124 protein-coding genes, 1 tRNA gene and 1 other RNA gene (2 of these 126 cut by a window edge) are annotated in these 114,478 nt (G+C 38.8%); 54 read left to right on the top strand and 72 right to left on the bottom strand.

From position 1 onward, the window contains the following. The 13 genes in view from MLC52_RS03190 to MLC52_RS03130 are tightly spaced (at most 50 nt apart) and all read right to left on the bottom strand, a layout consistent with a single transcriptional unit that may run on beyond the window. Nucleotides 1–1,098 carry the 5' portion of an aminopeptidase P N-terminal domain-containing protein gene (locus MLC52_RS03190; protein ID WP_434581281.1) on the bottom strand. Its footprint begins 189 nt before the window's first position, so the window shows 1,098 of its 1,287 coding nt (coding positions 1–1,098); the start codon lies at nt 1,096–1,098; its stop codon lies off the left edge, out of view. Next, the gene (locus MLC52_RS03185) at nt 1,088–1,705 is read right to left on the bottom strand and encodes an ABC-type transport auxiliary lipoprotein family protein (protein WP_434581279.1); all 618 of its coding nucleotides are present in this window, start codon (nt 1,703–1,705) and stop codon (nt 1,088–1,090) included. Before MLC52_RS03185 ends, MLC52_RS03190 begins: the two co-directional genes overlap by 11 nt. Next, nucleotides 1,695–2,657 carry an MlaD family protein gene (locus MLC52_RS03180; protein WP_434581277.1) on the bottom strand — a complete coding sequence of 321 codons (963 nt, stop codon included), beginning with the start codon at nt 2,655–2,657 and terminating at the stop codon, nt 1,695–1,697. The genes MLC52_RS03185 and MLC52_RS03180 overlap by 11 nt, the downstream gene beginning before the upstream one ends. Beyond that, complete coding sequence (locus MLC52_RS03175; protein WP_188109976.1) at nt 2,654–3,388, bottom strand: ABC transporter ATP-binding protein; 735 nt, start codon at nt 3,386–3,388, stop codon at nt 2,654–2,656. The genes MLC52_RS03180 and MLC52_RS03175 overlap by 4 nt, the downstream gene beginning before the upstream one ends. After that, nucleotides 3,388–4,494 (bottom strand): MlaE family ABC transporter permease, encoded by a 1,107-nt coding sequence (locus tag MLC52_RS03170; protein ID WP_346389479.1) that lies wholly within the window; start codon nt 4,492–4,494, stop codon nt 3,388–3,390. Before MLC52_RS03170 ends, MLC52_RS03175 begins: the two co-directional genes overlap by 1 nt. Nucleotides 4,495–4,506: 12 nt before the next feature. Next, a complete protein-coding gene (locus tag MLC52_RS03165) occupies nt 4,507–5,001 on the bottom strand; it encodes a chemotaxis protein CheW (protein ID WP_151900859.1) in 495 nt (164 codons plus the stop codon). After that, a complete protein-coding gene (locus MLC52_RS03160; RefSeq protein WP_434581275.1) occupies nt 5,001–7,406 on the bottom strand; it encodes a hybrid sensor histidine kinase/response regulator in 2,406 nt (801 codons plus the stop codon). The genes MLC52_RS03165 and MLC52_RS03160 overlap by 1 nt, the downstream gene beginning before the upstream one ends. 11 nt (nt 7,407–7,417) lie before the next feature. Then, entirely contained in the window at nt 7,418–8,359 is a 942-nt protein-coding gene (locus tag MLC52_RS03155; protein WP_151900861.1) for a chemotaxis protein CheV, read from the bottom strand. Nucleotides 8,360–8,362: 3 nt separating this feature from the next. Further along, nucleotides 8,363–9,103, bottom strand: coding sequence for a UDP-2,3-diacylglucosamine diphosphatase (locus MLC52_RS03150; RefSeq protein WP_151900862.1), 741 nt, complete (start codon nt 9,101–9,103; stop codon nt 8,363–8,365). Beyond that, nucleotides 9,093–10,106, bottom strand: a complete 1,014-nt coding sequence (gene argC / locus MLC52_RS03145; protein ID WP_434581272.1) for an N-acetyl-gamma-glutamyl-phosphate reductase — start codon at nt 10,104–10,106, stop codon at nt 9,093–9,095. Before argC ends, MLC52_RS03150 begins: the two co-directional genes overlap by 11 nt. Continuing rightward, nucleotides 10,106–10,609, bottom strand: coding sequence for a transcription elongation factor GreA (greA, locus tag MLC52_RS03140; protein WP_151900864.1), 504 nt, complete (start codon nt 10,607–10,609; stop codon nt 10,106–10,108). The genes argC and greA overlap by 1 nt, the downstream gene beginning before the upstream one ends. A 50-nt stretch (nt 10,610–10,659) precedes the next feature. Beyond that, complete coding sequence (locus MLC52_RS03135) at nt 10,660–13,503, bottom strand: nitrate- and nitrite sensing domain-containing protein (RefSeq protein ID WP_434581270.1); 2,844 nt, start codon at nt 13,501–13,503, stop codon at nt 10,660–10,662. Then, complete coding sequence (locus tag MLC52_RS03130) at nt 13,496–13,897, bottom strand: PAS domain-containing protein (protein ID WP_151900866.1); 402 nt, start codon at nt 13,895–13,897, stop codon at nt 13,496–13,498. The genes MLC52_RS03135 and MLC52_RS03130 overlap by 8 nt, the downstream gene beginning before the upstream one ends. Nucleotides 13,898–14,041: 144 nt before the next feature. Between MLC52_RS03130 and MLC52_RS03125 the strand changes: the two genes are divergently transcribed. From MLC52_RS03125 to MLC52_RS03105, 5 genes are all read left to right on the top strand, one after another. Beyond that, a complete protein-coding gene (locus MLC52_RS03125) occupies nt 14,042–15,427 on the top strand; it encodes a hypothetical protein (protein WP_151900867.1) in 1,386 nt (461 codons plus the stop codon). Between the two features lie 10 nt (nt 15,428–15,437). After that, the gene (locus tag MLC52_RS03120; RefSeq protein WP_418641114.1) at nt 15,438–15,950 is read left to right on the top strand and encodes a hypothetical protein; all 513 of its coding nucleotides are present in this window, start codon (nt 15,438–15,440) and stop codon (nt 15,948–15,950) included. A gap of 69 nt (nt 15,951–16,019) precedes the next feature. Continuing rightward, nucleotides 16,020–17,111 carry a cache domain-containing protein gene (locus MLC52_RS03115; protein ID WP_434581267.1) on the top strand — a complete coding sequence of 364 codons (1,092 nt, stop codon included), beginning with the start codon at nt 16,020–16,022 and terminating at the stop codon, nt 17,109–17,111. Next, nucleotides 17,108–17,770 (top strand): response regulator transcription factor, encoded by a 663-nt coding sequence (locus MLC52_RS03110; protein WP_151900870.1) that lies wholly within the window; start codon nt 17,108–17,110, stop codon nt 17,768–17,770. Before MLC52_RS03115 ends, MLC52_RS03110 begins: the two co-directional genes overlap by 4 nt. Next, nucleotides 17,757–18,941 carry a sensor histidine kinase gene (locus MLC52_RS03105; protein WP_434581265.1) on the top strand — a complete coding sequence of 395 codons (1,185 nt, stop codon included), beginning with the start codon at nt 17,757–17,759 and terminating at the stop codon, nt 18,939–18,941. Before MLC52_RS03110 ends, MLC52_RS03105 begins: the two co-directional genes overlap by 14 nt. Here the strand turns inward: MLC52_RS03105 and MLC52_RS03100 are convergent. Further along, nucleotides 18,916–19,596, bottom strand: a complete 681-nt coding sequence (locus MLC52_RS03100) for a MerR family transcriptional regulator (protein WP_418641110.1) — start codon at nt 19,594–19,596, stop codon at nt 18,916–18,918. The genes MLC52_RS03105 and MLC52_RS03100 overlap by 26 nt on opposite strands. 93 nt (nt 19,597–19,689) lie before the next feature. Between MLC52_RS03100 and MLC52_RS03095 the strand changes: the two genes are divergently transcribed. From MLC52_RS03095 to MLC52_RS03075, 5 genes are read left to right on the top strand one after another with little or no spacing between them, the layout of a single operon-like run. Continuing rightward, complete coding sequence (locus MLC52_RS03095; protein ID WP_434581262.1) at nt 19,690–20,208, top strand: YeeE/YedE thiosulfate transporter family protein; 519 nt, start codon at nt 19,690–19,692, stop codon at nt 20,206–20,208. Further along, entirely contained in the window at nt 20,198–20,794 is a 597-nt protein-coding gene (locus MLC52_RS03090; RefSeq protein WP_151900874.1) for a YeeE/YedE thiosulfate transporter family protein, read from the top strand. Before MLC52_RS03095 ends, MLC52_RS03090 begins: the two co-directional genes overlap by 11 nt. A 16-nt stretch (nt 20,795–20,810) precedes the next feature. Further along, nucleotides 20,811–21,338 (top strand): carboxymuconolactone decarboxylase family protein, encoded by a 528-nt coding sequence (locus MLC52_RS03085; RefSeq protein WP_346389470.1) that lies wholly within the window; start codon nt 20,811–20,813, stop codon nt 21,336–21,338. Nucleotides 21,339–21,342: 4 nt separating this feature from the next. Next, nucleotides 21,343–21,789 (top strand): DsrE family protein, encoded by a 447-nt coding sequence (locus tag MLC52_RS03080; protein WP_346389469.1) that lies wholly within the window; start codon nt 21,343–21,345, stop codon nt 21,787–21,789. 12 nt (nt 21,790–21,801) lie between these two features. Further along, a complete protein-coding gene (locus MLC52_RS03075) occupies nt 21,802–22,200 on the top strand; it encodes a DUF1566 domain-containing protein (protein ID WP_346389468.1) in 399 nt (132 codons plus the stop codon). Here MLC52_RS03075 and MLC52_RS03070 read toward each other — a convergent pair. The 4 genes from MLC52_RS03070 to surE are packed head-to-tail and all read right to left on the bottom strand — an operon-like array spanning nt 22,192 to nt 24,234. Next, entirely contained in the window at nt 22,192–22,434 is a 243-nt protein-coding gene (locus MLC52_RS03070) for a thiamine biosynthesis protein ThiF (RefSeq protein WP_151900878.1), read from the bottom strand. The genes MLC52_RS03075 and MLC52_RS03070 overlap by 9 nt on opposite strands. Then, the gene (locus tag MLC52_RS03065) at nt 22,418–22,801 is read right to left on the bottom strand and encodes a hypothetical protein (protein ID WP_151900879.1); all 384 of its coding nucleotides are present in this window, start codon (nt 22,799–22,801) and stop codon (nt 22,418–22,420) included. Before MLC52_RS03065 ends, MLC52_RS03070 begins: the two co-directional genes overlap by 17 nt. Nucleotides 22,802–22,804: 3 nt before the next feature. Further along, entirely contained in the window at nt 22,805–23,449 is a 645-nt protein-coding gene (locus tag MLC52_RS03060) for a ThiF family adenylyltransferase (protein WP_434581258.1), read from the bottom strand. Next, on the bottom strand, nt 23,449–24,234 hold the full coding sequence (gene surE, locus MLC52_RS03055; protein ID WP_434581256.1) for a 5'/3'-nucleotidase SurE: 786 nt from the start codon (nt 24,232–24,234) through the stop codon (nt 23,449–23,451). Before surE ends, MLC52_RS03060 begins: the two co-directional genes overlap by 1 nt. Nucleotides 24,235–24,324: 90 nt before the next feature. Between surE and MLC52_RS03050 the strand changes: the two genes are divergently transcribed. Both MLC52_RS03050 and rho read left to right on the top strand, forming a co-directional pair. Then, nucleotides 24,325–24,849, top strand: a complete 525-nt coding sequence (locus MLC52_RS03050; RefSeq protein WP_346389464.1) for a hypothetical protein — start codon at nt 24,325–24,327, stop codon at nt 24,847–24,849. 123 nt (nt 24,850–24,972) lie between these two features. Further along, nucleotides 24,973–26,325, top strand: a complete 1,353-nt coding sequence (gene rho, locus MLC52_RS03045) for a transcription termination factor Rho (RefSeq protein ID WP_346389463.1) — start codon at nt 24,973–24,975, stop codon at nt 26,323–26,325. Between the two features lie 103 nt (nt 26,326–26,428). Here the strand turns inward: rho and MLC52_RS03040 are convergent, their stop codons facing one another. From MLC52_RS03040 to MLC52_RS03025, 4 genes are all read right to left on the bottom strand, one after another. Next, complete coding sequence (locus MLC52_RS03040; protein WP_151900884.1) at nt 26,429–26,758, bottom strand: thioredoxin family protein; 330 nt, start codon at nt 26,756–26,758, stop codon at nt 26,429–26,431. Between the two features lie 3 nt (nt 26,759–26,761). Next, nucleotides 26,762–27,988 (bottom strand): Mur ligase family protein, encoded by a 1,227-nt coding sequence (locus tag MLC52_RS03035; protein WP_434581254.1) that lies wholly within the window; start codon nt 27,986–27,988, stop codon nt 26,762–26,764. Further along, nucleotides 27,969–29,315, bottom strand: coding sequence for a hypothetical protein (locus MLC52_RS03030; RefSeq protein ID WP_434581252.1), 1,347 nt, complete (start codon nt 29,313–29,315; stop codon nt 27,969–27,971). Before MLC52_RS03030 ends, MLC52_RS03035 begins: the two co-directional genes overlap by 20 nt. A gap of 66 nt (nt 29,316–29,381) precedes the next feature. Continuing rightward, entirely contained in the window at nt 29,382–29,825 is a 444-nt protein-coding gene (locus tag MLC52_RS03025; protein WP_151900887.1) for a host attachment protein, read from the bottom strand. Nucleotides 29,826–29,936: 111 nt separating this feature from the next. Between MLC52_RS03025 and pcm the strand changes: the two genes are divergently transcribed. Together pcm and MLC52_RS03015 are read left to right on the top strand one after the other, a co-directional pair. Next, nucleotides 29,937–30,566, top strand: coding sequence for a protein-L-isoaspartate O-methyltransferase (gene pcm, locus MLC52_RS03020; RefSeq protein ID WP_434581250.1), 630 nt, complete (start codon nt 29,937–29,939; stop codon nt 30,564–30,566). 57 nt (nt 30,567–30,623) lie between these two features. Further along, nucleotides 30,624–32,327 (top strand): DNA polymerase III subunit gamma/tau, encoded by a 1,704-nt coding sequence (locus MLC52_RS03015; protein WP_434581620.1) that lies wholly within the window; start codon nt 30,624–30,626, stop codon nt 32,325–32,327. Here MLC52_RS03015 and MLC52_RS03010 read toward each other — a convergent pair. Together MLC52_RS03010 and MLC52_RS03005 are read right to left on the bottom strand one after the other, a co-directional pair. Further along, a complete protein-coding gene (locus tag MLC52_RS03010) occupies nt 32,324–32,536 on the bottom strand; it encodes a hypothetical protein (protein ID WP_418641097.1) in 213 nt (70 codons plus the stop codon). The genes MLC52_RS03015 and MLC52_RS03010 overlap by 4 nt on opposite strands. Nucleotides 32,537–32,600: 64 nt before the next feature. Then, nucleotides 32,601–33,275: a response regulator transcription factor gene (locus MLC52_RS03005; RefSeq protein WP_151900896.1), complete on the bottom strand. Its 675-nt coding sequence runs from the start codon at nt 33,273–33,275 to the stop codon at nt 32,601–32,603. A gap of 86 nt (nt 33,276–33,361) precedes the next feature. Between MLC52_RS03005 and MLC52_RS03000 the strand changes: the two genes are divergently transcribed. After that, nucleotides 33,362–33,811 (top strand): hypothetical protein, encoded by a 450-nt coding sequence (locus MLC52_RS03000; RefSeq protein ID WP_151900897.1) that lies wholly within the window; start codon nt 33,362–33,364, stop codon nt 33,809–33,811. Here the strand turns inward: MLC52_RS03000 and MLC52_RS02995 are convergent. Then, complete coding sequence (locus tag MLC52_RS02995) at nt 33,808–34,614, bottom strand: TIGR00282 family metallophosphoesterase (protein ID WP_434581247.1); 807 nt, start codon at nt 34,612–34,614, stop codon at nt 33,808–33,810. The two genes, MLC52_RS03000 and MLC52_RS02995, sit on opposite strands and share 4 nt — an antisense overlap. Before the next feature lie 82 nt (nt 34,615–34,696). On the opposite strand from MLC52_RS02995, the gene MLC52_RS02990 reads away from it, so the two are divergent. Together MLC52_RS02990 and MLC52_RS02985 are read left to right on the top strand one after the other, a co-directional pair. Next, entirely contained in the window at nt 34,697–35,707 is a 1,011-nt protein-coding gene (locus MLC52_RS02990; RefSeq protein WP_434581245.1) for an amidoligase family protein, read from the top strand. Then, the gene (locus MLC52_RS02985) at nt 35,686–36,360 is read left to right on the top strand and encodes a gamma-glutamyl-gamma-aminobutyrate hydrolase family protein (protein WP_151900900.1); all 675 of its coding nucleotides are present in this window, start codon (nt 35,686–35,688) and stop codon (nt 36,358–36,360) included. The genes MLC52_RS02990 and MLC52_RS02985 overlap by 22 nt, the downstream gene beginning before the upstream one ends. Here the strand turns inward: MLC52_RS02985 and MLC52_RS02980 are convergent. From MLC52_RS02980 to yajC, 12 genes are all read right to left on the bottom strand, one after another. Continuing rightward, nucleotides 36,353–36,763 carry a YqaA family protein gene (locus tag MLC52_RS02980; RefSeq protein ID WP_346389445.1) on the bottom strand — a complete coding sequence of 137 codons (411 nt, stop codon included), beginning with the start codon at nt 36,761–36,763 and terminating at the stop codon, nt 36,353–36,355. The two genes, MLC52_RS02985 and MLC52_RS02980, sit on opposite strands and share 8 nt — an antisense overlap. Then, nucleotides 36,764–39,757 carry a DEAD/DEAH box helicase gene (locus MLC52_RS02975; RefSeq protein WP_434581243.1) on the bottom strand — a complete coding sequence of 998 codons (2,994 nt, stop codon included), beginning with the start codon at nt 39,755–39,757 and terminating at the stop codon, nt 36,764–36,766. Then, nucleotides 39,757–40,128, bottom strand: a complete 372-nt coding sequence (locus MLC52_RS02970; RefSeq protein ID WP_346389443.1) for a bactofilin family protein — start codon at nt 40,126–40,128, stop codon at nt 39,757–39,759. The genes MLC52_RS02975 and MLC52_RS02970 overlap by 1 nt, the downstream gene beginning before the upstream one ends. Beyond that, nucleotides 40,029–40,988, bottom strand: coding sequence for a peptidoglycan DD-metalloendopeptidase family protein (locus MLC52_RS02965; protein ID WP_434581241.1), 960 nt, complete (start codon nt 40,986–40,988; stop codon nt 40,029–40,031). Before MLC52_RS02965 ends, MLC52_RS02970 begins: the two co-directional genes overlap by 100 nt. Next, nucleotides 40,978–42,063: a bifunctional folylpolyglutamate synthase/dihydrofolate synthase gene (locus MLC52_RS02960; RefSeq protein WP_434581239.1), complete on the bottom strand. Its 1,086-nt coding sequence runs from the start codon at nt 42,061–42,063 to the stop codon at nt 40,978–40,980. The genes MLC52_RS02965 and MLC52_RS02960 overlap by 11 nt, the downstream gene beginning before the upstream one ends. A gap of 62 nt (nt 42,064–42,125) precedes the next feature. After that, nucleotides 42,126–43,673 (bottom strand): GGDEF domain-containing protein, encoded by a 1,548-nt coding sequence (locus MLC52_RS02955; protein ID WP_434581237.1) that lies wholly within the window; start codon nt 43,671–43,673, stop codon nt 42,126–42,128. Nucleotides 43,674–43,689: 16 nt separating this feature from the next. Then, nucleotides 43,690–44,208, bottom strand: a complete 519-nt coding sequence (gene lptE / locus MLC52_RS02950; RefSeq protein ID WP_434581235.1) for an LPS assembly lipoprotein LptE — start codon at nt 44,206–44,208, stop codon at nt 43,690–43,692. A 2-nt stretch (nt 44,209–44,210) separates the two neighbouring features. Next, on the bottom strand, nt 44,211–46,682 hold the full coding sequence (gene leuS / locus MLC52_RS02945; RefSeq protein ID WP_434581233.1) for a leucine--tRNA ligase: 2,472 nt from the start codon (nt 46,680–46,682) through the stop codon (nt 44,211–44,213). A gap of 14 nt (nt 46,683–46,696) precedes the next feature. Then, nucleotides 46,697–47,035, bottom strand: a complete 339-nt coding sequence (locus MLC52_RS02940) for a DUF6394 family protein (RefSeq protein ID WP_151900907.1) — start codon at nt 47,033–47,035, stop codon at nt 46,697–46,699. Continuing rightward, nucleotides 47,035–48,006 (bottom strand): protein translocase subunit SecF, encoded by a 972-nt coding sequence (secF, locus tag MLC52_RS02935; protein ID WP_151900908.1) that lies wholly within the window; start codon nt 48,004–48,006, stop codon nt 47,035–47,037. Before secF ends, MLC52_RS02940 begins: the two co-directional genes overlap by 1 nt. A 2-nt stretch (nt 48,007–48,008) precedes the next feature. Continuing rightward, the gene (gene secD, locus MLC52_RS02930; protein ID WP_151900909.1) at nt 48,009–49,574 is read right to left on the bottom strand and encodes a protein translocase subunit SecD; all 1,566 of its coding nucleotides are present in this window, start codon (nt 49,572–49,574) and stop codon (nt 48,009–48,011) included. After that, the gene (yajC, locus tag MLC52_RS02925) at nt 49,564–49,830 is read right to left on the bottom strand and encodes a preprotein translocase subunit YajC (RefSeq protein WP_151900910.1); all 267 of its coding nucleotides are present in this window, start codon (nt 49,828–49,830) and stop codon (nt 49,564–49,566) included. Before yajC ends, secD begins: the two co-directional genes overlap by 11 nt. A gap of 84 nt (nt 49,831–49,914) precedes the next feature. Here yajC and MLC52_RS02920 point away from each other — a divergent pair, with 84 nt between their 5' ends. The 3 genes from MLC52_RS02920 to MLC52_RS02910 are packed head-to-tail and all read left to right on the top strand — an operon-like array spanning nt 49,915 to nt 53,819. Beyond that, the gene (locus tag MLC52_RS02920) at nt 49,915–51,123 is read left to right on the top strand and encodes an apolipoprotein N-acyltransferase (protein ID WP_434581230.1); all 1,209 of its coding nucleotides are present in this window, start codon (nt 49,915–49,917) and stop codon (nt 51,121–51,123) included. A gap of 55 nt (nt 51,124–51,178) precedes the next feature. Continuing rightward, a complete protein-coding gene (locus tag MLC52_RS02915) occupies nt 51,179–53,278 on the top strand; it encodes an RNA degradosome polyphosphate kinase (protein ID WP_434581228.1) in 2,100 nt (699 codons plus the stop codon). Nucleotides 53,279–53,291: 13 nt separating this feature from the next. Further along, entirely contained in the window at nt 53,292–53,819 is a 528-nt protein-coding gene (locus MLC52_RS02910) for a gamma carbonic anhydrase family protein (RefSeq protein ID WP_434581226.1), read from the top strand. Here the strand turns inward: MLC52_RS02910 and argJ are convergent. The 3 genes from argJ to rpmB are packed head-to-tail and all read right to left on the bottom strand — an operon-like array spanning nt 53,807 to nt 56,313. Next, the gene (argJ, locus tag MLC52_RS02905; protein WP_346389437.1) at nt 53,807–54,985 is read right to left on the bottom strand and encodes a bifunctional glutamate N-acetyltransferase/amino-acid acetyltransferase ArgJ; all 1,179 of its coding nucleotides are present in this window, start codon (nt 54,983–54,985) and stop codon (nt 53,807–53,809) included. The two genes, MLC52_RS02910 and argJ, sit on opposite strands and share 13 nt — an antisense overlap. Continuing rightward, entirely contained in the window at nt 54,978–56,108 is a 1,131-nt protein-coding gene (locus MLC52_RS02900) for a potassium channel family protein (protein WP_434581224.1), read from the bottom strand. Before MLC52_RS02900 ends, argJ begins: the two co-directional genes overlap by 8 nt. A 16-nt stretch (nt 56,109–56,124) precedes the next feature. Next, the gene (rpmB, locus tag MLC52_RS02895; RefSeq protein WP_013326380.1) at nt 56,125–56,313 is read right to left on the bottom strand and encodes a 50S ribosomal protein L28; all 189 of its coding nucleotides are present in this window, start codon (nt 56,311–56,313) and stop codon (nt 56,125–56,127) included. A gap of 166 nt (nt 56,314–56,479) precedes the next feature. Here rpmB and MLC52_RS02890 point away from each other — a divergent pair, with 166 nt between their 5' ends. From MLC52_RS02890 to MLC52_RS02870, 5 genes are read left to right on the top strand one after another with little or no spacing between them, the layout of a single operon-like run. Then, the gene (locus tag MLC52_RS02890) at nt 56,480–57,277 is read left to right on the top strand and encodes an HDOD domain-containing protein (RefSeq protein WP_346389436.1); all 798 of its coding nucleotides are present in this window, start codon (nt 56,480–56,482) and stop codon (nt 57,275–57,277) included. Beyond that, a complete protein-coding gene (locus MLC52_RS02885; RefSeq protein ID WP_346389435.1) occupies nt 57,274–58,668 on the top strand; it encodes a chemotaxis protein CheX in 1,395 nt (464 codons plus the stop codon). Before MLC52_RS02890 ends, MLC52_RS02885 begins: the two co-directional genes overlap by 4 nt. A 45-nt stretch (nt 58,669–58,713) precedes the next feature. Continuing rightward, entirely contained in the window at nt 58,714–59,355 is a 642-nt protein-coding gene (gene rpe / locus MLC52_RS02880; RefSeq protein ID WP_434581221.1) for a ribulose-phosphate 3-epimerase, read from the top strand. Next, the gene (locus MLC52_RS02875; RefSeq protein ID WP_346389433.1) at nt 59,355–59,939 is read left to right on the top strand and encodes a phosphoribosylanthranilate isomerase; all 585 of its coding nucleotides are present in this window, start codon (nt 59,355–59,357) and stop codon (nt 59,937–59,939) included. The genes rpe and MLC52_RS02875 overlap by 1 nt, the downstream gene beginning before the upstream one ends. Then, on the top strand, nt 59,929–60,738 hold the full coding sequence (locus MLC52_RS02870) for a 3'-5' exonuclease (protein WP_151900920.1): 810 nt from the start codon (nt 59,929–59,931) through the stop codon (nt 60,736–60,738). Before MLC52_RS02875 ends, MLC52_RS02870 begins: the two co-directional genes overlap by 11 nt. A gap of 2 nt (nt 60,739–60,740) precedes the next feature. On the opposite strand, the gene accA is transcribed toward MLC52_RS02870, so the two are convergent. From accA to gpmI, 5 genes are all read right to left on the bottom strand, one after another. After that, the gene (accA, locus tag MLC52_RS02865; protein ID WP_151900921.1) at nt 60,741–61,676 is read right to left on the bottom strand and encodes an acetyl-CoA carboxylase carboxyl transferase subunit alpha; all 936 of its coding nucleotides are present in this window, start codon (nt 61,674–61,676) and stop codon (nt 60,741–60,743) included. 16 nt (nt 61,677–61,692) lie between these two features. Beyond that, entirely contained in the window at nt 61,693–62,910 is a 1,218-nt protein-coding gene (locus MLC52_RS02860; protein ID WP_151900922.1) for a beta-ketoacyl-ACP synthase II, read from the bottom strand. 114 nt (nt 62,911–63,024) lie between these two features. Beyond that, nucleotides 63,025–63,252 carry an acyl carrier protein gene (gene acpP, locus MLC52_RS02855; protein WP_013326372.1) on the bottom strand — a complete coding sequence of 76 codons (228 nt, stop codon included), beginning with the start codon at nt 63,250–63,252 and terminating at the stop codon, nt 63,025–63,027. Between the two features lie 63 nt (nt 63,253–63,315). Next, a complete protein-coding gene (fabG, locus tag MLC52_RS02850) occupies nt 63,316–64,062 on the bottom strand; it encodes a 3-oxoacyl-ACP reductase FabG (protein ID WP_151900923.1) in 747 nt (248 codons plus the stop codon). A 34-nt stretch (nt 64,063–64,096) separates the two neighbouring features. After that, complete coding sequence (gpmI, locus tag MLC52_RS02845) at nt 64,097–65,578, bottom strand: 2,3-bisphosphoglycerate-independent phosphoglycerate mutase (protein ID WP_418641079.1); 1,482 nt, start codon at nt 65,576–65,578, stop codon at nt 64,097–64,099. Nucleotides 65,579–65,664: 86 nt separating this feature from the next. Between gpmI and mraY the strand changes: the two genes are divergently transcribed. From mraY to MLC52_RS02745, 20 genes are all read left to right on the top strand, one after another. Continuing rightward, nucleotides 65,665–66,726, top strand: a complete 1,062-nt coding sequence (mraY, locus tag MLC52_RS02840; protein WP_151901544.1) for a phospho-N-acetylmuramoyl-pentapeptide-transferase — start codon at nt 65,665–65,667, stop codon at nt 66,724–66,726. A 5-nt stretch (nt 66,727–66,731) separates the two neighbouring features. Next, on the top strand, nt 66,732–67,295 hold the full coding sequence (locus MLC52_RS02835) for a phosphoribosylglycinamide formyltransferase (RefSeq protein WP_434581217.1): 564 nt from the start codon (nt 66,732–66,734) through the stop codon (nt 67,293–67,295). Then, nucleotides 67,283–67,882: a trimeric intracellular cation channel family protein gene (locus MLC52_RS02830; RefSeq protein ID WP_346389405.1), complete on the top strand. Its 600-nt coding sequence runs from the start codon at nt 67,283–67,285 to the stop codon at nt 67,880–67,882. Before MLC52_RS02835 ends, MLC52_RS02830 begins: the two co-directional genes overlap by 13 nt. 64 nt (nt 67,883–67,946) lie before the next feature. Continuing rightward, nucleotides 67,947–70,646: a cation-transporting P-type ATPase gene (locus MLC52_RS02825; RefSeq protein ID WP_434581215.1), complete on the top strand. Its 2,700-nt coding sequence runs from the start codon at nt 67,947–67,949 to the stop codon at nt 70,644–70,646. 45 nt (nt 70,647–70,691) lie between these two features. Beyond that, nucleotides 70,692–71,654, top strand: coding sequence for an ABC transporter ATP-binding protein (locus tag MLC52_RS02820; protein WP_151900927.1), 963 nt, complete (start codon nt 70,692–70,694; stop codon nt 71,652–71,654). Further along, nucleotides 71,651–72,931, top strand: coding sequence for an HlyD family secretion protein (locus MLC52_RS02815; protein ID WP_434581213.1), 1,281 nt, complete (start codon nt 71,651–71,653; stop codon nt 72,929–72,931). Before MLC52_RS02820 ends, MLC52_RS02815 begins: the two co-directional genes overlap by 4 nt. Continuing rightward, the gene (locus tag MLC52_RS02810) at nt 72,932–74,275 is read left to right on the top strand and encodes a TolC family protein (RefSeq protein WP_434581211.1); all 1,344 of its coding nucleotides are present in this window, start codon (nt 72,932–72,934) and stop codon (nt 74,273–74,275) included. 58 nt (nt 74,276–74,333) lie between these two features. Then, nucleotides 74,334–74,855 (top strand): Na+/H+ antiporter subunit E, encoded by a 522-nt coding sequence (locus MLC52_RS02805; RefSeq protein ID WP_434581209.1) that lies wholly within the window; start codon nt 74,334–74,336, stop codon nt 74,853–74,855. Further along, the gene (locus tag MLC52_RS02800) at nt 74,842–75,816 is read left to right on the top strand and encodes a universal stress protein (protein ID WP_434581207.1); all 975 of its coding nucleotides are present in this window, start codon (nt 74,842–74,844) and stop codon (nt 75,814–75,816) included. Before MLC52_RS02805 ends, MLC52_RS02800 begins: the two co-directional genes overlap by 14 nt. An 8-nt stretch (nt 75,817–75,824) precedes the next feature. Further along, nucleotides 75,825–76,106 carry a monovalent cation/H+ antiporter complex subunit F gene (locus tag MLC52_RS02795; protein ID WP_434581205.1) on the top strand — a complete coding sequence of 94 codons (282 nt, stop codon included), beginning with the start codon at nt 75,825–75,827 and terminating at the stop codon, nt 76,104–76,106. After that, on the top strand, nt 76,093–76,392 hold the full coding sequence (gene mnhG / locus MLC52_RS02790; RefSeq protein WP_418641070.1) for a monovalent cation/H(+) antiporter subunit G: 300 nt from the start codon (nt 76,093–76,095) through the stop codon (nt 76,390–76,392). The genes MLC52_RS02795 and mnhG overlap by 14 nt, the downstream gene beginning before the upstream one ends. Further along, complete coding sequence (locus MLC52_RS02785) at nt 76,380–76,643, top strand: Na(+)/H(+) antiporter subunit B (protein ID WP_151900934.1); 264 nt, start codon at nt 76,380–76,382, stop codon at nt 76,641–76,643. The genes mnhG and MLC52_RS02785 overlap by 13 nt, the downstream gene beginning before the upstream one ends. A gap of 20 nt (nt 76,644–76,663) precedes the next feature. Then, nucleotides 76,664–77,323: a hydrogen gas-evolving membrane-bound hydrogenase subunit E gene (gene mbhE / locus MLC52_RS02780; protein ID WP_434581202.1), complete on the top strand. Its 660-nt coding sequence runs from the start codon at nt 76,664–76,666 to the stop codon at nt 77,321–77,323. Further along, nucleotides 77,320–77,628 (top strand): sodium:proton antiporter, encoded by a 309-nt coding sequence (locus MLC52_RS02775; RefSeq protein WP_151900936.1) that lies wholly within the window; start codon nt 77,320–77,322, stop codon nt 77,626–77,628. The genes mbhE and MLC52_RS02775 overlap by 4 nt, the downstream gene beginning before the upstream one ends. Then, nucleotides 77,628–79,094: a complex I subunit 5 family protein gene (locus MLC52_RS02770; protein WP_434581200.1), complete on the top strand. Its 1,467-nt coding sequence runs from the start codon at nt 77,628–77,630 to the stop codon at nt 79,092–79,094. The genes MLC52_RS02775 and MLC52_RS02770 overlap by 1 nt, the downstream gene beginning before the upstream one ends. After that, nucleotides 79,091–80,584 (top strand): proton-conducting transporter transmembrane domain-containing protein, encoded by a 1,494-nt coding sequence (locus tag MLC52_RS02765; RefSeq protein ID WP_434581199.1) that lies wholly within the window; start codon nt 79,091–79,093, stop codon nt 80,582–80,584. Before MLC52_RS02770 ends, MLC52_RS02765 begins: the two co-directional genes overlap by 4 nt. A gap of 67 nt (nt 80,585–80,651) precedes the next feature. After that, nucleotides 80,652–82,229 (top strand): complex I subunit 5 family protein, encoded by a 1,578-nt coding sequence (locus MLC52_RS02760; RefSeq protein WP_434581197.1) that lies wholly within the window; start codon nt 80,652–80,654, stop codon nt 82,227–82,229. An 87-nt stretch (nt 82,230–82,316) separates the two neighbouring features. Continuing rightward, nucleotides 82,317–82,691, top strand: a transfer-messenger RNA (tmRNA) gene (gene ssrA, locus MLC52_RS02755). Between the two features lie 191 nt (nt 82,692–82,882). Further along, nucleotides 82,883–83,191: a nucleotidyltransferase family protein gene (locus tag MLC52_RS02750; protein WP_434581196.1), complete on the top strand. Its 309-nt coding sequence runs from the start codon at nt 82,883–82,885 to the stop codon at nt 83,189–83,191. Then, nucleotides 83,184–83,396 (top strand): hypothetical protein, encoded by a 213-nt coding sequence (locus tag MLC52_RS02745; RefSeq protein ID WP_418641064.1) that lies wholly within the window; start codon nt 83,184–83,186, stop codon nt 83,394–83,396. The genes MLC52_RS02750 and MLC52_RS02745 overlap by 8 nt, the downstream gene beginning before the upstream one ends. A 46-nt stretch (nt 83,397–83,442) precedes the next feature. Here the strand turns inward: MLC52_RS02745 and MLC52_RS02740 are convergent, their stop codons facing one another. Next, nucleotides 83,443–83,616 (bottom strand): hypothetical protein, encoded by a 174-nt coding sequence (locus MLC52_RS02740; RefSeq protein ID WP_418641063.1) that lies wholly within the window; start codon nt 83,614–83,616, stop codon nt 83,443–83,445. Nucleotides 83,617–83,679: 63 nt separating this feature from the next. On the opposite strand from MLC52_RS02740, the gene MLC52_RS02735 reads away from it, so the two are divergent. Continuing rightward, the gene (locus tag MLC52_RS02735; protein ID WP_230973257.1) at nt 83,680–84,012 is read left to right on the top strand and encodes a SprT-like domain-containing protein; all 333 of its coding nucleotides are present in this window, start codon (nt 83,680–83,682) and stop codon (nt 84,010–84,012) included. A gap of 5 nt (nt 84,013–84,017) precedes the next feature. On the opposite strand, the gene MLC52_RS02730 is transcribed toward MLC52_RS02735, so the two are convergent. After that, nucleotides 84,018–84,701, bottom strand: coding sequence for a hypothetical protein (locus MLC52_RS02730; RefSeq protein ID WP_434581193.1), 684 nt, complete (start codon nt 84,699–84,701; stop codon nt 84,018–84,020). Nucleotides 84,702–84,802: 101 nt separating this feature from the next. Then, nucleotides 84,803–84,877: transfer RNA gene (locus MLC52_RS02725), tRNA-Val, on the bottom strand. Between the two features lie 208 nt (nt 84,878–85,085). Here MLC52_RS02725 and pckA point away from each other — a divergent pair. After that, nucleotides 85,086–86,675 (top strand): phosphoenolpyruvate carboxykinase (ATP), encoded by a 1,590-nt coding sequence (pckA, locus tag MLC52_RS02720; RefSeq protein WP_151900941.1) that lies wholly within the window; start codon nt 85,086–85,088, stop codon nt 86,673–86,675. A 37-nt stretch (nt 86,676–86,712) separates the two neighbouring features. Here the strand turns inward: pckA and MLC52_RS02715 are convergent, their stop codons facing one another. Then, on the bottom strand, nt 86,713–87,273 hold the full coding sequence (locus tag MLC52_RS02715) for a DedA family protein (protein WP_151900942.1): 561 nt from the start codon (nt 87,271–87,273) through the stop codon (nt 86,713–86,715). Nucleotides 87,274–87,396: 123 nt separating this feature from the next. Then, on the bottom strand, nt 87,397–89,379 hold the full coding sequence (gene uvrB / locus MLC52_RS02710; protein WP_434581191.1) for an excinuclease ABC subunit UvrB: 1,983 nt from the start codon (nt 89,377–89,379) through the stop codon (nt 87,397–87,399). A gap of 124 nt (nt 89,380–89,503) precedes the next feature. Here uvrB and MLC52_RS02705 point away from each other — a divergent pair, with 124 nt between their 5' ends. Next, nucleotides 89,504–89,881, top strand: coding sequence for a group III truncated hemoglobin (locus MLC52_RS02705; protein WP_346389391.1), 378 nt, complete (start codon nt 89,504–89,506; stop codon nt 89,879–89,881). Nucleotides 89,882–89,886: 5 nt separating this feature from the next. Here MLC52_RS02705 and MLC52_RS02700 read toward each other — a convergent pair whose 3' ends face one another. After that, nucleotides 89,887–91,029, bottom strand: a complete 1,143-nt coding sequence (locus tag MLC52_RS02700) for an NAD(P)/FAD-dependent oxidoreductase (protein WP_434581189.1) — start codon at nt 91,027–91,029, stop codon at nt 89,887–89,889. Between the two features lie 176 nt (nt 91,030–91,205). Here MLC52_RS02700 and rimO point away from each other — a divergent pair, with 176 nt between their 5' ends. Both rimO and tilS read left to right on the top strand, forming a co-directional pair. After that, a complete protein-coding gene (rimO, locus tag MLC52_RS02695; protein ID WP_434581187.1) occupies nt 91,206–92,531 on the top strand; it encodes a 30S ribosomal protein S12 methylthiotransferase RimO in 1,326 nt (441 codons plus the stop codon). Beyond that, on the top strand, nt 92,512–93,504 hold the full coding sequence (tilS, locus tag MLC52_RS02690; protein WP_151900945.1) for a tRNA lysidine(34) synthetase TilS: 993 nt from the start codon (nt 92,512–92,514) through the stop codon (nt 93,502–93,504). The genes rimO and tilS overlap by 20 nt, the downstream gene beginning before the upstream one ends. On the opposite strand, the gene MLC52_RS02685 is transcribed toward tilS, so the two are convergent. Genes MLC52_RS02685 through MLC52_RS02650 form a run of 8 tightly spaced genes read right to left on the bottom strand, consistent with a single transcriptional unit; the run spans nt 93,450 to nt 98,996 of the window. Beyond that, on the bottom strand, nt 93,450–94,007 hold the full coding sequence (locus MLC52_RS02685) for a hypothetical protein (protein WP_151900946.1): 558 nt from the start codon (nt 94,005–94,007) through the stop codon (nt 93,450–93,452). The two genes, tilS and MLC52_RS02685, sit on opposite strands and share 55 nt — an antisense overlap. Beyond that, a complete protein-coding gene (locus MLC52_RS02680) occupies nt 93,997–94,530 on the bottom strand; it encodes a hypothetical protein (protein ID WP_151900947.1) in 534 nt (177 codons plus the stop codon). Before MLC52_RS02680 ends, MLC52_RS02685 begins: the two co-directional genes overlap by 11 nt. Further along, nucleotides 94,527–95,564, bottom strand: a complete 1,038-nt coding sequence (locus MLC52_RS02675; protein WP_151900948.1) for a hypothetical protein — start codon at nt 95,562–95,564, stop codon at nt 94,527–94,529. The genes MLC52_RS02680 and MLC52_RS02675 overlap by 4 nt, the downstream gene beginning before the upstream one ends. Continuing rightward, nucleotides 95,558–96,394: a tyrosine-type recombinase/integrase gene (locus MLC52_RS02670; RefSeq protein ID WP_434581184.1), complete on the bottom strand. Its 837-nt coding sequence runs from the start codon at nt 96,392–96,394 to the stop codon at nt 95,558–95,560. Before MLC52_RS02670 ends, MLC52_RS02675 begins: the two co-directional genes overlap by 7 nt. Then, a complete protein-coding gene (locus tag MLC52_RS02665; protein ID WP_346389385.1) occupies nt 96,375–96,830 on the bottom strand; it encodes a hypothetical protein in 456 nt (151 codons plus the stop codon). The genes MLC52_RS02670 and MLC52_RS02665 overlap by 20 nt, the downstream gene beginning before the upstream one ends. Beyond that, entirely contained in the window at nt 96,820–97,443 is a 624-nt protein-coding gene (locus MLC52_RS02660) for a lysophospholipid acyltransferase family protein (protein WP_434581183.1), read from the bottom strand. The genes MLC52_RS02665 and MLC52_RS02660 overlap by 11 nt, the downstream gene beginning before the upstream one ends. Then, nucleotides 97,436–98,740, bottom strand: coding sequence for a tRNA (N6-isopentenyl adenosine(37)-C2)-methylthiotransferase MiaB (gene miaB, locus MLC52_RS02655; RefSeq protein WP_434581182.1), 1,305 nt, complete (start codon nt 98,738–98,740; stop codon nt 97,436–97,438). Before miaB ends, MLC52_RS02660 begins: the two co-directional genes overlap by 8 nt. Before the next feature lie 10 nt (nt 98,741–98,750). Beyond that, the gene (locus MLC52_RS02650; protein ID WP_151900953.1) at nt 98,751–98,996 is read right to left on the bottom strand and encodes an HP0268 family nuclease; all 246 of its coding nucleotides are present in this window, start codon (nt 98,994–98,996) and stop codon (nt 98,751–98,753) included. 352 nt (nt 98,997–99,348) lie between these two features. Here MLC52_RS02650 and nusA point away from each other — a divergent pair, with 352 nt between their 5' ends. Further along, the gene (gene nusA, locus MLC52_RS02645) at nt 99,349–100,485 is read left to right on the top strand and encodes a transcription termination factor NusA (protein ID WP_418641059.1); all 1,137 of its coding nucleotides are present in this window, start codon (nt 99,349–99,351) and stop codon (nt 100,483–100,485) included. Nucleotides 100,486–100,655: 170 nt separating this feature from the next. Here the strand turns inward: nusA and MLC52_RS02640 are convergent, their stop codons facing one another. From MLC52_RS02640 to MLC52_RS02630, 3 genes are all read right to left on the bottom strand, one after another. Then, nucleotides 100,656–101,615: an ABC transporter permease gene (locus MLC52_RS02640; RefSeq protein WP_434581180.1), complete on the bottom strand. Its 960-nt coding sequence runs from the start codon at nt 101,613–101,615 to the stop codon at nt 100,656–100,658. 7 nt (nt 101,616–101,622) lie between these two features. Continuing rightward, complete coding sequence (locus MLC52_RS02635; protein ID WP_188109981.1) at nt 101,623–101,739, bottom strand: nucleotidyltransferase domain-containing protein; 117 nt, start codon at nt 101,737–101,739, stop codon at nt 101,623–101,625. Between the two features lie 98 nt (nt 101,740–101,837). Next, a complete protein-coding gene (locus MLC52_RS02630; protein ID WP_418641058.1) occupies nt 101,838–103,091 on the bottom strand; it encodes a hypothetical protein in 1,254 nt (417 codons plus the stop codon). A 107-nt stretch (nt 103,092–103,198) separates the two neighbouring features. On the opposite strand from MLC52_RS02630, the gene MLC52_RS02625 reads away from it, so the two are divergent. Then, entirely contained in the window at nt 103,199–103,615 is a 417-nt protein-coding gene (locus MLC52_RS02625; protein WP_434581178.1) for a hypothetical protein, read from the top strand. 158 nt (nt 103,616–103,773) lie between these two features. On the opposite strand, the gene fabI is transcribed toward MLC52_RS02625, so the two are convergent. From fabI to gap, 4 genes are all read right to left on the bottom strand, one after another. Continuing rightward, the gene (gene fabI, locus MLC52_RS02620) at nt 103,774–104,595 is read right to left on the bottom strand and encodes an enoyl-ACP reductase FabI (protein ID WP_151900958.1); all 822 of its coding nucleotides are present in this window, start codon (nt 104,593–104,595) and stop codon (nt 103,774–103,776) included. Nucleotides 104,596–104,666: 71 nt separating this feature from the next. Continuing rightward, entirely contained in the window at nt 104,667–105,371 is a 705-nt protein-coding gene (locus MLC52_RS02615; protein WP_346389379.1) for a triose-phosphate isomerase, read from the bottom strand. 1 nt (nt 105,372) lies between these two features. After that, a complete protein-coding gene (locus MLC52_RS02610) occupies nt 105,373–106,584 on the bottom strand; it encodes a phosphoglycerate kinase (RefSeq protein WP_151900960.1) in 1,212 nt (403 codons plus the stop codon). 10 nt (nt 106,585–106,594) lie between these two features. Continuing rightward, entirely contained in the window at nt 106,595–107,596 is a 1,002-nt protein-coding gene (gene gap, locus MLC52_RS02605) for a type I glyceraldehyde-3-phosphate dehydrogenase (RefSeq protein ID WP_151900961.1), read from the bottom strand. Nucleotides 107,597–107,658: 62 nt separating this feature from the next. Between gap and nadD the strand changes: the two genes are divergently transcribed. Beyond that, nucleotides 107,659–108,231, top strand: a complete 573-nt coding sequence (gene nadD, locus MLC52_RS02600; protein ID WP_434581175.1) for a nicotinate (nicotinamide) nucleotide adenylyltransferase — start codon at nt 107,659–107,661, stop codon at nt 108,229–108,231. Further along, complete coding sequence (gene rsfS / locus MLC52_RS02595; protein ID WP_151900963.1) at nt 108,191–108,508, top strand: ribosome silencing factor; 318 nt, start codon at nt 108,191–108,193, stop codon at nt 108,506–108,508. The genes nadD and rsfS overlap by 41 nt, the downstream gene beginning before the upstream one ends. Here the strand turns inward: rsfS and mltF are convergent. The 6 genes in view from mltF to MLC52_RS02565 are tightly spaced (at most 33 nt apart) and all read right to left on the bottom strand, a layout consistent with a single transcriptional unit that may run on beyond the window. Next, complete coding sequence (gene mltF, locus MLC52_RS02590) at nt 108,485–109,915, bottom strand: membrane-bound lytic murein transglycosylase MltF (RefSeq protein ID WP_434581173.1); 1,431 nt, start codon at nt 109,913–109,915, stop codon at nt 108,485–108,487. The two genes, rsfS and mltF, sit on opposite strands and share 24 nt — an antisense overlap. 23 nt (nt 109,916–109,938) lie before the next feature. After that, nucleotides 109,939–111,219: an ArsS family sensor histidine kinase gene (locus MLC52_RS02585; RefSeq protein ID WP_188109982.1), complete on the bottom strand. Its 1,281-nt coding sequence runs from the start codon at nt 111,217–111,219 to the stop codon at nt 109,939–109,941. Next, nucleotides 111,216–111,878 (bottom strand): response regulator transcription factor, encoded by a 663-nt coding sequence (locus MLC52_RS02580; RefSeq protein WP_151900965.1) that lies wholly within the window; start codon nt 111,876–111,878, stop codon nt 111,216–111,218. Before MLC52_RS02580 ends, MLC52_RS02585 begins: the two co-directional genes overlap by 4 nt. Before the next feature lie 33 nt (nt 111,879–111,911). After that, nucleotides 111,912–114,053, bottom strand: a complete 2,142-nt coding sequence (feoB, locus tag MLC52_RS02575) for a ferrous iron transport protein B (protein ID WP_346389375.1) — start codon at nt 114,051–114,053, stop codon at nt 111,912–111,914. Beyond that, nucleotides 114,050–114,277: a FeoA family protein gene (locus MLC52_RS02570; RefSeq protein ID WP_151900967.1), complete on the bottom strand. Its 228-nt coding sequence runs from the start codon at nt 114,275–114,277 to the stop codon at nt 114,050–114,052. The genes feoB and MLC52_RS02570 overlap by 4 nt, the downstream gene beginning before the upstream one ends. Nucleotides 114,278–114,296: 19 nt before the next feature. After that, nucleotides 114,297–114,478, bottom strand: partial view of an OprD family outer membrane porin gene (locus tag MLC52_RS02565; protein ID WP_434581171.1) — the 3' portion only. Its footprint extends 1,090 nt past the window's final position; the window shows 182 of its 1,272 coding nt (coding positions 1,091–1,272); the start codon falls outside the window, past its right edge; the stop codon is at nt 114,297–114,299.

The following is a 114,478-nucleotide window of genomic DNA, read 5'->3' as shown; positions in this document are numbered from 1 at the left end:
ACCGGGTTGCAGCGGAATCTCCTTGCCGTTTGGTTTTTTATAGGGACATTCATCATGCACATCGAGCCCCATCCAGTGTCCGATACCGTGCGGATAATATTTTTTGTGTGCTTTTTCTTTTAGCAGTTTTTTGAGTTCTCCCTGCAATATTCCCAAATCTATCATTCCCTGACACAGCAACTCTTCGGATTTTTTCTGCAGTACACTTTTGAACACGCCAGGGAAAATCATCTTTATAATCTCTTTTTGTACATGTAAAACCATTTCATAGAGTTCTTTTTGTGCTTTTGTATAACTTCCGCTGACAGGAATTGTGCGCGTTATATCACTTGCATAATACCGGTATTCACATCCGGCATCTATGAGTATCAGATCACCTTGCATCAATTTTTTATCGTTGTTTACATAATGCAAAGTATTGGCAGAGTTTCCACAGGCTACAATAGAGGTATAAGCATCGCTGTAGGCACCGTTTTTTTTAAAAATGTACTCTAAATTTGCCTGCAGTTCATACTCATAATGCAGTTTCGCACTCAATTTCATCGCTTTATGATGTGCTTTTTTTGTAATATTGATAGCTTTTTTAATAAGCTTAATTTCAGATTTTGACTTTATGAGACGCATTTTTTCAATATATGTCGCCAGATTCTCATAACTTTGTATGCTTTTTTTGAAGCGTTTTAAGATTTTAACCTTTGCATATTCCAGTTTGAAATCATGATAGATATGTTTTTTATTTTCTATAAACTCTTTAAGTTTTTCTTCAAACTCATCAATTTCAAAAACATCATCCACCATGAAAAGCTCTTTGGCTTTCTCTTTTCCCAGCCTTTTTCCATGCCAGAGTTCCTGCATTTTGTCTTTTTTGGCAACAAACAAAAAAGTGTGAAATTTTTTTGCATCTTTTACAATAACCAAAGCAGAATTGTCTTCTGTGAAACCGCTCATATAGTAAAAATTACTGTTTTGTCGGTATGGATATTGTGTATCATTGGAACGTGTTTTTTGCTCTGCACTCAACAAGACAGCTACACTCAAAGGCTTCAGTTTACGTCCCAAACGTATTCTTCTTTGTTTGTACTCTTTTTCACTTATCAAGACATACTCCCTGCAGCCATAAACCACACTCTTTTAAAATTTCATCCAAGGCATTGCTGAGTGCAACAACCCCGCCTTTTGCATCATCTGACAAAGTTTTTTGTTTGAAATGAAAAGTTTTTGTCGCTACTGTTTTATGACTCGTTTCATCAACCAGATTACATGTAATGACAACATTGACAAAAGAATTTTTTTCGTTTTCATCAAAATACTGCATAAAATCTTCTATATTTATTTCCAGTCTGTAGTCGTTTTTTGTTTTTGATTCTGCACTTTGCACACTCTTAAAAAGCTTCAGATCCCGCAAATACTCTGTAACAGCATATGTTAGAGCATCATTTGGCGTCTGCGCCCATCTTGACTGGGCATAAGAGTATTGTGCATATTTTCCCTCTACATAATACATTTTCAAGGACATATAGAGTTTGTCACCAAAAGAGCGCTCTACTTTGAGTGTTTTTTTCCGACATTTGCCTGTCTGTACTTTTACTGCTTTTGGCTGTATATTGAGTCTGTACTGATTCTGCGCCGGTGTCGGCGATGTGCATCCGGTAATTGTTATTACCGCGATACATGTAAGGCATATAATTAATAATCTATTTTTCACCAGGTCCCCTTTTGTATCTTTCTTTTTTATATAAAATATCACTCGGACTGCGGTCATAATGTTCTAACAGCTCATCTAAATTTATCAATGTCTGTTGCATTTGTGTCACAGTGCTGTTAATCAACGGTACGGACTGCACTGTAATATCTTCAACGTTATTCTGTACATCAGAAAAAGATTTTGCCATATCATTCATAATATGTCCCATTTCCAGATATGTTTGTTTGATACTCGAAAAAGAGTCATTGATTTTCTTTTCCCATGCAATGCTGTGTGCAACCAATTTATTCATATTGGGAATACTTTTATCAATCTGAGCTGTGATATGTTCCATATTTTTCGCACTTGCCTGCAGGTGTGCAATGGTTTTTTCATCAAGTATTGTATCAATTTTTGCCATAACCATAGCACTCTCGTGTAAAAATCTAGAAAACTGTTCCTGGTTTTTTTCACTCAACAGCTCATTGGTTCTGTCAAGCGTCATAAGCAACAGTTCAGAGACCGAATCCAGCGACTGTTCCACATTTGCGAAAAAAGAAGGAGCTGACTTGATTACAGGATACATTTCTCCTTTTTTTGCTTTAAGCGGCGGTGCATTATTGCTTCCCTCTGTCAGATTTATATAACTCAGTCCGGTAATGCCCTGTGCAGTAAGCTTTGCCACCGTATCTTCTTTGACAGGTGTCGTCTTTAGCATACTGACTGTCACCTCCACCTGTTCGGTGTTTTTCGGATTTATACGCAAGCGTATTACTTTGCCTACTTTTATACCCTTGTATTTCACAGGTGCATCAAGATTGAGTCCCAACACCGATTCGTTAAAATATATAATATACTTTTGTGTCGCCTCTGCTTTTTCAGGTTTGAGCATCCAGTAAACAAATCCGAGTATGCTGAGCATTCCCAACAAAACGACAAACCCTATCAATGTATAATTTACTTTATTGTTCATATTGTATCTCTAAAAAAAGTCTGTATAAAATCATTCTTCACAGAAGTAACCTCTTCTAAACTGCCCTCATAAGCAATTTTTTTATTATCAATTATAGCCATTCTATCCAAAGTATTATATATAGAATGTAAATCATGTGTGACAATTACCATAGTAAGTCCCAGCATTGAACGCAACTGCAATATAAGTTCATCGAACTCTCTGGCAGAAATCGGATCAAGTCCGCTTGTAGGTTCATCCAAAAAAAGCAGTTTGGGATCCATCGCCAAAGCTCTGGCAATCCCCGCTTTTTTTCGCATACCTCCGCTTATTTGCGAAGGATATAAAAATGCATCACTTGGTTTCAAACCTACCAGATCAAGTTTAAATGCCACTATTTCTTCTATCATTTTTTGGGAGAGTGTTGCATACTCCCGCAGCGCCAACGCAATATTTTCCGCCAGAGTCAAAGAAGAAAAAAGAGCACCAAACTGGAACAATACACCCCATTTTCGCCTGAGTTCCTGTGCCTGGCTTTCACTGATACTCTCTATTTTCTGTCCCAAAATCTCAATACTTCCTGAGTGAAACTCCTGCAGCATGACCATTTCACGCAGCAGTGTTGTTTTTCCGCAGCCGCTTGGTCCCAAAAGCCCGTAAATTTCACCTTCGTTTACATGTAAATTGAGCCCGTCATGCACCACTTTGTCACCAAAAACTGTTTTGACACCGCATACTTTAATCAGTTCCATTATATCCCCAGATTTGTAAAGGCTATAGAAAAAACCGCATCACATACAATTACGGCAAAAAGTGACTCGACAACACTTTTTGTAGTATTGTAGCCTATACTTTGTGTATCATCTTTGACAATCAACCCTCTGTAAATACCGATAGAAGCAATCAAAAATGCAAAAAACGGTCCTTTGACAAGTCCCACATAAAAATGTTTCATTGCCACTACCTCTTGCAGTCTGTCAATGAAAAGTGCCGGCGGCAGGTCCAGACTCAAATCGGCAACGATAATGCCTCCGAGCATAGCCATAATATCTGCTACAAAAATGAGTATCGGCAGCATAACAACAAGAGCAACTATTCTTGGCAAAACCAAAAAAGTATATGGGTCAAAGCCCATAGTCCGCATAGCATCAATCTCCTGTGTGATTTTCATCGCTCCTATCTGTGCCGTATAGGCTGAACCGCTTCTGCCTGCGATGACTATTGCCGTAATCAAGGGGGCAAGTTCTCTGAATATAGAAATACCCATCATATCCACAATAAAAATATTGCCTCCGTATCGCTGAAGCTGATAAGCAGCCTGATAGGCTGTCACCAAACCAATCAGAAAACTTGTCAATGCTACAATGCCAAGAGCACGCAGTGCACTTTCATTGATTTCAAAAGCTATCTCTTTTATACGGATATTTTTAACACTTTTAAAATAGAGCAAAAAAGAGACAAAAACCTTCCCGATAAACTCCATAAAAGAGATAAATGAAAGGTAGGAGCGATAAAAAGTTTTTCCCATACACTCAAATATATTTTCTTTTGAAGGTTTGTATTTTTTATCGAGCTTTTTTTTATGCTCTTTGGTCAATGCAAGTGTATGCAAAAAGTTTGTATTTGTACACTCTGTGTTTACATGGTACTCTTCTTGCAGATCAGTTAAAAAAAGAGCAAAGGCGGTATCAAGATAGCGGGCATCTCTTAAATCAACAGTAATTTTTTTAAAATTTGAGAGCTCGATTTTTGCAATGAATTCTTGGGCTTGATGAAGATTGTAGAGTGTCAATTCCCCTGAAAATTCAAGGGAAATACTCTCTTTGTCAATGGTAGTGCGCAGTAGGTTTTCAGGCATGAGACAAAAAGGCTAAAAATCTCTTTCTAAAAGTTTGTTCACTTTTAAAATAGTAATAATTTTATCTGCCTGCTTTCCTACACCGTCTATAATAGTGTCATCACCGTTGACAGTATCAGGCGGCGGTCCCACATTCTCTTTTTTAATGCGAATTGCCATTGTGAGTCTGTCAATCACAAATCCTGCCACATCAGAGCCGTTTCGCATAACAATAAAGCGTGTATCTTCGCTCTGTTTTTTAGGAGGCAGTCCAAATTTTGTACGCAGATCTATAAGCGGAATAACAGAACCGCGAAGATTAAACACACCCAAAACATACTTAGGCACCTGCGGAACTCTTGTCCATGGAAAAGGTTTGATAATCTCCTGAATGGAAAGAATAGGTACTGCATACTCTTCATCCCCTATGACAAATCCGACAAGTTGTACCACATCATCGAGCTGATCAACAACACTGTCATTTTGTTCAGCCTGTTTGTTAATAATATCTTTTAATTTATCACTCATTATAAAAACTCCGGTTTAAAGTTAACATTTCTCTGTACAACACTTGCCAAATAGTCGGCAGAATAAGGTTTCGTGATATACTCAACCATACCTGATTCAACCCCGCGCATACGGTCAGATTTACTTGTTCTTGATGTTACGGCTATAAGCGGAAGGTTTTTATATCTGTTGTATTTTTTAATCTCCGAGGCAAGTGTATATCCGTCCATCCTTGGCATTTCGATATCAATGAGCATTGCATCTATATTGTGATCGCCTGATTTCAAGAGGTTAAGTGCTTCTTGTCCGTCACTCGCTTCAACAAGAGTAATCCCCATAGGTTCCAGTGCTTTTCGCATAATCGTTCTGTCTGTTTTGGAATCATCAACGATCATTACAGTATAGTCACTCGCTTTTGTTTTCTCTTTCACCGCAGATTCATCTGACGAGCTTATCTGCGTGGCTTTTGTCTCTTTGGCCATATCCATAAGCGCCACGACATCAACGATAAGTGTCACTCCTCCGTCTCCGCGGATGGTAGCTCCCGCAATCCCTTCAATACCTTTGAGGTACTCGCCGAGAGATTTGATAACAATCTCTTCCTGCCCTACCAAAATATCTACAATAAGCCCCAGTTTGCTTGTTCCGAGTCCCAAAACAACAACATAGGCATGTTCACTCGCATCCAAAATACGCTCAACTTCAAAAATATCTCCGATATGCACCAAAGAAAGAACATCATCACGCAATCGCATTACAGAACGTCCCTCTACTGTATATATTTCATCTTTTGAAATTCTGACCGTTTCAAGAACAGAGGCTAAAGGAATGGCATAATGCTCTTCTTGAACACCCACAAGAAGTGCCTGAATAATTGCCAGAGTCAGTGGAATTTTCAGTTTTATAGAAGTACCCTTGTCTATTTCACTGTCAATATCTATGATACCGTTGAGTTTTTCGATGTTTGTTTTGACAACATCCATCCCGACACCGCGTCCGGATACACTTGTCACGGCAGCAGCTGTTGAAAATCCCGGTTTAAAGATAAGTGTATATGCTTCTTTGTCACTCATCTGCTCTGCTTCTTTTTCAGTGATGATGCCTTTTTCAAGCGACTTTTGCTTAAGCATCTCCGGGTCAAGCCCTTTTCCGTCATCATCTATCTGAATCACAATCTGATTGCCCTCATTATAGGCTTTGAGTGTAATCGTACCCTCTTCCGGTTTTCCTTTTGCAAGACGCTCTTCTGGCGTCTCTATACCATGGTCACAGGAGTTACGGATAATATGCACAAGCGGATCCCCGATCTCTTCCACAATTGATTTGTCGAGCTCTGTATCTTCACCGGAGATAACAAGTTCAATCTTTTTGTTGAGTTCGCGGGAAAGATCCCGGATCATTCTAGGGAATTTGTTAAAAACTTTTCCTATTGGCAACATACGTGTTTTCATAACCGCAATTTGCAAATCAGTCGTTACAAGAGAAACAATAGAGACAACCTGATTGAGCTCTTCTAAAAATTCTTCTCCCTCATAACGCTCTTCAACATCATCATTGATTTTAATCAATCTGTTTTTTGCCAAAACAAGTTCACCGATCAGGTTCATCAGATGGTCAAGTCTTTTGACATCCACACGAATCGTCTGCTCAACCGTGGCAGGTGCACGTTTTGCCGGTGCTGCCGCCTTTGGATCCTCAGCAGAAGCATTTTGCGATGCTTTTTTATTTTGTGAAACAGGAGCAGGAGTCGGTGCCTTTGGAGCTTCTTCTTTTTTCTCTTGTTTTTCTTCTTTTTTCGGATCTTCTTCATTTGGTTCCGGTGGCATTACAGGCACTTCTTCACCCGCGGCTATTTTTGCTTCTCTTTTGGCTCTGTCTTCGGCCTGGCGCTGTGCCAAAAGTCTTTCTATTTCAGCTTCTATCTCATCAGGGTCCATATTGTCATAGTCCGGTTCTTCTTCCTGAGTCTCTTCTTCAGCTGCCGCAGGCTCTTGTTCTTCTTTTTCCTGTGCTGCTGTTGCATCGGCAAGTCCTGAAAGGTCACCGTTGCTTATTTTGTCAAGTCTTGCGACACAGGCGGCCACATCTATGCCTTCATCACTGCTCGTGTCACGGATTTTTTCCAAAAGTGCTTTCATCAGGTCAATAGACTCCAGAATAACATCCATAACATCCGGAGTGATACTCAACTCTCCATGACGGGCTTTATTGAGCACATCTTCCATATGATGTGTCAAATGTGTCAAGGTGTCAAAATTCAAAAACGATGAAGCCCCTTTCACGGTGTGTGCGACACGAAATATCCCGTTTAGCAATTCCAAATCATCCGGACGGGATTCTAATTCGACCAAATCTTCGTCAAGCTTTTCAACAAGTTCAAACGATTCAACTAAAAAATCTTGCAGTATCTCTTGAAATTCATCCATATTTACACTCCCTATTTCTTCATATGTGCACGTACAATACGTGATACTTCATCAAAAAATGCACCTGCCTTAAACTTAACCAAATAAGCTTCTCCGCCGGCTTCCTCACCTCTTGTTTCACTAAAATGATCACTGATTGAGGAGTTAAAGACTATAGGAATATCACTGAACCTTTCATCTTCTTTGACTTTCGCCGCAAAATGAAAACCGTCCATTCTTGGCATTTCAACATCTGAAATAATTATTTTTAAATTATCTGCCAAATTATCTCCATAAGTTTCATAGAGATCTTTCAGTTTATTAAGACCCTCTTCTCCATCCATCGCTTCTACAACATGAAAGCCCATTTTCATCAATGCATCTTTGACAATTTTACGAGCCGTTGCACTGTCATCAAGCACCATTGCCAGACCTGAAAATGTTTCTATTTTCTCCGGTGCGGAATCTGTTTCAGGTTCATACAGTCCCAAATCCTGAACAACACTTTCAAGGTCCAGGATTAAAAGAACATTATCACCCTCTATCTTTGTTACTCCAGTTATTTTATTGCTCTCAAGTCCTGAGGAACTGCTCATAAAAGTTGCCGGTTCTATATCACTCCAGCTGATTCTTCTGATGCGTTTTGCTTCATGAACTATAAAGCCTATCAGCACATTGTTAAACTCTGTAATAATAACGCGGGCATTTTTCTTTGCATCTTCGGGTTCAGTCACACCCATCCATTTTGCCAGATTGACAACAGGAATGACCACTTCACGCAAATCAAATATTCCCTCTATGAACTCCGGTGTACTTGGCAGCTCTGTCAGTTTTGGCAAACGTATAATTTCTCTGACCTTAGAGACATTGATACCGTAAATACCTTCATAAACCTTGTCTTTTTCCTGTTTGAATATGCGAAAATCAACAAGTTCCATCTCATTGGAACCAACTTTTAAAGACTTTTCATCCATCTTTTATATCTCCCTAGAGTATTTTTTTTCTTCCAACAACTCTATGTCTTGAGCTGATTTTACAATAAAGTATCTTTGATTGCAAGCAAAAGCACCCAGATTTATATAGTAAAAACCGTCTGTGTCAAAAGAAATATTTTGATGATAATGTCCCTCTATAAAGTAGTCGCAGGTATATTTTTCTGCCAAACGCTTTTGTACAAACTCTCTAAAACCCGTAAATTTCTGACAGTCATTTTTTTTACTCAAATAGCTGTCAAGATTTTTCAAAATCGCATGTTTTGAAAATATATCTATATACTTTAAAACAAAAAGAACAAAAGGGCTTCGTATCAAAGATGTGTAGAGTTTATAGAGTCTCTCCCCGTCAAAGTCTCCATGTGCAAGATAGACTTTTTTCTTTTGATACAATGCTTTTACCGGCTGGTTTTTAATCGAAAAAACCCTGGCCTTTGGAAAAACATTTTTTATATTAAAGTCATGGTTTCCCTCCAGATAGACAACTTCCGTATCTTTGGAAATATCATTTATAAGCGCTATAACCTCTTTGTTCTGCTTACATGTAAAGTCTATAGACCCAAACAGAGCATCAAAGATATCTCCCATCAGAATAAGCTGGGGTACTGCCATATTTTTACTGTGTATTTCTCGTAAAAAATATAAAAGTTCCGGACGCAGGTGTGAATAGTGCGCATCAGAAACAATAAACGCACCCTCTTGGATAATAACCGGTTTAGGGGACATAGGCTATATCTGGTATCGCCGTCGTCTCATCAATGCCCATCATCAGATTGGCGTTGACAACGGCCTGAGAAGATGCTCCTCTCATCAGGTTGTCTATGCTTGAAGATATAAAAAGTATATTGCCTTTTCTTTGGGCATAGATGTCACAGAAATTTGTTCCGGCAACATTTTTCATATCCACCGGCACAGAACTCACCCTTACATGTACGTCATTTTTATAAAATTCTTCTACAACATCCAGGGCATCGAAATCATCACTGACCTGTATATAAATCGAACTTATCATACCCCGCGTCACAGGAACCAGATGCGGTACAAAACTGACTTTGTCAAAAGAGACATTCAGTTTGTCTGCAATTTCGGGAGCATGTCTGTGCAACAAAGGATTGTAGGCAAAAAGATTGTCATTGACATTCACAAAATGTGTCACTTCACTGAGCTTTTTGCCTGCTCCGCTCACTCCTGTTTTTGCATCAATTATAATCGGTGTATCCGCAATACGTTTGTCCATAAACGGAAGCAGTCCCAATATCGCGGATGTAGGGAAACATCCCGGATTTGCAACCAGTTTTGCAGACTTTATTGCTTCACGATTGAGTTCAGGGAGTCCGTAGACAACATGTTCCAGATTTTTTGGGTCTGTATGGGGACAGTAAAATGCCTCATAAATATCCTGCGGCAGTCTGTAGTCAGCTGAGAGATCAACAACTTTGATACCCTTCTCTAACAACGGCTTGACGTAAGCCATTGCTGTTTTATGCGGCAGTGCCAAAAAAACCAGTTTACATGTAAGCGCCATTGCATCAATATCTGCTTTTTGCACCTCATCTTCGCACACACCGTTTAAAGAAGGATGGAGCTTGTTTATGGTCGTTCCGCCTTCAGAGTTTGCGATGTATGCCAAATGAAAAAAAGGATGTTTTATGAGCATTTTGACAAGTTCCAGCCCTGTGTAGCCTGTTGCCCCGACCACGCCTACATTTATTTTACTCTTGTTTTGCATTACTCTTTACACTCAAAAACAATATCCTGGTATTTCACCTCGTCTATTTCAAACTCTTTTTCACCGCCGGGGAGACGGACTTTGACCTCGTCACCCTCTTCTTTGCCAAGAAGCTGTTTTGCCAGAGGAGAGTTAAAAGAGATGAGCCCTATGTCAGGATTGCTCTCACAGCCGCCAACTATCGTGTAGGTTACCTCTTCGTCTGTGTCCATATTTGTCATGACAACCGTTGAGCCAAAGCTCACCTTGGTGTGCTGCAGATCTTTAGGATCAACAATCTGGGCATTTCCTAAAATCTCCTGAAGCTCTGCAAGGCGGTTGTCTATGCTTTTTTGCTGCTCTTTTGCCGCATGATACTCTGCATTTTCTTTTAAATCGCCGTGTTCAAGCGCTTCTTCAATCGCTTTGACAACGCCGGGACGTTTTACCTCTTTTAAGTCTTTCACTTCGGCCTGTAACTTCTCGTAGCCAAAAAGTGTCATCGGTTCTATGTTGTTTTGCATAATCTATTCTCTTTATTAAATTTTTTTAGTTGTATGATTATATCAAAACTTTACACTTTGTTAAATTTATTTTTTTCTATTTCGCTCAAGGCTTTGAGAGACATCTCTTTGACATCCCGTGCCACCTCATTGACTTCAGCCGCAGTCTGTGCATTAAGCTCTGTCATAGCATTTACCTCATCAACTGCTTTGTTAATAGAATTCGCACTCTCGCTCTGTTCGGCAATATTGGCCTCAACATCGGTAATGGACTGCGTCAGGATACTCACTGTTGTATTGATTTCAGCCAGTGATTTTTGTGTTCCCTCTGCAAGCTTTCTTACCTCATCAGCCACTACGGCAAATCCGCGTCCATGCTCACCCGCACGTGCTGCTTCAATGGCCGCGTTAAGTGCCAGCAGATTTGTCTGATCCGCTATATCACTGATAACCTGCATCACATTTTTAATATCCTGTGACTGGCTGACAACTTCATTTGCTTTTTGGGATGTCTCTTCTATGGTCTGAGCTATAGTATTGACCGCCTGCGTTGTCACACTCAGCTCTTTTGCCTGTGAAGCCGTAGAACTGTTTAATTCCTGCATTTTTGACTCAAGCATATCTGCCCGCTCAAGCAGTGCATTTGCATTGTTATAGGAATCGTTCAAAAGTTTTGTGATGGCATCGCCAAGATTGTTGACTCTCTCTACAACCGCTTTTGTCTCTCCTGTAATTTTTGCATCAAGAACAATCTTATCCAGGTAGTTATAGTTTGCATACTTTTCAAGACCTTCGAGTATATCGTCCATCACTTTTTCCTGGGTATCGAGCATTTTATTGATTGTATTTGCCAAAGTCTGGATTTGCGAGTTTGTTGCCTCGGAATTGACTCTGCATTTAAAAGAGCCCTGCTGTACCTTATTGAGAGTAAGAATTGACTCTCCGACACAGAGCATATCATTCTCTATTCCCTCATTAATTGTATCTGTCTGTTCGTTGACCATTTTTGCAACACGGGCGAGTTCATCACTGCCAGACAAATCAATCTTTTCGATTACATTGTGTTTTCTGTTTAAAAACTCCAAAAACTGTTCCATGCCTTTGCTTATTTTTGAAACGGAGTGTGTGATATTTTTGCTGATTAGCCACGAAAGCACTGCTGTAAACAAAATAATAAAAAGCATTACAAAAAGATACAGATAGAGCGCATTTTTTTCATTCTCATATTTTTCATGTGCCAACCGGGTAAGATTTTGGCTCAGGCGGTCATCCACTTTCTTCAAAAGATTGATTTTTTGCGTGATGGTATCAAACCAGTAAGAAGCATCCACACCAAATCCGCCTATGGTATTGGCCTCAAGCGCAATTTTTCGCATCTTTTCAACCTCCTGCACTGCCTGTATAGCCATCTGATTTGTATAATATGCCACCAGATAGGAAGGGGCTACAGAGCGAAATACTCTCAAAAAGCTTTTTTGTTCTGTTATGAGTTTTACAAATTTGTCTTTCATACCCGGCAGAAATTTATTTCTGGCAAAAGCATTTGAGAGCACTGCCCGCTCTATGCCCGCTCTCTCTTTTGCCATTAAAAAACTGTAATAGGTAATGAGCTTTCTTCCGCTTTTTATATCTGTTGCCAAATGTGTCATATAGGCAATCGTGTCAAGCATAGATGTATTTGCGGCAGTATAAGTATTTAGAGCACTTTTTACATCAATATCCAGTGATGTCACACGCTTTCTTACACCCTGTAATTCTTGAATTTTTTGCAAAAATTGATTTACACGTTTTTGTAATTCATGCGGATAGTTTTGAAAATGAAAACTTTTAATATCACCTTTAAGCCTTGTCAGTTTTTTATCACTTGCGGCTCTCTGTGCCGGAAGTCTGGTAACGAATTTTTTGGCATTTGAGCCTATATACCCTGCTGTAGCACCTCTCTCTTTTTGTGTTTCATGTACAAAGTTTGCGATGTCTATGGCAAGCTGAAAGAGTTCTTTGCTTCTTTTGTCACTGCCATTCAATCCTTTTTCTATTTTTTCCTGCACTTTTTTGAGTCTGTTTATTTTTTTTGTAATCGTATCAAACCAGTAGGTGGCATCCACACCAAAACCGCCAATCTCTTTGGCACTCAGCAAAATGGTTTCCATCCGTTTGACTTCTTCAATCACCTTACCCTGCAGAATCTCTCTCTTGTATGCAATATCTTTTTTTGAGGCAAGGGTCTCAAAGCTGCTCATAAATGCCTCTTGTTCAGAGATCAGTCCTGCCAGTTTTGTTTTTGCCCCTTTGATAAACTTGTCATTTGCGAAAGTGGCACTTCCGACTGCACGCTCTATGCCGGCTCTCTCTTTGGACTGTAAAAAATCATAATACGCCAGGGTCTCGGCACTGAGCTGTGCATCCGCTGCCTGCAAAGAAGCTTTTGCTATAAAATTTAAAAACTTTGCATTCATTTGTGTATAGTAGGCAATCGCCTCCTTTGCTCCCATACTCTGTGCCGTCACCTGAGAACGAATGGTATTTATCCTTGAGAGATCCTGTAATGCTTTTTCAAGGTATTCTTTGACATCTTTATCCAACAGACTGATGACATTCCCGTTTTGCAGATACTCTTGCAGTTCTTGAATTTTTTTGTCAGTCTCTTCTTTTTGCGAGACAAGTTTTTGTGCAAACTTTTTCCCTTTTGAACCCAAAAATCCGGCAGTTGCACCCCGCTCTTTTTGTGTCTCATGCACAACTTTGGAAATTTTTTGATCCAGATCGACGATGATGCTGTATGTTTCATACTGCTGACTGTTTTGCAAATGACTGTAAATTGCACTTATGGCTATGATGACAATGACCGCAAGAGGCACTGCAACATTGAGCAGCATCTTGTTTCTTACTGAAATCTTTGTTAAAAAATTAACCATTGTGGCGCTCCTTTGCTCTCATCTCTTTATAAATTTTTTCATATTTCTCTTTTTCCATTTCTGAAACTGTTCTTCTGCAGGAGATATAACCCGGTTGCCCGTCACAGGAGGTAAAGGGGTAAACCGTGGCAAAAACCCAATAGTAGTCACCGTTTTTTGCCTTGTTTTTTACAAAGCCCCGCCATCGCTTCCCGCTTTTTATCGTATCCCACAAATCTTTAAAAGCGGCACGCGGCATATCTGGGTGACGGACAATATTATGCGGTTTGCCAACAAGTTCATCAACACTGTATCCGGCATAATGACAAAACTCATCATTGGCAAAACGGATAATCCCTTTCGTATCTGTTTCTGAGACCAAAAAAGCTTTGGTATCCAAATGTATTTCAGCCATTCAAAATCCTTAAGTATATTTTAAAAGTTAGATATAGTACTTTTAGAAAGCTTTGCTTTTAGTTAAAGGTTCTAAAAATTCTCTTTTTTACACTTTCTTTTCACTCTTGTTTTACACTGCCGACATCTTTCATAGGAGGAAAATATGAAAACAACTTTAAAAATAAAGCTTCTTGGACTGGCAGGTCTCGTCTGTGCTTCACAAATTGAGGCGGCCGACTGGCTCAAGCTGCAAGGGTATCAACCGGAGTTTTTTGCACCAAAAGGGGTAATCGTTCCATATCGCAGTCACAAACCGAAAGTCTGGGGATTCATTCAGGCAAATTACAAAAAAGACGAGGGAAAAGTTTTGATTGCTCCTGACGGTAAAAACAAAACACCTTTTTCTCTTTTAAACCCTGACCTGGAATCGCAATCCGGTATGAGTCTTTTTCGGGCACGTTTGGCGATGAGAGGGATGGCTGACAATGACAACCTTGTCAACTACTTTTTTATGACAGAGTTTGGAAACAACGGTGTCAACAATCTTGCCGGACATAGAAATGTCGGTACTTATTTTACAGATGCTTCTGTAACACTCAAACATATAAAAGGGGCGAAAATCAGAGCCGGTATGTTCAAATATCCGGGAAGTGAAGAGGGCTTGCAGGCTGTCTTTGTCTCTCCTTACATCGAGTTTACTTCTATGACATTTCAACAGCTTTTAGAACGACAGGTAACAAAAGTAGGAGCAGCACAGACAGGTGCAGCAGCAGGCGGTGCACAGACAGTTCACTATACCAGCACAGAAATCAACAGACCAATCGGCGCTTTTAGAGATACGGGTGTGCAGATTTTCGACACCTTGCCGCTGGTAGATTCATGGAACATCTCTTATGCTTACATGTACGGAAACGGAAACGGTATCAGTATGAGCAGTTCAAATGCACAGGCAACCCACTACGGATATCTTGCACTGGAGAAAATTTTTGCAAATCCCGGCAAAGGATACTATACAAACTCACTCAAAATGTTTGTCTGGGGACAAAGCGGAAAAAGAAAACTTCTCTCCAACAACGGAACAGCAACAACCCAAATTGATGCAGACCGAAAACGATACGGTTTAGGCTTTACCTACCATAAAGACGGCATCAGAGTCGAAGGGGAATATATGAGAGCCTCTGGGATGATTTATACCGGTGCAAAAGATACAGATCCTGATCCGCAGACTGAAAACTGGCAGTTTCAATTCGCTGCAGGCAGTGAAAACAAAGCGGACGGCGGATATGTGAATCTTCAGTATGAAATCGTTCAGAGAAAGTTTGAAGTATTTGGCAGATATGACTACTTAAACCGTCTGACCAATGACACCAAAGGCGAACGTGACTTTAAAACCCTAACGCTTGGTGCCTCATACAGATTCAAAGGAGCAACAAGAGTCGATCTGAACTACATGATACGGGATGCAAAAGCTCCGGGTAATGCAAATGCACAAAAAGTTTTAGACAATATGGGGAACCGTATTGCTATTCAAATAACAGCAGCTTTTTAAAGGATTGACAATGAAATTATTCAAAAAACTCTCAACAGTGGCATTACTTATGTTGCTCGGAACAGGTCTCTATGCGCAAAACAGTGACGCAGAAGAAGAAAATGATGTAGTCAAAATAGTCTATCAGTGTGATTTTCCCGATATTCAACGTATACACCTGATGCTCAATACTATTAATAACGCAGCCAGCTATTTTGACAAAAATCTTATTCCGTATGAGATAAATGTTGTCGCTTTTGGTCCATGTCTTCAATACATGATGAAAGATTTTAAGGGCACAGGTTTTGTTAAAATGCCTTACTGCGAGCATGGAGGTCCGACAGGTGCCGGGACCGTTTCACGTTTTAAATCTTTAAAACAGCTTGGCGGTGACAACATCAACTTTTTTGCCTGTGGCAATACAATGAAGAAAAAACATGTCAAAGATGAGCAACTGCAGGATTATGTGAAAAAAACACCTGCGGGCATCATTAAAATCGTTAATTTGCAAAGACAGGGATGTGCATACGTCAAAATTAAGTAATTTAACGCCAAGATTTGTGTATTATTATAAAAAATAATACACACTCTTAATGTATGAAGTAAAAAGAATATGAAACTCTATCAGAAATATCTCGCTGTAATATTGTTAATGCTGGTAATTTTTATAGGCTACTTCTATACACAAAACAAGCAGGAGTTTACTGACAGAGTGCATACTGTTTTACTCAATATTTTAAACAAACAGATAGAAAATGAAAAGGCAAGGGCTTTTAATTTTGCCTTTGCCCTTTCTCAAAATGAAACACTCCAGCGTGCGCTTAAAAACAATGATGCAAAAAAAGCCTATGAAATTCTCCAGACACATATGAAGGCACTTGAAACATTCAGCGGTTCAAAAATCCGTATTCAGATTCTTTCAAAAGACATTACTATATTTGCACGCAGCTGGGATAACAGTGATGCGGGTGTCAATGTCAAAGCCTACCGTCCCGACTTGGTAGAGATGAAAAAAACACTCAGCCCGCATCTCTCCTATGAAGCGGCAAGACGGCTTGTGCTTATTGCTTCTATTCCTATTGTAGAGAACAAAAAGTGTCTCGGGTTTGTTGAGGTTATTCAACGTTTTGCTTCCCTTGAAAAATATTTTGCCCAGTACGATATAGATATGATTGCACTCCTCGATGACAAATACCAAAACCAGTCCGTACTGCTAAAAAACAATCCGCGTATTAAAAATATGATAGTAGCAAACAACGGAGCAAACATCAATCACATTCAAAATCTCCGCAGACTGGACTTGAATAAACTTGAAAGTTTGGGTTCTGTGCAGACCGAAGAGTATCTCTACATATCAAAAGTCATTCTCAACTCCAAAGCAGAACGTATAGGTTACTTTATACTTATACTTTCACAAGAAAAACTCAAACTTTTCAGCAGTTTTGAGAATGAACTTGAAAGCTTTTTCAGCTACTCAAGAAAAGATCTTTATTCTACTATTGTCAATAAAGACAAAGCTTTTGACCCTTATACCGACTTAACAGCAAAAGAACTTGTTTCACTGAAAAAATGCACAACACAAAAAGACAGGGCCTGTTTGGAGAAAAATTTACGTAACAAACTCAACAGATACACAAAAGAAGAGTTAATATCCCTCTTGCTGGATGCCAACTCTCAGAAAATTTCAAGAGGAAAGATAAAATGAAAATACTTTTACTCGAAGATGAGACAATTTTAAAAGAGAGCATTGAAGAATTTCTCAGCTCAAAAGACTATACAGTAGACAGTTTTGAGAACAGCAGTGATGCTTTTGATGCCATTTTTTGCAAAGAGTATGACTTGCTCCTTCTGGATGTCAATGTCCCCGGAGAATTTGACGGATTTTCTTTAAGAAAAGAACTTGGAGATGAGGGAAAGAACATTCCTACAATTTTTGTCACTTCCATGTCAAGTGCCGATGCAATGCTGCAGGGATATGCAAACGGCTGTTGTGACTATATTAAAAAGCCTTTTGATTTAATCGAATTACAATTAAGAGTACAGCATGCCCTAAAATCCAACTGTTTTAAAACCGACAGTGATATGCTCCAGCTTCCCTGTGACTACCGGTATGATGTTAACAACCGGAAACTTATCGGTATATCGGGAGAGATTCAACTGAGCAAAACAGAAAATGATATTCTTACTCTGTTCATCAAACACAGAAACCAGATTGTCACTTTTGAAATGCTGTATGAAGAGATCTGGGAGAACAATGTTGAAGCTGCCAATGCGAGAGTGCAGATAAACAACTTAAGAAGAAAGCTGCCAAAGGATGTCATTGAGAATATTTACGGCATAGGATACCGACTTGATTGTCAATGAAGAAAAATTTGTAAAAAAATACAGTCTTATTTATACACTGATTGTCTCTTTTATACTCCTGACGCCTTTGTCATTGTATATCAATCATAAAATAAACCTGCAGGAAGTGCAAACAGAAGTGGAACTCAAATCCATCCAGGCCCACATCATAAAAGCCATGGACAATTTTGGAAACCATCCTCAGGAGATCTTTGAGTTTCCAAAATTTGCCTCTTTTGCCTCAGGTCTTTACAAAAAAGATTTTACTCCGGTCTATACACAGATAGACGAACCCCTCCCCTCCTATATGCCAGGATACCATTCCAAAGGTTCTCACAGGTATCTCATCACAGAACTCCCGGATAAAAAATACTTTTTTGCAAACTATTTGGTCACAAAAACAGAAATCTCTTTCGCTCCTGTTTTTTTTGAAGCCAGCCTCATTGCCTTTGGAATCATTACGCTCATCTTGCTGCTCTCTTTTTATTTTTTAAAAAGCTTTTCAAAACCCTTCAGAAGAGTCAATGAAAAGCTCGATGATTTTATCAAAGAGTCTATGCATGAAATCAACACCCCTTTGAGTATCATCAATGTAAATGTTGACCTTTTTGATGCGCTTTACGGCAAAAACAAATATTTCAACCGCATAAAATCAGCAACACGCTCTCTTGCCACCATTTACAATGACATGGATTATCTCATAAAACAAAACAGAGTTGAATACAAAAATGAGCCCATTAACCTTTATGACTTTTTACAGGAGCGTGTCTCTTATTTTGAACTTATCTGCCAGTTAAAAGAGATAGAACTTCTCTTTACATGTAAGGTAGGACAACCTGTACTGTTTTTCAGCACAACTAAACTGCAGCGAATCGTTGACAACACACTTTCCAATGCCATAAAGTTTTCATTTGCAAAAAGTAAAATAGAGATAAAGCTTTTCCATGACAATGAACTGAATATATGTCTGAGTATCCAAGATTATGGAAAAGGCATCCAAAACCCGCAAAAAATTCTCGAACGCTACTACAGGGAAAATGAATATAAAAACGGGTTTGGCATAGGTATGAGCATCGTCAAATCAATCATAGATGAAGCCGATATACATCTTGATATAAAATCCGAACCGGGAAAAGGAAGCATATTTACCTATACCTTTAAAAAGTCTATGTTCCAATCAGTTCCTGTTTGATTGCTCTGTAGAACTCTTTGTATGTTGCACGGTTGAAAATATACTCTTTGGTTTTAAAAAGTGTATCAAATACTATTTTCCACAAAGCAGAAAAATTTTTATCATCTCGCAGTGCACATAGTTTTTCCTGCATTTTAAGTTCCAATTTTGCCAATTCCCGGGCATGTTTTACATACTCTTTTATCAACTCATAATCAACCCCGACTTCCCTGCAGTTCTCTATCAAATTCACTATACAAGCTTCTTTTTGAGTATAATCATTCTCCCCTATTGGCATTAAAACACCATCAGCAAGCAACCTTTCCAGGAGTTCCTCATCAATATCAAAATGCTCTGTAAACTCTTTTTTGCTGTAGTGCTCGCTGTGAATCTCAATACCGCTTAAAGTATTCATGAGCGGTGCCAGCATTGTGTAAGAACTTGAAAATGAATTGTTTTTTTTCTCTAAAACCAGTTTCACCTGTTCGTTACTGCTACCCATCTCCTCTTTCATATACTTGATATATTTGATGAGCTCTATATGTTCATCACTGTATTTATGAACATTTGCCTTTACTTTTACAGGATTTGGCAAAAGTCCCTCTTTTATATAGTAAAGTATAGTCGATTTTGGAACACCTGTTTTTGCCACAAGTTCAGACATTTTATAATCCATTTTTCATCCTAATTAATAACTGATTAAGAATTATATCATATAATTCAAATTGTAAAGTGTAGCTTTACACTATTTATTTCAAATGGAGTTTATATGCCTAGACAAATACCTTGGTGGGTTGGCGGAATTGCAATGAGTTTACTTTTTTATTTTAGTTTTTCAACTTTTGGAGCGAATCGTCCTATCGGTGCTTCAACCGGAATGGCGTACCTTGCAACTGTTTTATTTGGACTGGATGCAGACAGTTATGCTTATACAGCAGAGATACAACAATCCGGAGCATGGGAAGGTGTCATGCTGATCGGTCTGTTCTTTGGCGGACTTTTTATGTCAATTTTTGTAACAAAGTCTTTTCATTTGAGTCTTATCCCCACACTCTGGAAAGAGAGAAAAAACAGATCAGTCAAATCTCGTATGCTTTGGAGTTTTATTGCCGGATTTCTGCTTGTATTTGGTGCCAGACTAGCAGGCGGATGCAATGCCGGGCATATTTTGTCCGGTGGCAGTCAATTGGCACTCAGTGGTATAATCTTTGCCGTTTTTGCGCTGGGAACAGGTGTGATAACAGGAAGATTTTTTTACAAAAAAAAGGTTTGCAAAAATGACAGATAGAATTGTACATATGTTTGATATAGTGGCAAGGCAAGGACATGGTTCTGTTTGGACGGTACTGTTTACAGGCTTTGTTTTTGGTGCCGTTATTTTATACTCAAGGTTGGATAAATTTGAAAAAATGGCTGGTTTTATGCTTTTTGAAGATACCCTTGTTCCTCGTATGGCGATGACAACCGTTGCACTTTCAAGCCTGGGATTTTATATTTTGGTACAGACTGGTTATGCTTCTTATTCTGTAAAACCTGTTTTACTTGCAGGACTTATCACGGGGGCAATACTTTTTGGTATCGGCTTGGTTATTTTAGGAAAATGTCCCTCTGCTTTTTTTGTTTCGGTATCTGAGGGCCGAATAGATGCCCTTGTCGGCGTTTTGGGAGGAATGGTCGGTGGAGCGGTTTTTACGCTTTTTTACCCTCAGATAAAAAACTTCATGGGTCCGGATTTGGGAAAAGTGCAAATATTTCATTATTTTGAAGATCACGCTTTACTTGTTGTAGTAATTTTTAGTACTATTTTACTGATTACTGCATATCTGCTGCCGACAATAGAATATAAAGACCCTGCAGATTTCAAAAAAAATTAGATACAAAGGAAAAAATATGGCATATATACAACTACCGGAATTTGAAGAAATGAGCCCTGCAATTCAGGACAAAGCAAGACCTATTTTAGAAAAAACAGGAAAACTCGGAGAGATATTCAAACTCTTGGCTCTTGATGAAAAAGTTTACTTTGCAACAGACACAATGATACAAAAATACCTTTTGGATGAAACAACACTCTCATACGATATAAAAGAGTCTATCGCTTTGCTTATATCTTTGGAAAATGGCTGTAAAATGTGTGTAGATGTCCATAAAAGTATCGCAAAAATGTTAGGTATGAGTGAGGAGAGAATCGAAGAAGTTTTACAGGGTGTCGATGATTTGGATGCTGATGAAGCAGAAAAAGCACTTTTAAACTTCTGTATACGCGCATCCAGAAAAGACAACTACAAAGTTACAAAAGAAGAGATAGACAACTTGAAAAAACTCGGCTGGAGTGATGTCCAAATAGTCGAAGCAGTTGCTATTACCGGTTACTTTAACTACATTAACACACTTTCAAATGTTTTTGGCTTAGAGTAAGAATATGAAAAATGTTTTTTTAATTCTCAGCCTTTTTAGTGTACTTGTCAATGCCAGAGAGTATAAAGTTGTCTTTGACTGCAGTTCGGCTGATGCATCTTATATAAAAAGCCGTATGTGGCTTGTCGGAAAAACTATAGATATGATTGAAGAACAGGGAGATACTGCAAAAGTAGCACTGACACTTCACGGCTCCTGCGTTGCAATGGTGGCAAAAGATTACGACATGACAGTACCGGATGAAGATGTCCCAGATATAAAACAATCCCAGCAATACCTCAAGAAACTTGCAAAAAGAAAAAATGTCACCATCACTGCCTGCGCTATGTCTCTGGCACATAATGCTATTGAAAAAGAAGATGTTCTGCCTTTTGTAAAGATTTCAAAAAACAGTTTCTTAGATACCATCAGATACCAAAATGACGGGTATGCGCTCATGAGTTTCAAATAAAAAGGTTTGGCAATGCAAAAATTTTTTATACTGCTTTTTGTTTTGTTCTCCTGTGCACAGGCACAAAACAGCGTTACAGATACAGCGCAAGAGTTACAATGGCTTGATACAAAGGATATGCAGAAGTTTAACGGTATATGGAAACTGGCAAACAGTTACTGTAAAGCATTACATGCAGCGCAAAAAGATGACTGGCGACTGCCGACAAAAAAGGAACTGCAACACCTGGGAGAGTCAAAAAAACTCAAAGCAAAATTCAGGCACCTTGATACTGCGCTGTACTGGAGTAAAGATATAGACAAAAGCAGTGACGGATTTAATGCTTATACCGTCTATACAGGAAACGGTTTCATCTCATCAACAGATAAATGCAATACAAACAAACTGGTATGTGTCAGAAAACTACAGTGATGAAAGATCAAACTCTCTGGTTTGATCTGAACACTCTATTGTAATAATACAGGCAGATTTACTGATTTTTTGAACATTTCCCACATTATCCAGGAGTATCATAGACTTTTTTGTCACGGGGTCAAAGGTTTTCAGTTTTTCATCTTGAACATAAAAAATACGTCCGCCTCCACAGCCGTCACCGACAATCCCCTCACAAACAAGATCAGAACTCAAATCAAAACCATGAATCATCCAGACACTCCTCTTTTGCATCTTTTACAAACTCTTTATACTCCGTGCTGTTTTTGTCCAGATTTTTATACTCATCATAGGTATACTCTTTGAAAGTGGCATCATCCAGACATTTGCAAAGCTTCGTAGAGTTTTCGTCACCGCTGCAGTGCGAAAGCATCTCTTTTTTCTGTTCCTCTTCCCAACCGATGTAGGAGTTATAGTACGGATAAAGCGCCCATATTGCAAAAGCTATTGTCAGGACAATATTGATGATATATTCTCTCTTTTTTGTCTCAAAATACTTTTTTACATCATAAGAGATTAAAATTATAAAAACAACCTCAAGCCCTATATTAAACCAGTCGCTCTCTAAAAAATCAAACAAATCCTATTTTTCCTCTCTTAGCTTTTTGATTGCTTCGGCACACATGGTCAGACCGAAAGTTGCCGTGACCCCCATAAAGCTGCCTTTTTCTTTTATGACTGCTTCCTCGCTTGAAAAAATCACTTTATATTTTTTGTTAAAACCGCGTTTTTTCAATTCATACCGAATTTTTGCACCGAATTTATCGCCGTAACTTTTCCAGATATCACCCACCTGAACCTTTGTCGGATCAAGCCTTTTGGCACTTCCAAAAGAAGAGATGAGTTTTTTATGGCATTTTTGTGCGATTGCGAGTTTTGCATTTCTGTCATCTATCGCATCAAGTACCAGGTCATATGGTTCAAAATCAAACTCCTGCACCCACGCTTCGTCTATGCGTCTGTTGATTACATGTAACTCCGGATAGTGCTCTTTTAAGGCATTCACCTTTGTCTCACCTTCATGCAGTTCCGACCACATCTGACGATTTTGGTTTGATTTGTCATAGGTATCAAAATCTACAATCGTGATATCTTTCACACCGCTTCTGTATAAACAGTCCAGGCAGAAGCTGCCGACACCGCCGACACCCAGCAGTAATATTTTAGCATCTTCGAGTTTAGAAAAATCATCCTTTAACACAAGTTTTATACGGTCATATTTTTGCATCAGTCCAACCATTCTTCTAATGTTTTCATGCTTTTGTATGCACTCAGATCAAGCATAATCGGGGTCACAGATATAAATCCGTCACGTATTGCTTCATAATCGCTCACACCTTTGATACCTTCTCTTGCTCGAAAATTCAGAGGATGCAGCCCAAGCCAGTAGTGTTTCTCGCCTCGTGGATTACTGTGCACATCGGCTTCATTCGAGTAGACCCTGTACCCTGCATAGGTTATCTTCATCTGTGCCTCTTCAACTGCCGGAGGAATGTTGATATTTAAAAATTCTCTCTCAGGCAGAGGGAACTTTTCATTTCGTATTTTTGTCACTATCTTTTTGATTGTTTTTTGCGCGAGCGTAAAATCTCCCTTGGGATTGGTAAAATCCATTACCTGCGAAATCGCAACAGAGGGAATATTGTGCAAAACACCTTCCATAGCACCTGCCGCTGTCCCGCTGTAGGTAATGTCTTCACCCATATTTGAGCCTCTGTTTATCCCGCTGACAACAAGATCAGGTTTGTTTCCCTGAAAAATTGCATTCAAAGAGAGATAAACACAGTCTGTCGGTGTTCCGTCCTCGAGCTTAAAGAAGTTCTCTTCAATCCCGACAAAACGCAAAGGTCTTGTCAGGGTCAAAGAGTGCCCGCAGGCAGACTTTTCATTTGCCGGAGCCACAACAGTCACCTCCACATCTGGGAGCTCACGTAAAGCTTCCACCAGACACAGCAGTCCTTTCGCCTCATATCCGTCATCATTTGTTACTAAAATTTTATACTTGTTCTTCATAATGTAATTGTATAGAAAACATCATTTACATTTGATAATTTTTCATTATTACCGATATAGATTAAAAGTAAAAAAGAGAAGAAAAGAAAAATGAACACATCCTATGCAGCAAACAGTTACTACCGCCATGATTTGAACATTACCATGAAAACCTCAAGCGGAGACGTCATAACAATGGACTTTGCAAACGAGAAGTCTGCCTCTGCAAACTATGAGACAGATGGCAGTTCACGCAAAACATCAATGAGCTTTTCCTCAATGTCCTCATTTAAGTTCTCCATAGATACAAACGGCATCGATGCTCAGGACCAAAAAGAGATAGAAGCTTTCATGAAAACAGCCCAGCCTTATATAGACAAATTTATACAGGAGTTGAGCGAAGATGCCCCAAAATCACCGGTAACAAAGCTTGCCAAAAAAATAGCCGCACTGTTTCAACCCAATGAAAACAACAGTGAGGCACGCAACAATACTATCAAAACAAATATTGTAGAAATGTTTGACAGATCACTGCAAAAAGTACAGGAACCTCTCAACATTTTCAAAGAAACACAGAAGCTTCTGGAAAAAACACTCAAAGAGTTTGATACCTTTAACAAAGAACTTTACGCCTAAAAATGCAAAAACTTGACAATAGCGTCAGAGTTATTGTAAAATTCCAGCAACAAGACAGATACACAAGGTATCTTTGAATCTTTCCTACAATTTCAATCCTAATCAATTAAGGCAGTCATACATATGAGTGAAAATGAATCTTCCACACAATCGCGTAAAAACACTAAAAACAATCATAAAAACAATTCAAAATCCAGAACACACACTCCTGTAAAAGGCTCAAGTGTCGAAGAACTTCGTACAAAAAGCATTCAAGAGCTTGTTGATATAGCGACACAGCTTGGTGTTGAACAGCCAAATGAACTCAAACGCCAGGATGTAATCTTTGAAATACTCAAAGCACAGACTGCACAGGGCGGCTATATTCTTTTCAGCGGTATTTTGGAAATTATGCAAGACGGTTACGGTTTTATCCGTTCAATCGATCAGAGTTTTAATGAAAGTATCAATGATGCCTATGTATCAAACACACAAATCAAACGCTTTGCTCTGCGAAACGGAGATGTTGTAACGGGTCAGGTTCGTCCCCCAAAAGATCAGGAACGCTACTACGCGCTTATAAAGATAGAAGCAGTCAACTCCCTTCCTCCGGAGGAGAGTAAGAAAAGACCTCTTTTTGAAAACCTCACACCACTTTATCCGACAGAACAGCTCAAACTCGAATACCGTGAAAAAGGCTTGACAGGCCGTATGATGGATCTTTTTTGTCCTATCGGAAAGGGACAGCGCGGTTTGATAGTTGCGCCTCCAAGAAGCGGGAAAACAGAGCTTTTAAAAGAGATCGCACACGGTATTACGACAAATCATGCTGAAGTTGATTTGATGGTACTTCTTGTGGACGAACGCCCAGAAGAGGTAACAGACATGGAGAGAAGCGTCAAAGGAGAAGTCTACAGTTCTACCTTTGATATGCCTGCAAAAAACCATGTAAAAGTTGCCGAGATGGTCATAGAAAAAGCAAAACGTAGAGTAGAGCTTGGTCGTGATGTCGTTATTCTCCTGGATTCTATCACTCGTCTTGCACGTGCCTACAACACAGTTACCCCTTCAAGCGGAAAAGTGCTCTCAGGCGGTGTGGATGCAAATGCCCTGCATAAGCCAAAACGTTTCTTCGGAGCGGCGAGAAACATTGAAAACGGCGGCAGTTTGACTATTATTGCCACAGCTTTGGTTGATACGGGAAGCCGAATGGATGAAGTTATCTTTGAAGAGTTCAAAGGGACAGGAAATATGGAAGTCGTCCTTGACAGAAAAATTGCAGACAGACGTATCTACCCTGCTATTGACATTCTCAAATCAGGAACACGTAAAGATGAACTCCTTATCGGTCCAGAAGTATTGCAGAAGGTATTTATTCTTCGTCAGATGCTGCATAAACAGGATAACGAAGTCGAAGCACTCAAATTTATCTACAACACTATGGGCAAAAAATCTACGAATGAAGAGTTTCTTGAAAGTATGAACACAAACAGCTAGTGTTCATGTTTTTAGGAACCCGTACTTCAGTGCGGGCTAAGAGTGGCAAGAGTATTACAACAGCCGGCACTGAAGTACCGGTTCCGAAATTGAGATTAAGTCCTTAACACTCTTTCAAAATCACATCTATCATATCATCGGCAAGAGTAATCCCTGTTCTGTAAAAAAGCTGTTTCTCTGCCTCTTTAAATATCAAAGTAGTCGGCACTTCTTCAACAAAATACCGCTGTGTCAGATACTCCGACTTTCCGCTGTCAATGCTCAAAACAGAAACATTCGCAAGCCTGTCACACAACTCCTCAAGCTCCATGTCCATAATCTGGCATGCATCACAGTAGTAAGAACCAAACTTTAAAACGACAAATTTTTCTTTTTCAAATTCTCTTGCCAAAACAACATCAAAATTATCTTCATCCACATCTATAAACGCCATTGTCTATCCTTTTAATTGCTTAACTGCTCTTTTAAACTCATCCCCACGCTCTGCAAAGTTTTTATATTCGTTAAAACTCGAAGCAGCAGGAGAGAACAACACGGTTTTTCTTGCTATATTATAGGCTTTTTTGACACTCTCTTGCAAGTTTTTTTGCAAAAACAGATTTTTTTGTTTCACTTTTACATGTAAAGCATCATAAATTTTTTTCCCTGTATCTGAAAAAAGTATGATGTTTGCGACATCACTTGTAAGCAAAAAATCTATCAGCACTTCATAATGCACACCTCTGTCATTCCCCCCGATTATAAGCGTATCAACATTTTTTAAAATTTTCACAGCCTCTATGGTAGCCTGAGGAATTGTTGCTATTGAGTCATTTATATAAGACACACCCTTGACTTCTTTGACAAATTCCAGCCTGTGAGGAAGCGTTTGAAAAGCGTTAAGTGTTTGCATATATGCCTCATCACCGAGTGCCAAAATTTCTTTGAGTTTTTCAAGTATCTGCAAAGTAGATTTATGAATAAACCCGTTTTGCAGACTGAAATCCACACTGTATTTGAGTTCATTTTCATATACATTATATCCGCAGTCCAATTTTTGCGCCAGATTATATATAAAAATATCCTGCTTGCTCTGATACCTGTATATATTGAACTTGGCTTCATAGTATTGATGTACATCTTTGTAATAATCCAAATGTTCTTCAAACAGATTGGTCAAAATCGCAATATGAGGGGAATGCGTTACATGTAAGAGCTGATGAGAGGAGAGTTCCATCACTATTTTTGTCTCAGCGCTGATCTCTTCGAGCATATCAAAAGCGGGTATACCGATATTGCCGCATAAAATACTCTTTTTTTCTGCATTTTTCAACAAACTGTCTATAAGTGTTACAAGGGTACTTTTGCCTTTTGTTCCCGTTACTCCGATAATCTGATGTTTAAAATGCTTGAGCAACAGTGCTGTTGTAGAAGAAAAATGAAAAGAGTGATAATCAATGTCCAAATTATACAAAGAGATGCCGGGTGATTTGATAATCAGTTCTGCTTCATGGAGCCTGTCCAAATAATTCTCATCACAAGAAGGATGATTTTTATCTATGATAACAAGTTCAGTACCCGGTAAATATTTTTGTGCAAAATTATAAAAAGATTTCCCTTCTACACCAAAACCGAAAATCCCGATGCTTTTATACTGTTTTAAATCAGAAACTAAGTTTTTCAACATGGCTTTTGAGGTTCTTTTTGAATTTTTGTGGCAGATTGTTTTGCCCGTCATAGTTTACATGTAAAGGATATTCCATATTTTTTGGTTTGTAGGTTTTCAACAGGGACGGCAATTCTTGTTGAGAATACGAATAATATTTTTTGCTTAATGCGTAATTGACCTCATCATAGGTCCCCACACACTCAAAAGGTTTGACGGCATCACTTTGGGAAAGTCCGTCAAAAAGTTCTTGCAGTGCCAAATCGTCAAGCATATCTTTGCCAAATATTTTTTGCAGTGCAGCGTCCTCTATATAATTGCACAGCATGATATAGGTAAATAGGCATTTTGGGCATTTGCCACACCATTCATTGCGCTTGCTGCCAACATTACAACTGCGAAACGTAAAAAAGTGTTCTTTTGCAAAGCTGGCAAAAAGCTTGGCAATGTGTATCTCGTCCAAAGGACGCAAAAAACTGAAATACTCTACATCCTCCGTTATAAAACTAAAAACATACTCCCGAAAATCATTTTCAAACTCTATAGATTTTGAGTACTGATGGTTGATTTTCTGTCCGTTGTAGATGATGTTTTCTTCATTGGCGCTTGATTCGTTTGAAAGGACGATGTACTTCGTTTTATACAGCAGACCAAGCCAAATGGAGATAAAGCCGACAATGGAGGAAAAAGGGATATGTCCGTTTAAGTAGCCACGCGCATTAAAATCCAGAATTTTCTCCAGGTCAAGCTCTCTTTTTAGTTCTATCGCATGTTTTGGATGCTGCTTCAGTATCTCTTGTGAAGCAACAATAGGGTTCATAGAAAACATCAATGCATCAGGAAACTCCTTTTTTAAAAGCTCATAACTTACAAGAGAGTCTTTTCCTCCGCCAATCGGTATGATGATGTTTTGCTGTGTGCATAAAGCTGTTTTGTCAAATGTCTTGCCTTTACATGTAAAGCGAACAAGATCTTCTTGCTTTACCTCGATGCCATTGAGATAAATATACTCCCCCAGCCCATTAAAATAAAGCTTTTCAAACCATTTTTTCTGCATTTCGTTTATTGTTCCGCATTCTATGACAAACTCTTGCGGCAGAGCGATTTTGTAGTAACTGATGGCTTCTGCAAGGCCGATATGAAAAACAATATTTTGCATAGAAAAATCTGTAGATATTTTTTCATTTTTTGTAATGCTGAGACGATGAAGAAAGTCAGTAGTTTTTCCTTCTTCATCAAGTTGATAGTGAAAGTGCAGAGCTATTTTATCTTCATCTTCTTGAATTTCATAGCTTTTGTATATAAATTTATTTGCTTTTTTACGCAACTCTTTAAATTTTTTCATGAGAACCATTTGATATTTTTAAAAGATTATATAATCTTTTAACTCTATATCAACTAAAAGTTCCCATTAGTTAAAATACTCAAACAGTTTGTTTTTATCGATTTTCACCAAATCAAGCGCCACATTCTTTTTCAAAACAGCCTTTGTTTCCTGGCTGAGTTTATCAAGCAGTTCGGCATTGTTCTCCTGTGGAAACGCTAAAAACAGAGATTTTGGCTGTATCTGCTGTACAATCATATCTATATCTTCTGCCACCTCAGTAAGTGTTCTTTTTGCAATCGTCTCTTCAACACTGTGTTCTTCAATTGTTGCGTGTCCTTTTCTGCCATTGGCATCACTTTTGAGTTCATGGAGTTTTTTTCTGCCCTCAATAAAATCTTCAGCATTCACCAATTCCAAAGAGTAGTTAATTTTCAATTCATTGTTATAAATATCTTCATGTTTTACTGTTTTATATGCTTTTAATTCCCCTAAGTCTGCCACAATTATAACTGTATTGTCTAATTTCATAATTCATCCTTGTAAAAAAATTTAAAAACATCATCAAAACAAAAGATGCTTTACATTATGATATGGAAAGAATACTTTATTGCAGATAAATTTCAGACAAAAGGAGCAAATATGCGTACAAACCATGAACTCATTCAAAGCATGCAAAATTCTGGCGTTTTAAAAACACCACAAATCATAAAAGCTTTTGAAAAGATTGACAGAAAATATTTTGTGCCCGAAGGTTTTGAAGAAGCAATTTACAGAGATGCTCCCCTGCCCATCGGCGAAGGACAGACAATCTCTCAGCCTTCAACAGTTGCTTTTATGCTTGAACTGCTTCAACCACACCAAGGAGACTCTGTTTTGGATATAGGGTCAGGTTCCGCCTGGACTACATCACTCCTGTGCGCCATTGTAGGCCAAACCGGTCATGTTACGGGCATGGAACGTGTTGAGAGACTTGTCAGTATTGGACAAAAAAACCTTTCGCAGTTTGGTTTTGGGCAGTGTCATATCGAAAAAGCAGGCAAAGAGTTAGGAAAACCGGGAGAACAGTTTGACAAGATACTGGTCTCTGCCAGTGCACCGGAAATTCCTTTTTCACTTTTTGAACAACTCAAACCCAACGGTGTACTTGTCATACCGGTAGGCAATTCCATCTTTAAGTTTAAAAAACTTCAAGATGGCAGAATACAGCAAGAGGAATATGCAGGTTTTGTATTTGTACCTTTGATTTACCAGGAAAAACAGTTTCATTAAATCATCTTTTAATCCACTCTCTGCTAAAATCTATTTACCTGAATTTGGAGTATGAATTTGAAAGAAGCGCATGAAGTTTTAGCCAGAAAATATCGTCCGTCAAACTTTGATGAACTTATCGGTCAAGAGACGATAGCACAGACTCTCTCACTTGCACTTGATTCAAACAGACTCTCTCATGCCTATCTGTTTTCAGGGCTGCGCGGGAGCGGAAAAACTTCAACTGCCCGTATCTTTGCCAAAGCACTCATTTGCGAAGAAGGAATGAGCCATAAACCTTGTGACAAATGTTCCAACTGTGTGATGGCAAAAGAGAATCGTCATATGGACATCATAGAGATGGACGGGGCAAGCAGCCGTAAAATCGACGATATTCGTGATCTTATAGAACAGACAAAATACAAACCGGCCGTTGCCAGATATAAAATCTTCATTATTGATGAAGTACATATGCTCACAAAAGAGGCTTTTAATGCTCTGCTTAAAACACTTGAAGAACCGCCCCAATATGTCAAGTTCGTCCTTGCAACCACTGACCCGCTCAAACTTCCTGCAACAATTTTAAGCAGAACACAGCATTTTCGATTTAAAAGTATTGCCACAAACAAGGTCGTTGATCATCTTGCCCATATTTTGCAACTTGAGGGGATAGAGTATGAAACAGAGGCGCTTGAAATTCTCGCAAGAAGCGGGAGCGGAAGTCTTCGTGATACGCTGACATTGCTTGATCAGGCAATAATCTACTCAAAAAACCATGTTGATGTTCGTACCGTTACAGATATGCTCGGACTGGTTGACCCAAAATTTATCAGTAAACTTTTCGATACTGTTTTTGCAAAAGACTATGCACGGCTGGTAGAGTATACAAAAGAACTGGAAGATTACGAAAGTGAAATGGTTGTAGACGAACTCATCGCTTATCTCAAAGATAAAATGTATAATCAGGATGCTCTTTTTTCTACACTGGTACTTGACAGGTTTTTTAGAATACTGAGTGAATCAAAATATCTTTTCAGCATTAATGCCGATGGTTCCTTTGTGCTTTCGATGATATTTTTCAAGATGACAGAAGCGCTTAAAATACGGGAAATTGATCAGATGATAGAATCTTTTGAAAAAGATGTGAAACGTCCTGAAATTATTGTATCACAGGAAGAGAAAAAAGAGGTGCAAAGCTCCTCTCCTGTAAAAATAAAAATGCAGGAAACTACCCCTGAGATGAACGGCAAAGTCGCAAAAGAAACCTCTGCAGAAAATACGCAGGAAATACCGCCCAATGAGCATCTTCTCACTTTTCAAACGCTCATAGAAAGAATCACAGACAGAAACTATGCACTTGGTGAGTGTTTTACAAAAAATATTCGCTTTGTTTCCTATGAAAAAAACATACTTACTTGGGAGAGTTGTGCGGACGAAGAGTGTAAAAAAGTGCTCAAACACGGATATGCGGTCATTAAACAGCTTGTTCGTGAAACCTTTAGTTTTGAGACAAAAATAAAAGGAGTTGCCTGCACGAAGATAGAAACAGAAGAGGAACCACAGACACAGGCATCACAACCCGTCGAACAACAGCCCGAAATGCAAAGCGGCTCTACCGTCGAGGACATTGAAGCAGGCGGTGCTGCAAGCTGTGTCACAAACTGTGACGAGCCTTCTGTGCAAGATGAAACAAACGGCACTGACATCACAAAAGAGCCGATGATCCAAAAGGCGATAGAGATGTTTGAGGCAAAAAAGGTCACCGTGCAGTCAAAAATCTAGTCAAAAAAAATTTCACTGCAGCACAAATCTTTTTGATGGCAATACTCTAATATCTCAACAAAAGGGGTAGAGTTCCTTTTTTTGATTGTTGCAAATTTTGATTGGGAAATATTTAGTAAATTTGCCACATCCTTATCATATACTTTCGTATTTGATCCATTCGCAATATGCTCTTTGAAAACTTCTATAATCGTTCGAAAATCTCTCATTCTTACTCCTAAGAGCAACAATATAACCAAGAAAAATCAAGAAAGCTAAAAATATGTCAATTTGTTAACATATTTTATATCCTACTCCGCGAACTGTTTGTATATAGTCTTTTGACTTGTCCGGGTCTATCTTCTCTTTGAGCCTGTTGATGGCAACATTGACAGTCTTGTACTGGTGGTTTTCACTGTCACCCCAAACATTTTCAAGCAGATAATCCCTGTCAAGTACACTGTTTTTATTTAAGATAAATTCACTTAAAAGATCAAATTCAAGCTTTGTCACATCAACAGGTCTTCCGTCTACATGTAATGTTCTGCTGCTTTTGTCAAGCAGTAAATCTCTAAAAAGCAATTTTGAATTATTGTATTTTTTTGAAGTTCTTTTTAATACAGATCGGATGCGAAGGACCAATTCTTTCATATTAAACGGTTTCGTGATGTAATCATCTCCGCCTCGCAAAAAGCCACTCTCAATATCTTCATCTCTGTCTTTTGCACTTAAAAATATAACGGGTATATCAAGCCCCTCATCACGTAGTTTTGCAACAAACTCACTTCCTTCAACACCGGGAAGGTTCCTGTCCATTATAAGTAAATCTATATCTTCTTCATCTAAAATCTGCACAACTGTTTTTGTATTTAAAAAGCCTATTGTTTCAAATCCTTCTTTTTCCAGGGTGTATTCCAACAGTTCGAGCAAATCTTCCTCATCTTCAACTATTACTATATTTGCACTCATAAATATGCCTTAATATTTTTTATAATTATATCAAAGATTCTATGGTATAATAGACCAATTGCGGAAATTTTGAAGAGGGAAAAAAGATGTTTGTTTCATCATACAATACATATATACCAAACAAGCACACATCAAAAATAGATAAAAATACGCAAAATGAAAGAGACAATTTCTCTCAAGAGCAAGAAAAAGTATTCTCAAAAAGCCTTGAAAAAGTTGTTGCTTCTTCTGTAAAAATACCACTCAATTATATTTCAAACTATAAGTCATTACACAACCAGCAGTTACTGCAACAGCAAAATACACCCAAAAAAGAGTATGCCAAAACAAAATTTGAAAAAATAAAAAAAATCAGCAGTGCCCAGAATGCCTACAGTGAAAATTCTCACTATTTTTCTCTTGCGCAAAAACCCAAAACAGCGTTAACACAAGAGGTCAAACAGCCTGAAAACATACAACGCAACACTCTTTTAAAACAGAAATTTATCAATACCTATATTGCAAATGACAACTACTACAGAGTAACTGCCGCCTAATCCGGCCATGCCTCGGTTTTAATCACTCTGCTGTCATCAAAAATTTTCAGTTTATATGCTTCACTGCATTTGCCCTCATTGATTTGCATGACAGCCATCTGCAGAATTTTTTTACACTTTTTTGGAATATCAAAATGCCCTTTTAGACCTGTCAAAAACTGTTTTACAGGAACATCCTTGTCCATGCCTATAATATTGTCACGGCACCCTGTAAGCCCTATATCACTCATATATGCCGTACCGTTTACAATTTGAAAATCATCAGTGCCTACATGAGTATGTGTCCCGATAATTCCGCTTACTTTTCCCTGAAGCATCATCATCAGTGCGCGTTTTTCACTTGTAGCCTCAGCATGAAAATCAACAAAAATATTTTTTATCTCCTGCGTGTGCAGCTCCTCAACCGTATTTTTTGCACAGCGAAAGGCATTGTCGGTATAGGGCATTGCATAGTGCCCCATTATATTAAGGACAGCAAGTTTTTCACCCTTTATATCATAAATACGCAGACCGGTTCCCGGTACTTCCTCAGGATAATTATGGGGCCGCAGCAGTTCATGCGTATCTAAAAGAGGAATAATCTCTTTTTTATCCCAGGTATGATTGCCTCCGCTCATAACATCGATGCCGTAGGAGAAGAGTTCATTTGCATTTTTGAGTGTCAACCCAAAACCGTGAGAAGCATTTTCATAATTTGCAATGACAAAATCTATTTTGTGTTCTTCTTTTATTTTCTTCAGATAATCCCGCAACATAATACGTCCGGGCTGACCTAGTATATCGCCTATAAATGCTATTTTCAATGTATAATTCTTTTCGTTTGTTTTTTAGAATTATAGCCAAATCTTTTCCCTGTTTTTCTTTAAAAAACAGTATAATTGCAGTATGAATCATTTTATGCAACCACCTGTACGTATCAACGCTTCAAATGAGCTTCGAAAAGTCGGCTTTGAACTTGAATACAGTGCCATTGAGTTACAAAAAAGTGCAGAATTACTTATTGAAACTCTAGAATCCGGCAGTATGGAAAAAATAAATCCTTATCATTACAAAATCAGAGATACCTGCTATGGCGATTTTAATCTTATCCTTGATTTTCAGTTTCTTATTTCACAGGGTCTGCAAAAATGGCTGCAGAATATAGGACTTGACCAGTTTATCGAAACAGAAATTGCACTGGCTTTGGAAGAGTTCATAGCCACCCTTTCTCAAACTATCGTGCCTTATGAAATCACAACACCGCCGCTTCCTTTGGATAAAATTGCAATTATAGAGAAGATAAAAGAGACGTTTCGAATAAACGGAGCACTTGGAACTGATGCCAATCCTCTCTATGCCTTTGGCTTTCATATCAATCCTCAGGCCTTCTCTTTTGAAGTAACAGAAATTATTGATACACTCAGGGCCTTTTTCATTCTTTATGAGACGCTTGTGCTATGGCTGCAACCTGATATTGTACGCAGAATCAGCCCCTATATCAAACCTTTTGAAGAGGAGTATATACAAAAAGTACTCAAAACCTCTTACAAACCGGATATGAACCGGTTTATCTGCGACTATCTGCAATATAACCCTACCCGTAATCGCGCACTGGACCTCTTGCCTCTGCTTGCCTGGATAGATTCCAATCAGGTTTTCAAGACACTTCCCGAAGAAAAAATTTCACCACGTCCTGCCTATCATTATCGCCTTCCAAACTCCAAGGTTGACAAAAAAGAGTGGCACACCTACGATGCCTGGAACAGCTGGGTCATCATTGAAAAACTCGCTCAAGACAAAGAGATGCTTGCACAACTTGCCGGCGAATACAGCAAATACCTCACTGACCCTTTTTCGTTTTTGAAAAAAGAGAAGTGGTTGCAGCAGGTAAATGTATGGCTGAAAAAACAAATATAATCATAACAGGCTCAAGCAAAGGAAGTCGCAGTGCCTGGATGACAAGTCGTGCTTTGCTCACGCTCTTTGGTGTGAATGCAAGGTTTTTACATCCTGATAATTGGGACAAGAACACCCAAATGGATGGGCTTGTGCTTACAGGAGGTGTGGATATTGATCCGCATACTTTTCATACATCCAGGCACCCCAGTGTAAAAAAAACCGAACCACTGCGTGATGCAATGGAACTCTTTTTACTTGAGCGCGCACTCACACAAAACATTCCCGTTATGGGAATATGCAGAGGCATGCAGCTTATCAATCTCTTTATGGGCGGATCACTTCACCCGCATATACCGGAAATGGATTTGGATTTTAGACATCCGCATTCTCTGCTGCCTCAAAACACCATCAAAATAGAACCAAAAAGCCATCTGCATAAAATTCTCAAAGCCGAAAAATTAAAAGTCAATGCCCTGCATCATCAAACAGTGAGAACACTTGGAAAAGGGCTGAAAGTTGCAGCAAAAGATACAAACGGCCTCATACAGGCCATTGAAACAGACAATGAAGACTTCATTCTGGGTCTGCAGTGGCACCCGGAGTTTATGCCCTATCACTGGAGTACCTACCGCATTTTTGAAGCTTTTTCCAAAGAGATAAAAATCAGATAAAAAAAAGTGCCAACAGTATATAACGAATACCTTTTGCAAACAGAACAAGCAAAAAAAATCTTTTAAAGTTATAATGCAGAGCACCGGCTACAAAAGTAATAGGGTCACCGATGATCGGAGCCCAGGAGAGCAGCAGCACGATGGCACCGTAACGATCAAACATTGATTCGGCTTTTTTATACGCTCTCATTTTTACATATTTTTTCCGTGCCAGATAATCAACCCCTTTTTTGCCCAAAAAGTAGTTCAAACAGGAACCAAGGGTATTGCCGAGTGTAGCAACACCCAGTAGAGCATAAATATTGTAACCGGCTGTAATATCATAAACCAATACAGCTTCACTCACTACCGGCAATAAAGTCGCAGCACCGAAAGCGCTTAAAAAAAGAGTAATATAGACCAACTAGAGCACTTTTGGTTTGCTGTTTCTTAAATAGTACAGTGTTGCTTTAATAATGTCATCATCATCTTTCGAATCTGATTTTATTGTCTCCTTGGACTCATTTAAATAGGTAAATGTGATATTTTGTCCATAGTTTGAAATCGTTTTGATTTTTTTCTCCAGGGACAAAAGTTTAATAACCATCAATTCAAAAAACTGTTTGGTAGGAATGTCCAATTCGCCAAAACGGTCAATTACCTCTTCTTCTATTTCATAGATCTCCACAGCACTTTCACACTGGGCAAGTCTTCTGTAGATATCTAAACGCAACCTGTCTTCTTGTACAATTTCATCACTGATAAAAGCGGATATGCTCAGTTTTACATCTACCTTTGCCCGCTCTCCCTCGGCTGTATTGCTCAACTCTTTTATAGCATCTTCAAGCATTCGAAGATACAGAGAGTAGCCGATATTTTTAATATGTCCGCTTTGTGCATCTCCTACAAGATTCCCGCCGCCGCGAATTTCCAAATCATGATGTGCCAGCACAGAACCCGAACCTAAAAAGGAGTTCGATTCTAATGCCAAAAGGCGTTTTTTGGCTTCATCTGTCAAATTTTCTTTGTTTTGTACAATAAAATAGGCAAAACCCTCATTGTGTCCACGACCTACACGCCCGCGAAGCTGATGCAAATCTGCTATACCAAATCTGTCTGCACCGTCTACAATGATGGTATTGACACGGGGCATATGAATACCGCTCTCAATAATGGAGGTGGCTATCATGACATCATATTCGCCTGCTTCAAATTTCAGCAGCTCTTTTTCTGTTTCCACTGCCGATATTTTAGAATGCAGCATCAGCATTCTCAAGTCAGGTAACAGGGCCTGCAGTTCTCCCAGTTTTATAGGCATATGGTCAATTGAATTGTGCACATAAAAAACCTGACCGCCACGACGAAGTTCTCTCAAAATAACCTCTTTTATCAGCTTTTCATCATACTCTTTTACAAAAGTCCTTACACCCTGGCGCTCACTCGGCGCTGTCAATAGCTGACTCATTGTTTTTATGGAACTGAGTGCCTGATTGAGTGATCGCGGAATCGGTGTTGCACTCATAGAGAGCAGATGCACATTATGGTAGAGCTCTTTGATTTTCTCTTTTTGCTTCACGCCAAACTTGTGTTCTTCATCTATAATAACGACGCCAAGTTTCTTAAATTCCAGTCCAAAAAGCGTGTGCGTCCCGACAACACAATCTATTTCACCGCTTGCCAGCCCTTTAATAACTGCATTTTTCTCTTTTGTGGTGACAAATCTGTCAAGTTTTGCATAACGGATACCCAAATCTTTAAACCGCTCATCCAAAGAACGCCAGTGCTGTGCTGAAAGCAGTGTAGTTGGTACAATAAATGCCGACTGATAGCCTGACTTGTAGGCTGCATAAATAGTGTTGAGTGCGATTTCTGTTTTACCAAAACCGACATCTCCGCTTAAAAGTCGGTCCATTATATGCCCTGAACTCATTTGTGAGAGTATCTCCTCAACAGCCTGAGTCTGGTCATCTGTATATTCAAAGCCTGAAAGTGCCTGAAACTGCTCCAGCTCTTTTTTATCCAAAGAAATCTTTGGTGCTTTTATAAGCGCTCTTGCTGCTGCCGTGTTAACAATCTGTCCTGCAATTTCAAGCAGCCTTTTTTTTACCTTTGCCTTGAGTTTGCCAAAGCTTCCTTTTCCCAGCCTGTCCAGTACAGGTGTCGCACCGCCTCCTGCAATGTAACGGTCAATATAGTCGAGGTTTTCTACAGGCAGCAGTATTTTATCATCACCGACATATTTAATGACGATAAAGTCTTTGACTCCGCCGAGTATTTCGGTTTTTTCGATTTTTTCAAAGATACCAACACCATAATCTTCATGAACTACATAATCACCTGCTTTTAAATCATCCAAAAGAATAGAGGTTTTTCTTCTGCGGCGTTTTTTATCGGCTTTGTTCAGTGATATAACCAGCTCATCAGGTGTAATAATATTTAATATATAAGGAGCCTCTACAATGCTTAAGCCTGTTGTATCATAAATACCGGCCTGTTTTATTGTCGCATTATTTGCAGCAATGAGCGTTACTTTTTTGTTTTTGTGAACACTTAAAAGCTGTGCAGGATTTACAACAACCAACTCTTTGACATCATCACTCTCTTGTAACACTTCAAGATCAAAAGCATCTCTTGGAAGCTGCGGATTGTTTATGCCGTAGGCATCTTTGAGTATATTGTCTAAATTTCTGACAAGCTTGACATTTTTGCCTGCTAAAAAATTCTCTGCCAATTCATCAAGATGCCAAAACCCCAAAGAGGCTACATCTTTGTTGAGTGCATCAAATTCACTCTTTTGTATTTTTTGATGCAAGGCATTGTAGGATGCTTCATCCAGAGCATAAAAAGCACTTCGTATTTCTACACTTTCCAAATCATCGCCGAGGGTTCTTTGTGTTTCAAGGGCAAAGGATTTTATTTGTTCTATTTCATTGTCAAAAAGGGAAATTCTTATCGGATTTTCGGAAGAAGGTACAAAAATATCTATAATATCCCCACGATGAGAAATTTCACCTGCAACCTGTACCATATCAACAAAAGTGTATCCCCAGTAAAGCATCTGCTCTTTAAACTCTTTGAGATTAATCTCTGAGCCAAATTCAAGCCTCATCTCACCGAGCAGCTCTTTTTTTGGCAAATGAAAGAGAAGTGTTTTTAAAGGAGATATTACAAGTGGTTTTTTCGCGCAAAAATAGTATGTTCTTAAAGCAAAACAGAGTTCGTGCAACTCTTCTTTGTAAGAACGCAAATCATCACCGTAACCTGGTCTGAAATCGGGAAAAACAACAACATCCCGTCCAAAAAACTTTGCTACATTTTCAAGTTCATATGCTTCTTTTGCATCTTCACATACCAAAACTTCAAGGGCATCTTTTTGTGCATTGTTTTTAAAATGATTAAATAAAATTGCCTGTGACATTACTTTCCTGTTTCTTTTACTATTGAGTTTCCCTGAAAAATACCTTTGGCCTCTATGACAAGTTCAAGCGAGGTAATTTCGCCATTTACATGTCCTGCCGCTTTTATTTCAACACGGTCTGCATGTATACTCCCCTCAACCAGGCCTTGAACCACGAGACGCTTTGTTGTAATATCGCCTTTTACATGTCCGTTTTTACCCACATTCACCTCTTTGGACGACTTTATAAACCCCTCTAACTCTCCGTCTATATAAAGATTGCATGTAAGTTCTATTTCGCCTTTGATTTTTGCTCCGGCTGTGACAATTGCTGTGTTTGCATCTGTTTTATCACTTTTATCCGCGATGTTGCCATTATTAAAGATTGCCATGGTATCTTTTTCTCCTTTTTAAAAATTTCATCATAATTTTGCTGTGTCCATTTTATAAAATAATACGGATTTAATGCACGGTGAATAAAGCGTATTTCATAATGCAAATGCGGTCCGTTACTGAGCCCGGAATTGCCTGTATAGGCAATTAAATCACCTTTTTTTACAAATTGTCCTGACTTTACCACAATTTTGTTTAAATGTCCAAAGTACGATTTAAAACCATACACATGTTCGAGTATGACAAGTTTTCCAAAACCGCTGCGCCTGTGCAGCCCTGCCCATTCAACAATACCGTCAGCCGTTGCATACACAGGAGTATTGAATTTCGCTTTCATGTCAGAACCACGATGAAACTCTTTTTTATGCAGTGTCGGGTGTATTCTGTAGCCGAATTTGCTTGTAATCCCATGGTATTTTACAGGAGATCCGCTTGGTATAAGTTCCAGCAGTGTTGCTCTGTGCGATGAACTGAGCATTGTCATATTTACTCTTTCGGCCAAAGATTCATTCGCAAGAGGTTTGAGTCCTATGAGCGTTTCAATCTGAGACAAAGAATCTGAAAGTTCATCAAGCTCTTTTTCTTTTGCCAAAAGGGAATGTGTTGTACTCTTCATCTCTTTTTGCAAGGCTTGATTTTGACGCAGCATCTCTTTATATGCCTGTGCCACTTCATTTTTTTTACTCTGCAGTTTATCCACACTGGCATTTAAATACAAAATAGTTCCTGCGGCAATCAGTACAATACTCAGTAAAAAAAGTCCGGTATACAAAAAAGCTTTTTTTATAAACTTGTGAACATTAAACTGCTTGACACCGTTGTCATCATGAATAGTAACCGTAAAATGATTATCCACCATGCACCTTCAAAAATGTTTCCACAACACTGAAGGAGCCAAAAACAAGATAATTTTTATTTGCATCTATCCCTTGAAAGCTTGTGTGTTTCATCTGCAAATCCTCTATTGCCTTTTTGAGTTTGCTCAATTCTTCTATTCTTTCATCTTCTACAGCTATAATTTCCACATGTTCAATTATCGGCTGTAAAACAGTAAGTATTTCACTGTAATTTTTATCTTTAAAACTATTATAAACCAATATATATTTATTCTCTTTTAAACTTTCATAAATTGAACGTGCCGCAAGCGTGTTGTGTCCCACATCTATCAGTATGTTTGTCTCTAATTGAGAAAGTCTGCCAAATAATTTTGCATGCTTAAAATCTTCTGCTTCGTACGAAATGCCCAGACTCTTTAATGCCGCGATACTTACCATTAAATTTTCTTTTAAATAGCACGCCAACCTGTGATACCTGGCAATTTTTTCAATCTTCGCTTTGTCTTGTGCATCTAAAAGTTCACTGTAGTCTGCGACATGGATATTTTTTTCCTGTGCGATTTCTTTGGCAATCTGCATCACTTCTTTATGTGGCTGTTTGGACACAATTACTTTTTTTTGCATAGCATTGAGTTTTGTCGTGGCTATGGACAAAATATCCGAACCCAAAAAAGCTTCATGATCAAAACCAACCGGTGTCACAAGTGTTAAAATATTTTCAAATACCGCTGTTGCATCATGCTCTCCGCCAAGCCCTGCCTCAAGAACAATATAGTCACACTCCTGATACAAAAAAACTGCCAAAAGTGTTGTATATTCAAAGTAGCTTAATGAATCTGCATCCTGGGGGTCCAACAGTGATAAAAGCTTTTGATGTGCTTCGTTTAAGAGTATATCACTGACATTTTCTCCGTTGAACCAAATGCGTTCATTGAAAGTCAGTATATGCGGAGAGGTATAATGCCCCGTAGTAAACCCCAAAGAGTACAAGGCTGACGCCAAAAAACGTCCTGTTGTCCCTTTTCCGTTTGTTCCCACAAGATGAATAATTTTTGGCAATTTTAATGAAGCTTTGATTTTTGCGTATACTCTGGGCATACGGGTGTAGTCTATGGTGTCATAATATAATGGTTTGCTGCTAAGAAATTCCTCTAACACGTTTATTTTTTATACTCCGCTCTGTTTCTTCCCTCTTTTTTGGCTTTATACAGATATTCATCGGCAGAATTTATCGTCGCGTCAAGTGAAATATGATCACTTCTTTGCGCGACACCGGCACTCACAGTCACTTTAATACGCTTGCCTTTATATACAAAACGAGTCTTTTCGACATGCTTTCTCACCTTTTGGGCAAAAGTCACACCACCTTCCAAATCCGTCTCACTTAAAAGTGCCAAAAATTCTTCGCCTCCAAAACGCCCGACTATATCTACTGTTCTACTCTCTTTTTTGAGTATTTTGGCAAATGCCGCCAAAACCGCATCCCCGGCTTCATGTCCATAGGTATCATTTACTTTTTTAAAAAAGTCTATATCAAACATAACAATGACAAAATTATGTCCATAGCGTTTGTATTCTGCCTCTTTCATCGTTAAAAACTCATCAAGCGCGCGCTTGTTATACAACTTCGTTAAAAAATCCTCTTTTGATTCCTGTTTTGCTTCTTCAAGCTCTTTTTCAAGTGTACGGACTTTTTTGCTCAAAGCTTTGACTTCCTCACTGTGTCCCTGCAAATCTTTACTTAAAAGATGTGTATTTTTCTCTAAGGCAACAGCAATTGTAAAAAGTTTTTTATGTGCAAGTGCAAAGTTTACAGTTGATTCTTCCGTATAAGATTCCAACTCAAGTTTTATTTTTTGTATTTCGGCATTTGAGTTGTCAGAACTCTCTATCATGTCTATAAGACGCAGTGAAAGTTTATCGAGAACTCCGTCAATAGACTCTACCATCTCTTTGACAGTTTTTTTGTCAAGTGCTATGCGCAAAGATATGGCTGACCTGATTTCATTTTCAACACTTTCATGTTCAAGCAGTTCAGGATTTTTCTGGATTTTTTCACTCAAAGCTGCAATCGTATCATTCACACTTGAAGCAATGGAGGGAACAAAAGAAGCTATCAAAAGTTTTGATATTTTCTGTAAATCCACACTTTGGTTTTCTTGTGCACCAACACATTCCAAATGTAAATTTTCAATAGTTTTTTGTAAATCCCGCGTATCTACATCACCGTACTCTTTCAATTTTTGCAAAAAAGCATCATCATAAGTAGTTAAAAAATTGACCCATCGTTGTCGAAACTGGTCCAACTGTTCAGGCTGGGCACCATGCTCTATAAGTTCCAGAGTTTTTTGTGCAAGCTCACCCGCTTCTTTGTTGTGTAGTACAGTAATAACCTGCAGTACCCTTTTTGTCAGTAATGTTTGGGATTCAAGCAGGTTTGAACACTGCGTCGGGTTGGTTCTGTTGAGTTTTGAAATCAGCAAACGTACAAACTCATGCATCGTTTTTATATTGTATTTTTTGAGCTCTTTTTGTAAGTCTTTGTTGAGCATGGCATTGAACTTGTCAATATGTTGACAATCTTCAACCTGCATATTTGCTTTTTGCGCCTCTTTGCAAAATGCTTCTGCATAAAAGTCAGGAGTCAGTAATTTTCCTTCGAGTTTTAATCTTTTGACAGCTTTACTTATGATTGTTTGTATAGTCATGTAATCTTCTCCTGATTTATAGTTGTGATCCTTCTGCTGAGACCTGTGCAACAAAAGATGCTATAGCCTTGATGGCACTGAATTTTATCGCATCAAATCGTTCCTGATCTGTTATAACAGCATTTGGTACAACCGAAAAGTCATAGGTACCTCTTGCCGTATACGTTTTTTTAATATTTTTTGATTCTCTTGCAATCTTTAAAACAATTTTTGCCCGATATGCAATAATATACCCTTCTGCATTATACTGAATTGGCGAATAACTCGGTGGTGTCAGAGAAAAATTCAACGTTGTATCGGCATGGGATTTGTCTGTTAGAGAGGCATGAAAAATTTCCACAATGGCGCTGTCTACCGCATCTTTTATTAAAACGGTATTTTGGGGATCCAAAGCTGAAATGACAACATGTGTGTATATTTTTGAACCAATAACACTTCTGGCATACTTTGAACTTGGCTTATATCCGCATGCATTCATTGAAACAAGAAGAATCAAAAGAGCAAATACCTTCAATGCATGTGAATATTTTCTCATTCTTAGCCCTTTACAACAATATTGACAAGCTTTTTAGGAACAAAAATCTCTTTGACAATCTCTTTGCCTTCAAGCCACTTGGCAATATTTTCTTTTGCTGCTGCAATAATTGTCTCTTTATCAGCATCAGCGGCAACTTCAATTTCCCCTCTTTTTTTCCCGTTGAGAGAAACACCCAAAGAGATGCTCTCTTCTACAAAAACTTCTTCTACTGTTTCTTGCGGAGCCAGGTTGTTCAGTTTGAAATATTGCTCACTGATTTCATGACAGGTATGAGGAATAACAGGTTCCATAATCGAGCTGAGTATCCAGTATCCTTCCGTCCATACATCTGCATTTTTTTGTGCATTGAGCGCATTCATCGCCTCCATGACACCGGCAATCATTGTATTAAATGTGTATCTTTCATTATAAACATCTTCGGCACGTTTGAGTGCTTCATAGACTTTTTTACGGGCAAACTTCTCTTCTTTACTCAAGTCTGCATGATTGATTTCAGGCTTCTCGTTACATGTAAAGACATTTGCAGTTCGCTCAAAAAATCTTTTTATAAACTTGTAGGCACCCTCAACAGCACTGTCATTCCATTCAAGTTCCTGTGTCGGCGGTGCGGCAAAAAGTATAAACAGACGTGCCGTATCTGCACCGTATTTCTCAATGATGGCATCAGGGTCAACCGTATTGCCCTTTGATTTGCTCATTTTGGCCCCGTCTTTAAGTACCATTCCCTGGGTTAAAAGTTTCTCAAAAGGTTCATCCAAATCAATATAACCCAAATCACGGAACACTTTTGTAAAAAAACGCGCATATAAAAGGTGTAAAATCGCATGTTCTATCCCACCGATGTAATGATCAACACCTTCATGCCCTTTTTGGTGCATCCAGTATTTTATCTGCTCAGGTGAAAATGCCTCTTTTTCCCAGTTTTGAGGCGATGCACAAAAACGCAGGAAATACCAGGAGGATTCTACAAAAGTATCCATCGTATCTGTTTCACGAACAGCATCTTTTCCACACTCCGGACATTTACAGTGTTTCCATGTCGGGTGTTTTTCCAAAGGATTTCCCTCTCCTGTAATCTCTACATCATCCGGCAGAGCCACAGGAAGATTCTCTTTTTTCTCCATAACAAGACCGCACGCGTCACAATGAATAAAAGGAATAGGTGCACCCCAGTATCTTTGACGACTCACACCCCAGTCTTTGAGTTTATAGTTTGTCGTCTTTTTGCCCAAACCTTTTTGTTCAAACACAGCTATGATTTTTTCCTGTGCCTCTTGAGAGTTCATCCCTGTAAATTCGCCGGAATTTATAAGCTCACCGACTTCTGTAAAAGCAGATTTTAAAAAGTCATGTTCTGTTTTAAAAGGCCTGATAACCGGTTTTACAGGCAGGTCATACTTTTTAGCAAAATCATAATCTCTCTCATCATGTGCAGGTACGGCCATAACCGCTCCGCTTCCATAATCCATCAATACAAAATTTGCCACCCAGACAGGAATTTTTTCTCCTGTGAGCGGATGCGTTACATGTAAACCAAGAGAAACACCCGATTTCTCTTTTTGCCGCTCGATTGAAGAGGTGTTTTTCATAGTCTCAATTTTTGCGACAATATCCGCATCAAGCAGTTTGTTCTCAATCATATACGAAACAATTTCATGTTCAGGTGCCAAAGCCGTATAACTCACACCGTAAATAGTGTCAGGTCTTGTTGTAAAAACATCAAAACACTCAAATGTATGCGAAAGTTTTGCTTGACTTGCTTCATCAAAGTGTAAATCAAAAGCAAGTCCGTTTGACTTGCCTATCCAGTTTTCCTGCATCGTCAGAACCTGTTTTGGCCAGCCACCTTCAAGTTTTTTCAAATCATTTAAAAGTTCGTCTGCATAAGCTGTAATTTTAAAATAGTACTGATTCATCTCTTTTTTGACAATCGGTGTGTCACATCGCCAGCAACATCCATCCACTACCTGCTCGTTTGCCAAAACAGTCTGATCATGCGGACACCAGTTAAGCATCCCTTTTTCACGGTACAGCAAACCTTTGTTATACATATCTATGATAAAGCCCTGTTCAAACTTCGTATAAAGCTCATCACTTGTGGCAAATTCACGTTTACGTGAGAAAGAGAAACCCAGAGAATAAAATTCGTTTTTCATATAGTCAATGTTGTCATAGGTCCAGCTTTTAGGATGTGAACCGTTTTTTATAGCAGCATTTTCCGCAGGCATACCAAAGCTGTCAAAGCCAATCGGGTGTAAAACATTTTTGCCCTGCTGTCTGTGGTACCGCGCAAAAGCATCACTGATAGAGTAGTTTCTTACATGTCCCATATGCAGGCGTCCGCTTGGAAACGGAAACATTGAAAGAATGTATTTTTTCTCTTTGGTAAAATCTTCACTCGGCTCAAAACTTTCGTTTTGATTCCAGTATTCCTGCCATTTTTTTTCTATAGTTTTTGCGTTATATTCCAATTTTATTCTTCCTGTTAATATTCTTCGTGTGTTTTACTGCTCTCAATGTAGACAAGTCCCATTGAAAATACATTGGCAATCAATGCACCGATTGCCAGGGCAATTGCCCAGGAATCATTCTGCACAATAACCAAAAAGACAAATGCCGGAATCAGGTGCAGGTCTGCCACCAAAGAAGATGCCAACAGTTCGGCTGAAAGCAGATTACGCACACCGATTTTTAAAATTGTTGAAATCAGATTCACACTTGCGGCTATAAACAATGAAATAGCCGTATTTTCATATAAAAACCCTGCGATCGATGTAAGACTCATTAATGAAAAAAATACGTATACTACTTTACCCCAATCCATTACATAACTCCTGATTCAAACTGTTCGCGCATTCTGTTTTTTTCTGCTTCTCTTTTTGCTTTTTCTGCCAGTTTTGCATGATAGTTTTTCACATCAAAACCAAACAGTATCAACAACGGTGAAGCAACAAAGATGGACGAATATGTTCCTACGATTATACCTACCAAAAGCGTAAATGCAAAGGCATGAATAATCTCTCCGCCAAACATAAACAGTGTAAAAACCACAAAAAAGGTCGTTAAAGAGGTCAGTGTCGTACGGGCAAGCGTTCTTGTGATAGATTCATTGATAATCTCTGTCAAATTCGCTTTTTTGGATTTTGTAATCCCTTCGCGGATACGGTCAAAGACAATAATTGTATCGTTGAGCGAATATCCCAAAAGTGTCAGTATTGCAGCAAGTACATCAAGGTTGACATCAATCTGAAAGAGAGCCACCGCACCCATTGCAATCGAGACATCATGCACTAACGCGGCTATAGAAGCCACGGCAAATCGCCATTCAAATCGAAATGCCACATAAACAAGAATCGCGGCTATAGAGAGAAAAAGTGCCATAAGCCCTTTCTCTTTTAACTCTGAACCTACTTTTGGACCTACAATATCAACACGGCGAATCGTAAAATTGCCTGTACCCTGCAGTGCTGCTCTTGCAACATCACCGATGTCTTTTGCTACACTCGCACTCGATGTTTTCATACGAATGACAACTTCATCCGGAGAACCGAACTCACTGATGGAAGCACCGTCAAAAAGTTTGTCTGCCTGCAGTTTTTCCCGCATCGCTTTGATAGGGGCTTTTGTGTCATACTTTACCTGAACAATCGTTCCTCCGGCAAAGTCGATCCCGTAATTGAGTCCTTTTGTCGCCAAAATCGCATATGAAGCCAAGATAAGAATAATTGAAACTGCCATCGCAATTTTTGATTTACCCATAAAATCAATGGGCTGTTTATACTTAAAAAATTCCATAATTATCCTTTAATCCCAAACCAGAAACGGTAATTTTTGCTTTTGCCCATTTTAGGTTCAAGCATCTGATAAATTCCGTGTGTTCCGAGAATTGCAGTGAGCATAGATGCCAAAATACCGATACTCATAGTAATGGCAAACCCTTTTATAGCACCTGTACCATAGACATACAAGACAACAGAAGCAATCAGCGTCGTGATATTTGCATCCAAAATTGCCGTCATTGCGTTTGCGTAGCCTTCTTCTATGGCCTTGTGCATAGATTTTCCCTCATAAATGAGTTCACGGATTCTTTCGGTAATAATGACATTCGCATCCACCGCCATACCGACCGTCAGGACGATACCTGCCATACCCGGCAGCGTCAATGTCGCACCAAAAAGACTCATAACCGCCAAAAGAATCAACAGGTTTGCAATCAGGGCAATATTTGCAATTACCCCTGCCATACGATAATAAACCATCATAAAAACAATAACAAGAATAAAACCGCCTATCAGCGCTATCATAGATGCTTTAATACTGTCAGCACCCAGACTTGGGCCGACAGAACGTTTTTCCATCATATATATTGGCGCCAATAATGCACCCGAACGCAGTGCAATCGCCAAATCTTTTGCCTCAAGCACTGTATAGTTTCCGGAAATCTGTCCGCTGCCTCCGCCGATGCGTTCATTAATATTCGGTGCAGAATAGACTTTCCCGTCAAGTACGACTGCCAGACGTTTGCCTACGTTTTTGCCGGTAAAATCACCGAAGATGTCAGCACCCTCTGCATTGAGTTTAAAATTAATCACCGGGCGGTTGTTTTGGTCAAAGCCCACATTTGCACCGGTAAGCATCCCGCCGTCCAGAATAGGGATTTCATGCACAAGATATTTGATTTTAGGATTTTTCACATCTTCTAAAATCACATCACCGTATGCCGCCGCATCCGCATCGCTCATATTGTAAACACGTGCATTTCTGGCTTCATCAACTGCCATCATTTCAAGTTTTGCCGCACGAGAAATCAACTCGCGTGCACGCTGTTCTTCCTGCGGTGTTTTAATCCCCGCAAGCTCTACAAGTATCTTGTCTTTTCCCTGACGTGCGACAACGGGCTCTGAGAGTCCGAACTGGTCAAGTCTGTTTCTGATCGTTTCAATTGCCTGCGAGACTGCCTGCTGTTTTGTTTTTTCTATCTCTTTAGGCGTCAGACTCAAGGTTATGACAGAACCTTTGTGTGTAACTTTCACACCTTCAAGTTTTGATAAAAAATCATCAAAGTTTTTAATCTCGTCACTATCAAGCACTTCAAAAGTTACACTTTTGCTGTCAAAGCTCAATCCGTCTATTAAAATATCATTGCGTTCTGCAAAGTGTTTGATACTTGCTGCTATTGATTTAATACGTGATTTTGTCGCTTCCTCGGTTTTCACACCGAGCAGCATATGCAGTCCACCCTGTAAATCAAGGCCTAAGGTTATTTTTTTGCCGCTTTGGGTCTGTAAAAGTGATGGAAGAGAAAATACAATTCCAAACACTATTGCCAGAGCAAAGATGACTATGCGATAATTAAGCTTCATCCTCGAACTTCTTTGCAATGGAATCTTTTGTAATTTTTACGAGTGTATCATCATTGAGTTTTACTGTCAAAAAGTTCTCTTCAACTTTATGAACAACAACGATAAAACCGCCGTTAGTGATGACTTTGTCACCTTTTTTAAGAGATTCAATCATCTCTTTTTTGGCCTTGGCCTCTTTTTGCTGTGGGCGAATAATTACGAAATACATAATTGCAATTAAAAATACAAACGGTAGTAGTTGGGAGATAATTTCCATATCTTGTGCTTCCTTCTCTTATAAAATTGCAGCGATTATACAAAAAATATACTAATAAGCTCTTAAATTCAGTACAATTTCAAAATGAATTCCTTAACAAAAAATATTTTACTCGCAATTGGCACGGCTGCACTTTTCAGTGCTTTTATCTATTTGGAATATTTTGGCATTGAAAATAAATTTTTCAATACCCTTTTTGGACTTGGAGCAATAGCACTGCTTCTTAGCATTCCTAAAAAAGCGGTTCTTTTTAGCGGTTTTTTTATAGGACTCTTTTGGTTTTACTGGATCGGTTTCAGTTTTAAATACCAGGGTGTCGGTTATATGGAGCCTTTTGTTACTCTCGGCTTCGGTATTATTTATCTTCTCTTTTTTGCACCGCTTGCCTTTACAGACAAGCCCTATATACGGGCCATACTGCTTTTTGGGCTCAGCTTTTTTGAACCGCTTGGCTGGAACTGGATGAAAATTGAGCTCTTGTTTGTCAACAGTTATATAGGCATTTACAAATATCAGTTGGCGGCCGTTTTGCTCGCCCTCTCCCTGCCTTCACTGATAAAAAACAAAAAATACAGATATTTGCCTCTTTTGCTTCTCGTTTTTGCCTATAACTACGGCTATCCCAAGCAGTATGATGCGCCCCTGAAAATAAAGCTGGTACAAACAGAAATCCCCCAAAGTGTCAAGTGGGAGAGAAGCAGCCTCTACCCTACCGTTGCCATGATTTTTGAAAAAATCCGTCAGGCACAGGCAGAAGGCTATGATGTTGTCATATTCCCCGAATCTGTCTTCCCTCTTTTTATGAATGAAATGCCGAAACTGATGCAGGAACTTCGTAAGGCTTCTGAAAAAATCACTGTCATTGCCGGTGCACTGATGCGTGAAAACAATCTCAACTACAATGTCACCTATATGTTTGACAAAGGCAGATACAAGGTTGCCAAAAAACTCATTCTGGTTCCTTTTGGCGAGTACATTCCTCTGCCAAAATTTGCACAAAAATTCATCAACGATACTTTTTTTCAAGGATCAAGTGATTTTGTTACGGCAAAAAAACCGACAGACTTTGTCATAAAAGGTATCAGGTTCAGAAATGCCGTCTGTTATGAGGCTACATGTAAAGAGCTCTACAATGGCAATGTAAAATATATGATTGCCATAAGCAACAATGCATGGTTTACCCCTTCTATTGAGCCGACACTGCAGAAGTTGCTTTTAGAGTACTATGCCCGAAAAAACGGTGTGACAATTTACCACGCAGCCAACATGAGCGGCACAGGTGTAATCAAATAGTAATAATTTCTTTGCTATAATAAAGAAAAAACTTACCAAAGAAAGTGAAAATTTTATGATAAACCTTAAAAATCCCAATCTTTATTTAAACCGTGAGCTTTCATGGTTACAGTTTAACACAAGAGTCCTCAAACAGGCACAGGATGAGTCTTTGCCGCTGCTTGAACGTCTCAAATTTCTTGCCATTTACGGAACAAATCTGGATGAGTTCTATATGATTCGCGTGGCAGGACTTAAAAAGCTTTTTGCCGCGGGTATTATCGTCTCAGGGGCCGACAGGCTGACACCTCTGCAGCAGCTTCGTGAAATCAGAAACTATCTGCATCAGGAACAGCAGGTTGTCGAGCACTGCAGAAGTGAAATATTTAAAAAACTTGAGCCTCATGGTATCAGTGTAAAGACATATGATGAAGTGAACAATCAGGACAAACATAAACTCAACCAGTATTTCAATGAAAACATCTATCCGGTAATTATTCCCATTGCCATAGATGCCACACATCCTTTTCCACATCTTAACAACCTGAGTTTCGGGCTTATCGTAAAACTTCGCGATATGGACAACGAAAATATAGAACGCTTTGGAATTATACGTGTTCCCCGTGTTTTAAACAGATTTGTAGAGCTTGGAAACGGAACCTATGTACCGATAGAAAGTGTTGTGGAAAAGCATGTTGATGAACTTTTTCCGGGCTATGAGCTTATCAAATATGCCCCTTTTCGCGTGACAAGAAATGCTGATATTGCCATAGAAGAAGAGGAAGCTGATGACTTTATGGAGATTCTTGAAGAGGGGCTCAAACTCCGCCGTAAAGGAGAAATGGTCCGGCTTGAGGTCGGTTCAAATGCTGATGATGAAATCATTAACTTTTTTAACCGTCATGCACATATATACAAAGATGACATCTACAGATACCATACCTTTTTAAATCTCTCAAGTCTTTGGCAGATAGTATCGAACAAAAACTTTGCACATCTTTTGGCACCGGCATTTCAACCGAAAAATCTGCCGCCTTTTGAAAACAATGAAGATATTTTCTCTATCCTGGAAAAGCAGGATGTCTTGATGTACCATCCTTATCAGAGTTTTGACCCTGTGGTAAATCTCATTCAACATGCGGCAAAAGACCCTGATGTTGTCTCTATAAAAATGACACTCTACCGTTCAGGGACAAAGTCGCCTATCGTCAAATCTTTGATGGATGCCAGTGAGTCGGGAAAACAGGTTACCGTTATGGTTGAGCTAAAAGCACGCTTTGACGAGGAGAACAATCTCATTTGGGCAAAAGCGCTTGAAAAATCAGGAGCCCATGTTATTTACGGAATTCAAGGGTTTAAAGTCCATGCAAAAGCGGCTTTAATCACAAGAAGAAAAAACGGAAAACTCAAGCAGTATGCCCATTTAGGCACAGGAAACTATAACCCTTCCACTGCAAAAATATATACTGACATGAGTTATATGACGAGCAAGGACACCATCACCAATGACTTAACACGTTTTTTTCACTTTTTGACAGGCTTTAGCAAAAAAGGAAAACTCAATGAGTTATATATGTCTCCTTCACAAATCAAGCCTAAAGTCCTTTCACTCATTCACAATGAAACAAGACAGGGAAAAAACGGACATATCATTGCAAAGATAAACTCACTTGTTGACGATGATGTCATCAGAGCACTCTACAAAGCCTCTATAGCCGGTGTAAAAGTTGAGCTTATTGTACGTGGTATCTGCTGTTTGAAGCCCGGTATCAAAGATGTCAGCGAAAATATAAGAGTTGTTTCCATTTTGGGAAAATACCTTGAGCATGCCCGTACTTTTTATTTTAAAAATGATGCATCAAAAGTCTATATCTCAAGTGCAGACTGGATGCCCCGAAATCTTGTGCGGCGTATAGAGCTTTTAACTGCCATCAAAGATGAAGATGCCAAAAAGAAAATTATACAGATTCTCAAACTGCAATGCTCCGACAATGCCCTTGCACATGAACTGCAAAGTGACGGATCCTATATAAAAATCAAACCAAAAGAGGGGCAAAAGGTTATCAACAACCACAAACTTCTTGAAGACTATGTCAATCGCATTGCAAAAGCAACCAAAAAAGAGACCTCTACCTATGTGCAGCAACTGGTTAACCGTCTCTTCATAGAAAGTTAAAGGAGCACGCCTTATGTTACATGTATACAAAAATATAACCCCGACTGTAGGTAGCAGAAGCTGGATAGCGCCTTCAGCGGATGTTATCGGAGATGTTACCTGTGGAGAAGACTGTTCCATCTGGTTTGGCTGTGTCGTTCGCGGTGATGTGCATTATATAAAAATCGGCAATCGTGTCAATATTCAGGATTTGAGTATGATACATGTAACGCATTACAAAAAAAAGGACAAAAGTGACGGAAATCCGACAATCATCGAAGATGATGTGACCATAGGACATCGCGTCATGCTGCACGGATGTACCATAGAAAAAGCCTGTCTTATCGGCATGAGCGCTACTATACTGGACGGTGCGGTTATAGGCAAAGAGAGCATAGTCGGAGCAGGTTCGCTTGTGACAAAAAACAAAGTTTTTCCGCCATGCTCACTCATCATGGGAAGCCCTGCAAAAGTTGTCAGAGAATTGAGCGAGGAGGAGATAAAAGAACTTTACGCCTCTGCCTCACGCTATGTGGCGTTTAAAGAGGATTATGTTCTGTAGTCTGCATTTATTTTGACATATTCATACCCGAGATCGCAGCCAAAAGCTGTGAACTTTCCGTCTCCTATTCCCAAATCGCAATAAATGGTAAATGCTTCTCTTTTCATTATCTCACCGGCTTTTTGCTCCATCACTGCATCGAAATACAGTGTTCCCCTGTCATAGACACAGACATCTTCAAAGGCAATACGCAGTTTTTCTTCATCCGCATCAGCGCCGCTTGCACCGACTGTTGAAGCGATTCTTCCCCAGTTTGGGTCTTCTCCGTAGAGTGCCGTTTTGACAAGTAAAGAATTGGTCAGCGCTTTGGCCACAATCTCTGCCTCCGCATCATCTTTTGCCCCACTCACTTCATAGGTAACAAGTTTTGTCGCGCCCTCTCCGTCTCTTACCATTTCACGGGCCAAAAAACGCATAATTTTATAAAGAGCTTCTGTGAATGCTCTCCTGTGGTAGACTTTACTTTTTGCATTGCTGAGCAACATGACTGTGTCATTGGTCGAGGTATCTCCGTCAACACTTGCGGCATTAAAAGTTGTTTTTACATTTTCAGTTAAAATATTTTGCATTTCATCTTTGTCAATTTTGGCATCAGTTGTGATAAAACAGAGCATAGTAGCCATAGCGGGATTAATCATACCCGCGCCTTTTGCCATTGCACCAATGTGAAAACTGCTGCCGTCTTCAAGCTCAACTCTGTAGGCAATCTGTTTTGAAAAAGTATCGGTTGTCATAATCGCTGCCGCCGCCGAACTGCCGTCTCGTTTTTTCAAATCAAAAAGTCTGGCACCCGCTATAATCTTCTCTTTTGGCAGTCGTACACCGATAACACCTGTTGAGCTCATTACAGGATTGTGCACTTCCTCCGGCAAGGTGGCTAAAATTTCTTCTATATCTTCAATACCTGCTTTTCCGGTCATAGCATTGGCATTTTTAGAATTAATAAGTACAAAATTTGTTTGAAACTCACCTTTTGCTTTAAAGTGGCGTATAGGTGCTGCCGTCATTTTGTTTGTTGTAAATGCTGTTGCTATTTCACACAAGGTATCACTGTAAACAAAAGCCATATCTTTTGCTTTGTTCGGTTTTAATCCTGCACTGATACCATCTGCATAAAAACCTTCTGCCGTACAAACCCCACCATCAACTTTTATCAACTTATACAAACTTCAACTCCTTAGGTTTGACTCTTTTTGAAATCAGATCTTTTGTTATTTTAATCCCTTCCTGTGTGCCTATCACTAGAAGTTTCGATTCACTTGTCACCAAGGTATCTCCCTTTGGCATTCCAATAAGCTTTCCGTCTTTTCTGGTAATTCCCACAACTGATGTGTTTGCAATTTCCCGGATATGTGTCTCTTTCAATTTTTTGAGAACTGCCCAACTGTAACGCGGCACTATGATCTCTTGCATATCCAAAGGATTGTCACTTTTATATAAAAATTCTTCAAGCAGATTTTCCATATCGGGACGGGCTGCCATTGCAGAGACTCTCTGCGCTGTGAGTTTTGTCGGAGAAACGACAGTGTCTGCTCCAAGTTTTTTCAGCTTTTCCACATCACTCATTGTTTCTGCTGAGGATATCACATAATAGGGACGAGGCAAAAAATGTTCTTTCTCAAAAAGCCGCACCGAAGCAATCAGCGCAATATTGTCAGCAATAAAACTCGACAAAGTAATCAAACCTTTTGCAGAAGAAAGATGTGCTTTGAGCATTGAGAGCTCAGCATGAGGCTGTGCCTGCAAAAAATGCGGATATTTATGCTCTATTGCCCATTCATGGATTTCAGCTCTTGGATCAATCACAATAAAAGGAATATGGTTTTTTCGCAACTGTTTTGTTACTTCTATTGTATAATCATTATGATAACACACAACAAAATGCTTTTTAAGTCTTGCTATTTTGTACAGCATTCTTCTCTCCTTCATTATGGCAACAATATGCCCCTTGTTCAGTTCTGAAACCAAAATACCTATAGCACTTGAAAATACTGCAAACCCTGCAATAATTAAATTGATAGTAAAAATTCTTCCTGCGTTTGATATTGGAGCAATTTCACCAAACCCAACAGTAGTAAAAGTAATGGCCGTTTGATAAATTGCATCCATTATTGTAAAATTATCTATAAGAACATATCCGGATGTTCCTATTAACATTACAAACACTGTTAAAATTAAAGGGAGACGAAAAGCTTTAAGGTGGGAATAAACTTCAGGAAGAAGCTTGGGATCAGGCTTGGGAGGGCTCTCCCAATTTAGGAACTTGCGAATCCTTGGTAAAAGATTCAAAACTGATTCCTATAGTCTACGAATTTTTCTTAAGTGTGCGTAATTCTCTTGCAGAAATCTTAATCTTCTTCGTTGTACCGTCTTCTAATGTAATACGAACTGTTCTTAGGTTTAATAAAAAACGACGCTTTGTTCTGTTTTTTGCATGAGAAACATTGTTCCCACTCATCGGGCCTTTGCCGCTGATAGCACATCTTCTTGCCATTTGAGTATCCTTGAATGATATTTTAAAGTTGCGAATTATAGCAAACAAAAGCAAAACTGCAACTTAAGCCTGTTTTGTTTTTTTTGAGAATATACTTTCTATACTTTATTTGAATTTTATCTTAATCTCGTTAGAATATATAATATCCAACATAAAGTAGTAAAATTTGATTACATTACAACAGATAGACGCATTTATAGAAAAAATACCGCCATCACCAAAGATTTTAAAACAGACGCTCGCTTTGCTTGATCAGGGTGATCTGGTTCAAGCAGCAAAAGTGGCACAGAATGACCCTGCACTCAATGCCTATTTGAAAGAGCTGGTGAACAAACCTTTGTACGGGTTTAAAAATGAAGTCACAAATGTTTCTCAGATTTTTGGCATACTTGGTGTCTCAAGATCACAGCAGGCGGCTTACAACTATATGATCTCTTTGCTTTCTCCCGCAAAATGGAAACTCTTCAAACTGAACAAATCTTCTTTTTATGATTTACAGGCCGGACTCTCTGTTGACTGGCACAAAATTACCGCTTATTTGCAGATAGAAGATAAAGACCTTCAGAGTGCTGTTGCTCTGCTCCCTGCAAGTATCATAGTATCCGAAGCACTCTTTTGTGAAAAAATTGAAGATGTAAAGCTTCTTAGAAGTGTAGATGAGATTGATCTCAACACCATATTGCAGAGACTCTGCAATATGGACCTGTTTGATATATGCGAAAGAATTTCCCAAAAATGGGAAATGCCCAAAAATATTGCCGATATCATTCAGGCATCTTCCGGCATTAAACCGTCTCAGGATGAAACAAACAACAAACTTGGAAAATGGATGCATCTGCTACTCTTTTACACCCTGTCAAAACCTGTTTTTATTGAAGCCGGATTGAATGATTTTATTGACTTTCAAATTGATTTTGTCAGCGACATCTATAATGACTTTTCAAAACTGATGGAGATTTCATGAGAGCGGTAATTAGAGAAGGAATCGGCGTATTTCACCCTCAGGGATTCCTTGACGGTTCGTCAGGAAGTTCCTTTCTGAGCATAGAAGATATAGATGCCACACTCAAAAGCAATGCTTCGATGATTCTTGTTTCACTAAAAAAAGTTATTTTCTTCAACAGAAACGGTTTGGATACTTTTGTAAAAATGTTTCAAAAAGTCAGAAGCAAAAACCATATAATCGTCGGTTTTTGTGATTATGACAAAAAGAAATATGATGCTTTTAAAAAATTTTATGATGGCGATTTAAGTTTTTCACTCTTTAAAACTCAGCAAATCGCTTCTCTGTTTGCAGACGGGTTCAAAGAAAAAAATAAAAATATACTGCTTTACAGTGAAGACAAGTCACAAAGAGCCGCTCTGGCAATAGAGTTGCACAACAATGGCCACAACCCGATAGTTGCACAGACAAAAGAAGAGTTTTTACAAAAAGCAAAAGTAGAAAATGCCTATGATGTCATCATAGAAGACACATATCTCGGGCAAATGGGACAAAAAGTTGCAACAAGAGTCACAGGCAATGCCATCATATACACTGTCTCTTCATTTTTGGATGCGGAAATAGGCAATACTTTTAATATAGCCTATCACAACAATTCATTACATGTAGGTTTTAGACTTTTTATCTTTGATGCCTACAAAGTTGTCAGTATGAACATTCATGCTCTTAATTTTTTCTCAAAGCTTGCATCATCTTCTGCCGAATACAATGCCACCATATGTTTTGTAGGCATGTCTTTTGACAAAACACCTCTTTCTTTCAAAGAGACACTTGAAGATGCCGGCATCATGTTTTTTGAACAGATGGATGATATTTTGCAAAACAAAGAACTTTTGGACGAACTTGGTGCCAGCAGTGCAGCTGCGACAAAGAACAAACGTGCACTTAACAAAGTACTGGTAACAGAACTGCCAAGATTTATTGATGCGACTGTAGCCACTATAGAGATGATGACAAATTCAAAAGCAGTAAAAGATGCGGCAAAAGTAGACAAAATTGAAATTACTGACAAAGATGGAAAAATAGCGAGCTCTATCGGTTTTTACGGAGACATTGACGGCATGGTTATGCTTGTTTTTCCGCTGGGCATTGCGAAAAAAGCCTGTGAACTGCTTATTGGGGAGAGTACTGACGACAAAGAGATGATACTTGATACTCTGGCTGAACTTGTCAACATTGTCGGAGGAAAAGTAAAAACACTTTTGGCAGACGAACACATCAGTGTGGATATTACCCTTCCTAGAACCTACCATAATGTTGAAGGACTGCTAGAAGTTGCCAAAGGAAAAAAAGGTGTTCAGGTTGATTTATCCTTTGATAATGACAAGTTTTTGTTTTTCTTAACAAGGTAAAAGCTATTATAGTTTATAATTCCACAATAATTTAAAAGGAAGAATATGCAAGTAGCCCCTAGCGTTCTCTCGGCAGACTTTGGAAATTTGGCACGGGATGTACAGGAAATATGTGAAGCGGAATGTGATCTGGTACATGTAGATGTCATGGACGGGCATTTTGTACCCAATCTGACGATAGGGCCGGTTGTGGTTTCGGCTATAGCCAAAGCTGCCACAAAACCCCTGGATATTCATCTTATGGTCGAGAACAACACCTTTTTTGTAGAGCTTTTCGCACCTCTGCAGCCAAAATATATCTCTTTTCATATAGAAGAAGAAAAACACCCGCATAGGCTCATACAAAAAATCCGCTCTCTTGGCATCAAACCCTGTATAGTGCTCAATCCCAACACAATTCCCGAAGAATTGGAATACCTTCTTGGTGATTTGGATATGGTTTTGCTTATGAGTGTGAATCCTGGTTTTGGAGGGCAATCTTTCATAGATTCCGTACTTCCAAAAGCAAAAAAACTTGATGCTATGAGGAAAAGACTCAATCCCGAATGTCTTATCCAGGTAGACGGCGGGGTAAGTGACAAAAATATCCATGCACTCAAAGAAGCCGGCGTTGATGTTGTTGTTGCCGGCAGCTATGTTTTCAAGCACGAAGACAGAGCCAAAGCGATAAAGAGCTTACAAATATAATGCGTACAAAAATCTGCGGTATTACCTCTTATGAGGATGCTATGACGGCAATAGATGCCGGAGCTGATGCACTTGGATTTGTATTTTATGAAAAATCTCCACGCTGCTTAACACCTGCTGAGGCAAAAAAAATTATTCAAAAACTTCCTCCTTTTGTTGAGAAAGTAGCCCTCTTTGTCAACGTCGATGCACAGACAGTCAATGCTACATGTAAAGAGGTTGGTGCGACACTTGCCCAGATTCATTTTGAAGCAGACGAGGCATTTTATGAAGCACTGAAAATCCCTCATATCAAAGTTATAAGAGCACAAAAAAAAGAAGATGTCCTCCAATATGCTGATGAGTACAGACTTGTTGATGCCTACTGTGAAGCATATGGCGGTGCAGGAAAACAACTTAATGCAGAATGGTTTGAGGGCGTTGAATGTTCCAAAATAATTCTTGCCGGCGGCTTAACTCCCGACAACATTCAGGCTCTGAAAAAGTACGGTTTTTATGCTTTTGATGTCAGCAGCGGTGTAGAAATATCACACGGGAAAAAAGATGCAGCTAAAGTAAGAGAGTTTATACACAATGCTCACTGATAATTTCAATCTTGATGCCAAAAGCATTTCACGACTCTCTTCACGCGGGCTCTCTTTAAAAACACTCAAAGAGCAACTGAGCGAAGAGCTTGAACTTTCTATAGAACTCTGGAAAGCACAGGGTTTACATGTAATCAGACACCAGGGATATTACTATTTCGATACAAAATTTATTCCTATCCATCAGGCAGAATTCTGTATCGTTGATATCGAAACAAACGGTTCAAAAATAGAAAAACACCAGATCATTGAAATTGCTGCTGTAAAAGTAAAAAATGGAATAATCATAGACAGATTTGAATCTTTGGTCCATACCAAAGAAATTAATCCTCATATCACGGAGATTACAGGCATAACTGTCGATGATACAACAAATGCGCCTCAACTCAAAGATGTTCTGCAACGATTTAAACTCTTCTTGGGTAATGCCGTGTTTGTTGCCCATGATGTCAAATTTGATTACAGCTTTATATCCAAAAGCCTGCAAAAAATCGGCTTGGAACCCCTGCTAAACAGGAGTCTCTGTTCTCTTGCCTTGGCTGAAAGAACTATTGTCTCTTACAGATATGCACTTTCCTATCTGAATGAAACACTGCGATTAAATCCAGAAGCCAGGCATCACAGAGCCATGAGCGATGTCATTACAACCTATGGACTGTTTTTGTTAAGTCTGGAGAATTTGGATGAAGATATAAAAACGGTAGAAGATTTAATTAAGTTTTCAAAAGAGGCGCCAAGGCTGAAACGCCCAAAATTTGATCCTCTTTTAGAGATAAAAAAAGAGGAAAAAGAGCAGTAGAGTTACTCCTTGAAAGCACCCGGTTTTGTGAGTTTTGCATAGCGTGCATTCATTCTCTCTTCTTCACTCATAGCTTTTAATTCGTCCACTTTTTGTAAAAAATACTCCTTAAGAACCTGTGCTGCTTTTTCTTTTTCTCTGTGTGCTCCGATTAAAGGCTCATCTATAATATCGTCAATCAAATCAAGCTCTTTTAAATCTGCACTGGTGATTTTAAGTGCGTTTGTAGCAGTTTCTACTTTTTTAGGATCATTCCAAAGAATTGCAGCACATCCCTCAGGCGAGATAACACTGAAGATAGAATAACGCATCATTGCAAATTTATCGGCAACGCCGATGGCAAGAGCACCGCCGGAACCGCCCTCTCCTATAACAATAGAAACCGTAGGAATTTTCAGTTCTGCCAGTTCAAGCAGATTTCTCGCAATAGCCTCGCTCTGGTTTCTCTCTTCTGCCCCTATACCAGGATAGGCACCCGGTGTGTCTACAAGCATAAGAAGCGGAATATTGAATTTTTCTGCTAATTTAGCGGCACGGAGTGCTTTTCTGTAGCCTTCAGGATGCGGCATACCAAAATTTCGCTTCAACTTGTTTTTTGTTCCACGCCCTTTTTGCTCGCCGATAACCATAACTTTTTGATTGTCAATATACCCAATATAACAAAGAATAGCGGCATCATCACGGAAATGTCTGTCTCCGTGTATTTCATACTTGTCTCTCATTATAAGATTAATATAATCCAGTGCATAAGGACGATCAAGATGGCGTGCCAGTTGAAGCTTTTGAAAGTCAGAAAGATTTTTATAAATCTTTGTAACTTCCTTATCTAATTTCTTTTTCAACTCTTCAACTGCGCCTTGATCATGGCGAACCTGTGCAGAGATTATATCTTCTTGAATAGCTTTTATTTTATATTCAAAGTCTAAGTATGTAGCCAAATTAAATCCTTGTCAATTAGATTTTTTTGAATATAAGAACGCCGTTTGTTCCGCCAAAACCAAATGAGTTACTCATAACAATGTTTAGATCTGCTTTTCTCGCACCTTCAGTAACATAATCCAGGTCACAGTTTTCATCAGGTGTTTCATAGTTGATTGTCGGAGGAATGATACCGTCCCGCATCGCCATCAAACATGTAACAGCCTCTATACCGCCTGCTGCACCGAGACAGTGACCGATCTGTCCTTTGATAGAGCTCATCGGAGGACAGTTTTCTTTTCCGCCCAAAAGATCTTTCAGCGCTGCTGTTTCATTTTTATCATTTACCGGTGTACTGGTTCCATGTGCGTTGACATAGTCAAGTTTCGGTTCACCTGCCATTTTATAGGCAGCTTTCATCGCACGGGCAGGACCGTCCAATGATGGTGTTGTAATATGATTCGCATCACCGCTTTCACCAAAACCGATAATTTCACCGTATATTTTTGCACCACGCGCAACTGCATCTTCGTATGTTTCCAAAACAAGAGCCGCAGCCCCCTCTCCCATAACAAAACCGTCACGATTTGCGTCAAAAGGACGAGAGGCATGCTTGGGATCATCATTTCTTGTAGAGAGTGCTTTCATCGCGGCAAATCCGCCGACTCCCACACCTGTTATAGCAGACTCTGCCGAGACAACCAGCATTTTATCGGCTCCGCCGCATATAATGGTTTTTACCGCTTCACTGATTGCATGTGTTCCTGCGGCACAGGCTGTTACACTTGAAAGGTTTGGTCCTTTTGTTCCGTGTTCTATAGAAACGAATCCTCCCAGCATATTTACAAGAGCACCCGGAATAAAAAACGGAGAAATTCTTCTTGGTCCGCGAGTCTCTAAAATAACAGAACTTTTCTCAATGGAAGGGAGTCCGCCGATTCCTGAACCTGCACTGATTCCGAATCGCTCCATATCTGTATCTTCAGGAAGTGCCGCATCTTCCATCGCTTCTTTGGCAGCTTTGAGTCCAAGGTGGATAAATCTGTCTGCTTTTTTTACTTCTTTGGGAGGCATAACCGTAGCAGGATCAAAGTCTTTGACTTCTCCGGCTATTTTTACACTGAATTTTTCAGGGTCAAATATAGTGATGATGTCTATTCCGCATTCACCGTCACATATAGCTTTAAAAGAACTCTCTTTATCGTGACCTACTGAATTTATCATTCCCAGACCTGTAACTACCACTCTTTTCATTGAATATTCTCCATAAAATAATAAAATACTTTTAAAAATCAATACAAAAATTAACTATTAAAAATATTTGCTTTCAAAGAGATGACTAACCTCTTTGAAAAATTAAAAAACTGACTACTTGTTTTCGATATAGTTTACAACATCTTGAACAGTTTGAATTTTTTCAGCTTCATCATCAGGAATTTCGATGTCGAATTTTTCTTCAAGAGCCATTACCAGTTCTACAACATCAAGACTGTCTGCACCTAAATCTTCTACGAATTTTGAATCCGGTTTTACTTCATCTGGGTTAACGCTTAACTGCTCAACTACTACTTCTTTAATATCATCTAAAAGTGCCATTATAGCTCCTGTTTTTTTAAGTTTAAAATCCTGTAATTATAGCATAAATATCTTAGAGGACATTTATGCCATGTTCATTCCGCCGTTAACTTTTAAAGTTTCTCCCGTAATGTAACTTGCATAGTCCGAAAGTAAAAAAGCTGTTGCGTTTGCCACCTCTTTTGCATCACCGAAACGGTTCATAGGAATCTTGTCTGTAAAACTTTTTTTCACCTCATCACTCAGCACTTCTGTCATTTCAGTTGCAATAAATCCCGGTGTGATAGTGTTGTATCGTATACCGCTTGTCGCAGCTTCAATTGCAAAGCTTTTTGTCATTGCGATAACCCCGCCTTTGCTCGCTGCATAGTTTGTCTGTCCGCCGTTTCCTGTTTCGCCTACAATCGAAGCAATATTGACAACCGAACCGAATTTTTTCTTTCGCATAACTTTCATAGATTCGCGACATCCGATAAAAGCAGAGGTAAGATTAGCGTTAATAACAGCCATAAAATCTTCTGTTTTCATACGCAATGCCAGCTTGTCTTTTGTAATGCCTGCATTGTTTACAAGATAGGAAAGCTCACCGTCCGCATCCACTATTGTCTTTATCCCGTCAATAAAAGCTGCCTCATCGGTTACATCAAACCCGATAACCGCCGCACTGCCTCCCTCTGCTTCGATTGCCTCTTTTACCGCATCCGCTTCTTTTGCGCCGCTTCTGTAGTTTATCCACACCTTTAGACCAAATCCCGCCAAAGTTTTGGCGATTTCTGCACCTATTCCACGGCTTGCGCCTGTTACTAAAACATTTTTTCCGCTAAATTTCATTATACCTTCCTTTAATTTTTTTCTGTAGTGTCAACTATACTTCTACCAAAGCTCCATCCATCTCTTTTGGAATCGGAAGTTCCATCAGCTTTAAAACCGTCGGGGCTATGTTGTTGAGCCCGCCCGGTTTTACTTTTTCAACACCCTGTGCATCCACAAAGCACCATACTTTTCCGACCGTATGGTTTGTCAGCACATTGCCGTTTTCGTCCCGCATCTCTTCACAGTTTCCATGATCGCTTGTCAACACAAATGCATACTCTTTTTCTTTTGCTTTGGCATATATTTTTCCCAACTCTTCGTCAACAGCCTCAACAGCTTTCTTTGCCGCTTCAAAATCACCGGTATGTCCGACCATATCTCCGTTGGCAAAATTTACCACTATGAAGTCATACTCCCCGTCCATTGCCTTACGAACAGCCTCACCAACCTCTTTTGCACTCATTTCCGGTTTCATATCATATGTTTTCACATTTGGCGAGGGAATCAAAACCCGTGTTTCATTTTCATACGGTTCATCAATTCCGCCGTTAAAGAAAAAGGTCACATGTGCGTATTTTTCCGTCTCTGCGGTATGTAACTGACGAAGCCCTGCGCTGGCAATCACTTCAGCCAAAGTATTTTTTGGCACATCTTTTCTAAACATCACAGGATAGGGAAAATTTTTGTCATATTCGGTGATTGTTGCAAGGTTTACATGCTGTACTTTTCTTTCAAATTTTGTAAAATTTTCATCAGCCAGTGCCGTTACCATTTCTCGCATTCTGTCACTTCTGAAATTTACAGTAAGGACACTGTCTCCCTCTTTCATCCCCTCATATCCTGCAAATGCAGTCGGCTCGACAAACTCATCGGTTTCTCCAAGTGAATAAGAGTGCCCGATATAGGCTTCAGGTGTCATGTCTGTTTGCGGTTGGGCAGATACAATAGCATCATAGGCACGCTTGATCCGTTCCCAGCGGTTATCTCTGTCCATTGCATAAAAACGCCCGGATATGGAAGCAATTGTTACATTTTCATTCAAATGCTTTTTTACTTCTTCTAAATATTTTTGTGCCGATGTTGGAGAGACATCTCTTCCGTCTGTAATAAGATGCAAAAAGACTTTTTTACCGTTTTTTGCCGCAATATCAGCTATACCCATAAAATGATCTATATGCGAGTGCACTCCGCCGTCACTCATCAATCCAATTAAATGCAGCCTGTCCGATTTTTGAAAAAGCTCTTGCAAAACTTCATTTTGCTCCAAAGAACCGTCTTTAAGCGCCAATGATATTTTGACCAGATCCTGATACAGAACACGTCCGCTGCCTATACTCATATGCCCAACTTCAGAGTTGCCCATCTGACCCTCGGGAAGTCCGACACTCAAACCAAAGGTTTCTATAAGAGCGTGCGGCACTTCATTAAAAAATTTGTCATACGCAGGTTTATTTGCATTATAAAATGCATTATGCTCTGTTTTTTCACAGTAGCCAATACCGTCTGTTATGACTAAAATTGCTTTTTTACTCAATTTTATTCCTATTAATAATTTTCTTGCGTGATTATACTATAATGTCACTTTCAAATAACAAACAAGACTCTAATCAGGACAAATATTTGCTATATTTTATACATCAGTTTCTCGACATAAATATTTTAGGCTATATTACTATTCGTGCCGGAATCGCTTTTTTTATTGCCCTCACTCTTACATTGTACTTAATGCCAAAATTTATACGCTGGGCCCAAAAAACATCCAGTGTGCAGCCTATTAACGAATGGGCACCGCAAAGACATCAGGAAAAAGTCTCGACGCCTACAATGGGAGGCATCGTCTTTATAGGTGCTACCATTATTGCCACACTTCTGACAGTCCGTCTTGACAATGCGTATGCTTTGGCCGGACTGCTTACCCTTGTGCTTTTTTCACTCATAGGCTTTTGGGATGATTTTGCAAAAATCAAAAAAAATGAAAATCTTGCAGGCTTTAAAGCAAGAACAAAACTGCTGCTTCAAATCATTTCAGCCCTTGCTGTTTCGTGTTTTTTATGTTACTTTGCTGATTTTAACACCGATTTGTATGTGCCTTTTTTAAAAACACCTCTTCTTGACATGGGTGCATTTGCCGTTCTTTTATGGGTTTTGGTCATTATTTCCACTTCCAATGCAGTCAACCTGACAGACGGACTCGACGGTCTTGCAACAGTGCCTTCCATCGTTGCCCTTGCCACTTTCAGTATTATCATCTATATTATAGGCAATGTCAAAATCAGTGCTTACCTGCTCATGCCTCATTTTGAGGTCAGTGAAGTAGCCATTATTGCCAGTGCCCTCATAGGTGCGCTTACAGGATTTTTGTGGTACAACTGCCATCCTGCAGAAGTATTTATGGGAGACAGCGGTTCTTTGACCATAGGCGCATTTTTGGGATATCTGGCAATTATCAGTAAAAGCGAAATACTTCTGCTCCTGATTGGTTCCATCTTCGTTATAGAGACGCTTTCTGTTATTCTTCAGGTAGGCAGCTTCAAGCTCCGTAAAAAACGGGTCTTTTTAATGGCGCCGATTCACCATCATTTTGAAATGAAAAAATGGGCGGAAAACAAAATTATCGTCCGTTTTTGGATTATTGCTATTCTTTCGAATATTTTGGCACTCATCACACTCAAAATCAGGTAGAAAACATGAAGAACATAGCTATACTTTCATCGCATAACGGAAGCGGTCTCGATGCCATCTTTGAAGCTGTCAATGCAGGAATTTTATCGCTCAACATTGCCTTGGTTATTTCAAACAACACAGATGCCAAGGTTTTGCAAAAAGCAAAAAAATATGGGCTTACATGTAAACTTGTCAATGCAAAGACAGATACGGATCCGGATAAAACTATTTACCGGCTGTTGAAAGAGTATCAATGCGAATGTGTTTTTTTATCAGGTTACATGAAAAAGCTCTCTCCTTTGCTTACATCCAGTTTTACAATAATCAATTCGCATCCCTCTCTACTGCCAAAATATGGCGGTGCCGGCATGTATGGACGCTTTGTACATGAAGCTGTCATAAAAAACAGAGAAAAAACAAGCGGTGTCACTATTCATGAAGTCAATGAAAATTATGATGAGGGAAAAATCATCTTGCAAAAATCATTACAAATACTCCCTGAAGAGACGGTTGATTCACTTGAGAAAAAAATCAAAACCCTGGAAAAAAAAGCAATAGTTGAAGGGCTTGCTCTGTGTTTGAAATAGCAGAGTACATAGGCATTATCGCTTTTTCAATGAGTGGCTTTTTTGTAGCAACCAGAAACAGGCTTGATCTGCTCGGTGTATTAGTGGCTACATTTTTAACGGCTCTTGGCGGCGGGATCATGAGAGATGTTACCGTAGCAAAAATTCCTTTTACTTTTTCGCATAACTATCCGGCACTGATTGTCATCTCTGTTTTGCTGCTTCTTATCATTTTTAAATTTCATCACCGCAACTCTATCGAGAACAAAGCTCTTTTTATTTTAAGTGACTCTATCGGTCTGGTCTCATTCAGTATCTCGGGGGCACTGATCGCCATAGAGAGCAGTTTCAATCTCACAGGCATTATTGCCATGTCCTTTCTGACCGCAGTAGGGGGAGGAATTGCACGTGATGTCATCATCAACGAAGTACCTTTTGTTTTAAAAACAGGTTTTTACGGAACAGTTTCTATTCTTATTGCCGTTATTTTATATGCACTGCATACTTTACATGTAACCACGTATACAAATATCTCTATCCTCTTTTTTGCTGCACTGACCCTCAGGCTTATTGCCTACTATGCCAAATGGTCTATCCCTTTACGATAACATTTATCATTAAGCTAAAAAAGAGTACCATTTACCTGATTTTAAAATAAAAACAGGGTTAGATATGAAAAACAGCTGGCATGCTCTTCATGAAAAAAAGATATTGGAAACCTTAAGCTCGGATTTGAATAAAGGACTTCAAGAAGATGAGGCAATAAAAAGGTACAAACAATATGGTCCGAATCTTTTAAGTGTCAAAAAAACAAAATCTGCACTCCTTCGTTTTTTAAGTCAATTCAATCAGGCACTGGTCTATATTTTGCTGGCGGCTATTGTCATAAAAATATATCTGGGTGCCTACGTTGATGCCAGTGTGATCTTTGGTGTTGTTTTACTCAATGCCATCATAGGATTCATCCAGGAGAACAAAGCACTCAATGCACTGGCCGCTTTGTCAGAGTCTTTAGTTACAGTAAGCACTGTGTTGCGTGGCGGAAAAAAACAGCAGATTGATGCAAAAAAACTTGTGGTTGGAGATATTGTGTTGCTGCAGTCAGGAGACAAAGTCCCTGCTGATATGCGGCTTCTCTCATCCCGTGAACTGCAGATAGACGAATCCGCCCTTACAGGAGAATCAACCCCTGTTTCAAAAACAGATACAATACTTCCCGAAGATGTTTCTCTTGCGGATCGCACCAATATGCTCTATTCGTCAACTTTTGTCACATACGGTACAGGCACAGGTGTTGTTGTTGCAACAGGCGATGAGACAGAAATAGGTCATATTTCAAAGCTGCTTAATGATGCAACCGTATTAGATACTCCTTTGACACGTAAAATATCCAAATTCAGTCATCTCTTATTGTTGGTAATTCTCTTTTTGGCAACAGTCACATTTGCTGTAGGGCTATGGCACGGTAAATCCTGGGAAGAGTTGTTTATGGCATCCATTGCACTGAGTGTTGCCATGATACCCGAAGGTCTGCCTGCTGTTATGACAATTATCTTGGCTATCGGTGTCGCACGCATGGCAAAACGAAATACAATCATTCGCCATCTTCCGGCTGTAGAAACCCTGGGAAGCACCACAATAATCTGTTCAGACAAAACAGGGACATTGACACGCAATGAAATGACCGTCCAGGAACTCTACTGCGCAAATGAGAAATTTGAGATAAGCGGAGTCGGGTATTCGCCAGATGGAGAGATCCTCCAAGAAAACAAAAATTATGACAGCGGCAAGAACCGGACTCTTTTGGAACTCTTCAAAGCAGGAGTTTTATGCAATGATTCCACACTCAAAAAGAGTGAAAAGGCATGGAGCATAGAAGGAGATCCTACGGAGGGAGCATTGCTGGTCTGTGCAAAAAAAGCGGCAATAGACACTGACGCATTAAGAGCTGACATGCCAAGGATAGATGCGATCCCCTTTGAATCGCAATACCAGTATATGGCAACTCTGCATTTTGACAAAGAAACAAACAAATATATCATTTATGTAAAAGGCTCTGTAGAGAGTATTACCCAGCGATGCAGTACTGTTTTGGATATAAACGGCGAGCCTGTCCCTCTCGATGAGAATGATATTTTTATGGAGGTGGAGTCTATGGCAAAAAAAGGCTTAAGGGTCTTGGCCTTTGCCAGACTTGTCATAGAGCACAAAATAACCCTCGAACATGAACATATCTCTCACAATTTGGAGTTTATCGGTCTTCAGGGTATGATAGATCCGCCAAGAGAAGAGGCAATAATTTCGATTGAAGCATGCAAAACGGCAGGCATAGATGTAAAAATGATTACAGGGGACCATGCCATAACAGCCACAGCAATTGCCAGGAAGATGGGATTAATCCATTCTGCGCAAAAAGATGAAAACAGTGTCGTCATTACAGGAAATGCACTGAATAATTTACAAGAAAAAGAAATGCTCGAAGCTTCAAAAAATGCTTCGGTATTTGCCAGAGTAACACCGGAACAAAAACTGCGTATCGTCGAAGCCCTCCAAAAGAACAATGAAATTATTGCAATGACAGGAGACGGTGTCAATGATGCCCCTGCGCTTCGCAGAGCCGATATCGGAATTGCTATGGGGATCACAGGGACAGAAGTTGCCAAGGAAGCGGCAGATATGGTACTGACTGATGATAATTTTGCTTCTATAGAGGCAGCTGTCGAAGAGGGACGGGCTGTACTGGAAAATATTATCAAATTTATCGGTTTCATATTGGCAACAAATCTTGGAGAGGGGCTTGTCATCATGGTTGCTATTTTAGCAAATGTCACACTCCCGATTCTTCCTGTTCAGGCTTTGTGGATCAACATGACAGCTGCAGTTTTTCTCGGACTGGCCCTGGCATTTGAACCGCAGGAACCAGGTTTGATGCAAAAACCGCCGCATCCGCCATCTGCTCCGATACTAAGAAAAGAGATGCTGATTCGTATCTTTTTAGTGGGTACAATGCTCCTAGGCGGCTCTTTTGGCTTATTTGAACTGGCACTCATGCACGGAAACAGTTTGGAAGAGGCCCGCACAATAGCAGTCAATGTTTTTGCCGTTGGAGAATCTTTTTATTTGCTCAATTCCCGTTCACTGCGTTTTTCCATATTTAAGCTGGGATTCTTCAGCAATCTCTGGATATGGATCGGTATTTTTTGTATGATAGGCGCTTCTGTTGCCCTGACATATCTGCCAATTATGAATAAAATGTTTCATACTGCACCGATCAGTTTGCATGACTGGCTCAATATATTTGCCGTGGGAGTGCTGATTTATGTTACAGTTGCCATTGAAAAAATAGTTCGGCAGCGGTATTCAAGCATATAAAGCAGTTTTGTATGGCATAATTTAGATTTAGGGGCAAAAAACAACATGACAAATGAAGAAATTTTTAGTAATGTTTTCAAGCAGCTCAAAAGTATTGCATCAAAAGATAAAAAAAATATTTTTTATCTTCTGTACTATTCTGTTATTGAAGCAATTTTACTGCTTGTGAGTCCGTTGACCTCAGCATTTATTATTAACAGCGTACTGGCGCATGCTTCTATCTCCATTACTGTCTTAAGCATTGTCGTAATTGTCATTTTTTCACTTATTGCAATTTTGCAAGTCATAAAAGAGTACATCATAGAAAAATTTGAACAAAAAATATTTGTAAAAAATGCCATTAAAGTCTCTGAACTTGCGATCAACAATAAAAACAACCTTCAAAACAAAGATAAAATCGACAAATATATGAACTACTTTTTTGATGTTGTACACATACAGAAACTTTTTCCGATTTTGCTCCTAAACGGTTCCAGCCTTATTATCAAGGTTGTCATAAGTCTGTTGCTTCTTCTTCTGTTTGATGTTTCCTTCTTCGTACTGGGCGTGGTATTTATAATTATATTTGCGATTATGATTTTATTTTTAGGAAGAAAAAGCCCAAAAAATGCAGTCGCACGGTCTGATGCAAAACACAATGCCATATACTTTTTGCAAAGTATTCCCTTCTTAAACGATACAAGCCAAAGCATATCATCCAGACTGGATGGATATCTGACAAAATACATTTCAAAAAGACAGCAAATGTTTGCAATAATCATCAAACAGGTTGCGCTTACTTTTGTTACAGAAGGATTTATTTTGGCATCCTTCTTCATTTTGGGCGGTTATCTTGTTTTTGAAGGCATTGTCCCTATTGGAGAGTTCGTTGCAGCTGAGATCCTCATTATCTCTGTTGTCGGTGCCTTAAAAGAGTTTATTGAAAAAATAGATTATATTTATGACATGATTGAGGGTTTTTACAAAATCGACAAACTCTCCAAAGTCTTTGAAAGTGAAGAAACGTGAAAAAATACAAATCATTGGAACTCGTTGAACCGCATAAGTTTATAAAACACTGGATGCTTATTACCTTCTCTATTATATCAATTTTCATAGTTTTGCTTTTTTTGCCATGGCAACAAACTGTTTTCGGTATAGGAAAAGTAATCGCATTAAACCCTACTGAACGGGAGTACAACATAGTTGCAACCGTTGATGGCGTAATAGAGAAGTTTTATGTGCAAGAAAATCAGGAAGTCAAAAAAGGGGAACTTCTTTTTTCAATGAGAGATTTGGACAAAGATTATCTGCAAAGGCTCCAGGATATCCAACAGCAGACACAAAACCAGATAAGCAATCTTGCAATTAAACTTGAAAATCTAAAAAACAACCTCACCAATCAAAAAGAAAACCTTGAAAACAAAATGAAAGCTTTTACTACAAAAATATCACAGCAAAGAAACAATATCCTTGCTCTGCAGGAGAAAAAAACCGCACTGACCAACCAGGAAAAAATTGCCTATATCAACTTTAAAAGAACGCAAAAACTTTTTCAAGACGGTATAGAATCAAAAAGAGCACTGGAGGTACAAAACAATGCGTACATATCAACCAAAGCAGAACTTTCAATAATAAACACAAAAATAGAAAATGCCTACAAAGAGATATCAGTACTCCAAAATGAAAAAGATGCGATTTTCAATACACTGACACAAAAGATAAACACCATAAAAAACAGATTGCTGGAAACAAAGAACAGTATTAATACACTTAAAAAGAATCTGCAAAACGAAAGTGTAAAACTTCTGCGCTATGAGAATAAAGACATTAAAGCCAAATCGGATGGTTATGTGGTCAGAATCTATCAAAATGACACAAACAAACTTCTCAAAAAAGGGGAGAAGATTCTCTTTTTTGTTCCAAAAGTAACAACAAGGGCCATCCGCCTTGAAGTCTCCAACTTCAATATGCCACTCATCAAAAAAGGCCTTGAAGCCCGTATAATATTTTACGGATGGCCCGCTCTGCAGATTTCCGGATGGCCAAAAATCTCTCACGGAACATACGGCGGAAAAATTGCCACAACAGAACAAACGGCATATGATCAGAATAACTACTATGCACTTGTTGTAGAAAATGAAAAAGACAGCAAATGGCCTCCGTCACATCTTTTAAGAAACGGAACACAGGCAAAGATATGGGTACGGCTCTCAACAGTTCCTATCTGGTATGAAATATGGAGACTCATATCGGCACAACCGCCAAAAATGGTCCATGTAAAAATAGATGAATCGAGTTTTTAAATGCAGATAAAAAGCTTGCTTATCGTTCTTTTATGCAGTTACGGTTTTGCCCAGGAAATATTTGTCCAAAAAGACATCATAAACTATTTTAATGAAAAAAACCCTTTTTACTACGAAAAAGTGGGTGATATTTACATTAAAGAATATAATGAAATTTTCTACAAGGGTGCTTTTGATATAAAACTTGATGCAAACTATGAAAAAAAAGAGTACCCGCTCTCTACAGCAGAGTTTACAAAAGCAGGACTCAAGCAGTCTCTTGGAAACGGAGTGGAATTTTCAGCCGCATATAGAAAAGCAACAGGAACACAGGAGTACAACAACATAAAAACATCCAAAGAAGGAGAAGCCATTGTCAACCTGCATCTTCCAGTTTTCAATATCATTAACAGCATCAGCAAAAACCAAAAGAATCTCTCTCTTGCCCAACAAAAGACAAAAATAGCAAAACTGCAATCACAGGACAAAATCATCAAATTTTATCTTGATGTATCAAAGCTCTATTATAAACTTTTGCTTCACAAAGAGCTGCTCCAAGCCAACAGAGAACTTCTCAACAAAGCATATATTAATTTTGCATTCATTGACAAAAGTATTCAAACCGGAAAATTGCCGCAAATAGCATTAACAGAGATAGAAAGTGAAATTATCAACAGGAAACAGAGAGTTGTACTGACAAATATGCAGTTTCAAAAAGTTTTTTACTCTTTTTTGCAATATCTCAATATTAGCAAAAAAGATTTTGATGCCAAGTATACACTTCCGGAATTGCCAAAGCAAAGTTCTTTGGAGCTGCTGCAGGATCAAGCAGTTCAAACAGCTTTTAAAAACAGTTTGCTTCTCAAAGCGTTACATGTAAAGGAAAAAGAAATAACAATTAAACAAAAGTACAATGAAGTCAAAAAGTATCCAAAACTGGATGTCAATTTTTATGGTGTCTATGATTTGCAATACAAAGAAGGGTACAAAGCTACTTTTGATTTCAATCTTCCTTTACAGCGAAGTTCCTACAAAGGGCAAAAAGGTGCCTATACAAAAGAAACGCTTTTGCTGCAAAACAGGATAGCACTCCAAAAGAGCAAACTAAGAACGGCCATCATTACAGTACTGCAGGAGATAAAAACAAAAAAAGAGATTATAAATCTTGCAAAAAAAGAGGTGACACTTAAACAGAAAGTTGAAGATGCGCAAAGAAGACGCTACAAGCTTGGCATAGGAAACCTGCTTACGCTCAACCAAAGAGAGATCATAACACTTCAGGCAAAACAAAAACTCCTCAGTGAATACTATAAACTTATAGAAAAAGAGCTGGAATTAAAATACATTCTAAGGGAGCCGCTGTGAATCTTTTTAAAATATTGAGAAAAAAGTGTACAATGTTATTATACAAGGTGGTCATACTATGAAAAATATTCAGATTGGAACCCGTTTTCTCTTTGTTCTTTCCAAAAGAATGTTTTTATTTTTTATTATTTGGATAATACTGACAGACGGCGACATCTCTTCTCTTTGGATTGGCGTTCCTTCTGTATTGCTCTCATCCATAATCAGTCTTATCCTTGTTCCTCCTGTCTTTTGGAACTTTACTGCATTCCTGAAATTTATTCCGTTTTATCTTATACGCTCTCTTTTGGGAGGATTTGATGTCATGTTGCGTGTTTTTCATCCGGCTCTTCCGATAAACCCTGGTTTGCTAAAGTATCAGCTGCATCTTCCAAAAGGAGTACAGCAGGATATGATTGTCAATGTATTAAACCTGCTTCCGGGTACACTTTCAGTAGAAATTGAAAATAATTTGTTGTTGATTCATGTTTTGGATATTGGCAAAAATATCAAACAAGAGGTCCTGCTCATTGAAGATTATATCAATGAGATATTTTCCAAAAAGACCAACACTCAAGGTAGTTCAAATGAAAAGATTTAAAAACATACTCTGCATTATTGAAGATACACAAGCGAGCCAAAGCATTTTGCAACGCGCTGTCAAGTTGGCAACAGACAATCAGGCAAAACTGACAGTTGCGAGTGTTATTAACAACTCAAAAGCCAGTTTTGGTATTTTGAAAAACTTTTTGGATATGGATGTAAAAACTCTTTTAAAAAAAGAAAAAACAAAAGAGCTTGAAGATTTGACACAGACTGTTTCAAACCAGTCAGATATTGAAATTAAAGTATTTTTCGGAACACCTTTTTATGAGATAATCTATCATGTTTTGCTAAACAATTATGATCTGGTCATCAAAATTCCGGAAAATGCAAGTTGGATGCATCGATTGTTCGGGAGCAATGATATGCATCTTTTACGAAAATGTCCATGTCCGGTTTGGTTTATCAAAAAAAACAGCCCTGAATCTTTCAATCATATCATGGCTGCTGTCGATGTAAATATTGACACTGAAACGGAAGAAGAACCAGATACACAGGAAAAGCTAAACCATCAAATTCTTCAAATAGCAAGCTCTCTTGCTGTCAGCGAGTTAGCCCAATTACATGTACTGCATGTATGGGATGCTCCAGAAACAGCACTCATGCAGGGTGCATTTATAAAGATGCCGGATTCAGAAGTTATTAAATATGCACAGGAGATGCAGCATCTGCATGATTCAAAGCTGCAAGCACTCTTACGTGATGCAGCACATACGCAAATCGGTGATATGTTAAAATTTCTAAAACCGAATATTCATCTGCTGCGAGGTTTGCCAAATAAAATCATTCCCCAGTTTGCCCAAAAACTGCAAATTGATTTGATTGTTATGGGCACTGTCGCGCGAACAGGTTTGGCCGGAGTCATTATGGGAAATACAGCAGAAGACATACTCAACCAGATAGACTGTTCGGTTCTTGCCATCAAGCCTCCGGGATTTAAAACTCCTATATCCCTGTAGGTATGCAAATGATGAATATTATCTATACAGGTCTTGTAGTATTTTTGTTTCTAAACCTTATTGCAGGCATATGGCGTCTTGCCTATGGTCCGACAAATGAGGACAGAATCTTGGCATCACAGTTATTTGGTACGATTGCCATCATTATTTTGCTTTTGCTTTCGCAAATAAACGGACATGCCGCTTTGCGCAACATAGCACTGCTTTTTGCTTCACTCGCTGCTGTCACTGCAATAGCCTTTGTCCAAAGCAGTAGCAAAAAAAAACACAAAAGGCATGAAAATGATTGACATTCTCTCTATCATATTTCTCTTGTTCGGAGCAGTTTTCTTTTTAGCCGGCACAGTCGGGCTTTTACGGCTGCCGGATGTTTATACCCGATTGCATGCTTTGACAAAAGCTGACAATATCGGTGTCGGTTTCATTGTACTTGCACTCTGTTTGCAGGCAGATTCGTTCTTTGAGATAGGAAAACTGCTGCTTATCTGGTTTTTGGTTTTTTTGGCAGGAGCAGGTGTCTCACATTTAATCGCAAAAAACGCATTTCGCAACGGAATAAAAATATGGAAACGTTAGCAATCGTAGAATTTGTTTTTGACATGTTACTCTCAAGTTCATTGTTGTTTGTTGCCTATAAAACACTTACATGTAAAGACTTGTTTCAGGCTATTGTCTTTTTTATCGTCTTTGGTTTGTTAATATCTGTTGCATGGGGACGGTTGGGTGCTTACGATGTTGCTATGGCCGAAGTGGTTATTGGTGCCGGACTTACAGGGGCACTGCTGTTAAGTGCTTTGGTCAAACTCAAGAAAATGAATATAGATTAAAACAAGAGAGGGTATAAAGTATGGTACGTTTTTTTACATTCATTTTAACAGCTCTTCTTTTTGCAGGCTTAACGTATGCCGTTTTATCTTTACCTCAACAGACACAGGGTCTTGCCCAAACAGTAGGCTCACAAATGCAAAACAGCGGTGTTTCCAATCCTGTAACAGCGGTATTGATGAACTTCCGTGCCTATGACACCCTCCTTGAGATGGCGGTTTTGTTTATTGCTCTTTTGGGAGTTTATTCATTGGACAGTTCAGCAAGAGAGGCGAAATCTCTTTTAAAAAGCCCTGTATTAAAAAGATTGGGAGGGATTTTTGTCCCTGTATTGCTTTTGCTGAGTGCTTATATTTTATGGATTGGAGCACAGGCTCCAGGCGGTGCTTTTCAGGCCGGTTCTATTTTAAGTGCTACTGGAATCTTGATTTTTTTAAGCGGGTGGAAACTTGATTTGTCTTATAAAAATTTCTTTGTACGACTTCTTGCAAGTACAGGTTTGCTTGCTTTTGTTCTTGTTTCGGCAATCACACTACTGTTTTCTGATACACTTCTTGAATTTTCTGCAACAGAGGCTTCTTATTTCATTTTTATTCTTGAAGCCGCTGCAACTGTTTCAATAGCAATAACTCTTTTTAATCTTTTTTTTACTATTTTTGCACAACCAAAGGAAGAGAAGTGAGCACACTGTTTTTCTATGCTGTCGCCGGAATCGGACTTTTTTGTACAGGTTTGTATACACTCATTGTACAGGCCCATCTTTTGCGAAAACTGCTTGCCATAAACATTATGGGAAGCGGTGTTTTTCTTTTACTTGTCTCCCTCTCCATGCGCACTGCAGGCACACAGCCGGACCCGGTACCGCATGCCATGGTCATCACGGGGATAGTTGTTGCTATATCCGCAACAGCACTGGCCCTGGTTTTTATGATAAAAATTGCATTAAAAACAGGCAAAGCAGAGCTTTCAAGCCTGGAAGAAAAGTGATGTATTTAAAACTTGTATTAGCAACCCCTTGGGAAGTTTTTTTGATTTTATTGCCGATTTTAGGAGGATTGTTCTCTTTTCTTTTGCCGAAATTCAATAAAGCTATCGGTATTTCCACACTCATACTCACACTCTTTTTTGTAGTTTTTATTGCTCTGAAACTACGTACGCGAGGTGCTTTTTATCATCTTGTAGGCGGCTGGGATGCACCCTTGGGTATAAACCTTTACATAGACGGTTTAAGTCTTGTTATGCTTGGGCTAACTGCACTCATCGGAGTCGGAGCAAGTGTCTATGCAGGAAAATATTTTACGCAGACACAGTCTCTTTGGTTTTGGCCAATCTGGCTGTTGCTCATAGCCGGGCTTAATGCTCTTTTCTTATCGCAGGATATCTTTAATTTTTATGTAACTTTGGAACTTATCGGACTGGCCTCCGCCGCCCTGACTGCTTTGAGCAATACAAAAGAGGCACTGACAGGAGCTATGCGGTATTTGTTAGTGACACTGCTTGGCTCGCTTGCTTATCTTTTAGGCGTCGCTCTGTTGTATCATGGTTTTGGAAGTGTAGATATTGCCATTCTTTCAAATACAATAGAATCTACCCCTGCAGCATGGGCTGCAATGGGTCTGATGAGTGCCGGTTTGCTTCTTAAAAGCGCTCTTTTTCCTTTGCATTTCTGGCTTCCGCCTGCACATGCCAGTGCTCCTGCCCCTATAAGTGCAGTATTGTCGGCGCTCATCATCAAAGCTTCCATATATATACAGCTGCGCTTATGGATATCTCTTTTTTTTCCTCTGCATAATTTTTATTTTGAAATATTTTTTGCTGTACTTGGATCCATAGCCGTTTTATGGGGCTCCGTTCAGGCACTTGTGCAGACTCGACTGAAACTGCTCATAGCCTACTCCACAGTAGCGCAGGTAGGCTATCTTTTTCTTGCTTTTTCTTTGGCTTTGGGAGGGGTGTCTGTAGCGTGGAGTGCACTTATCTACCTTATGCTCTCACATGCACTGGCAAAAAGTGCTTTGTTCCTTGTAGCAGGAAATTTATTGCATTTTCACGGGCATGACCGTATCATTGATTTGGACCGTATTGCACAAAGGCTTCCTTTGAGTACCGCTGCTTTTGCTTTAGCGGGAGTGAGTATTATCGGATTACCCCTCAGTGGCGGTTTTATAGGCAAATGGTTTCTCCTTGAAGCATCACTTACAGACAATAACTGGGGAATAACCGCAGTAGTTCTTCTGGGCGGATTGTTGGCTGCAGGATATATTTTCAAGGTTCTGGGGCTTACTTTTACCAAAGCAGCCCTTTCACAGAAGACAAAAACAATTCCTCTCTCAATGGAACTTGTACCTCTGTGTCTTGCGATAATGGCAATTTTGACAGGTTTTTTTGCGACACCATTGCTTTCGCTGATACATATTGGAAATCCTTTTGGAAGCATTGGAGCAGCTCCATGAGTTTCAATACATATGTACCCTTGTTTGTAGTTTTGAGCTCTTTTTTACCCGCTCTGATAATCTTCAGGCTTTCAGAAAAACAGCATAGGCTCCGTACTTTTTTAAATCTTTGGGGAATTTTCATAACACTTGTTTTAGTCATATGGATGTTTGTCGGTGTCTATTACGGTGAACATTATGAAATACGTTTTGCGCTTATCCAGAATCTTGATATCAGTTTGCGTGCCGGACCTTTTGCTCTTTTTTTTACAGGGCTTTCAAGTGTTTTGTGGTTTATAACCACTGTCTATGCTATTGGTTATCTGGAGGGTTCTGCACACAGCAGCCGCTTTTTCGGGTTTTTCAATCTTTGTATTACGGCCACTATTGGCATTGCCTTATCCGGAAACCTCATCACTTTTTTGCTTTTTTATGAAATACTGACACTTTCTGCCTACCCTCTTATTATCCATAGAGGTACTGAAGAGTCCCGTCTTGCAGGCAGCAGATACCTTCTCTATACTCTGATTGGAGGAACCCTGTTACTTTTGGGAACAGTATGGCTTTATACATTAACCGGTACACTTGAGTTTACGCCAAAAGGATTTGTGCAAACAATACTGCAAGAGCATTCTTCGGCTCTTGTAGCAATTTTCATCCTTTTAATTGCAGGATTCGGTGTCAAAGCAGCACTCTTTCCTCTGCATGGATGGCTGCCGCAAGCCATGGTGGCGCCGGCACCGGTAAGTGCTCTCTTGCATGCAGTCGCCGTTGTCAAAGCAGGAGCATTCGGTATAGTACGCGTTGTATATGAAGTATACGGACTTGAAACAGCAGCTTTTCTTGGTTTGACAACACCTCTGGCTGTTATAGCTTCCATCACTATCATATACGGCTCTCTCAGAGCACTTTTTCAGGATAATCTCAAACGAAGGCTGGCTTTTTCTACAATAAGCCAGGTTTCTTATATCATCCTTGGTATTGCCATAGTGGGTCCCATCGCAACAACAGGGGGAATTATACATCTTGTGCACCAAGGTGTTATGAAAATCACTCTCTTTTTTGGAGCAGGAAATTTTGCAGAAACACTTGGCGTACATCAGGTAAGCCAAATGAACGGCATCGCAAAACGCATGCCCTGGACTATGGTGTCTTTTACTATCGGCGCCCTTGGCATGATCGGTATACCTCCGATTGCAGGATTTATTACGAAATGGTACCTGGGACTTGGTGCTTTGGAATCCGGGCAGGGGTGGGTAATAGCTGTACTTGCTGCGAGCAGTCTCCTGAATGCAGGATACTTTTTACCTATACTTTATCGAGCATGGTTTTTGGCACCTCCAAAATCCTGGCCTGATGAACATAATTTTTCAAAAGGGGAAACAAAACTCAGTCTCTTATGGCCGCCGCTTATTACAGCATTTTTTGCTCTTTCTTTTGGTCTGTTCGCCGCTTCTCCCTGGAGTCCTTTAGCATGGGTGCATCTCATTACCCAGCGGGAGTTTTTTTAAAATGTATGAAACGTCTGTAAACAGCCTGCTCTTATTGGGTGTACTCTGGCCTCTAATGCTGGTTCCCATGTTGTCTCTAAAAAAAATCCGTCCTATAACTTTATCGCTTGCTGCATGGGCAGGTATCCCTGCACTTTTTGCCGCTTTACTTGTCTCGCCTAGCATCGCTCATTGGAATTTTCCATGGTTGCTTCTTGGTATGAAAATCGGACTCGATGCCACAGGAACTCTTTTTTTGTTTGGCAGTGCACTCCTTTGGTCTGTTGCCGGCATCTACACAAAAGCATATTTTTCCAAAGAAGACAGACAGATCTCTTTTTATAGTTTTTTTCTGCTTGCAATGGCCGGAAACTTTGGACTTGTAATATCTCAGGATATTTTCAGCTTTTATCTTTTTTTTACTTTAATGAGCTTTGCCTCATATGGCCTTGTCGTCTTTAATAAAGACAAGGAAGCCTTTGACGCAGGATTAGTCTATATAATTTTGGTTGTTATTGGCGAAGTGATGCTTTTTGTTGCTTTTTTATTACTGGCGCAGACATCTGATGTAACTTCATTTGAATCTGTACGAACAGGATTTATAAACAACCCGAATAAAAATTTAGTAATCCTGTTGCTTTTTACTGCTTTTGGTATAAAGACAGGGATTATCGGTTTACATGTATGGCTGCCTCTTGCGCATCCCGTAGCGCCCACACCTGCAAGTGCAGTTCTCTCCGGTGCAATGATAAATGCCGGACTTTTGGGATGGTTGCGATTCCTTCCATTAGGAGAGATCATCTCCCTCTACTGGGCAGCAGGCATTATACTTTTAGGTCTTTTAGCACAATTTTACGGAGTCATTATAGGCTTGACACAACGTAATCCCAAAACACTTTTAGCCTATTCAAGCATAAGCCAGATGGGGATTATGACTATGCTTATAGGTTTTGGATTTTATCTGCCTGAGCATTGGAAGAGTATCTTGGCCGGTATCACTTTTTTTGCTTTGCATCATGGCCTCAGCAAAGGAGCTCTTTTTTTAGGTGTCGGCATGCTTGGCAGCACAAATAAACTGCAAAGATATGCGATATGGCTCGGACTCTGTATACCTGCTCTTGCATTGGCAGCTGTACCCTATAGCAGCGGCATGACAGCAAAATTTTTGCTAAAGAGCTATACCGCGTACTTTGCAGCACCTTGGAGCAGTATGCTTTCCGTACTTCTTGTTATCGGCACTGTAAATACAACATTGCTTATGATAAGATTGCTGTATTTGGTTCGGCCGGCTGCAGCTCCTTTTGGGGTCAGTACAAGTTTTTCTCTGCTTTGGCCTTGGATTTTGCTTCTTGCAGGCATTCTCTCTTTGCCATTTTCTTTAGACTTTTCTCTGAAAATTATGCGAGAGCTGAATGCCCTCCCTTTCCTGTACCCCTTATTTTTGAGCATCTTTATCACTGTTTTTATAAGGAAAATAAAAAAGTTGCAAAATATAAAACCTGTACCGGCAGGTGATATAGTCCTTTACTATGAAAAAGTTCTTCTTTTCTTAATCAGAAATGGCAAAAAATTTAATTTTATTTTGCTTTACTACACTCGCTTTCTCTCTTTTTTAACTGCCAAAATCACAAAATTCTCAGATAAAATAGTAGCATGGATACAATAAACCAGCTAAAAAAGCATCATACTATTTACAAATTAACAAATATATTTGGTATAATATATTATTACTTTTAAAATAAGTAATAAATATGGGGCTGACCTGGTTTCGACGGGATCTGGTGGCTCCCAACTGCATGTCGGACTGAGCATTCCGTTAGACGGCTCACAATTGCTTAAACGCAAACAATACAAATTATCGCCCAGCTTTAGCAGTAGCTTAAGTTTTAACCCCTCGTAAGAGGCGGGCTGCTTCACCTGTGGATTCTAAATAAGCAGGACTCGAAGTATAACCCTTCATTTAGATATATCTTGAGTCTGTCTCAGCTCAAGACGAATCCTTGAGACTGGTCTTGCGTAGCTTTGCAGGTTGTGTGAAGCAAGACGAGATTAAACAACCTTTCTAAGCATGTAGACGTTGGGAGTAGCCAGGTTTCGGACTGCGGTTCGATTCCGCACAGCTCCACCATCCAACAATTTTTTAATCCCACTAAAAACCTATTATAAATACCTAAATGAAGGGATGCCTGTTCATCCAAATGGTTCAAATTTTTCCTTGGTCAAAAACAACTCTCAATTTTTGCAGAACAGTCTTATGAAAATTAATAAATTAAATAAGTAATTATGTAGTATAATTTAAAAAAAATATAGGTGCAGTTCATGGAGAAAAGCCAAATATTATCATACTTAAAAAATGTTAAATCAGAGTATGAAAAAGAGGGGTTTGTCATCAAAGCGCTCTTTGGCTCTTACTCTCGTGATGAAGCTGATAAGAATAGCGATATAGATATTCTTGTAGAAGCAAAGCCTGAATTTGTCAGCAGGTATGGTTTTGGTGCAATATCCCGCATACAAGAGATACAAAATGAACTCACTCAAGCATTTGGCATAAAAGTTGATTTAGCTGATAGTACAGGGATGGGAAAAACTGCTAAAAAGTTCATCATCGATAGAGCAATTTATGTCTAAAGAGTCTATAAGCAAAGTTTATCTCATAATTGAAAAAATAGACTACATTGAACAAACTGTTAAAAAAGCAGGAAGAGTTGTCAAAACGCTAGAAGATGTGGCAATTTACAGAGCTGCGATACTTATGCATCTGACTGCCATAGCTGAACAGTTTAACAAACTAAAACAATCTCATAGTAACGAGATACTCTCAAAATTAGCATAAAAAAGGATAGTAAAAAAACTTATGCACAACAATATATACCACTTTTTTAAAGCCAGTTCAAAAAGAGGCTTATTTTTGGAATGGTTCGATTCCGCACAGCTCCACCAAACAGGACTGCAACATCTTTGGTAAAAAACTTGAATACATTTTTATAGCTGTCATCTTTATTTTTGGGAGTATTCTCATTTTCAACTCCTACCAAAGCTATCAATTTAAGCACAATCCTCTTCCACAAACATATATCAATCAAATACAGGCAAAAGAGCAGGATGTTTTACAACACATGCAGGACAATTTTGGTTTCATTTACAGGTTTCCAATTATTATTACAGATAAAGTGCCGGGAAGACTTTATGGTCTGACCTCTTACAAAAACGGAAAGATAAAGATATTTTTAAACAAAAAGGTAATGCAGGAGAGTATGCCTTATATGATTTCGGATGTAATCCCTCATGAATATGCCCATGCTCTTCTTTTTAAACTCCATCAAAATGCTGTAAGAAATGATGGGCACTCCAGACTTTGGCAAGAAACCTGTAAAAGTCTGGGAGGAAAAAACTGCAGGCGCTATGTAGATCAAAAAGAGATTATCATGTCAAAAATGCCCTTTAAATAATCTCCCTATTCGTCAATATCTCTTTGGGCATCTTGAAAATAATATCCTGGAAATTCTATTTTTTGTAAAGATTTCAGCCCCTCTTCATTTTCTATGACTTTATACAGTTCCCCGTAAATAATCTGCGGTTCAAAAACAAAATTTTCTACAGTAGCTTTATTCTCCTGTGTTGCCAGGGATTCTGGTAAAAAAGTATCACAGACTACATCATAGTAACTCTCACGCAATAAATCATACTCATCCAGGTCTGTACTGCAGTCAAAATAGGAAAAGCTCATAGCCTCATCGCTGTTGTTTATTTCAAGACTCAGCATTATATTTGCTTTTCCCTGCTCTTTTCTTAGATATATTATATCGCCCTTGCATGCTTTCGTTAAGAGGTTTTTAATAGGTTTGAGTGTTTGATTGACCAGTTTAAAACTCTCCATTGAAATTTCTTTCTCTTCACTCTCTTCATCAGCACATGCAAGGTACTCAATCTCCTCACCGTTCATGACTTTATATGTACATACGTCAGTTACAGCATCAAGCTCACCGCTTTGCGCATAAGCATCAATCTCTTCCATAATGCTTTTTATTTCTGATTCTTCGTTGATTTCTTCGTTTTCTAAATTAAATTCCTCAAAAGTCCCGACATTGCTCAGACTTACTATAGAAATATCACCTTCGATTATAATTTTTCTTTCCATTGTATACTCCTGTCTGTTTTTTATGATTATACATCTTTTGGAATAAAAAGCAATGGAACTTAAGTAACAAATATGTGATTTTTTTATAAATTTTGTTGTGATGGTGCTCGATACTGGATTTGAACCAGTGACTCCTACCTTGTCGAGGTAGTACTCTACCACTGAGTTAATCGAGCTGTAGTAAATGAAGAGTAAAATTCTACCAAAAAATCCTTAAACCAATTTTCTTTTTCAAACTTTTTGCGAATATCTTTTTCTTTTCTATAATATTTTGAAAAACAATCTATTTTACTTTTAATTTATGTTTAGAAGTAGTATAATTTCGCTCTAGAGATGATACACTGCTAAAAAGTATCAATTATTACATATACCACAAGGTAAACTATGAGCATAACAAAAGAATTAGAAGATTTAGGACTTAAAAATGTCGGAAAAATTTATCATAACCTTGACTATGATGAATTAATCAAGCATGAACTTGAAAATGGTGAAGTAAGAAAAACCAAAACAGGTGCAACTGCTGTAGATACAGGTATATTTACAGGCCGTTCACCCAAAGACAAATATTTTGTTGACCGTGAACCATCTAATAAATACATAGCATGGGGAGATGTCAACCAAAAAATCAGTGAAGAAATTTTCAATGAGCTTCTGGATCTTTCCCGTGAACAGCTTTCTGGGAAAAATCTTTATGTGACTGATGTATACAGTGGCGCAAGTCCCGCTTCAAAAAAATCTATTCGTTTTGTGACAGAGATTGCCTGGCAGTCTCATTTTGTTAAAAATATGTTTATTCGCCCCACTCCTTCCGAACTTGCATCATTTAAATCTGATTTTACTGTTTTAAATGCCTGTAAAGCTGTCAATGACAAATGGAAAGAACACGGCATGAACTCTGAAGTTTTTGTTCTCTTTGATATCGAAAGAAACATGGCTATAATCGGTGGTACCTGGTATGGCGGTGAGTTGAAAAAAGGTATTTTTTCAATGATGAACTACTGGCTGCCGCTTGACGGAAAACTCTCCATGCACTGTTCTGCAAATGTTGGAGAACGCGGAGACACTGCTCTGTTTTTTGGACTGAGCGGAACCGGAAAAACAACACTTTCAACAGATCCAAAACGTGCCCTCATCGGTGATGACGAACATGGTTGGGATGATTACGGCGTCTTTAACTTTGAGGGGGGATGTTATGCAAAAGTCATTAACCTTGACGCAAAAAGTGAACCTGAAATTTACGGTGCAATCAAAAAAGATGCACTTTTGGAAAATGTTGTTATGCATGATGACGGTGAAGTTGACTATGATGACGGTTCCAAAACCGAAAACACCCGTGTTTCTTATCCTATTGAACACATAAAAAACCACAAGCCTGATTTAATGGCAGGACACCCTGAAAACATTATCTTTCTCTCTGCCGATGCGTTTGGTGTACTGCCTCCGGTTTCAAAACTGACCCGAGAACAGGCAATGTACTACTTCCTCAGCGGATACACTGCAAAAGTTGCCGGAACAGAACGTGGTATTACCGAGCCGGTTGCAACGTTCTCTGCATGTTTCGGTGAAGCATTTATGACCCTGCATCCTACAGTGTATGCCAAACTTCTCGGCGAAAAAATTGACAAACACAATGTAAATGTTTACCTTGTCAACACAGGTTGGACCGGTGGAGGATACGGTGTCGGCAAACGTATGAGTTTAAAAGACACCCGCGCATGCATCAATGCCATACTTGACGGTACCATCAATGAAAGTGAATTTGATACGACAGAGACATTCAGACTGCAGGTACCTAAAACACTGGGAGATATCAACCCTGACCTTTTAAACCCCAGAAATGCCTGGGAAGACAAAGAGGCCTTTGACGCAACCCGCGACAAACTTGCAGATATGTTTGTGGAAAACTTTAAAAGATACCAGGATGCCGACAGCGAATTTGACTTCTCTGCAGCAGGTCCCAAGGTAGAAAAGTAAAAAGCTTTTTGGCTTTTTACTCTTACTCTCTTTCAAGCTACTTTTTTTTCGTAGCCTTTTCCAGATAGATCCAAACTGCTCCGCCGATAGTAAGTAAAATCACAGGGGCTATCCATTTGTTATCATTAATATACAGGGCAAACTTACTCAAAACAGCCCCGAAGTAGTAACTGCTCAGACCAAATGCCAAAGCCCACACAGCAGCTGCAAAAATATTTAATATTGCAAACTTTTTAAAGTCATATTTTGTCAATGCTATTGCAATCGGTACGACAGTTTTTAAACCGTATATAAACTTTTGAATAAAAATAACCCAATCCCCATGTTTTTTTATAAGTATATGTGCAAGTGCGAGTTTACGTCTGTGCTTTCGCAGCCCCTCAACCATCATAGACTTCTGGTATCTTGTCAGCCAAAAAAGTAAAACATCTCCAAGCGCATTGCCCAAAAAGGCAATACTGATTGAAAGTGTCAAATCCATCTTCCCCATAAAACTCAAAACACCTGCTGCTACAAGTCCGATGAATCCGCCGCCTAAAGAGTATAAAAAAAGTCCTATATACCCGTATGTTGCCAAATTACTGAATGTATCTTCCATATTTTATTGTTACTCCTTATTTATTGCTTTTTGCTTTCTAAATTGCTATATTTTTTTGTAACCCAGTCTTGAATCTTGAAAGACACAAAGCCCGCACTGAAATACGGGTTCCAAAAAGCAAATCTAAAGTTTTTTAATTTTTGTGATTTCATCACGCAGTCGTGCCGCTTCTTCAAAATTTAGCTCACGGGCAGCCTCTTTCATTTTTAAGGAAAGCTCTTTTATCATTGCTTTTCTTTCACTTGGCGGTATTTTATCCTGTTTTTTGTATTTTTGGTAGAGCCCGCCATGATCTTCAACTTTAAGATTTTCATCCAGGGCCCGTTTTGTTGTTTTTGGCGTTATGCCATGCTTCTTGTTATACGCTTCTTGAATTGCCCGTCTTGCATTTGTTTTGTCGATGGCTCTTTGCATAGAGCCTGTCATTTTGTTTGCATACAGAATAACCCGACCGTTTTCATTTCTCGCTCCGCGTCCTATAGTCTGTACAAGTGCCGTTTCACTTCGTAAAAACCCCTCTTTGTCCGCATCCAAAATTGCCACAAGAGAAACCTCCGGCAGATCCAGACCTTCACGTAAAAGATTGATGCCTATAAGCACGTCAAACTCACCCAGACGCAATGAACGAATAATTTGGTTTCGCTCGATTGTATCAATATCTGAGTGCATATACTGTACTTTAATGCCCAAATCCGCCAAATATTTTGTCAGGGCCTCTGCCATTTTTTTCGTCAAAACCGTAATTAAAACACGTTCGTCTTTGACAATGGTCTTTTTAATCTCATCATGTATATCTTCTACCTGATTGTCTGAGGGCTTTATCTCTATAACAGGGTCAAGCAGTCCCGTCGGACGGATAATCTGTTCCGCTTTGACTGCCGACATTTCCAACTCATATTCAGAAGGTGTTGCTGAAACAAAAAGATAATACGGTGCTTTGTTTATGTACTCTTCTGCCTTTAGCGGACGGTTGTCGAGGGCTGACGGCAGGCGAAAGCCATAATCGACAAGCACCTCTTTTCTTGCTCTGTCTCCTGCATACATTCCTCGATACTGTGGCAGAGAAACATGGGATTCATCTACGATAACAAGATACTCTTTATGGTTTTGTTCAAAATAATCAAGCAATGTAAAAGGGGCTTCTCCCGGTTTTTTATTTGTCAAAAGTCTTGAATAGTTTTCAATACCCTTGCACATTCCGGTTGTCTGCAACATCTCCAGGTCAAATTCGACACGCTGTTTGAGTCTTTGATACTCGACTAATTTTCCCTCTTTTTGAAAATATGCCAAACGTTCATCAAGCTCTTCTTCTATGCGTTTGACAGCCACAGCCATTTTTTCCTGAGAAACACTAAACTGTGAAGTCGCATAAACAGTAACACTTTTATGCTCTTCAAGACGTTTGTTATCTATGACATCAAAAGTATAAATTGCCTCTATTTCATCACCGAAAAATTCGACACGGATTGCTTCTTGTTCAAAATACGGCGGATAAATATCCATGCTTTCTCCGTTCACGCGAATATGCCCGCTGTCAAAATAGCTGTCATTTCGGGAATATCCCATTTCCACCAAACGCAAAAGCAGTTTCTTCTGCGCTATTTCATCACCGACGGCCAAAGACTGCACCATGTTTTGGTACTCCTCAGGATCTCCCAAACCATAGTTTGCAGAAACAGAGGCGATGACGATAACATCATCATACGAAAGCAGATTTGCCGTAGCGGAAAGTCGAAGACGTTCAAGTTCATCATTGATAGCGGAATCTTTTTCTATAAAAAGATCCTGACGCGGGATGTAGGCTTCAGGCTGATAGTAATCATAATAAGAAACAAAATATTCGACATGATTGTTTGGAAAAAACTGACGAAATTCTGAGTAAAGCTGTGCGGCAAGCGTTTTATTATGTGTCATAATGATAGTCGGCATTTTTACATTTTCTATAACGCGTGCCATCGTATGGGTTTTTCCGCTCCCCGTGACCCCTTCAAGTGTCTGATAGCGATTCCCTTTCAGTATGGAGTCAGAGAGTTTTTTTATAGCTGTCGGTTGATCACCCGCCGGTTCATAGGGTGATACTACTTTAAATTCTGGTTTCTTTTTCATTAATGGAATTATAGCCAAATGAAAGAAACATCAAAGATTATAATGTATTTCTGATTGATTTATATCAAGTAAACCTCTGCTATTATATAATATAATTTTATACAAAACAGACAAACGAGGTTTTATGCAATACCAAACTATTACGAAAAAAAACATTCGCGTTATGGTTGACCGCTTTTACAGCAGTGTACTCAAAGACGACCTTATCGCTGATTTTTTTATTGAAAAACTTGGGGATGAGATGATTTCGGATGAATGGCAGCATCATCTTAATCTTCTGACAGACTTTTGGGCAGCGATGACAACAGGCGACAACAGTTATAACGGTACCCCCATAACACCGCACTTGGATATGCCCGGACTTAACAAAGAGAGTTTTCAAAGATGGCTGGAACTTTTTTCTGAAACAATAGACAGACTGTATGAAAAAAAAGCCGCAGATATTTTTAAGACCAGAGGTGAAATGATTGCAAATAATTTTATGAAACAATTGAAACTTTAAATTTTTTATTTTATAAATTTAGCACAACTGTAGGCACTTGAAAATGCCCACTGAAAATTATAGCCCCCGAGTTCGCCCGTTACATCTACAACTTCGCCTATAAAATAGAGACCTTTTACTTTTTTTGATTCCAAGCCATTATATGTAAGCTCATCTGCCAAAACACCGCCTCTGCTTACCTCCGCTTTGCTAAAACCAAAATTTCCCGCAGGAGCAAAGATATAATTGTGCAATGTTTTTAATGCCTCTTTGTCATGTTTGCTCAGTTTTGTACACTCTTTGTCTTTAAAATCTATCGCGGACAAAAGAGCTTTTGCAAGTCTTTTTGGCAAAGGGATGAGTGAACTCACCAGTTTTTTACTCTTTTGCACCAAATCTAAAATATTTTTATTGGGCAAAAAGTCTATGCTTATTTCCCCTTTTTTCCAATAGAGTGAAGCAGAAAGTATGGCAGGACCGCTAATGCCTTTATGCGCAAAAAGCATCTCTTCTTTGAGCATTTTATCTGCCACCTTTACATGTACATAGCAGCTCAGCCCGCTGAGCTCTTTCATCCAAAACTGCTCTTTTTGCAGTGTAAGCCCGACAAGTGCAGGCGTAAATTCTTTCACACCGATACCAAAGCTTTTTGCAATTTGCAACCCTGCATCACTTGCACCAAGCGTTTGAAAACTTTTTCCACCGGTGGCTACAACAACTTTTTTTGCCGTGTATTTGTTTTTGTCTGTCGTAACTGTAAAAAAATCTTCTGATTTGCTTACATGTAACACTTTGTTGTTCAAAATAATTTCACTGTTTTTTGCATTTTTTTTCAATACATTGATAATATCATCCGAAGAATTTTTACAAAAATAGTAGCGTCCTTTTCTCAGTTCCAACGCTACCCTGTTTCTGTCCAAAAAGTCCAATAAATCATCTTTCGTGAATCGTTTAAAGGCTGCTGAGAGTAATCTCTCTTCACCGTCAAAATTATTTATCTGCACACTGACATTGGTAATATTACATTTACCTCCACCGGAAATTTTGAGTTTCTTGGCAGCTTTTTCATTGCCCTCGATTATAGCAATGCTCATTTTTTTACTCAGACTGCCTGCACACATCAGTCCACTCGCCCCGGCACCAAGAATAATTACATCATAGTTTTTCATAGACTAATTATACGGTATAATTACACAAATATATCGTAATTTAAAATCAATTTTGATCTTATTGCCTTAAATGAAGCAGCTTTTTTGGAGCCGGCACTGAAGTCCGGGTTCAAAAAAAGCCATTCAGAAAATGAATTTTAAATTGCCATGAAGCAAATACAATACAAAGAAGAGATATGAGCAACAAACTCCACATAGTTTCACTCGGATGTACCAAAAACCTGGTCGATACAGAAGTGATGATGGGAAAACTACAAAATTTTGAACTCACAGACAACAATGAAGAAGCCGATGTCATTATTGTCAATACCTGCGGTTTTATTGACGCGGCAAAAGAGGAATCAATCAATACCGTGCTTTCTCTGCATGATGCACGAAAAGAGGATTCACTTCTTGTGATGGCAGGCTGCCTGAGCGAGCGCTATCAAGAGGAGTTGACGGAGCAGATTCCCGAGGTTGATATTTTTACCGGTGTGGGTGATTATGACAAAATTGATGAGCTTTTGGTTGAGAAAAAGAGCCGTTTTTCTGATGAAGTATACCTTATTGACGGTGCTGAGCGTGTTGTAACAGGTTCTACATACCATGCCTACATCAAACTCTCAGAAGGGTGTAATCAGACATGCAGTTTTTGTGCGATTCCCTCTTTTAAAGGTAAATTAAACTCGCGTAATTTAGATTCTATCGCCAAGGAAGTTGAAGGACTTGTCAAAAAAGGCTACTGGGATTTCTCTTTTGTTTCACAGGATTCAAGTTCTTATCTGCGTGACCAAAATATCAAAGACGGACTTTCTCTGCTTATTCAGAGAATTGAACTGATTGAGGGTGTCAAATCTGCGAGAATTCTCTATCTCTACCCTTCAACTACAAGCATGAAACTTCTGAAAAATATTGCAAAAAGCAAAGTGTTTCACAACTATTTTGATATGCCTATCCAGCACATTAACGATAAGATGCTGCGTATTATGAAACGCGGATTCGGCAAAGAAAAAACACTCGAACTGCTGAACTACATGAGAAGCCTGCCAGACTCTTTTGTACGCACAAGTTTCATCGTCGGACATCCGCATGAAACAGAGGCAATGTTTGATGAGATGTGTAATTTTGCACAAAATTTCGGCTTTGACCGCATCAATGTTTTTTCCTATTCTGATGAAGAGACGACTTCAGCCCATGATATGCAAGATAAAATCTCAGAAAAAGTCAAAGCTGAACGTGCACAGATTCTTGGTGATATTGCAGCAGAGTGCACAAAAAAATCTCTTCAAAAAGAGGTCGGCAAAACCACACAAATCGTCATAGACGGGGAGAGTGATGAACATGAGTATCTTTTAAGCGCAAGAGAACTTATCTGGGCACCGGAGATTGACGGTGAAATTTATGTCAATGACAGAACGCTTGATGAAGATTTGGATTTTGGCAAGATTTATCCTGCTAAAATTACCGAGCTAGTCGGAAATATTCTTACAGCAACCGTAGACAATGCTCAAAAGCAAGACTAAAAAGGCCTTACAAACAACAAAAAACCTGCTGGCATTTTCTGCCGGAGGCGACTCTACTGCCCTGCTCTTTCTTCTTTTGGAAAATGACATCAAATTTGATATTGCTATTGTTGATTACGGAATAAGAGAACAAAGCAAAGAAGAGGTAGTCTATGCAAAAGCCTTGGCAAAAGAGTACGGCTTTACATGTAATGTCCATCACGCACAAAAAATTACAACTAATTTTGAAGCCAATGCCAGACAAATTCGCTATGATTTTTTTGAATCTCTTATACAGCAGAATAGTTACGACACCCTCCTCACAGCCCACCATTTGGGAGACAGGTTTGAATGGATGCTTATGCAGTTTTGCAAAGGTGCCGGTTGTGCAGAACTTGCCGGCATGCAGGAAAAAACACAGCGCAACGGCTATATGCTTTACAGACCACTGTTACATGTAAACAAAGAGGAACTTCTTGAATATTTGCATGGAAACAACATTAGATATTTTGAAGATGCAAGTAATGCGGACGAAAAGTATACACGCAACATTTTTCGGCACAACTACACAAACCCTCTTTTACAAAAATATGCACAGGGTATCAAAAAAAGTTTTGCCTACATGGATGCGGATGTAAGGGATTTGATACAGAGTACTTCCTTGCAAAAGATAAATGAACTCGCCTGCTTTCAAAAAACACCTACAAGAAGAAATGACATCTATCATATTGACAAATATCTCAAATCAATCAATCATCTCATGAGTGGCGAAGAAAAAAAATTGCTACAAATTCTAGACAGTTTAGTCATAGGCAGAAAGTATGTGGTGACGATGATGGCAGAGTATATTTTGATTGCACCCTATATAAAACCCGTCAATATGCCAAAAAATTTTAAAGAAAGAATGCGTTCTTTACATGTAGAACCGAAATTACGGGGCTATTTACTCACAGACCCGGAAGCAGTAGAATTTTTATCTTTGTTATTGGTATAAACTTTCATTGTGAATGATGACTTAATCATTTCTCCCTCACGCTTAAAATCTATAGGAAAATTTACGCCTATAATCCAGTCAGCCTTGTTGAGTGCATCTAAAAAATTATAGAAATTTTTTGGTGAACTGATTTTGGATGTTGTATTGACTTCATATGTTGCAAAACCCTCTTCATCTTTTGAGCGCTCCACTTTCATTACATGTAAGGATGAAAAAAAAGTTTTATATTTTTTTTCAAACCTGTCAGGGTTAAATGTCATATCAAATGCAGTTATAATATGTCTGTTCTTACTCTGTAAATCTTTGAGTGTTTTGAGGGTTTTGTCATAAAAATCCTGATATTTACGCAACTCTGCATTCTCTTTTCGCAGCTCAAGCCTGGATTCGCGATACTCTTTTCCTTTAGGAATAAGCAGTCCAAAAGAAAAAACAAGCACAAACAGAAACAGAAAAACAGATATCAGTAAAATATATAAATAGTGACGGGAAATTTTAATTTTCACTGTCTAACTCCTCTGTCTGTGATTCATCCATATAGTTTGTCGATACAAACATAAGCCAACCATTCTTTGCAGGATAAAAGCTGCTGTATGTTTTATGAAAAATTGAACGTAATGGCGCCTGGAGCATAAAATTATAAACATCTTTGTTTGGTGTTATACCATACAGTATCAAACCGTTTTTTAAAAGTTGTGCCCGCGAAAGCGTGATGCGTTGCGGCACCAGGTCAAACAGGTTTGCGATAGAATCTTTTAATACCATATTTTGTGTAAATACTTTTTCTGCTAAAGCCTTTTGCTTTTGAATAAAGCTTATTTGATTCTGCATATGACTGATACTGGCTTCAAGTTCTTTTTTGTGTTCTATGATTGATTGCTTATCCTGTATGAATGTATAATCTTTATAAAGCAAGAACGAATATGTTGCAAGAAGCATTAACAGTGTCATCGCAAAAAAAGTGAACACTATTTGCAATTCCGGTGTCAGAGGCGTCTTTTTTCTTGGTTTTATATAGCTGTATTTCATAAACCAAGCTCCAGCTTTGTGAGTTCACATAACTCGGCTCCAAGATCAGCCTGTCTTACATAAACATTAAAGAACATCTCTTCTTCAAGGTACTTTTTTAAATCGTTTGTCACCCCTGTACCATCGGCAATATAGACATTCTCTACAAATCTGCTTTCATATTTTTCATCTTTGTAAAAGTGTGAAACAGCCAACTGAATGAGTGTAAACCGCTGATAGTCTTCATTAAAAGATTCATTTTGTTCATCTTCAGGCAACGCATTCTCACTCTCAAACAGTTCTTCTTCAACATCTTTACTTTCGGAAAACTCATCGATGTCCTCAATCGAATCCAGATCTTCAATATCACCAAAATCATCTAAAGAATCCAAGTCATTCTCATCAACATCTATATCTTCCAAATCAATACCCTCATCAAGGTCCAGATCAAGATTTGTATCAATATCTTCATCTATTCCTTCATGAAGTGTAATATCTTCAGCTTCATCAGATGCAATCATATCCAGATGTTCTGCATAAAGAAGATTTGAATGTTCAAAAATAGCCACAGAAATTACATTGTTTTGAACAAGAACATACATTGCAAGATTTCCATTAATTTTATCCTGAAAAAAATTTGCCAAAAGAACAAAAGGAGAAAATATCATATCAACACCAATATCTTCATATTTGCGTTCTATCTCATAAATATCATTTTTTGCAGTATAAAAAGTCCATCTGTTTTCAAAGCATTTGTATTTTGACATAGACAAATCAAAATAATGGTCCAACTTGTTTTTTTCACATGAAGGAAGAGCTCCCTGCACCAAAGATGTATCTAAAACAGCTATGTAAAAGTAGGGAGACTCTTTTGTGTATTCAGAAATAAAATCATACATTTGTGTGGTGAGAGAGGTTGTTTGAAATTCAGAGTTTACCTCATCGATTACTCCTTTTTTTCCATATAATTCTATATGAACCAGGGTACTCTCTTTTTGGACAACAATATTCACCAGGACTTTAAGGTAAAAAGATTCCAGTAATCTGCTCAGCACTCGTTCTCCCCTAAGGGGTGTGCTTTGTTGTAATTTTGTTGTTTCAATGCACTGCCTAATTTTGTATATATCTGCGTTGTTGCCATGGATGCATGTCCCAACAGTTCACTGACATCCACTATCGGTGCACCTCCGTTTAACAAAGAGGAGGCATAAGAGTGACGAAGCTGGTGGGGTGTGACTTTCAAGGCTACACGCTTAAATATTTTAGTTATCATATATCTTAGACTATTTTCGCTTAATCTTTCGCCATTTTTTTCAAAAAGAAATTTTTTTAGCACAAAAGTTGACAAATATTCATCAATGAGTGTTCTTGTGGATTTGAGAAGCGGTATATCTCTTTGTTTATTACCTTTTCCTGTAACCCGTATCCATTCATCCGAAATATTTTCCAGTTCCAGTGATGCAAGTTCAGAAATACGCAACCCCACAGTATAGAACATACTCACCAGCAGTTTTTCTTTTAAATCACACTTTTGCAAAGCTTCCAAAATATGTTCATGAGAGATGGGCTTTGGCAGTGTCTTTGCAACCTTTATACTCTCATCCGCCTGCAAGGTTACATGTAAACCCTGTTCTTGTACAAATGCAACAAAACTTCGAACAGCGCTTAATTTTTTACTAATTGTTTTTGCATTTAAACCAGCGATGAAAATCCTGTAAGGCATCAAATTTAAAACGGTATGCCCGTTTTCCTCCACTGTCTCTATGTATCCGAATGCTTCACTCAGAACATCTGCATAGGTTTTTATCGTTAAATCTGAATAGCCTCTGTGCTCTTCCAGGGAGGTGAGAAAATCTTTTTTGTATTTATCTATTGACTTTTTCAAGAAGCTTCTCAAAATCTTTATAATATTTTGCTGCTTCACGTACTAACTTTTTATCTGTAATTACGCTTGGAGCAAGTTTTTTATAAGAATCCACCATTATCTCACTCATCAGTTTTATTTTGGCTCTGTCCGCATCACTTATGGTCTCTTTAGCTGCTATAAGATTAATCTCAGTCATATACTCTTTTGCCTGATCTATGTATTTTTTATACTTTATGGAAGTTTTGGACTGTGCCATTATTGTTGCAGCCATGCGGTTGTATATGTCTAGGCTGAAGGCCTCATTGGCACGTTTATAGGCTTCTTCATAATCACCAATCTCATAATAATATTTCGCTTCTATGGACTTTTCATAAGAGGGATTGACCAAAAAGTAGATACCCATAATTACTAAAAAAAGAGCAGCCAAAGCCGGAAAAAAAAATTTATTGTTCATGTTTGAGTAACCCCTTTTTAATCAAGTCTCTGGCCTCTTCAAGTGCAAGCCCTTTTATATCCAGCAAATCACTTATATAATAGGTAATTGTACCAAAAGGTTTGGGAATTACAAACTTATCCCATGAATTCAGCTGCCAGTAACTGCTCGGTTTGATCTCTACAAGGGTAATTTTCACATCTGCTTTTTGTGCCATGACGATGATCCCGTCAGCAACCTCATGCCGTGGGCCTTTTGGCCCATCCGGGGTAATGCCCAGGTCATATCCCTCTTTTAAAGCCTTTATCCCTTGCAAAAGCGCTCTTGCAGCATTGCGTCTGCTTGAACCCCGAATCGTTTTAAAACCAAAATAACTGAGTGTTTTTGCGATGAGTGTGCCATCAAAATGATCTGAAATTATAAGTTTTACATGAGGAGTTTTTCTGTAGTGTAAATAGGCATAGGGAATCATCAAAAGTTCCCCGTGCCAGCAAGCCATTATGAAGTTCTCTTCACCAAGTGTTGCAGGCGCATGAAAAACTTTTTTATTTGTAAGGTAGAGTAGTTTTATAAGCAAAGAGCCTGTAAAGGGAAGGAAGTAAAGTGCAAGAGAACGGCTTATCTTCTTAAGCAACGACTTCGCCTGTTAAAATTGTTCTGCCGATAGAAGTAATTTTAACATCTCTAAACTCTCCTAACAACTCTTCGCTCCCTTTGACTTTGATTACGAGGTTATTATCACTTCTGCCTGAAACAAAATTATCTTTATTTAGATTTTCAAAATAAACACGAAAAGTTTGTCCCAAATACTTTGCATTGATCTCATCTAAAAGTTCATTATGCAATGATTGCAGATACGAAAGTCTCTCTGAAGCCACTTCCTCATCTACCGTATTTGTAAAATGCTGTGCTTCTGTTTCAGGACGAGGAGAATATTTGAATGAAAAAATCTGATCAAACTTTACCTGTTTCATCACATCAATTGTCTCTGCAAAATCTTCATCACTCTCACCGGGAAAGGCGACTATGATGTCTGTTGATATACTTACATCAGGACACTCTGCGCGCAGTTTTTGCACACGGTTTAAGAACCACTCTTTTGTGTACCCGCGTTTCATATCTTTGAGCACTTTGCTTGAACCGCTTTGCAGTGGCATATGCATAGATTTGCAGATTTTAGGATTTTTGGCAAATTCTTCTATAAATTCATCATCCATATGAAAAGGGTGCGGTGAAGTAAAACGGATACGTTCCAGGCCCTCTATTTTTGAAAGTCTTCGCAATAATTCCGTAAAATTTACCTTTTCATGTTCACTTGATGAAAAACGGCGCCCGTAATTGTTGACATTTTGCCCGAGTAAAAATACTTCTTTTGCACCGTTGCTGACTGCGCGTTTTGCTTCATTGATAATCAAATCATCAGGAATCGAAATTTCATCTCCGCGTGTTTTTGGAACAATACAAAATGTACACCGCTTGTCACAGCCTATTGAAATGTTGATATATGCTTTATAGGGGGATGTTCTAAAATCATCAAAAGCAAATTCACTCTCATCATAATTTATGTCTATTTCCACAGCTTTGTCTTTATGTAAAACTTCACCGATTTTAGAAACATTTCTTGCACCCAGAACAAAATTAACATAGGGTGCCCGTTTTATAATCTCTTCACCGAGATGAGAAGCGGTACATCCGCATACACCGATTTTAGCCGAAGGTTTTTTTCGTTTGTTAAAACCGCCGAGCTCGGAGAAAAGCTTATGAACAGGACGCTCTCTCACAGAACAGGTATTTATCAAAATAAGGTCGGCCTCTTCAAGGGTCTGTGTCGTTTCATACCCCTCTTTTTCGCGTAACTGTGCTATCATATGTTCAGAGTCACGAGAGTTCATAGCACAACCCAAGGTTTCAATAAATAACTTTTTACTCATAAACTGCTCTTTAGCTCATGATGTGAACTTGGTACATGTAGTCATTGTCTGACAATCCGTACTTTACTTCACTCATATAAAAACTTTTTCCCATTGCTTCGTAATGGTCTTGCAGTTCGAGTAAATCTTTATGTGAATTTTCTCTGTCAAAATAAAATATTATACTCTCATTTTTTTCTACTTCTGCATCCAATTTAGCTAAATCAACTTTTTTCGGTTTTGCTTCTAAATCAGTTCTTGCAAATTTCAAATCCATTACTTATTCCTTTAATTTATTCTATACATTCAAGGGAACCTTTTTATTCCCTATTTACATGCCAAAGAAAATATACCCTCATGGGGTACCTTGATTCCTTTGACTGCGTTAATACCCCGAGGGTACTTCCTCGCTTCACTTACAGCGCACAGGTTTCCTTCGACAGGAAGTCCACGCCGCATTGCGGCTTTTTATAACTCATAAAAGTTTTGGATTATACTCAAAATCTACTAAAAATTGGGTTAAAGCTATTTTTAGTAGATTTTGGATACAATTATATACTTCAATTAAGAAATCCCCCGTCATAGCAATTATCAATGTCAGATTTCTTAAAAATACTAAGGAAATACCTATGGAAAAAATTTTAGATATAGCCGAAGCAATCGGTCATGAAAAGGGTTTACAACCTGAAAAAGTAATGGAAGCACTGAAAACTGCTTTTGTACAAACTGCAAAACGTGTAATCGGACAAAACTTTGCTTTTGAAGCAGATGTTGATGAAGATACAAAAAATTTAAAAATTATTCAGACAATCACAGTTGTTGCTGATAATGATGAAAAACTCCAGGATGAAGAGATTGCCCCCGCATATATTTCACTTACCGAAGCAAAAGAGTATGATGATCAGGTAGAAATCGGAGATCAACTCCAAATTGACCATGACCTTGAGGACTATGGCAGAACAGCCGCTTCACAACTTCACCGTGAAATAGAGTACCATATACAAAGACTTGTGGAAGATGAAATTTATAACAAATACAAATCCAAAGTAGGTACACTTGTCAGCGGTCGTGTTACACGTGTTGATGCACAAAACAACACATACATCGAAGTGGATGAAATTCGTGCAGTTTTACCAATGAAAAGCCGTATAAAAGGCGAAATATTTGAAGTGGGTGATCACATAAAAGCGGTTGTAAGGCGTGTAAATATGGACAAAGAAAACGGGATGCAAATCGAACTTTCTCGGACAAGTCCAAAATTTTTAGAAGCACTCTTGGAACTTGAAGTGCCAGAAATTGCAGAGGGTTCGGTCATCATAGAAAAGTCAGCCCGTATTCCGGGTGAGAGAGCAAAAATCGCTCTTATAAGCACACACCCGCAAGTGGATGCTGTCGGTGCAACAGTCGGTGTCAAGGGTGTGCGTATCAATGCGGTAAGCCAAGAGTTGATTGGTGAAAACATTGACTGTATAGAATATACGACCATTCCTGAACTTTTTGTATCACGTACAATGAGTCCGGCTATCATCTCTCATGTAGAAATTGTCAAAAACGAAGAGGGCGAAAATGAAAAAGCCATCATTACACTGCCTGCCGACCAAAAAAGCAAGGCAATCGGAAAAAGCGGTATCAACATCCGTCTGGCTTCAATGCTCACAGGTTTACAGATAGAACTTGTAGAAAATGATGCTGTCACTACAAATGAAGACGGTACCGTAGAAGAGAAAAAAGAGAGTGTTGATGCGTTGGAGGCACTTTTTAGCTAGAAAAATTTTTGGAATCGGTGCATTAGTGCCGGCTGTTGTTACACTTATACCAATTTCGGCCCACCCTACAGAAAAAAATTTAGTTTTTTTCTAAGTTATGCTTTAGCATTAAAAGAATGGGTTCCTTGGGGTCCGGAATCGGTACTGCAGTGCCGACTGTTCTTGCTTACTTATGTTCTATTCATATAAGGATTTAATTTCAACAAAAGCAGATCTGCCAACATATTCCCCACAAGTGTCAACAATGCGGTTATCATTAAAATCCCCATAATGATGGGATAGTCTCGTGATAATGCCGAGATGTAAAAAAGCTGTCCCATCCCCTCTATACCGAAAATAGACTCCAAAATAACACTCCCACCGATGATTCCGGGCAAAGAAAGCCCCAACAGAGTTATAACAGGTGGCATCAAATTTGGTAAAATATAATATCGCAACAGCTCTTTTTTTCCTAAGCCACGGGCACGTGCAAAAAAGTAATAATCACTTTTGAGTATCTCCAGAGTCAGTGACCGGATATAAATTATCATACTTCCCAAGCCTGTAAAAATCATTACCGACACTGGCAAAGTCACATGCCATGCCATATCTGTATAATTTGCAAAACCCTCTTTTGCTTCAATCGAATGAAGTCCCGCTATAGGAAACCATTCAAGTTTTATAGCAAAAAGAATAATAAAAATCAATGCAAGATAAAATGAGGGCATAGAAAAAGAGACTAAAGATATTTGACGAATAATATAGTCGCTCTTTTTTTCATACGAGAGTGCTGCTTCGATACCCAGATATAAAGATAGCACAAAAACAACAACCAAAGAGATACTGTTCATCCAAAGAGTTACAGGCAGGCGTTTGAGTATCTCAGAACTTACATCCTGACCACTTACAAATGATATGCCAAAATTAAGCATAGTAATGTTTTTCACCCAAGAAATATACTGCTCAAGAAGTGGCTTGTCCAGTCCATACACAGCTTTTAGTTTTTCTATTGCCTCTTTCGTCATATTCGGATTCAATTCTCCCGCTCCAAAAAAACTGTTTGGTGCAGCGTGAATAGCTAAAAAAGAAATGATTGAGATGAGCAGTAACATAAAAAGGATGTAGGCTGTTTTTTTCATAAAAAGTGTCATATCTCTGCTATAAACCCTTTCGTATATATTCAGAGTATTGTCTTATATCACTACTCTCTGTTTGATTATTTTTTGCATAGGAGCCAAACAGATATGCAAATTCTATTTCATTAATTTTTGCCATAAAGATATTATATCATAAGTTAAAAAAATATCTTTGTTAGTTTTTTTGAAGAAGAGGAGAAAAGACTAACTCCCGAAAGGGAGCTAGAAAAGTTTAGACTAGAAGTTTAAAGTTAAATATGCTTGTACTATATTGTCATTTGTTGCTGCATCTGTATTAATAAATACTAATGTTGCATCTAATGGTCCAAATGATTTGCCAGCAGTTACTGTAAGTTCTTTAAGATCTTGACTACCAGTTGCTTTATGGTTAACATCTGTATAATAAACACCTAAATCAAATAAACCCTGTACAGGTGATGTAACTGTTAAGTGGATTGAATCAGTATCACTCATAGTAACCTGTCCATAGTTCCACCATACTTCTGTGTAAAGTTTTGTTTGTGCAGTTGTTGCTGCTGTTGCAGTATTGAAACCGGCATAACCGATTGAACCACCTTTGTTTACTGATGAGAAAGACAAACTTGCAGCAAAAAGATCTTTCATTTCGTACCCTACCTGTAAAGCATATACATCATCAGCTTTTGCTCCACTTGCTACAGATTTAATATTAGAATATTGTGCACCTACAGTAAGACCTGCTACACCTAAGCCGCTAGCATCTAAATCAGCTTGTAACCAATAAGCATCTGCAACTGCAGTAACACTGTAGTACCACGCTTGTGCAGTTAATGGTTTAAATGAATTATTTATAACACCAACAGCATATGCTCCTGATTTACCATATGTATCAAACTTACCACCTTCATTTACTAAAGGTGCTGTTGCAATTGGACCTGCTGCCAAAGATGATCCACCAAGACTTTCTGTACCATTTCCGTTACCTACATATGCACCTACTAACGTAGTGTCTGGAAGATCTTGATTAATAACTACAGCCGCTTCAAAAGTATTTTTTTCAATAGACCATGTTTCTGTAAATGCTAATGGTGTATCTAATTCCATACGCCCAAGTTTTACTGTAGTTTTTCCAGCAGTTGCTGCAATCCATGCTTCATTCATCCAGTTAGGAGTATTTACATGTGCACCGCGACTTGATGTATTAGGAGTAATCCCATGTGCACCACCCCATACACTGCTTACAAGGTTTTGCTCTAAACCTAATGTTGTAAGTACTGTATAACCGGCACCAGCACTAATTGCCACAGTCGAATTTTTTACTAAATCAGTTGTAACATTTAGGTTGATTGAGGCATCTGCTGAACTGTTGTCTTTATCAAAAAAAGAATTGCTTCCCGCATCAGTTGTTTCATAAAACAAGTTAGCATCACCACTAACTTTTGTGTTTTCAATTGCAAACGCACTTGAACCTATTAGCAGCGCTGCCACCAAACTCATTTTTGTAAATTTCATATTTTCTCCTTATCCTTTTACAAATTTCACGGGTAGTATAGCATAATCAACTCTTAACTTTTCATTAAAGTGATGAATTATTATACAAAATAAGATATAATTACAATATGAAACAATTAATTACAACATCACTAACAATACCACTCTTTATATTACTCAGTGGATGCGCGACAGACGCTCCTGTGGCACCATCACAAAACAGTGATTTAAATAAGATAAGTAACTCAAACGGCAAAGCAAAACCGGGATTAATACAAAAAAATCTCGACAGTTGGCTCAAAAATGAGTGGACACCTACTGTAAATGAAGACAGAAAAGTGCAAAAAAAATATATGAAAAAAGTAGATATGAACGCTACAAATACCGGCAACGACAGGGAAGAAAAATATGTAGAGGACAAGGAAAGGAACTTTACACTTCAAGAGTATGTTGACAAAGCGGCAGCATATTCAAAATTACATCCTTCTGATGAAAAGGATTCTCATGTGAAAAAACTGGAAAATATGCCTGTTATAGGGAAATAATCCCGTTTTTTTGCAGTTTAGCCCGCACTGAAGTACGAGTTCCGGGTTTTTTCGGAATCGGTACTTTCTATGCTAAAGCATGACTTGTGAGAAAAACTAAATTTTTTTCTGTAATGCCGACTGTAACTTTGTTGTCTTCTCAGTCCAAACTTAAAACCCTATTTTCTGGTATCCCATGCCAAGACAGTTTTGCCTTCTTCGTTAGTAGCTGCGGCTGCCATACCCATGATGTTGTACCCTGCATCCACATAATGCACTTCACCTGTTACACCTGAGCTTAGATTGCTCAACAGATACATTGCAGAGTTGCCGACTTCGTCTATTGTTACATTTCGCTTCAATGGAGCATTTGTTTCATTCCAGTTCAGTATCTGCTTAAAATCACCTATCCCTGCAGCGGCAAGTGTTTTGATAGGTCCGGCAGAGATAGCATTGACACGTTGCCCTTTTGCACCGAGTTCAACTGCCATATAACGTACACTCGACTCCAAGGCTGCTTTTGCCACGCCCATTACATTATAATTTACAATGTATTTTGGTCCGCCAAGATAGGAAAGTGTCAAGATGGAAGCATCATCAGACAAAACAGATTCCAAGCGATTGGTCAAATCAATAAAAGAGTAGACAGAAATATCCATGGCAATCTGAAATGCACTTTTTGTTGTTTTCATAAAAGGTGCAGAGAGTGCCTCTTTTGGTGCAAACGCAACAGAATGCACCAAAAAGTCGATTTTTCCAAAATCTTTTTCAATTTTAGCAGCAATCCCGGACATATGCTCTTCATTTGAGACATCTAACTCATATACACAGTCACTTCCAAACTCTTTTGCTATAGGTTCTACTCTTTTTTTCAAGGCATCATTCAAATATGTAAAAGCCATTTCAGCTCCCTGTGCCGCACAGGCTTTTGCTATGCCGTATGCTATGGATTTATTGTTTGCCAGACCTACTATTAAGCCTTTTTTTCCTTTCATTATCATTCGATTTTTTCCTTTATAATTAAAATTTTAGTTTTAAAGACGCAAAGCCCGAATTGGAGTACGGGTTTCGGTTAGATGTGGTCTAACTCGTCTGCCGACTCTATCATTGTACAAAAATGTTCAGCATATAATGCTGCACTGCCGACTAAAACACCGTCAACATTTTTTACCTGCAAAATATCTTTAACATTGTTGACTTTCACGCTGCCACCGTATAAAAGAGGTGCAGATGATTTTTTCTTCAATTCGGAGTGAATATCTTCTATATCCTCTAGCGTCGGTATTTTGCCCGTACCTATGGCCCAAACAGGTTCATAGGCAATAATCAGGTTTTCATATTGGGTATCAATGCCTTCATATTGTTGATATAAATATGCAAGCATCTCCTCTTTTGAAGACTCTCTCACAGCAAGCGGTTCGCCTACGCAATAAATAATCCTAAAACCCTGTTCTTTAAAATAGTGAAATTTTTCAGCTATGAATTCTTGGGACTCACCCAAAATATGACGACGCTCACTGTGCCCTATCAGTATAGTTTTGATGCCAAACTCTGCAAGATGTTCCAGCCCTATTTCACCCGTGAAAGCTCCTTTTTCAACAGGATATGCATTTTGGGCACCTACAGTGATATCCGTCTTATAAGCATCAAGGGATGATATTGCAGGAAAAACTATAACCTCTTGTGAACTCTTCTGCACACAGGAATCCAACTCTTGCATATATTTGTGTGTCGCTTTTCTTGTAAGGTTTGTTTTCAAATTCGCTGCAATAATCATCTTAGTCCTTTTTATCTGTAGTTTCTACCATCAAAGGTTGTACACCCGGAAGAACCTTGCCCTCAAGCAACTCCAATGAAGCACCGCCGCCTGTAGATATAAAGCTGATGTCTTCATCAACGCCCACTCTTTTTACCAAATCAGCAGTATCACCACCGCCTACGACTGTCGTGGCATAGGTATCTGCTACAAAATGTGCTATTTTTGATGAACCTCTGGCAAATTTTTCCATTTCATAGACGCCCATAGGTCCGTTCCACAGTACTGTCTGGACATCATTGAGCGCCTCTCTGTACAGTCTTACAGTTGCAGGACCGATGTCAAGTCCCATCCATTTTTGTGGAATCTCCTGCACTGTGACAATTTTACTGACAGCATCTTCAGAAAATTTTTCTGCTGCTATAACATCCACTGGCAGATAGAATTTCACACCCAGTCTTTTTGCTTCATCCATAATATTTTGTGCTTCTTCCAGTAAGTCATCTTCCACAAGAGAAGCGCCTATTTCATAACCCATCTGTTTTAAAAATGTAAAAGCCATGCCTCCGCCGATGAATACTTTGTCAACTCTAGGCAGCAGATTTACAAGTGCTTCAAGTTTACCTGAAACCTTGCTTCCACCGATAATAGCAGCAAACGGACGGACAGGATTGTTCATAAGTTTTGAAAAGTACTGAATCTCACGCTCAAGCAAAAAGCCGGCTGCTTTGTGTTCATTGTCAAAAAACTTTGTAATGCCGTGTACAGATGCATGCGCTCGGTGACTGACACCAAAAGCATCGTTGATATAAAACTCTGCCATTGATGCAAGCTTTTTTGACAACTCTGCATCATCTTTTGTCTCCCCCGGCTCGAAGCGCAAATTTTCAAGCAAAAGTACCTCATGCCGGGGCAAATCTTTTGCTTTTTGCATAGCATCTTCACCGACAACATCTTTTGCCAACGCTACATGACGCTTTAAAAGTTGCTGTAAACGCCTTGCGACAGGAGCCAAAGAGTATTTTTCTACAACTTCTCCTTTCGGACGACCAAGATGAGATGCCAATATAACAGCACAGTCCAAATCAAGACAATAGTTGATAGTGGCTATGGCAGAACGAATCCGACGGTCATCTGCAATATTTCCAAACTCATCCATAGGCACATTAAAGTCACATCGAATGAATACCTTCTTATTTGCTATATCTAATTTTTTAAGGTGTAATAGTTCCAAATTTTTTGTCCTATTTTGAAATATGAAGAGCCATATCTAAAAGTCGTGACGAATAACCCCACTCATTGTCATACCATGCCATAACTTTTATCATGTTACCACCGATAACCTGTGTCAAATCTTCTGCCACAACTGCACTGAACTGCGAGCCTACAAAATCTTGAGATACTCTCATCTCTTTGTCCATATGCAAAAGCCCTTTGAGTCTTGTATCTGCCATTTCGTTAAAAACAGCCGTCACTTCTTCTTTTGTTGTATTTTTGGAAACGACAACATTTAAATCAACCATAGAAACATCAGGTGTCGGTACACGTACTGACTGCCCATGCAGTTTTCCTTCAAGCTGAGGCATTACAAGGCTGATGGCTTTTGCTGCGCCTGTAGTTGTAGGAATCATATTTATAGCACCGGCACGGGCACGGCGTTTGTCCTTGTTATGCTTAACATCTAAAATATTTTGATCATTGGTATAAGAGTGGATAGTCGTCATTAAGCCTTTTTCAATACCAAAAGCATCATCAAGAACACGGGCAACAGGACCCAGACAGTTTGTTGTACAAGAAGCATTTGAAACAATTTTTTGTCCCGCATATTTTTCTTCATTGACACCCATCACAAATGTCGGTGTTGCTTTGTCTTTCGCAGGAGCAGAAAAAAGAACTTTTTGTATACCGTTGTCAATATGCACCTGCGCGGACTCCTGTGTCAAAAAGACACCGGTACACTCCAAAACCATATCAGCGCCACATTCGGCAAATTTCAGGTTTTTTGGATCACGATCAGAAAAAACTCTTATTTTTTTCCCGTCAATTGCAATGTTTTCATCATCAAGCTGCACAACTTCACTCTCAAATGTTCCGTGAACAGAGTCATTTTTCAATAGATAGATCATCATATCTATATTTGCAGTGTCATTTATAGCGACAACTTCCACATCATCTCTTTTGTGTGCAATACGTGCCACACAACGACCTATTCTACCAAATCCGTTAATTGCTATTTTTAGTGCCATTATAGTTCCTAATATAAAATAATTGGGTAATTTTATCCAAAATTAGTTATAATTCGCATTAAATGAAAACGATAGCACTTTACGGGGGTTCATTTGACCCTCCACACATCGCACATGAGGCAATAGTCAAGGCTTTGGGCGAACTGGACTTTATTGACAAAGTAGTTGTAATGCCTACTTTTTTAAATCCGTTTAAAAAAACTTTTACTGCTCCGGCTGAGTTACGGCTACAATGGCTGAGAGATATTTTTTCATCTTATAAAGATGTGGAAGTCAGTTCATATGAGGTCGACTTGAAAAAAAAAGTGCCGACAGTTGCGACAGTCAAACATTTGCTGGATAGTTATGACAAAATTTATTTGGTTATTGGTGCAGATAATTTAAAATCACTGCATCAATGGTATGCTTATGATGAACTGAAAAAACTGGTAACTTTTATAGTTGTCACAAGAGACCGTATAAAAGTACCAAAAGATTTCATTCAGCTTAACATAGATGAAGACATATCTTCATCTATGTTAAGAGAAAATTTTGACAGTTCAAAAATACCAAAAAAAGTCAGAGACGAAATAACACAATATTACAAGGAACACAATGCAAGACAGAATACAAAACATAGTAAACACACTCGATAAAAACAAAGCGGAATCCATAGAGGTTTTTGATCTCCGTGACAAAAACTATTTCGTTGATTATGCAGTTATAGCCTCTTCTCTTGGACAAAAACACACCACTGCCCTTTTGGACCATTTAAAAAATGAACTCAAACCTGCCGAACATTTTAACAATGTAGATGAAAGCGGTGACTGGATTGTTGTTGATTTGGGCGATATACTTATTCACATCATGACTCCGGAATACAGAACAAAATATGACATGGAAACATTTTTAGGGGAGCTTGGAAGTCACTAGATCAGTTTTCAACACCTTGTTTTGTTTATCTAAAATATCCTTATAGTTATAGATGGACTCAACATATTTGACAGGCTCTGCCCCTCTTGCATATCCGTATTTTAAAGTTCTGTAATACTTTTTTTGCGAGAGCAGAGGCAGTACTATTTTCAAATCACTCCAGACATTTGGATTAAGTCCCAGTTTTTTTGCAAGCTTTTGCGCATCTTTTATATGTCCCATACCTATATTGTAAGCAGCCAGGGCAAATTTTAGTCTGTTCTCCCCTTCTACCTCTTTGGGAACAAATTTTATCATCTGTTTTAAATGCCGTGTTCCCCCAATTACACTCTCTTTCGGATTCAATCTGTTTTTCACACCTAACATCTTTGCTGTACGTTGTGTCAGCATCATCAACCCGCGAACACCTGTAAAACTTTTGGCTTTTGCATTCCAGTGTGATTCTTGATACGAAACAGAGGCCAACAGTGTCCACGGAATGTCAAATCTTTTTGCAGCATACTTAAAATATTTTTCATACTTTGGCAGTCTGCTTTTCATTCTTTTGTAAAACATTTTTGTATTATAATAATCAAAGAAAAGAATATAGCTGTAATAGTGGTCTTTAAGCTGTGTCATCTTGCCTTTTTGGTTATAATCATTGAGCCAGGCATACATGTCAGCTTCTAGTTCTTTTGCATTTTTTGGGAGCAGCCATGCCAACTGTTCTCTTTTACTGATGGAAAAAGCAAGTGCTATTTCAGGAAAATACCGCAAATTAAGTGCATAAATATTTGAATCCGCTATTGTGCAGTCTATCTCATGTTTGGCAACTTTTTCAAGTAACTCTTCTGTTGAGTATTCTGAAGTTGTCGTTGCATTTATTTCATATCCGTCTGCCTGCAGTGATTTTATCGTTTCGCTGTAACTCGTATCAGCACCTACCATAATATTTAATCCTGCCAACTCCTCCACATTTCTTGGAAAATTTGATCCGCGCAACATTCCTCTGTTACAAATTACCTGCTCTTCGACTTCAAAATACGAAGGTCCAAAGTGAAATTTTTTTTCTCTGTGTGGTGTTTTTGACAAAGATGCAGATGTGATATGAATATTTGGATTTTTGGAGAGTGCTATCGCTTCTTTGACAGTATGTGCTGTTGTAATGTTTAAATCCACTCCCAAATGTTCTGCATATGACTGTAACAAATCATATTCAAAACCCTGTGGACCATCCGGACCTATATAGTAGGTCGAAGGAGCATTGAGCAGAACAACGTTTAAAGTTTTGTTTTCGCGAATTGTATCAAGCAGTGTTCGCTCCTGCTCTTTTTCATAGGGCACATAGGCAGTATGGCTCACCCAGCCAAATGCAAAAAAAGAGAGTGCAAAAACAAGTAATATGAAGCTGTACATGTATCTATTCATTGCATTAGTTTACATTTTTAAACTTATGCAAATATAAAACGGTTGACTCCGTTTTCATACTCATGCGCCAAAACCTGCCCATGTGCTTTAAGGATAGAGTCAACAAGATACAGTCCTAATCCAAAGCTGTTTTTCGATGGGTTGTCTTTTGTAAAAGGCTCTATGTAATACTGTAGAGGATGCGAAAGGCATGCGCCTTTGCTTTCAAAACAAAGTTCGTTTTTGTCATTCATACGAATTGTAATATGCGAATCGGTAGCATATTTCATTGCATTGTCAATCATATTTTTAATAGCTGTCGTATAAAGTCTGTAGTTTACATGTACTTTTATTTTTCCGCTGATTTTCACTGTGACATGTTCTTTGTCAACCATAGCCATATCTATAGCTCCATCAATTACATCAAGCAGCCTGTACTCGGAAAAATCTTTTTTATCGCTCAGACTTGTCACCTCTTCTATCATTGCAAATTCAGTTACAAGTGTCTCCAGGCGTTTAAAAATAGAGCTGAATCTGTCTTTTTGTTTTTGCGAATCAAGCATCTGTGTGGCGATAGTCCCTTTGGCTATAGGCGTTTTCAACTCATGCATCAAATTTCTTAAAAAGAGTGTACGTGATTCCAACACAGTATTTATTTTCTGTCGTGCATTTTCAAGTTCATTGGCAACTGCACCGATTTCATCTTCACGGTTTGTTTTAAAAGAAATGTCCATATTTCCGTTACCGTACAATTCAATCTTTTTTCTCAATCTGATTAAAGGACGCAGTCTTTGAAGTATCAGAATAAAAGAAAGACTGATAATCATAAATATTGTAATATAGGAATAGAGCAGATTAATATAGCTATAAGGTTTTAAATCGTTGTCTTTGATCAGGATATCACCACTTGGTGTTTCTATATGAAAGTATATATTTCTTTTATACTGAATCATAGTCGCTCTGAGATTTGTTACGATATTTTTCGTATATAACCCTTTGTCATTGATAAGCAAGGAGGTTTTAAAACTTTTAAATCCCTCTCTTTTGAGAACTTTTCCTTTTTCAAATATCTCTTTTTTCAGTTTTTCATCTTTGGTGACTTCAAGATTATACACAGCCAGATTTGCCTCAAGCATAATCTCTGAACTCTGGCGCTGCTGATGTTCACGGTATATTTGGGTGATTACTGAGTATTTTGTAAAAATGTGGTTTATATACTGTTCTTTGTTAAGTTTGTAAAACTCCCAAAAGATTGCACTCAGACTTGTCAAAGAGACAACAAGTGCAAAAAGTACCGTAAATAAAACAGCATGACGTTTGATCATTTGAGGAGCTTGTATCCTACACCGCGGACAGACTCTATGAGGGATTTGTCTCCGAGCTTGTTTCTGATGCGTCCGACCATTACATCTATACTTTTGTTGGATGAGTCTTCATTAATGGCATTGACATTATGAATCAAATCTTCACGAGACACAACCAGACCCTGTTTGCTTATCATATAAGACAATATTCCAAACTCTGCATTTGTCAGCTCAATCTTGCGACCTTTATAGGTAATGGTCATCGTCTCTTTATCGCATTTGAAATCACTTTTTGATTCTGCTTTTTCTTCACTTTTTGCTTCATAACGACGCAGTACTGAGTGAATCCTTGCCTCAAGTTCTCTCGGGTCATACGGTTTTGGCAAGTAATCATCCGCACCGAGTTCCAGTGCTTTTATCTTGTCTGTCACATCACTTCTCGCACTTGAAATGATTATAGGAATATCCTGGCGTTCACGAATTGCTTCACAAACTTCCAGCCCGTCCATACCCGGCAATGTCAAGTCCAGTATAACCAAGTCAAAAGGCTCTAACTTTAATATACTTACTGCTTTAAAAGGGTCGTCTTCAGTGACAACCTCAAACTCAAATTGTTCGAGATACTCTGTAAGTATCTCTGCCAGTTCCAAGTCATCTTCAATCATTAATATTTTTTGCATAATTTATTTTAACCAATCTAATCTAATAATGGGTTAATAACCCAGTAAGAGTGTTATATGATATGCTAAAAAAGCAAGAACATATGCCGTAATACTCGTAAATGCCAACAGATAAAAGAAATACTTCAAGCCACCTGCTTCACGGGTAAATACGACAGAAGCGGCAAAACACGGAAGATATACCATGATTATTACGATAAACGCCACAGCTGATGCAAAAGAGATGTTTTTGCTGATGGCATCTTTTAGCGAATAGGTTGTCTCATCGACATTTTCACCAAGTGCATACAATACACCCAGTGTTGAAACAATGACCTCTTTTGCCGCCAAGCCGGTTTCAAGTGCCACCGCCATTTTCCAATCCAGTCCAAGCGGACGAAAAAGCGGCTCGGAAAATGCACCGATTCGTCCCAAATAGCTCTGTTGTAAATTTTTACTTGCAAATTCGTTTGTCAGTTTTGCTTTTGCCTCTGCTGTTTGTGCCTGTTCTATTTTTACTTCATATTTTTTTTCTAACTCCGTATTGTGTGGATAATTACTTAAAAACCAGATAAGTATGGTAGCTCCGGCAATAAAAGTCCCCGCTTTTTTCAGATACATCAGTGTTTTTGAAACTACCGTATGCCAGACAAGCTTGAAAGATGGCAAACGGTACTTTGGCATCTCCATAACAAAAGGTTCATCTACCCCTTTAAAAGCCGTAATTTTTAAAATTTTGGCAGCAATCAGCCCGAGCATTGCACCTGTAATATAGATAGCAAAAAGAACATTGCCTGCAATTGATTCACTGAAAAATGCTCCGGCAAAAAGCACATATACAGGCAGTCTTGCCCCACAGGACATAAAACTGATGATAAAAAGTGTGAGCAGTCTGTCTCTGTCATTTTTGAGGATTCTCGCACTCATATAAGCCGGAATGGAACATCCAAAACCGGTTACCAAAGGAATAAAACTCTGTCCGTGCAAACCAAATTTATGGAAAAATCCATCGAGCAAAAAAGCAACCCGCGACATGTAACCGGTACTCTCAAGCAAGGCTATCCCTATAAAGAGGATAATGATATTCGGTGTAAAAAGCACAACCGCTCCCACTCCCGCAATAAGCCCGTCAACAACCAAAGAACGTATATCCTCATTAGTGATTGTTGCACCGATGGCATCTCCAAACCAACCAAAAAATCCGTCAATCCACTCCATAGGTACTGCACCCAGGACAAAGGTAAGCTGAAAAAGCCCCCACATTAAAAACAAAAATATAGGAATACCGTATAAAGGATGAATCAAAACAGAATCGATCTTTTCCGTAATTGTCTTTTTCTCTTTTTCCTGTTTTGTTACTTTCACGACTTCAGCAACAATACCTCGGTTAAAAGAGGCATATTCTTCGGCAAAAGCTTCCTTGATGTCATCTGTATCATGGTGCAGTTCTATATGTTTGGACGCTTCTATCAAAATAGGCTGCAACTCTATCCAAATAGGATCATCATGCAGTTTTTCATAAGTTTTTCTGTTTTCCTTTAAAAGATTTATTGCAATATTTCTATAACTGTTTTTTGCTTCATATTTGTGCTTTTTCAGATAAGAGACTATCTTTTGTATCTCTTCTTCAACCGGTTCGCTAAATACAAGCTTCGGTTCAAGTTTGGGCTTTTCATGCACATCAACAACCATGTTTATCAACTCTTCTATCCCTGTTTTTTGTGCTGCTGAAACTTTTACACAGGGGACATTGAGCAGTTCGGACATATACTCGGCATTTATCTCTATGCCCTCTTTATCCGCTTCGTCACTCATGTTCAGGGCAATGACCATCTTTTTACTCATCGTAAAAAGTTCCGCTGTGAGTTGGAGGTTTTTTTCCAGATTTGTAGAGTCTACGACATTGATAATAATATCATAGTCTTCCGCGCAAAGATAATCTCTTGTGACTCTCTCTTCTATTGTATAGTCCGTAAATGCGTAGGTTCCGGGCAAATCAACAACAGTAAAATGATAATGTTTATAATCAAATAACACCTCTGTTTTATCCACTGTCACACCGGAAAAGTTTCCTACATGCAAGTGGGCATTGGAGACAGAGTTAATCAGCATACTTTTACCGACATTCGGCTGTCCCACAAGTGCTACTTTAATATGATTGGCAATAATCGGGCATACTTTTGTTTCTTCATTCATATTGTTTCAACCTCAATAAGTTCTGCTTCTTCGGCACGTAAGGCAATTCGCATTTTTCCTACTTTTACTTCTATTGTTTTTTTTCGCGGGGCATGTTCTAATACCTGCAGTTGTGTATCTTTCATAATGCCAAAGGAGATAAGTCTTTGTTTTAAATCATAATTTGTCGCCAACTTTAAAACCTTTACTTTTTCGCCTTTTTCACAGTCTATTAATTTTTTCATTTTATTCACTTTGTCTCTTTTAAAAATTATAATTAAGCATAAACTGAACACGATTCCAGTCATGGTCTGTATTTACAGAGTTTTCTTTATCTTTTTGCATACTGTATACACATGCAAACAATAATTCATTATCTATATTATACTCTAAACTTACATCTTGTTCTATTATATGTGCTTTCTCACCCAAACTGTTTGCATTTC

This window comes from Sulfurimonas sp. NW15 (assembly GCF_051132285.1).
Classification (GTDB): domain Bacteria; phylum Campylobacterota; class Campylobacteria; order Campylobacterales; family Sulfurimonadaceae; genus Sulfurimonas; species Sulfurimonas hydrogeniphila.
This window is presented reverse-complemented; position numbering and strand designations above follow the sequence as displayed.

Coding starts and splice junctions, on each gene's coding strand:
- MLC52_RS03180 (WP_434581277.1), bottom strand. CDS start 2,657: ATGAACAATAAAGTAAATTATACATTGATAGGGTTTGTCGTTTTGTTG.
- MLC52_RS03175 (WP_188109976.1), bottom strand. CDS start 3,388: ATGGAACTGATTAAAGTATGCGGTGTCAAAACAGTTTTTGGTGACAAA.
- MLC52_RS03170 (WP_346389479.1), bottom strand. CDS start 4,494: ATGCCTGAAAACCTACTGCGCACTACCATTGACAAAGAGAGTATTTCC.
- MLC52_RS03165 (WP_151900859.1), bottom strand. CDS start 5,001: ATGAGTGATAAATTAAAAGATATTATTAACAAACAGGCTGAACAAAAT.
- MLC52_RS03160 (WP_434581275.1), bottom strand. CDS start 7,406: ATGGATGAATTTCAAGAGATACTGCAAGATTTTTTAGTTGAATCGTTT.
- MLC52_RS03155 (WP_151900861.1), bottom strand. CDS start 8,359: ATGGATGAAAAGTCTTTAAAAGTTGGTTCCAATGAGATGGAACTTGTT.
- MLC52_RS03150 (WP_151900862.1), bottom strand. CDS start 9,103: ATGTCCCCTAAACCGGTTATTATCCAAGAGGGTGCGTTTATTGTTTCT.
- argC (WP_434581272.1), bottom strand. CDS start 10,106: ATGCAAAACAAGAGTAAAATAAATGTAGGCGTGGTCGGGGCAACAGGC.
- greA (WP_151900864.1), bottom strand. CDS start 10,609: ATGCAAAACAACATAGAACCGATGACACTTTTTGGCTACGAGAAGTTA.
- MLC52_RS03135 (WP_434581270.1), bottom strand. CDS start 13,503: ATGGTTAATTTTTTAACAAAGATTTCAGTAAGAAACAAGATGCTGCTC.
- MLC52_RS03130 (WP_151900866.1), bottom strand. CDS start 13,897: ATGGCTGAAATACATTTGGATACCAAAGCTTTTTTGGTCTCAGAAACA.
- MLC52_RS03125 (WP_151900867.1), top strand. CDS start 14,042: ATGAAAACAACTTTAAAAATAAAGCTTCTTGGACTGGCAGGTCTCGTC.
- MLC52_RS03120 (WP_418641114.1), top strand. CDS start 15,438: ATGAAATTATTCAAAAAACTCTCAACAGTGGCATTACTTATGTTGCTC.
- MLC52_RS03115 (WP_434581267.1), top strand. CDS start 16,020: ATGAAACTCTATCAGAAATATCTCGCTGTAATATTGTTAATGCTGGTA.
- MLC52_RS03110 (WP_151900870.1), top strand. CDS start 17,108: ATGAAAATACTTTTACTCGAAGATGAGACAATTTTAAAAGAGAGCATT.
- MLC52_RS03100 (WP_418641110.1), bottom strand. CDS start 19,596: ATGGATTATAAAATGTCTGAACTTGTGGCAAAAACAGGTGTTCCAAAA.
- MLC52_RS03095 (WP_434581262.1), top strand. CDS start 19,690: ATGCCTAGACAAATACCTTGGTGGGTTGGCGGAATTGCAATGAGTTTA.
- MLC52_RS03090 (WP_151900874.1), top strand. CDS start 20,198: ATGACAGATAGAATTGTACATATGTTTGATATAGTGGCAAGGCAAGGA.
- MLC52_RS03085 (WP_346389470.1), top strand. CDS start 20,811: ATGGCATATATACAACTACCGGAATTTGAAGAAATGAGCCCTGCAATT.
- MLC52_RS03080 (WP_346389469.1), top strand. CDS start 21,343: ATGAAAAATGTTTTTTTAATTCTCAGCCTTTTTAGTGTACTTGTCAAT.
- MLC52_RS03075 (WP_346389468.1), top strand. CDS start 21,802: ATGCAAAAATTTTTTATACTGCTTTTTGTTTTGTTCTCCTGTGCACAG.
- MLC52_RS03070 (WP_151900878.1), bottom strand. CDS start 22,434: ATGATTCATGGTTTTGATTTGAGTTCTGATCTTGTTTGTGAGGGGATT.
- MLC52_RS03060 (WP_434581258.1), bottom strand. CDS start 23,449: ATGCAAAAATATGACCGTATAAAACTTGTGTTAAAGGATGATTTTTCT.
- surE (WP_434581256.1), bottom strand. CDS start 24,234: ATGAAGAACAAGTATAAAATTTTAGTAACAAATGATGACGGATATGAG.
- MLC52_RS03050 (WP_346389464.1), top strand. CDS start 24,325: ATGAACACATCCTATGCAGCAAACAGTTACTACCGCCATGATTTGAAC.
- rho (WP_346389463.1), top strand. CDS start 24,973: ATGAGTGAAAATGAATCTTCCACACAATCGCGTAAAAACACTAAAAAC.
- MLC52_RS03040 (WP_151900884.1), bottom strand. CDS start 26,758: ATGGCGTTTATAGATGTGGATGAAGATAATTTTGATGTTGTTTTGGCA.
- MLC52_RS03030 (WP_434581252.1), bottom strand. CDS start 29,315: ATGAAAAAATTTAAAGAGTTGCGTAAAAAAGCAAATAAATTTATATAC.
- MLC52_RS03025 (WP_151900887.1), bottom strand. CDS start 29,825: ATGAAATTAGACAATACAGTTATAATTGTGGCAGACTTAGGGGAATTA.
- pcm (WP_434581250.1), top strand. CDS start 29,937: ATGCGTACAAACCATGAACTCATTCAAAGCATGCAAAATTCTGGCGTT.
- MLC52_RS03010 (WP_418641097.1), bottom strand. CDS start 32,536: ATGAGAGATTTTCGAACGATTATAGAAGTTTTCAAAGAGCATATTGCG.
- MLC52_RS03005 (WP_151900896.1), bottom strand. CDS start 33,275: ATGAGTGCAAATATAGTAATAGTTGAAGATGAGGAAGATTTGCTCGAA.
- MLC52_RS03000 (WP_151900897.1), top strand. CDS start 33,362: ATGTTTGTTTCATCATACAATACATATATACCAAACAAGCACACATCA.
- MLC52_RS02990 (WP_434581245.1), top strand. CDS start 34,697: ATGAATCATTTTATGCAACCACCTGTACGTATCAACGCTTCAAATGAG.
- MLC52_RS02985 (WP_151900900.1), top strand. CDS start 35,686: ATGGCTGAAAAAACAAATATAATCATAACAGGCTCAAGCAAAGGAAGT.
- MLC52_RS02975 (WP_434581243.1), bottom strand. CDS start 39,757: ATGTCACAGGCAATTTTATTTAATCATTTTAAAAACAATGCACAAAAA.
- MLC52_RS02970 (WP_346389443.1), bottom strand. CDS start 40,128: ATGGCAATCTTTAATAATGGCAACATCGCGGATAAAAGTGATAAAACA.
- MLC52_RS02965 (WP_434581241.1), bottom strand. CDS start 40,988: ATGGTGGATAATCATTTTACGGTTACTATTCATGATGACAACGGTGTC.
- MLC52_RS02960 (WP_434581239.1), bottom strand. CDS start 42,063: ATGCCCAGAGTATACGCAAAAATCAAAGCTTCATTAAAATTGCCAAAA.
- MLC52_RS02955 (WP_434581237.1), bottom strand. CDS start 43,673: ATGACTATACAAACAATCATAAGTAAAGCTGTCAAAAGATTAAAACTC.
- lptE (WP_434581235.1), bottom strand. CDS start 44,208: ATGAGAAAATATTCACATGCATTGAAGGTATTTGCTCTTTTGATTCTT.
- MLC52_RS02940 (WP_151900907.1), bottom strand. CDS start 47,035: ATGGATTGGGGTAAAGTAGTATACGTATTTTTTTCATTAATGAGTCTT.
- secF (WP_151900908.1), bottom strand. CDS start 48,006: ATGGAATTTTTTAAGTATAAACAGCCCATTGATTTTATGGGTAAATCA.
- secD (WP_151900909.1), bottom strand. CDS start 49,574: ATGAAGCTTAATTATCGCATAGTCATCTTTGCTCTGGCAATAGTGTTT.
- yajC (WP_151900910.1), bottom strand. CDS start 49,830: ATGGAAATTATCTCCCAACTACTACCGTTTGTATTTTTAATTGCAATT.
- MLC52_RS02920 (WP_434581230.1), top strand. CDS start 49,915: ATGAATTCCTTAACAAAAAATATTTTACTCGCAATTGGCACGGCTGCA.
- MLC52_RS02915 (WP_434581228.1), top strand. CDS start 51,179: ATGATAAACCTTAAAAATCCCAATCTTTATTTAAACCGTGAGCTTTCA.
- MLC52_RS02910 (WP_434581226.1), top strand. CDS start 53,292: ATGTTACATGTATACAAAAATATAACCCCGACTGTAGGTAGCAGAAGC.
- rpmB (WP_013326380.1), bottom strand. CDS start 56,313: ATGGCAAGAAGATGTGCTATCAGCGGCAAAGGCCCGATGAGTGGGAAC.
- MLC52_RS02885 (WP_346389435.1), top strand. CDS start 57,274: ATGAGAGCGGTAATTAGAGAAGGAATCGGCGTATTTCACCCTCAGGGA.
- rpe (WP_434581221.1), top strand. CDS start 58,714: ATGCAAGTAGCCCCTAGCGTTCTCTCGGCAGACTTTGGAAATTTGGCA.
- MLC52_RS02875 (WP_346389433.1), top strand. CDS start 59,355: ATGCGTACAAAAATCTGCGGTATTACCTCTTATGAGGATGCTATGACG.
- MLC52_RS02870 (WP_151900920.1), top strand. CDS start 59,929: ATGCTCACTGATAATTTCAATCTTGATGCCAAAAGCATTTCACGACTC.
- MLC52_RS02860 (WP_151900922.1), bottom strand. CDS start 62,910: ATGAAAAGAGTGGTAGTTACAGGTCTGGGAATGATAAATTCAGTAGGT.
- acpP (WP_013326372.1), bottom strand. CDS start 63,252: ATGGCACTTTTAGATGATATTAAAGAAGTAGTAGTTGAGCAGTTAAGC.
- fabG (WP_151900923.1), bottom strand. CDS start 64,062: ATGAAATTTAGCGGAAAAAATGTTTTAGTAACAGGCGCAAGCCGTGGA.
- MLC52_RS02835 (WP_434581217.1), top strand. CDS start 66,732: ATGAAGAACATAGCTATACTTTCATCGCATAACGGAAGCGGTCTCGAT.
- MLC52_RS02825 (WP_434581215.1), top strand. CDS start 67,947: ATGAAAAACAGCTGGCATGCTCTTCATGAAAAAAAGATATTGGAAACC.
- MLC52_RS02820 (WP_151900927.1), top strand. CDS start 70,692: ATGACAAATGAAGAAATTTTTAGTAATGTTTTCAAGCAGCTCAAAAGT.
- MLC52_RS02810 (WP_434581211.1), top strand. CDS start 72,932: ATGCAGATAAAAAGCTTGCTTATCGTTCTTTTATGCAGTTACGGTTTT.
- MLC52_RS02805 (WP_434581209.1), top strand. CDS start 74,334: ATGAAAAATATTCAGATTGGAACCCGTTTTCTCTTTGTTCTTTCCAAA.
- MLC52_RS02800 (WP_434581207.1), top strand. CDS start 74,842: ATGAAAAGATTTAAAAACATACTCTGCATTATTGAAGATACACAAGCG.
- MLC52_RS02795 (WP_434581205.1), top strand. CDS start 75,825: ATGATGAATATTATCTATACAGGTCTTGTAGTATTTTTGTTTCTAAAC.
- mnhG (WP_418641070.1), top strand. CDS start 76,093: ATGAAAATGATTGACATTCTCTCTATCATATTTCTCTTGTTCGGAGCA.
- MLC52_RS02785 (WP_151900934.1), top strand. CDS start 76,380: ATGGAAACGTTAGCAATCGTAGAATTTGTTTTTGACATGTTACTCTCA.
- mbhE (WP_434581202.1), top strand. CDS start 76,664: ATGGTACGTTTTTTTACATTCATTTTAACAGCTCTTCTTTTTGCAGGC.
- MLC52_RS02770 (WP_434581200.1), top strand. CDS start 77,628: ATGTATTTAAAACTTGTATTAGCAACCCCTTGGGAAGTTTTTTTGATT.
- MLC52_RS02765 (WP_434581199.1), top strand. CDS start 79,091: ATGAGTTTCAATACATATGTACCCTTGTTTGTAGTTTTGAGCTCTTTT.
- MLC52_RS02760 (WP_434581197.1), top strand. CDS start 80,652: ATGTTGTCTCTAAAAAAAATCCGTCCTATAACTTTATCGCTTGCTGCA.
- MLC52_RS02750 (WP_434581196.1), top strand. CDS start 82,883: ATGGAGAAAAGCCAAATATTATCATACTTAAAAAATGTTAAATCAGAG.
- MLC52_RS02745 (WP_418641064.1), top strand. CDS start 83,184: ATGTCTAAAGAGTCTATAAGCAAAGTTTATCTCATAATTGAAAAAATA.
- MLC52_RS02735 (WP_230973257.1), top strand. CDS start 83,680: ATGCAGGACAATTTTGGTTTCATTTACAGGTTTCCAATTATTATTACA.
- MLC52_RS02730 (WP_434581193.1), bottom strand. CDS start 84,701: ATGGAAAGAAAAATTATAATCGAAGGTGATATTTCTATAGTAAGTCTG.
- pckA (WP_151900941.1), top strand. CDS start 85,086: ATGAGCATAACAAAAGAATTAGAAGATTTAGGACTTAAAAATGTCGGA.
- MLC52_RS02715 (WP_151900942.1), bottom strand. CDS start 87,273: ATGGAAGATACATTCAGTAATTTGGCAACATACGGGTATATAGGACTT.
- uvrB (WP_434581191.1), bottom strand. CDS start 89,379: ATGAAAAAGAAACCAGAATTTAAAGTAGTATCACCCTATGAACCGGCG.
- MLC52_RS02705 (WP_346389391.1), top strand. CDS start 89,504: ATGCAATACCAAACTATTACGAAAAAAAACATTCGCGTTATGGTTGAC.
- MLC52_RS02700 (WP_434581189.1), bottom strand. CDS start 91,029: ATGAAAAACTATGATGTAATTATTCTTGGTGCCGGGGCGAGTGGACTG.
- rimO (WP_434581187.1), top strand. CDS start 91,206: ATGAGCAACAAACTCCACATAGTTTCACTCGGATGTACCAAAAACCTG.
- tilS (WP_151900945.1), top strand. CDS start 92,512: ATGCTCAAAAGCAAGACTAAAAAGGCCTTACAAACAACAAAAAACCTG.
- MLC52_RS02680 (WP_151900947.1), bottom strand. CDS start 94,530: ATGAAATACAGCTATATAAAACCAAGAAAAAAGACGCCTCTGACACCG.
- MLC52_RS02665 (WP_346389385.1), bottom strand. CDS start 96,830: ATGAACAATAAATTTTTTTTTCCGGCTTTGGCTGCTCTTTTTTTAGTA.
- miaB (WP_434581182.1), bottom strand. CDS start 98,740: ATGAGTAAAAAGTTATTTATTGAAACCTTGGGTTGTGCTATGAACTCT.
- MLC52_RS02650 (WP_151900953.1), bottom strand. CDS start 98,996: ATGGATTTGAAATTTGCAAGAACTGATTTAGAAGCAAAACCGAAAAAA.
- nusA (WP_418641059.1), top strand. CDS start 99,349: ATGGAAAAAATTTTAGATATAGCCGAAGCAATCGGTCATGAAAAGGGT.
- MLC52_RS02640 (WP_434581180.1), bottom strand. CDS start 101,615: ATGACACTTTTTATGAAAAAAACAGCCTACATCCTTTTTATGTTACTG.
- MLC52_RS02635 (WP_188109981.1), bottom strand. CDS start 101,739: ATGGCAAAAATTAATGAAATAGAATTTGCATATCTGTTTGGCTCCTAT.
- MLC52_RS02630 (WP_418641058.1), bottom strand. CDS start 103,091: ATGAAATTTACAAAAATGAGTTTGGTGGCAGCGCTGCTAATAGGTTCA.
- MLC52_RS02625 (WP_434581178.1), top strand. CDS start 103,199: ATGAAACAATTAATTACAACATCACTAACAATACCACTCTTTATATTA.
- fabI (WP_151900958.1), bottom strand. CDS start 104,595: ATGATAATGAAAGGAAAAAAAGGCTTAATAGTAGGTCTGGCAAACAAT.
- MLC52_RS02615 (WP_346389379.1), bottom strand. CDS start 105,371: ATGATTATTGCAGCGAATTTGAAAACAAACCTTACAAGAAAAGCGACA.
- gap (WP_151900961.1), bottom strand. CDS start 107,596: ATGGCACTAAAAATAGCAATTAACGGATTTGGTAGAATAGGTCGTTGT.
- nadD (WP_434581175.1), top strand. CDS start 107,659: ATGAAAACGATAGCACTTTACGGGGGTTCATTTGACCCTCCACACATC.
- rsfS (WP_151900963.1), top strand. CDS start 108,191: ATGCAAGACAGAATACAAAACATAGTAAACACACTCGATAAAAACAAA.
- mltF (WP_434581173.1), bottom strand. CDS start 109,915: ATGAATAGATACATGTACAGCTTCATATTACTTGTTTTTGCACTCTCT.
- MLC52_RS02585 (WP_188109982.1), bottom strand. CDS start 111,219: ATGATCAAACGTCATGCTGTTTTATTTACGGTACTTTTTGCACTTGTT.
- MLC52_RS02580 (WP_151900965.1), bottom strand. CDS start 111,878: ATGCAAAAAATATTAATGATTGAAGATGACTTGGAACTGGCAGAGATA.
- feoB (WP_346389375.1), bottom strand. CDS start 114,053: ATGAATGAAGAAACAAAAGTATGCCCGATTATTGCCAATCATATTAAA.
- MLC52_RS02570 (WP_151900967.1), bottom strand. CDS start 114,277: ATGAAAAAATTAATAGACTGTGAAAAAGGCGAAAAAGTAAAGGTTTTA.